This window comes from Mycobacterium sp. MYCO198283 (genome assembly GCF_021213805.1).
In the GTDB taxonomy this organism is placed as follows: domain Bacteria; phylum Actinomycetota; class Actinomycetes; order Mycobacteriales; family Mycobacteriaceae; genus Mycobacterium.
In genome coordinates, this window is record NZ_JAJQJI010000001.1 from 711,601 (window position 1) to 795,270 (window position 83,670).

An 83,670-nucleotide genomic window follows, 5' to 3' on the forward strand; every position below is an offset into this window, starting at 1 on the left:
TCGGCTGGGACAAGGTGGATCCGGACAACCCGGCCTACCGCTTCACCGACGTCTACCGCGTGGTGAGCAACCTCGGCGTGTTCGACTTCGGCGGCCCCGATCGGCAGCTGCGGGCGGTGTCGCTGCACCCGGGCGTCACCGCCGACGACGTGCGCGCCGCTACGTCGTTCGAGGTACACGGGTTGGCCGACGCCACCGAGACCCGGGCGCCCACCGACGACGAACTGCGGCTCATCCGCGAGGTGATCGATCCCAAGTCGCTGCGCGACAAGGAAGTCCGCGCACGCGAGGAGCGAAAGGGCAGCCGCGCACGCGAGGAGCGAAGAGGCAGCAGCGCACGCGAGGAGCGGAAAGGCAGCAGCGCACGCGAGGAGCGGAAAGGCAGCAGCGCATGACAGCGCGGCTGCGCACCCCGCTCACCGACCTCGTCGGCATCGAGCACCCGGTGGTGCAGACCGGCATGGGCTGGGTGGCCGGTGCGCGGCTGGTGTCGGCCACCGCGAACGCCGGCGGGCTCGGTATCCTCGCGTCGGCAACCATGACGCTCGACGAGCTCGCGACCGCGGTCGCCAAGGTGAAGGGCGCCACCGACAAGCCGTTCGGCATCAACATCCGCGCCGACGCCGCCGATGCCGGTGAGCGCATCGACCTGCTGATCCGCGAAGGCGTCAAGGTCGCGTCCTTCGCCCTGGCGCCGAAGGCCGATCTGATCGCCCGGCTCAAAGACGCCGGCGTGGTGGTGATCCCGTCGGTGGGTGCCGCCAAGCACGCCCGCAAGGTGGCGAGCTGGGGCGCCGACGCGGTGATCGTCCAGGGCGGTGAGGGCGGCGGCCACACCGGACCCGTCGCCACCACGCTCCTGCTGCCGTCCGTGCTGGACGCCCTGCGCGACAGCGGCATTCCCGTCGTCGCCGCCGGCGGATTCTTCGACGGCCGTGGGCTGGCGGCCGCGTTGTCCTACGGCGCCGCGGGCGTCGGCATGGGCACCCGCTTCCTGCTGACGTCGGACTCGACGGTGCCCGACGCGGTGAAGCAGCGCTATCTGGCGGCCGACCTCAACGGCACCGTGGTGTCGCGCCGCGTCGACGGCATGCCGCATCGGGTGCTGCGCACCGGGCTGGTGGAGAAGCTCGAAAGCGGTTCGCGGGCGCGCGGTTTCGCCGCCGCGGTGCGCAACGCGCAGAAATTCAAGAAGATGTCCGGGATGTCGTGGAGCGCGATGGTCCGCGACGGGCTCGCGATGCGCCACGGCAAGGAGCTGACCTGGTCCCAGGTCGTCATGGCCGCGAACACGCCCATGCTGCTCAAGGCCGGCCTGGTGGACGGCAACACCGACGCCGGTGTGCTGGCGTCGGGCCAGGTGGCCGGCATCCTCGACGATCTCCCGTCGTGCCAGGAACTGATCAGCACCGTCGTCGCCGATGCGGTGGCACACCTGCGGGCGGCGTCGGCCTCGATCGTGGAGTAGCGCTCAGCCGGTGGTGGCGACGATCGGCTCGTCGACAGGCACCACCAGGCTCAGCTGCCGGCGCCGGTCGCGGCGCTTGCCGTCGCACTCGAAGCTCACCATGGTCACCACCACCGACACCGTCGCCAGCAGCCCCGCGGCCAAGGCCAGCGCGTCCGCGCCGTATCCGGTCGCCACGACGCAGAGCGTGCAGCACAGGAACGACGACAGTGCGGCGATCAGGCCGGTGGCCGCGACGAACCGCGTGCGTGGCCCGTCGGCGCCGTAGCGGGCGTCAACCACTCGGAACTCCTCGGTAAAAACGGATGGTGCCGGCCGAAGACTGCCCGTTGTTTACCGGTGGTAAACAACGGCACACGGCCGCGTCGCGACCAGCCGGCGGCATGGACGTCGAGCATATCCGCCGCTCTTTGCTGAATGCGCAGGCCCGCGTCACCCGTGCCATACTGAACGCACTATGGACGCCCGAAGCCGGTGCTCGCCCATCACCGACGAGTATTTGCCTTCCGGGCTGCGGGCACACGGACCCGGCGCGTGACCGCCGTCGGGAGCAGGCGTCGTCGGATCCGCGTCGCCGCGCTTTTCGCCGCGGTGCTGCTCGCCGGGACGGGGTGCGCGCCGCCCCCGAAGCCGCTCGCCGGGCCGTTCCTGCGGGGCGTCAACAACATGACGTTCCTCTGGTTCGCCGGCTACGACGGCCACGCCGGGAACGAGTCGGCGGCGAGCTATGCCTTTCAGGCCGCGCGCGGCGTCGACGTCGTCCGGCTCCCCATCTCCTGGGAACGCATCCAGCCGCAGCTCGGCGGGCCGCTGTCGACCGACGAGGTGAGCCGGCTGCGCACGGAGATCAACCGCGCGCAGGCCGCCGGCATCCGCGTGGTGGTCGACCTGCACAACGGCTGCCGCTACCGGCTACCCGACGGCAGCGTGGCGGTCTGCTCGCGCGGCATCACCGTCGAGCAGTTCGCCGACGTGTGGACCCGGCTGAGCCGCGCCCTGCGCGGACAACCCGGCATCCAGGCCTACGACCTGATGAACGAGCCCAACGACCTCACCGGTGACGGCACCAACACCCGAGACGATGCGAAGATCTGGGAACGGTTCTCGCAGGCCGCCGTGGACGCCATCCGCGCCGAAGGCGACCGCCGGCGGCTGTTGATCGAGGGAGTCAGCTGGTCCAACGTCGACGCGTTCGACGACCTGCACCCGACCGCATGGATCGACGACCCCGCCGGTGAGCTCGTCTACTCGGCACACCACTACTTCGACCAGTCAGGCCGCTACGCGGTGCCCGGCAGCGCCGTGCCCGAGCTGCGCTACAGCTACTGGGAGAAGCGGCTGACCGACGCCGGCACCACCGGCGACAAGTCCTTCGACGACTGGAACCTCGACCGCCTCGACCAGTTCGTGCGCTGGATCGCGCGCCACCGCGTGCACGGCGACATCGGTGAGGTGGGCTGGCCGTCGGCCGAAGCCATGACGGCGCTCGGGGTGCCCGCCGACGAGGCGCGCGCGGAGGCGCAGCGCTGGAACGACCTCGGCGAACGCTGGTACCGGGCCGCGGACGCCGCCAGCCTGTCGGTGACCTTTTGGGTGGCCGGCGGCGTGCAATTCGCGGACTTCCCCGGCGCGCCGGCCGGATCCCCCGACCCCAACGCGGTGTTCGTCCACGCCGGCGGAAACGGCGAGCTGCGCGACGGCGCCGGCCACCTCGTCGTCAACTCCGCCGGCCGGTACGAACCCCGCGACGTCGACCACGCCAACTCGCAGTACGAGGTGCTGCTCCGTCACCCGTCCAGCGGCCGGTATCCCCCTACAACCGCTCAATGATCGTGACGTTGGCCGTGCCGCCGCCTTCGCACATCGTCTGCAGACCGTAACGCCCACCGATGCGTTCCAGCGTGTTCAGCATGGTGGCGAAGAGCTTGGCCCCGGTGGCGCCGAGCGGATGGCCGAGCGCGATGGCGCCGCCGTTCGGGTTCACCTTGTCGGGGTCGGCCTTGATCTCCTTGAGCCATGACAGCACGACCGGGGCGAAGGCCTCGTTGATCTCGACGGTGTCGATGTCGTCGATCGACAGGCCGGTCTTGTCCAGCGCGTAACGGGTCGCGGGGATGGGGCCGGTGAGCATGAACACCGGATCGGCGCCGCGCGCGCTGATGTGGTGGATGCGGGCGCGGGGGGTCAGGCCGTGATCCTTGACGGCCCGCTCCGACGCCAGCAGCACCGCCGACGCGCCGTCGGAGATCTGGCTGGCGTGCGCCGCCGTCAACCGCCCGCCCTCGACGAGCGGCTTCAGCGACGCCATCTTCTCCAGCGACGTCTCGCGCGGCCCCTCGTCGACCGCGAAGCCGGTCCCATCGACGGAGACGGCGATGATCTCCTTCTCGAAGTCGCCGCCGCGGATGGCCGCGATCGCCCGCTGGTGGCTGGCGAGCGCGAACTCCTCCATCTCCTCGCGCGACAGGTTCCAGTGCTCGGCGATGAGCTCGGCGCCCCGGAACTGCGAGATCTCCTCGTCGCCGTAGCGCTGCTGCCAGTACCTCGACTCGTTGGTGGGCGAGGTGAACCCGAACTGCTCGCCGACGATCATGGCCGACGAGATCGGGATCTGGCTCATGTTCTGCATGCCGCCGGCCACGATCAGGTCGGCGGTGCCGGCCATGATGGCCTGCGCGCCGAACGAGATCGCCTGCTGGCTCGAGCCGCATTGGCGGTCGACGGTGACGCCGGGAACCTCTTCGGGGTAGCCGGCCGCCAGCCACGACAGCCGGCCGATGTTGCCGGCCTGGCCGCCGATCGCGTCGACGCAGCCGGCGATCACGTCGTCGACCGCGCCCGGGTCGACGTCGGTGCGGCCGAGCAGCCCCCGCCACGCCTCGGCGCCGAGGTCCACGGGGTGCAGGCCGGCGAGCGAGCCGTTGCGCTTGCCGACGGCGGTACGCACAGCGTCGATGATGTACGCCTCGGGCATGTCGATTACTCCTTAGCGATCCTGCGCCGCGGCGATCCCGCCGAGGACGATGGACAGGTACTGCGCGCCGACCTGTTCGGCGGTCAGCGGGCCGCCGGGCTGATACCAGCGCACCGACACCCAGGTGGTGTCCCGGATGAAGCGGTAGACGAGGTCGACGTCGATGTCGGGCCGGAAGTACCCCTCGTCGATGCCCTGGCGTAGCACGCCGACCCACATCGTGCGCTGCTCGCGGTTGCGCTGTTCAAGGTAGTCGAAGCGTGGCTGACCGACGAGCCGCTTCGCCTCGTCCTGGTAGATGACGACCTGGGCGTGCCGGTGCTCGATGGCCTCGAACGACGCCATGAACAGGCCCTTGAGCCGCTCCAGCGGGTTCGGCTCGTTGTCGATGATCTGCTGGTAGCGCGCGAAGAGCCAGTCCAGGAAGCCACGCAGCACGTCGTCGACGATCTCTTCCTTCGACGCGAAGTGGTGATAGAGGCTACCGGAGAGGATGCCCGCCGCGTCGGCGATGTCGCGCACGGTGGTGGCGCGCAGGCCGCGGTCCGCCATCATCGTCGCGGCGAGCTCCAACAGCTCGTCGCGACGGCTGGGCGCGACGCGTTCCATTCCGCGAGCATACCAACCAAGCACTTGCTCGGCAGCCTGCGCACCACGCGCCGACGCTACGGATAGTGACGCTGTCCGGCCCGGTTTGCCGCAAGAACGGTGTTCTCGGCGCCTCAGGCCCGCTGGCTGGAGACCGAGATGACCTCTCCGGTGAGATAACTGGCGTAGTCGCTGGCGAGGAACGCGATGGTGGCCGCCACCTCCCACGGTTCGGCGGCCCGGCCGAAGGCCTCCTGCTCGCTGAGCCGGTCGAGCAGCTCGGTCGACGACGTCTTGTCGAGGAACTTGTGCCGCGCGATGCTCGGTGACACCGCGTTGATGCGCACACCGACGTCGACGGCCTCGATCGCCGAACAGCGTGTCAGCGCCATGACGCCCGCCTTGGCGGCCGCGTAGTGGCTCTGCGAGTGCTGCGCCCGCCACCCGAGGACGCTGGCGTTGTTGACGATCGCGCCGCCGTGGCCCGCCTCGCGGAAGTAGCGCAGCGCCGCGCGGGTGCTGCGGAACGTTGACGTCAGCGTGACGTCCAGGACGCGGTCCCACTCCTCGTCGGTCATGTCGACGACGGGCGTCTGGCCGCCGAGGCCGGCATTGTTCACCAGCACGTCGAGCCGGCCGAGCCGGGCGGTGGTGGCGGCGATCAACGCGTCGACCTGCGCGGTCGACGTCACGTCGCACACCACGGCCTCGACGCGGCCGAGGTTCAGGTCGGCCAGCGCGTCGCGGGTCTCGCCCAGCCGCCGCTCGTGGTGGTCGCTGACCACGACGTCGGCGCCTTCGGCGAGCGCGCGGCGGGCGGTCGCCGAGCCGATGCCCGTGCCCGCCGCGGCGGTCACCACGACGACCTTGCCGGTGAGCAGGCCGTGGCCGGGTATCTCTGGCGGTGCTTCCCGCAGGTTCATCGAATGTCCTCTTCCCTCAACGTGTTTCGCGCGGAAGGCCGAGCGCGCGCTCGGCGATGATGTTGCGCTGGATCTCGTTGGAGCCGCCGTAGATGGTGTCCGCGCGCGAGAACAGGTAGAGCCGCTGCCACTCGTCGAACTCGCCGCCCGCCAGCGTCAGGCCCGCAGCACCCTTGACGTCCATCGCGAGCTCGCCGAGGTCGCGGTGCCAGTTCGCCCACAGCAGCTTCGACACCGAGTCCGAGCCGGCGACCGGTTGCGCCCGTCCGTTGATGTCCATGGTCTTGAGCGCGAAGGACCGCATGCGCCGCAGCCCCACCCACGCGCGCGCCAGCCGCCGACGGATCAGCGGATCGTCGGCCGCACCCGTCTCCTTCGCCAGCGCGGCGATGCCGGCGAGCTCGCGCGCGTAACGGATCTGCTGGCCGAGCGTCGAGACGCCGCGCTCGAACTGCAGCGTGCCCATCGCGACGCGCCAGCCGTCACCGGGCTCGCCGACCACCAGGTCGGCCGCGGTGCGGGCGTCGTCGAAGAACACCTCGTTGAACTCGGAGTCGCCGGTGAGCTGGATGATCGGGCGGATCTGCACGCCGGGCTGGTCGAGCGGCACGAGCAGGTAGGAAAGCCCGGCGTGGCGCTTGCTGCCCTTCTCGGTGCGGGCGACCACGAAGCACCACTGCGCCCAGTGCGCCAGCGAGGTCCACACCTTTTGCCCGTTGATGACCCACTCGTCACCGTCGAGGACCGCGGTCGTGGAGACGTTGGCGAGGTCGCTGCCGGCGCCGGGCTCGGAGTAGCCCTGACACCACAGCTCGGTGACGTCGAGGATGCCGGGCAGGAAGCGCCGCTGCTGCTCGGGCGTGCCGTAGGCGATCAGCGTGGGGCCGATGAGCTCCTCGCCGAAGTGGTTCACCTTGTCCGGCGCGTCGGCGAGCGCGTACTCCTCGTAGAAGGCCACCCGGTGCGCCACGGACAGCCCGCGACCGCCGTGCTCGACGGGCCAGCCGAGACAGGTCAGCCCCGCCTTCGCGAGCAGCCGGTTCCACTCGCGCCGTTCCTCGAACGCCTCGTGTTCGCGGCCGGGCCCGCCGAGGCCCTTGAGCTTGGCGAAGTCGCCGACGAGGTGGTCGGCCAGCCAGCCGCGGACCTCCGCCCGGAACTCCTCGACCTCCTGCATGGCTGTAGGCTAACCTACCAAGCACTTGCTTTGTTAGAGGAGCATCGATGACCCGCGGCGCGCTGACCATTCCCGCCGTGCTCGCGTCGACGGCCGCTCGATTCGGCGACCGCGACGCCGTCGTGACCCCCGACCGCCGGCTCAGCTACGCCGCGCTGCGCGACGAGGTGCGTCGAACCGCCGCAGCGATCATCGACGCGGGCGTGGCAGCGGGCGACCGCGTCGCGATCTGGTCGCCCAACACCTGGCACTGGGTGGTCGCCTGCCTGGCGACGCACCACGCCGGCGCCGTGGTGGTGCCGCTGAACACGCGCTACACCGCGGCCGAGGCCACCGACATCCTGGCCCGCACCCGAGCGCCGCTGCTGTTCGCGTCGGGGGTTTTCCTCGGGGCCGACAAGGCGGCGGCGCTCGACCGGGCGGCCCTGCCCGCGTTGCGCGAGATCGTCCGGGTGCCCGTCGACGAGGCCGACGGCACCTGGGACGACTTCGTGGCGCGCGGCACCGAGCTGGCTGCGGTGGACGCGCGTTCGGCCGCCGTCACGCCCGACGACGTCAGCGACATCCTCTTCACGTCCGGCACCACCGGCCGCAGCAAGGGCGTGCTGTGCGCGCACCGGCAGTCGCTGTCGGCGTCGGCGGCCTGGGCGGCCTGCGGGCGGCTCTCCGAGGCCGACCGCTACCTCTGCATCAACCCGTTCTTCCACAACTTCGGCTACAAGGCCGGCATCCTGGCCTGCCTGCAGACCGGGGCCACGCTGATCCCGCAGCTCACGTTCGACCCCGAACAGGCCATGGCCGCCGTCGCCGAGCACCGCATCACCGTGCTGCCCGGGCCGCCGACCATCTACCAGGTGCTGCTCGACCATCCGCGCCGCGGCGACTACGACCTGAGCTCGCTGCGATTCGCGGTGACCGGCGCGGCGACCGTGCCCGTCGTGCTCATCGAGCGCATGCAATCCGAACTCGACATCGACATCGTGCTCACCGCGTACGGGCTCACCGAGGCCAGCGGCTTCGGGACGATGTGCCGCCCGGACGACGACGCGGTGACCGTCGCCACGACGTGCGGGCGGCCGATCGCCGACTTCGAGCTGCGCATCGACGAGCCCAGCGGCGAGGTGCTGCTGCGCGGACCGAACGTGATGCTCGGCTACCTCGACGACCCGGACGCCACCGCCGCAGCCGTCGACGCCGACGGTTGGCTGCACACCGGCGACATCGGCACCGTCGACGACCGCGGCAACCTCACCATCACCGACCGGCTCAAGGACATGTACATCTGCGGCGGGTTCAACGTCTACCCGGCGGAAGTCGAGCAGGTGCTGGCCCGGCTCGACGGCGTCGCGGACGTCGCGGTCATCGGTGTTCCCGACGAGCGGCTCGGCGAGGTGGGCAAGGCGTTCGTCGTCCGCCGCCCCGGCGTTGACCTCGACGCCGGCGCCGTCATCGCGTACGCGCGGGAGCAGCTGGCGAACTTCAAGACGCCGCGGTTCGTGGCGTTCGTCGACGCATTGCCGCGCAATGCCGGCGGCAAGGTGGTCAAACCCCAACTGCGGGAGATGAAGTAGTGGACCTGGCATTCGACGAGGCGACCGAGGACTTCCGCGCCGAGGTGCGCGGATTCCTCACCGCCCACCGCGAACACTTCCCGACCAAGTCCTACGACACCGCGGAGGGCTTCGAGCAGCACCGCGCCTGGGACCGTCGGCTCTACGACGCCGGGCTGTCGGTGATCGCGTGGCCCAAGGAGTACGGCGGCCGCGACGCCACGCTGCTGCAGTGGGTGGTGTTCGAGGAGGAGTACTTCCGCGCCGGGGCACCCGGCCGGGCCAGCGCCAACGGCACCTCGATGCTGGCGCCCACGCTGTTCGCGCATGGGACCAAGGAGCAGCGGGACCGGATCCTGCCGAAGATGGCCAGCGGCGAGGAGATCTGGGCGCAGGCATGGTCGGAGCCGGAGTCGGGCAGTGACCTGGCGTCGCTGCGGTCGACCGCGACACGCACCGACGGCGGCTGGCTGCTCAACGGCCAGAAGATCTGGAGCTCGCGGGCGCCGTTCGGCGAGCGCGCCTTCGGGCTGTTTCGCTCCGACCCCGCCGCCCAGCGCCACCGGGGGCTCACGTATCTGATGTTCGACCTGCACGCCGACGGCGTCACCGTGCGGCCGATCGCGCAGCTCGGCGGCGAGACCGGGTTCGGCGAGATCTTCCTAGACGACGTGTTCGTGCCCGACGAGGACGTGATCGGCGAGCCGAACGACGGCTGGCGCGCGGCCATGAGCACGTCGAGCAACGAGCGCGGTATGTCGCTGCGCAGCCCGGCGCGGTTCCTGGCGCCGGCCGAGCGGCTGGTCGCCTCGTGGGCTGCGCACGGGCGTCCTGCCGCCTACACCGACCGGGTGGCCGACGCCTGGATCAAGGCACAGGCCTACCGGCTGCACACCTTCGGCACCGTCACCCGGCTGGCGAACGGCGGCGAGCTGGGCGCCGAATCATCGATCACCAAGGTGTTCTGGTCCGAGCTCGACGTGGCGCTGCACCAGACCGCGCTGGATCTGCGGGGGGCGGACGGCGAGCTCGTCGACTTTCCCGCACGCGAAGCGGACGACTACCGCTGGACCGAGGGGCTGCTGTTCTCCCTCGGCGGCCCGATCTACGCCGGCACCAACGAGATCCAGCGCAACATCATCGCCGAGCGGTTGCTCGGCCTGCCCCGCGAGAGCAAGGGGACCGACAGGTGAACTTCGAGATCGACGAGGGGCAGCGGGATTTCGCCGCCTCCATCGACGCGGCGTTGCGGGCGGCCGACGTGCCCGCCGCCACCCGCGCCTGGGCGGCCGGCGATCCCGGGCCGGGCCACGCGATCTGGTCGACGCTCGCCGAGCTCGGCGTGCCCGCGCTCGCGGTGGCCGAGGAGTTCGACGGCATCGGCGCCGAGACCGTCGACCTGGTGGTCGCGCTCGAACGGCTCGGCTACGCCGGCGTGCCCGGGCCGGTCGTCGAGTCTCTCGCGGTGGCGCCGACGCTGCTCGCGTCCGACGAGCGCAGCGCCGGGCTGGCCGCCGGTGAGTTGACCGCCACCGTGGCGCTGCCGCCGCACGCACCGCGGGCCGTCGACGCCGACACCGCCGGGCTGGTGCTGCTCGCCGAGGACGGCGCGGTGCGTGACGCCACGGCCGGTGCGCAGCACGCCTCCGTCGACCCGGCCCGCCGGCTGTTCGACGTGACCGGCAGCGGCGACGCCCAGCCGGCGGACGTGGCACGCGCTTTCGAGCTCGGAGCGCTGGCCACCGCAGCGGTGTTGGTCGGCGCCGGGCAGGCGATCCTCGACGGCTCGGTGGAGTACGCCAAGCAGCGACACCAGTTCGGCCGGGCGATCGGCAGCTATCAGGCCATCAAGCACGCGCTGGCCGACGTGTACATCGCCGTCGAGCTGGCTCGCCCGCTGGTGTACGGCGCCGCGGTGTCGTTGCAGGAGCACTCCCCGACCGCGGGTCGGGACGTGAGCGCCGCGAAGGCCGCCGCCTCGGATGCGGCGCTGCGTGCCGCCCGGACCGGGCTGCAGACCCACGGCGCCATCGGCTACACCCAGGAGCACGACCTGTCGCTGCTACTGCTGCGGGTGCAGGCGCTGCGCTCGGCGTGGGGCGACCCGGTGTGGCATCGGCGGCGGGTGCTGGAGGCGTTGAGCGCATGAGCGACGAACGGGAGTTGTTGCGGCAGACCGTCGCCGCGCTGGTGGAGAAGCACGCCGACCCGGAGGCGGTGCGGCGGGCGTTCGAGTCGCCGCGCGGCTACGACGAGCAGCTGTGGACGCTGCTCTGCGAACAGGTCGGCGCGGCCGCGCTCGTCGTGCCGGAGCAGCTGGGCGGCGCCGGCGGTGAGCTCGCCGATGCGGCCGTCGTGCTGGCCGAACTGGCCCGCAACCTGGTGCCGACGCCGCTGCTGGGCACCACGCTCGCCGAGCTGGCGCTGCTGGCCGCCGACGAAGCAGACACCGACGCGCTGGAGGCGTTGGCGGCCGGCGAGTCGATCGGGGCGGTCGTCTTCGACCCCGGGTTCGTCGTCAACGGCGACGTCGCGGATGTGGTCGTCGGGACCGCGGACGGAACGCTGTCGCGCTGGACGTCGTTCGACGCCGAACCACTGGTGTCGATGGACCCGACCCGCCGGCTCGCTCGGCTCACCCCGGGCGAGACGGCACCGCTGGGCGCCGACCCCGGTCTGGCCGACACCGCCGCGCTGCTCTTGGCGGTCGAGCAGGTCGCGGCCGCCGCGCGCTGCCTGGACCTGACCGTCGCCTACGCCAAGGAGCGGGTGCAGTTCGGCCGGCCGATCGGCAGCTTTCAGGCACTCAAGCACCGGATGGCCGACCTGTACGTCGAGGTGCAGTCCGCGACGGCCGTCGTCGACGAGGCGCTCACCGAACCGACCGCCGCGAACGTCGCGCTGGCCCGGGTGCTGGCGAGCGAGGCGTTCAGCGCGGTGGCGGCCGACGGGATCCAGATCCACGGCGGCATCGCGATCACGTGGGAGCACGACATGCACCTGTACTTCAAACGCGCGCACGGCAGTTCGCAGCTGTTGGCGCCGCCGGCGGAGTACCTGCGCCGCCTCGAAGCCGAAGTGCGCTAGCGGGCGCTCCAGCCGCCGTCCATGGTGTAGGACGCGCCGGTGACCATCGCCGCGGCGGGTGAAGCGAGCCACGCGACGAGCGACGCGACCTCGTCGGGCTCGACGAGCCGCTTGATCGCGCTCTCGGCGAGCATGATCTTCTCGACGACCTCGTCCTCACCGATGCCGTGCGTGCGGGCCTGGTCGCCGATCTGCTTCTCCACCAAGGGTGTTCGCACGTAGCCCGGGTTGACGCAGTTGCTGGTGACGCCGTGCGGGCCGCCCTCCAGCGCGGTCACCTTGCTGAGCCCTTCGAGGCCGTGCTTGGCGGTGACGTAGCCGGACTTGTACTCCGAGGCCCGCAGGCCGTGCACCGACGAGATGTTGATGATGCGGCCGAAGCGGCCCGCGTACATGTGCGGCAGCGCGGCGCGGATGAGCAGGAACGGCGCCTCGAGCATGAGGGTGAGAATCGTGCGGAACTTCGCGGGCGGGAAGTCGGCGATCGGCGAGACGTGTTGGATGCCGGCGTTGTTCACCAGGATGTCGGTCTGCAGCCGCAGCTCCTCGAGCGCCCCGGTGTCGAGCAGGTCGAGCTGCCACGCCCGCCCGCCGATCTCGTCGGCCACCCGGGTCGCGGCCTCGCCGTCGACGTCCACCACCGTGACCGTCGCACCACGGCGCGCCAGCGCGGCGCAACAGGCGGCGCCGATGCCGCTCGCGCCGCCGGTGACCAGCGCGGCGCGGCCCGCCAGTTCGGTCACAGCACACCGCTTTTCGCGAGGTCTTCGCGGTCGGCCTCGTCGACGGCCTCCAATTCGACGCCCTTGGTCTCGCGCATGAACAGGGCGGCGAGGAGGGTGACGCCGCACGCGACGGCGAGGTAGATCGCGATCGGCACCCACGTGCCGTAGCTGTCGAGCAGCTTGACCGCGATCACCGGCGCCAGCGAGCCCGCGACGATCGAGGTCACCTGGTAGCCGATCGACACCCCGGAGTAGCGCATGCGCGTCGGGAACATCTCGGCCATGATCGCCGGCTGCGACGCGTACATCAGCGCGTGGATGACCAGGCCCACGGTGATCGCCAGGATGATGAAGAGGTAGTTCGCGGTGTTCATCAACGGAAACCCGAAGAAGCCCCACGCGGCGCCGCCCACCGCGCCGACGATGTATACCGGGCGGCGGCCGAAGCGGTCGGACAGCCGGCCCACCTGCGGGATCACCAAGAAGTGCACCAGATGAGCGATGAGCAGCCACAACAGGATGTCACCGGTGTCTGCGCCCACCTCCGCCTTCAGATAGGTGATCGAGACGATGACCAGCAGGTAATACAGGATGTTCTCGCCGAAACGCAGCCCCATGGCGACGAGCACCCCGCGCGGATACCGACGCAGCACCTCCACCAGGCCGTATGACACGGCCTTGACGCGCTCCACCTCCTGCTGGGCCTCGAGGAAGATCGGCGCGTCGGACACCTTGGTGCGGATGTAGTAGCCGATCAGCACGACCACCGCCGACAGCCAGAACGCGACGCGCCAGCCCCACGACAAGAAGGCGGCGTCCGAGAGCGTCCACGTCAGCACCAGCAGCACAACGGTGGCCAGCATGTTGCCCACGGGAACCGCCGCCTGCGGCCAGCTCGACCAGAAAGCGCGGGAGCGGTTCGGGCTGTGCTCGGCGACCAGTAGCACCGCGCCGCCCCACTCGCCGCCGACGGCGAAGCCCTGCAGGAACCGCAGGATGACCAGCAGTGTCGGCGCCCAATAGCCGACCTGGCCGAAGGTGGGCAGACAACCCATGAGGAACGTCGCGGCGCCGACCAACAGCAGGCTGAACTGCAACAACTTCTTGCGGCCGTACTTGTCGCCGAAGTGCCCGAACACGATGCCGCCCAGCGGGCGAGCGACGAATCCGACTGCGTAGGTGAGAAATGCGGCGATGATGCCGTCGAGCTCGCTGCCGGTGTCGGCGAAGAACACCTTGTTGAACACGAGCGTGGCGGCCGTGCCGTAGAGGAAGAACTCGTACCACTCGACGACGGTGCCGGCCATCGATGCGGCGACGACCCGTCGCAGACCTGTCGGTACCGGTGCGCTCATCGACCACTCTCCTGTGACGGCGGACACATGCGGTTGAGTATGGCAGTCCGCCCGCGGAGGAGCGCGGGCTGTCAGGGTCCGCCGCGCCAGTGGTCGATGCGGCGGTGGTCGGGTGTGAAGCCGTGCGCCACGCCCCACAGCACGGCCTGCGTGCGGCTGCCCACCCCGATCTTGCGGTAGATCGTGCGGATGTAGGACTTCACGGTGTTGGGACTCAGATAGGTGAGCGCCGCGACCTCGGCGTTACTCTTGCCCTGGGTGATCAGCGCCAGGATCTCCGACTCCCGATCGCTGAGCCCCTCGCCGCGACCGGGCCAGTCCAGGCCGGCGACACTGCGCGCCCGCGGCGGCGGATCGCTGACCACCTTCTCCCCGGCGTGGACGGCCTCGAGCGCCGCCACGAGCTCGCGGGCGGGCAGCGTCTTCGACAGATATCCGTCGGCACCCTGTTGCTGCGCGCTGCGGATCAGATCGGGGTGGAAGTTCCAGGTGTAGACGACCACCCGGGACGCCCGGGGATTGGCGACCAGCTCGGCGATCTCCCGGTGGTCGGACTCCGGTTGCGCGAAGGAGTCGTACATGGCGATGTCCACGGTGTCGTGCAGCGACATGTTCGTATCCAGTTCGGCCACCACCACCCGGTCGCGGTAGCGGTCGAACATGTTCGCCACCCCGGCGACCACGACGTCGTAGTCGTCGATCAAGGCGACGGTGATCGGACGATCCGGCGTCGCTGTCATCAGAGCGAAGTTACCTACCCAAGGGTGTGGTGCCACCACCCTTAAGGGGGTTGGCTAGAGCCAGCGCCGGGCACCCGTCCGGCGGGAGCAGCCACGACAGGCGCTCCAGGACACGACACGAAAGAGACAACGACCATGATCGGACTCATCGTCAGCCTCCTCGTCATCGGGCTGCTCGCCGGCGCGCTCGCCCGGCTGCTCGTCCCTGGCAAGCAGCACATGTCGATCCCGGCGACCATCCTGCTCGGGATCGTCGGCTCGTTCATCGGTGGCTTCCTGGGCTACCTGTTGTTCGGCAAGGACGCGTCGAGCGGTTTCCTGCAGCCCGCCGGCATCATCGGCTCGGTGATCGGCGCCGTCATCGCGCTGCTCATCTGGACCCGCGTGGGCGCGCGGCGCGGCACGCGCATCTGACACCGACCGTAACGCCAGGGCGGCGGATCCACTCGATCTCCGCCCTGGCGTTACCGTCGGCGGCCGGTTCGGGGAGCCCGAGCCGCTACAGCCAGGTGTCGGCGGTGGTGGCGGTGAGGAACGCCTCGAGGTCGTCGCGCCAGTGCGCGGGCGAATTCTTGTCCGGCTGGATGCCGGTGTATTGGCCGCGGTAGAACAGCAGCGGTCGGGGCGCCGTCTTGGGCACGTCGGACAGCGAATGCACCGCGCCGAAGACCACGAAGTGATCCCCGCCGTCGTGCACCGACGCCACGGTGCAGTCGATGTGCGCCAGCGAGCCGCTGATGATCGGTGAGCCCAGCGGCGAGAGCTTCCAGTCGATTCCGGCGAACTTGTCGGGCTCGCGGGAGCCGAAGCGGGCCGAGACCGGCTTCTGGTCCTCGCCCAGCACGTTGACGCAGAACCGGCCGCTGGCCTCGATGGCCTGCCAGGATCGCGACGCCTTGGTGGGGCAGAACAGCACCAGCGGCGGCTCGAGCGACAGCGCCGCAAAGGACTGGCAGGCGAATCCGACCGGTACGGCGCCCGTGGCGCCTTCAGACATCGCCGTGATGACCGTGATGCCGGTGCAGAACTGTCCCAGCACGCTGCGGAACGTGCGGGGGTCGATGGCTGCGGGCACGGTCACTGCGGCTGGAAACCCACGCTGAAGTCGTGACCCCACAGGCTGACGGCCGTCGACTCGCGCGCCACCCAGTTGTCGTCGGTGACTTCCAGCCCCTCACAACCGAATTCGACGTCGAAGCCGCCCGGTGTCTTCATGTAGAACGACAGCATCTTGTCGTTGACGTGCCGGCCGAGCGTGGCCGACATCGGGACCTTGCGGCGCAGCGCCCGGTCGAGGCACAGCCCGACGTCGTCGGCGTTCTCGACCTCGATCATCAGATGCACGATGCCGCTGGGGGTTTCGCCGGGCATGAACGCCAGGCTGTGGTGGCGCGGGTTGACGCCGAGGAAGCGCAGCCACGCGGGCGCGCCGTCGGCGGGCCGGCCGACGAGCTGCGGTGGCAGCCGCATCGAGTCGCGCAGCTTGAACCCGAGCACGTCGCGGTAGAAGTGCAGCGTCTCCATGTCGTCGCGGGTGGTGAGCACCACGTGCCCGAGCCCCTGCTCCTCGGTGACGAACTTGTGCCCGTACGGGCTGACGACACGGCGGTGCTCGAGCGCGACGCCGTGGAACACCTCCAGGCAGTTGCCCGACGGATCCTGGAAGCGGATCATCTCGTCGACCCGCCGGTCGGCCAGTTCGGCCGCGGTGGCCTCCTTGTACGGCACGCCCTCGACGTCGAGCGCGTTGCGGATCTCCTGCAGCCCGGCGGCATTGGCCGTCTCCCAGCCGGAGTCCAGCAGCCGGTCGCGCTCGCCGGGCACGATGACCAGGCGGGCCGGGAACTCGTCCATGCGCAGGTACAGGGCCTCGGGGTTGGCGCCCTTGCCCTCGACCATGCCGAGCACCTTGAGCCCGTAGTCGCGCCACGCGAACATGTCGGTGGCCTCGATGCGCAGATACCCCAGCGACCGGATGCTCATCTGGCTACTCCCCCAAGAAGTTGATGGTGAGCTGGTTGAACTCGTCGAACTTTTCCAGCTGCGCCCAGTGGCCGCACTGCCCGAACACGTGCAGCTGCACCCGCGGGATCTGCTTGAGCGCCACCAGCGCACCGTCGAGCGGGTTCACCCGGTCCTCGCGGCCCCAGATGAGCAGCACGCGTTGCCGCAGCTGATAGGCCTCGCGCCACATCATGCCGAGCTCGAAGTCGCTACCCGCGAACGACTTTCCCATCGCGCGGGTGGCGGCGAGCGATTCGGGCGTGCTCGCGATGGCGAACCGCTCCTCGACGAGCTCCGCAGTGACGAGGCGCTGGTCGAAGACCATGATCCGCAGGAACGCCTCGAGGTTCTCCCGCGTCGGCTCCGTGTTGAACTTGGCCAGCAGCTTGACGCCCTCGGTCGGGTCGGGTGCGAACAGGTTGACGCTCAACCCGCCGGGGCCCATCAGCACCAGCCGGCCGGCGCGCTTCGGGTGGTCGAGGGCGAACCGCACCGCGGTGCCGCCGCCGAGCGAGTTGCCGACGAGGTCGGCGCGCTCGATGCCGAGGTGGTCGAACAGCCCGAGCAGCGCGCTCGCGCTGTAGCGGTTGTACTGCTCGTGCTCGGTGAGCTTGTCGGAGTGCCCGTAGCCGGGCTGGTCGACGGCAAGCACGTGATAGTGCTGCGCGAGCACCTCGATGTTGCGGCCGAAATTCGACCAGCTCGACGCGCCGGGGCCGCCGCCGTGCAGCAGCACCACCGTCTTGTCGTGGCTGACGCCGGCCTCGTGGTAGTGCAGCCGCAGCGTGCGATCGCCATCCCCCGCCGCCCGGGCCTGCACCTCGGCGTAGCGCGACGTCCCCTCGAAGGTGACGTCGACCTGCGTCTCGACCTGCTTGATGTAGGAGGTCATCAGACCATCGTGTCCTGCGGGGGCAGCCCGAACTCGTGGTTGCCGAAGATCAGGTAGGCCCGCTCGGGCTCGTTGGCGGCGTGCACCCGGCCGGCATGGGCGTCGCGCCAGAACCGCTGCACCGGCTTGTCGAGCTCGAGCGCCGTGGCACCCGACGCCTCGAAGAGCATGTCGATGGACGCGATGGCGCGGGCGGTGGCGCGCACCTGGTCGCGACGGGCCTTGGCGCGCAGCTCGAACGGGATCTCCCGCCCCGAGGTCAGCAGCGCGTACTCGTCGCCGACGTTGCCGATCAGCTGACGCCAGCCCGCGTCGATATCGCTCGCGGCCTCGGCGATGCGGATCTTCGCGAACGGATCGTCCTTCGACTTCTCGCCGGCGAACGCCGCCCGGACGCGCTTGCCCTGGTGCTCCACGTGTGCGGCGTAGGCGCCGTAGGCCATTCCCATGATCGGTGCGGTGATGGTGGTGGGATGCATGGTGCCCCAGGGCATCCGGTAGACGGGGGCGGTGTTGGTCTGGTAGCCGCCGGCGGTGCCGTCGTTCATCGCCTTATAGGACAGGAACCGGTGCCGCGGCACGAACACGTCCTGCACGACGACGGTGTTGCTGCCGGTTCCCTTCAGCCCCACCACGTTCCACACATCGTCGATGCGGTAGTCGGCACGCGGGATGAGGAAGCTGCCGAAGTCGACGGGCCGGCCGTCCTTGATGACGGGGCCGCCGAGGAACGCCCAGGTCGCGTGGTCGCAGCCCGACGACCACTGCCAGGCGCCGCTCACCAGATAGCCGCCGTCGACGACGGTGCCGGCCCCCATCGGGGCGTAGGACGACGACACGCGGACGGTGGCGTCGTCTCCCCACACCTCCTCCTGCGCACGCTGATCGAACAGCGCCAAGTGCCAGTTGTGCACGCCGATGATCGACGACACCCACCCGGTGGAACCGCACGCGCTGGCGAGCCGGCGCACCGCTTCGTAGAACAGCGTCGGATCGCACTGCAGGCCGCCCCATTGCTCGGGCTGCAGCAGCTTGAAGAAACCGACCTCGTCCAGCTCGGCCACCGTCGCGTCGGGCAGGCGACGCCGTTCCTCGGCTTCCGTGGCGCGCGCGGCGATGGTCGGCAGCAGGTCGTCGATGCCGGCGAGCACCGACTGCGCGTCGCGCTGTTGAATGGACGTCACGGCAACCTCCCGGGCTGGACTCACTATCCGAAGATTAGAACACGTTACGATTCGTGTCGAGCGGCGTGAGCCTGCGGCTCCTGGACCTGCGGCGCCCAATTTCTGTAACTTGTTCTAGTTATGGGCGAGAGGAGTGAGCGGTGACGGCACGCGCACCGGACGAACCGCTGGGGACCCACGTCCTGGAGCTGACCGTCGCCGACGTCATCGAGGAGACCTCCGACGCCAAGTCGATCGTCTTCGCCGTCCCCGACGGTGCGACGATCGCCCCCGAGAAGCTGCGGTACCGGCCCGGCCAATTCCTGACCTTGCGCATCCCCAGCGACCGCACCGGTTCGGTGGCGCGCTGCTACTCGCTGTCGAGTTCACCGCACACCGACGACGCGATGACGGTGACCGTGAAGCGGACCGTCGACGGCTACGGCTCCAACTGGCTGTGCGACCACGCCCGCCCGGGCATGTCGCTGCACGTGCTGGCGCCGTCGGGCACCTTCGTGCCGGCCGACCTGGACACCGACTTACTGCTGGTCGCCGGTGGCAGCGGCATCACCCCGCTGATGGCCATCTGCAAGTCGGCGCTCGCGACGGGCAGCGGCCGGGTGGTGCTGCTGTATGCCAACCGCGACGAGCAGTCGGTGATCTTCGCGGCGACGTTGCGCGAGCTGGCGGCCACCTACCCCGACCGGTTGACCGTCGTGCACTGGCTGGAGAGCGTGCAGGGCGTGCCGAACACCACCGCCTGGGCCCGGCTCGCCGCGCCCTATGCCGACCACGAGGCGTTCATCTGCGGACCGGGTCCGTTCATGGAGTGCACCCGCTCGGCGCTCACCGACATCGGGGTGCCCGCCGAGCGGCTGCACATCGAGGTGTTCCGCTCGCTGGAGGGCGACCCGTTCGCCGCGGTGACGGTGGAGGCCGATCCCGACGACGAGCGCGTCCCGGCGTCGGCGGTGGTCGAGCTCGACGGCGAGACGCACACCGTCGACTGGCCGCGCAACGCCAAGCTGCTCGACGTGCTGCTGGCGAAGGGGCTCGACGCGCCGTTCTCCTGCCGCGAAGGGCACTGCGGGGCGTGCGCGGTGCTCAAGCGCCGCGGCGAGGTCGAGCTGGCGATCAACGACGTCCTGGAGCAATCCGATCTCGACGAGGGGCTGATCCTGGCCTGCCAGGCGCTGCCGGTGTCCGATTCGGTCGAAGTGACCTACGACGAGTGACCGCCAGCTACCATTCGGCGATCCGGAGGGAGGGAAGCGTGAAGGTGCTGGCGAGGCTGTGCGCAGCGGCTGCGGTCACGGCGGCCGGACTGTTCGGCGCCCCGTCGGCCTCGGCGGCCGTGGACACCGCCGACTCGACGTTCCCCATCGACCCGGTGACGCAGCTGGAAGTGCACACCCGGGCCGACTGCCGGCTGGCCGAGAAGCGGTGCTTCTGGCAGGCGGCGGCGAACCTGCGCACCCCCGACGGCCCCACCGGCTTCCCGCCGGACCTGTGGGCGCGGCAGACCACCACGCTGCGCTCGAACGACCGCACGATCTTCCTGGAAACGGACTTCAACGCACCGAACACCCGGCTGTTCAAATCGCTCAGCCAGATCGAGTTGACGACGATCTACTTCGGCGACGGGCCGGTCGAGAAGTACCAGCTCAACGGCGACACCATCCCGACGTCCTGGTACAACGGCCAGCCCGTGACCGACAAGGACTTCATCGTCTGCGCGGAGATCCAGGTGGTGTACACCGGCGTCAACATCACCTCGCCGAGCACCTGCGCACAGGCGCGGTTCAGCTAGCGCGGCAACCCCAGCAGCCGCTCGGCGGCGAGGGTGAGCAGGATCTGCTCGGTGCCGCCGGCGATCGACAGGCAGCGGGTGTTGAGGAAGTAGCTCGTCGCCTCGTTGAAGACGACGCCGCCGTCCTGGCTGAAGTCCATCGTCGCCTCGGCGAGCGCCTGGCGGAACCGCACACCGAGCAGCTTGCGCACGCTCGACTGCGGGCCCGGGTCGTGGCCCCCCACCGCGAGCTCGGCGATCGCCCGGTCGAGCAGGCTGCCGGACTGCCCGGAGATGACGAGCGCGCCGAGCCGGTCGATCTGCAGCGGGTCGAGCTCCGTGTCCCCGAGCTGACTCAACAGGTCCTCGAGGCCTTGGTCGAGCGCGCCGCCGGTCGCCATCGCGACGCGCTCGTTGGCCAGTGTGGTGCGGGCGAGCTTCCAGCCGTCGCCCGGGGAGCCGACCACCAGCTCGTCGGGCACGAACACGTCGTCGAGGAACACCTCGTTGAACAGCGCCTCGCCGGTGATGTCGCGCAGCGGCCGGATGTCGATGCCCGGTGACGCCATGTCGACCAGGAAGTAGGTGATGCCCTTGTGTTTTGGAGCGCTCTGGTCCGATCTCGCCAGGCAGATACCCCAGTTCGCCTTCGTCGCCGAGGAGGTCCACACCTTCTGGCCGTTGAGCACCCAGCCCGGTCTGCCATTGCTCCTCGGGTGCGCACCGTCGGTCTTCGTGGCCTTCGTGCGCAGCGCCGCCAGGTCGGAGCCGGCGCCGGGCTCGCTGAACAGCTGGCACCAGTACACGTCACCGGTCAGGGTGGCCGGGATGAAGCGGTCGATCTGCTCGCGCGTGCCGTTGTCGAGGATCGTCGGCGCCGCCCACCAGCCGATCGAGATGTCGGGACGACGCACGCCGGCCTTCGCCAACTCGGCGTCGATCACCAGCTGCTCGGCGGGCGAGGCGTCGCGGCCGTAGGGCTTCGGCCAGTGCGGCGCCAGCAGGCCCGTCTCGGCGAGCGCCCGCTGACGCTCGGCGTCGGGCAGGGCGGCGATGCCGGCGACGTCTCGGGCCACGCCCGCCCGGAACGCGTCGAGGTCGCCGGCGTCGCCGAGGTCGACGGCCAGCACGCGGCGCGCGCCGCCGCGGGTGAGGTCCACCGCCCGGCGCCGCCACCGCGCGGTGTCGCCGAACGCCTTCTTGTTGGCGTACGCCCGGCGCAGGTACAGGTGCGCGTCGTGCTCCCAGGTGAAGCCGATGCCGCCGAGCACCTGGATGGCGTCCTTGGCGTTGGCGATCGCCGCGTCCAGGCAGGTGCCGCCGGCCACCGTCGCCGCGACGGCGAGCTGCTCGGGGGATGCCGTCGCGGCCCGGGCGGCGTCGGCGGCGGCGGCCTCGGCCTCCTCCGTGCGGCACAGCATGTTGGCGCAGAGATGCTTGATCGCCTGGAAGCTGCCGATCGGCTTGCCGAACTGCTCGCGCACCTTAGCGTAGTCGACCGCGGTGTGCAGCGCCCAGCGGGCGATGCCGGCGGACTCCGCCGCCGCGAGCGCGAGCCACAGGTCGGTTGCCCGCTGCGCGTCGACGTCGAGCAGCGTGGCCGGCGCGCCGTCGAACCGGACCCGGGAGAGCGGACGCGAGAAGTCGGTGGGGTCGAGCGCGGTGACCTCGGCGGTGTCGGTGTCGGTGTCGATGAGCAGCCAGCCCTGCGGCGCGGGCGCCAACAGCAGCTCGCCGGCGCGCAGACCCGGCGCGAGCGCGACGGCGCCCGACACGGTGCCACCGGCGAACGCCAGCTCCGCCGCGGTCGCGATGCCCGCGGAGCGCTGCCCCTCGACCAGCGCCGCCAGGGCGTCGTCGCCGCCGTGTCCGAGCAGCAGCGCCGCCAGCGCGGTGCTGACCACCGGCCCGGGGACCAGCGCCCGGCCGGCCTCCTCGATCATCGCCGACAGGTCCGCGACGGTGCCGCCCGCGCCGCCGCGCTCGTCGGGCACCGCCACGCCGAACAGGCCGAGCTCGGCGGCGGCCCGGAACGGCTTGAGCCACGCGTCGGGATCCCCCTGCTCGACCGCGCGGACGGCCTCGATCGAACCCGAGGTGGGGGCCCAGGACCGCACCAGATCGCGGACGGCTGCCTGATGGTCGGTCGTGCTCGCTGACGCCATGGGGATCTCCTCGCGCGGTCCGGCTCGACGGTGCGGACGCACCTGCAGCGTACTAGAACGTGTTCTAATAGACGCCGCCGCGGCGGGTTCGTCCGGGGCCATCGCAGCAGCACATCTGCTGTTGCCGTCGTCACCTCGCCGAGAAATGTCCGCCCGGCTTGCGTATCGTTTCGCGCAGAGGTCGTCACGAAGGAGCCAGGGACACACCATGTCGACACCAGCGCAGGCCAAGCCGGGCCCGTCACCCGAGCCGCGTCAGCGCCGCGTGCTGACGGTGCCCGCCCTGGCCGAATCGGAGCTCGGCTCGGAAGCGCAGCGCGAGCGGCGCAAGCGCATCCTCGACGCCACGCTCGCCATCGCGTCGAAGGGCGGCTACGAAGCGGTGCAGATGCGCGCCGTCGCCGAACGCGCCGACGTCGCCGTCGGCACCCTGTACCGCTACTTCCCGTCGAAGGTGCACCTGCTGGTGTCGGCGCTCGGCCGGGAGTTCGAGCGGATCGAGGCCAAGACCGACAGGAACGCGCTGGGCGGGACGCCCTATGAGCGGCTGCACCAGATGATCAGCCGGCTGAACCGCTCGATGCAGCGCAACCCGCTGCTCACCGAGGCCATGACCCGGGCGTTCGTGTTCGCCGACGCGTCCGCGGCCGGCGAGGTCGACCACGTCGGCAAGCTGATGGACACCATGTTCGCCCGCGCGATGAGCGACGGCGAGCCCACCGAGGACCAATTCCACATCGCCCGCGTCATCTCCGACGTGTGGCTGTCGAACCTGCTGGCGTGGCTCACCCGCCGCGCGTCGGCGACCGACGTCGGCAAGCGGCTCGACCTGGCCGTCCGGCTGCTCATCGGCGACGAGGACCATCCGAAGATCTAGGGTTGTGCGGCTGTGACCGAATCCCTGCCCGCCGACCTGCGGGATGCGCTCCGTTCGCTGGCCGGGGTGCCGCGGCTGCTGGTGGCAAGCGACTACGACGGCACGTTGGCGCCCATCGTCGACCGGCCGGGCGACGCCGTGCCGCTGCCCGAAGCGGCCGACGCGCTGGCGGCGGTCGCCGAACTGCCCGACACCACCGCGGCGCTGATCTCCGGCCGGGCGCTGCGCGACCTGCAGGCGCTGTCCCGGGCGCCCGACGCGGTAGTGCTCGTCGGGAGCCACGGCTCCGAATTCGACACCGGCTTCGTGCACCAGGTGGACGACGCCGCCGAGGCGCTGCTGGAGCGGATCGTCGACTCGCTCACCCGGATCGCCGAGCACTACCCCGGCGTCACGGTCGAGCAGAAACCCGTCAGCGCCGCGCTGCACGTCCGCAACGCCTCCGCCGAGGACGGCCGAAAAGCGTTGCGAGACGCCGAGACCGCGGCGCAGGAGTGGGACGCGCAGATCACCACCGGCAAGGCGGTCATCGAGTTCGCGGTCATCCACACCGACAAGGGGCAGGCGTTCGACATCCTGCGCGAGCAGCACGGCGCCTGCGGCGCGGTCTTCTTCGGCGACGACGTGACCGACGAGAAGGTGTTCCGCCGGCTGCGCCCGCCCGACGTCGGCGTCAAGGTCGGCGACGGTGACACCGCGGCCCGCTACCGCGTCGAGACCCCCGCCGGCGTGGCGGCGGCGCTGCGGTTCCTGGCCGACGAGCGGCGGACGCTGCGCCGCTAGTGGCCGATCAGACCGGAAGCGTGGTGCCGGTCTCCCGTTCGGCGAACTCCCACAACCGCTTCGCGGCCGCGTAGTCGGACGCCATCGCGGACCGGCCGCTGAGCGTCGGGCCGCCCTTGAGCCCGAGCCGGCTGTCGATGCCGACGTAGCTGCCGGGCGGGATCGGCTCGGACAGGCAGTACAGCGTGGGTGCCGCGCCGGCGTCGATGTCGTTGGCGAGCAGACCCGCGACCACCGTGGCCGCCTTGTGGAACGCCGCGAACACCGGGGTGTCGGCGACATTGGTGAGGTTCGACGCGACCCACCCCGGATGGGTCAAGTACGCCGACACCGGCACATGCGCCTCCCGCAGCCGGCGGTCGAGCTCGAGGCCCCACAGCATCGTCGCGAGCTTCGAGCGGGCGTAGGCCGGAAACGCCGACCACCGGCTGCTGCGCAGGTGCGGGTCGTCGAACGAGAACACCGCGCCGAGCTTGTGGGCGTCGGAGCCGACGATGACGATCTTCGACCGCACCCGCTCGAACAGCAGATTCGTGAGCGCGAACGGGCCGAGGAAGTTCGTGCCCAGCGTCAGCTCGAAGCCGTCCACGGTCTCCGTGCGCTGCTGCGCGACGACGCCGGCGTTGTTCACCAGGACGTCGACGTCCCCGTCGAGGAGGTCGGGGAAGGCCTGCACCGAAGACAGGTCGGCGAGGTCCAGCTCGACGACCGACGTGTCGCCGCCGATCTCCGCCGCGCGCTGCTCGCCCAACCCGGTGTTGCGGACCGCCAGCACGACGTGCGCGCCGGCCTTGGCCAGTGCCCGCGCGGTCGCGAAGCCGATCCCGTTGGTGGCGCCGGTGACGACGATGCGGGTGCCGGTCAGATCGCCGAGCCGCGTCGGCGCCCACTGAGATGTCACGGTCTGTGACAGTAGCGAAGGGCCCCGGGCGTGCCGAAGGTGCGCGGAATGTCAGCCCGCACGGCGTGTCGGCGAACCGACACGCACGCTCGCGGTGACCGACCAGACCGCCAGCCACAGCAGGCACGGGATGGTGACGATGACGAAGCTCGGCGGCAGGTTGAAGACCGCCGACACCACGATGCCGGTCCACACCGATGTCAAGCCGATGACAGTCGAGAGCAGGATGGCGCGGCCGGGCGCGGCGGTCAACATGATGGCCGTGGCGGCCGGGGTGACGACGAGCGCGAACAACAGCAGCGCACCGACGGCCTGCACCGCCATCGTCACGGTGAGGCCGAGCAGCGCCATGAAGATCACCGACAGCAGCCGAACCGGCACGCCCTTGGCCTCGGCGACCTGGGCGTCCACCGACGCGAACAGCAGCGGCCGGCAGATCGCCGCCATCGCGACCGCGAGCACCACCAACAGCGCCGCGAACCCGACGAGCTGTTGCGGCGTGATCGCCAGCAAGTTGCCGAACAGCACGTTGGTGAGCGTCGACGAGTTGCGGGTGGCCAGCGAGCTGAAGAACAGCCCGAAACCGGTGGCCAGCGCCAACACCGTGCCCGTCGCGACCTCGCGTTCGCCGGCCCGCTTGCCCAGCGCCCCGATCACCAGCCCGCCGCCGATGCAGAACACCGCGAGCCCCACGACGACGGGCGCCCCCACCAGCACCGCCCCGGTGGCACCCGGCAAGCCGATGTGCGCCAGCGCGTGCGCGGCGAACGCGGTCTGGCGCACGACGACGAAATAGCCGATGAGTCCGGCGGCGAGCGCCACGACGGTGCCGCCGAGCAGCGCATGTCGCATGAAGTCGGAGGTCAGGATGCGCCACCAGTTCTGCTGGTAGCCGATCACCGCGAGCGCGGTCACGGCGTCGTCCGCTTGTACAGCTGGCCCTGCAGCGTGTGCGCCACGTCGACGTCGCTGCCGTACAGGTGGGTGAGCAGGTCGGCGTCGACGACCGTGCCGATCGGCGCGTGGTGCGCGTGCCCGTCGAGCAGGTAGATCGCGCTGGTGAGCACCCCGAGCAGCGGGGCCAGATCATGGGCGACCACCAGGATCGTCATACCCAGCTCGCCGTTGAGCCGGGCGAGCAGCGCGACCAACTCGTGCTGGCTGCGCAGGTCGAGCGACGCCAGCGGCTCGTCGAGGATCAGCATGCGCGGCCGGGCCACCAGCGCGTGAGCGATCGCGATGCGCTGCCGCTGGCCGCCGGAGAGCTGCGAGAGCCGGGCGTCGGCGAAGTCGGTGGCGTTGACGGCGGCGAGCGCCTCGTCGACCCGCCGGCGGTCCTCCGCGCTGGTGCGGGCGAGCCCCCAGCGGCGGCCGGTGATACCGAGCGTCACCGCGTCGCGGGCGCGGATGGCGTCACCCGCACCGGCGACATAGTTCTGCGGCACGTATCCGATCGCGTCGTTGGCCGCTCCCGGCGGCGCACCGAACACCCGGACCCGGCCCGACGCCGGCGGCACGAGCCCCAGCACCACCTGCAGCAGCGTCGTCTTGCCCGAACCGTTCGAGCCGATGACCGCCACGATGCCGCCGGCCGGCACCTCGAAGGTGCCCTCCGACCACACCAGCCGGCCGCCGCGCACCGCGCTGACGCCGTCGAACTGCAGGGCCGCGGCCTCAGGGGGCGGCACCGAGCACCTTCGCCAGGGCGGTGAGCTGCTCGACCTGCCAGGCCGGGAACGACGCGGCGTCGGCGGGCATGGTCTCGGTGACCTCCACGACCGGCACCTGGGCCTGCTGCGCGGCGGCCCGCAGCTGGTCCTGCCCGGCACCTCGCGTCTGGGTGTTGACGATCAGCACGTCGACGCCGCGGTTGCGCAGAAGCGTCAGGAACGCATCGACGTCGGCGGGCGAGGGTTCGGATTCGTTGGACACCGCGGCCGCATACCCCGGCGGCGTCCGATTCGTCAGGCCGACCTCGGCTGCCATGTCGTCGAAGACGTTTTCGGTCGCGGCGTACCCCCTGCCCGGCGCCACGGCGCGGATGGCGTCGATCCGGGCGAAATACGGCTGCAGGGACTCACCGAAGGCGGCGCGACGCTGCTCGACGTAACCGGCGGCGTCGGGGGCCAGCGCGCCGAGTCGGGCGGTCAGCGCATCGGCGACGGCCACCACGGTGGCGGGCCGGTACCACACGTGGGGGTTCTCACCGCCGCCACCGACCTCGACGGCGTCGACGACCGGGGCGTCGGGCGCCGAGCTCTGCGCGAGCTTGGTTGCCCACTCGTCGTAGTGACCGCCGTTGACCACGACGAGCCGGGCGCCGGTGAAGGCGGCGGCGTCAGCGGGCGCCGGCTCGAAGTCGTGTGGGTCGCCGGCGGATCCGGCGAGGACCGTCGTCACCTCGACGCACCGGCCCCCGATCGCGGTCACGACGTCGCTCCACTGATTGACGCTCACCACCACGTTCACCGGGTCCGTCGGGCACTTCTCACCGGACGCGGCGGACGGCTCGGCGCCGTCGGGTGCGCAGCCGGCCCCGGCGGCGATCGCCACGACCGCGAGCATCGTCTGCAGGGGAGAACGCATGCCTTAACGATAACGGTTGTCATTTACAGGTGCGCTGCCGGCCTGGTGGATAAGGTTGGGAGCGTGGTGCGTGTGGACCTCAACGCCGACCTCGGCGAGGGCTTCGGGGTCTGGCAGCTCGGGGACGACGAAGCCATGCTCGACATCGTCACCAGCGCGAACGTCGCATGCGGCTTCCACGCGGGTGATCCGACCCGGCTGCTCGCGGTGTGCCGCGCCGCGGCGGCGAACGGCGTCACCATCGGGGCGCAGGTCAGCTATCGAGATCTCGCGGGCTTCGGGCGACGCTTCATCGACGTCGCGCCGGCCGACCTGACCGCCGACGTCATCTACCAGCTCGGTGCGCTGCAGGGGCTCGCCCGCGCCGCAGGCACCGCCGTGCGCTACGTCAAACCCCATGGCGCGCTGTACAACGCCATCGTGCGCCACGACGAGCAGGCCCGCGCCGTTGCCGCGGCGGTGGCGGCCGTCGATCCGACGCTTCCGGTGCTCGGGCTGGCCGGTTCGGCCTTCTTCGACGCCGCCGCGCGGGCGGGTCTGCACACCGTGAACGAGGCGTTCGCCGACCGCGCCTACCGTTCCGACGGCTCGCTGGTGCCGCGCTCGCAGCCGGGTGCGGTGCTGCACGACGCGGCCGAGATCGCCGATCGCGTCGCCGCGATGGTCCGCGACCGCCAAGTGGTGGCGATCGACGGTTCGACGGTGGCCGTCGACGTCGAGTCGGTGTGCGTTCACGGCGACTCGCCGGGCGCCGTGGACATCGCCCGCGCGGTCCGAAGCCGGCTCACCGCAGCGGGAATCGACGTCGCGTCCTTCTGCTGAGGCGCGTGCTCTGCATCCACTGACCACAACCGGATCACCCGGCCACCGGGCTGAGGCGCCGGACGACTTCCGCCTTCACCTTTGCCAAATCTGCATACGTGCGCATATTCCGCGCGGGCGGCGTGCCCGCAGCTGCCCCTGCCTAGCGCCGTCTGCGCTGATCAGCGCCCGTTCCCGCCGGAAACCGACGCTGATCCTGCGGGATTCCGCCGTGACGTTGCTGTGATTACGGCGCCGTGTGGTATAACTTCGCGGGAGCAAACTAGCCAACCGGCAACGGCGGCGGCGATGGCGGCGCGGCCTACCACTTGCACGAAAGGGCGTGACTGCATGCCGATGTCCCGACGTTGGACCACCGCGTCCACCTCCCACGCCCCTGCAGGGGTCCGCGGATGAAACGCACCAGCTTCGCCGCCAGGCTCAACCGGTTGTTCGACACCGTGTATCCGCCGGGGCGCGGACCGCACACCTCGGCCGAAGTCATCGCGGCGCTGCGGTCCGAGGGCGTCAACATGTCGGCGCCGTACCTGTCGCAGCTGCGGTCGGGCAACCGGACCAACCCGTCACCGGCCACCATGGCGGCGCTCGCCGCGTTCTTCCGGATCAAGCCGGCGTACTTCACCGACGACGACTACTACGCCCGGCTCGACGAGGAGCTCACCGCGCTGGCGGGCATGCGGGAAGAGGGGGTGCGTCGCATCGCCGCCCGCGTCGTCGGACTGTCCTCGCGGTCCCAGGAGGAACTCGTGCGGTTCGCCGAGGAACTGCGCCACCGCGACGACGTGGAGAAGTCGCCCGCGGTCTGACCGGGCTGGTAGACACGGCGGGGATGCCCAGCCTCACCGCGGTCAGCCGTGCCGTCGGCGCGCTGCTCGTCACGGCCGCCGTCACCCGGTGCGCATCGTCGCCGGCACCGCCCGCGCCGACGCCTGACCGGCCGGCTGCGCTCCCGAGCGCGCCGGCACCCGAACCGGCGCCGCCGCCCGTGCGCACCGTCGACGCGACCCGGCTGGGCGCGTCGTGGCGACCCGGCTGCCCCACACCGCCCGACGAGCTGCGGCTGGTCACCGTGCCGTATCTCGACGACGACGGCGTCGCCCGCCGCGGCGAACTGGTCGTCCACGCCGACCTCGTCGCCGACACCACGGCGATCTTCGACGAGCTGTTCGCGCTGCGCTATCCGATCCACCGGATGCAGACCGTCGACGCCTATCCCGGCGCCGAAGACGAGCTGTCGATGAGAGACAACAACACCTCGGCGTTCAACTGTCGGCCGTTACCCAGCGGCCGCTGGTCGCTGCACGCCACCGGCCGCGCAATCGACGTCAACCCGCTCGTCAACCCCTATCTCGACGGCGCCGGGGACCTGCAGCCCGCCACCGCCGGCCGCTACCTCGACCGCAGCCGCGACGCACCGGGCCTGCTGCGCGACGGCGACCCCGCGGTGCGGGCCTTCACCGGCCGCGGCTGGACCTGGGGCGGCACCTGGCGGGATCCGGTCGATTACCAGCACTTCGAGCGGCCGTAACACGCCGCCGCCGTACGCTGTCGCCATGCGCCTCAAGCTCGGCCGGCCGGACATCGAGCGGTACGCCGACCGCTTCGACGTGCCCGCCGCGGGCTCCGACGCGCCGGTCACCGTCACCTGGCTCGGGGTCTCGACGCTGCTGATCGACGACGGGGAGGCGGCGCTCCTCACCGACGGATTCTTCTCCCGGCCCAACCTGGCGGCCGTCGGGTTGCGCGCGCTGCGCCCCTCCGTCGACCGCATCGGCCGGGCGCTGGACCGCGCGGGCATCACCGACCTGCAAGCCGTCATCTGCGTGCACACCCACTTCGACCACGCGATGGACGCGGCCGTCGTCGCCGAACGCACCGGCGCCGTGCTCGTCGGCGGAGAGTCCGCCGCCAACGTGGGCCGCGGCCACGGCATGACCGAGGACCGGCTGGTGGTTCCGGTGCCCGGCGAGCCGGTGAGCTTCGGACCCTACGACGTCACGCTCGTCGCGTCCGAGCACTGCCCGCCGGACCGGTTCCCCGGCGCGATCACCGAGCCGGTGGTGCCGCCCGTCAAGGCCGCCGCTTACAAGTGCGGCGACACCTGGTCGGTGCTCGTCGCCCACCGGCCCACCGGCCTGCGCCTCCTCGTCCAGGGCAGCGCGGGCTTTCTGCCCGGCGCGCTGGCCGGGCAGCGCGCCGACGCGGTCTACCTGGGCGTCGGACAGCTCGGGCTGCAACCGGAGTCCTACCTCGTCGACTACTGGAACGAGACCGTGCGCGCCGTCGGCGCGCGCCGCGCGGTGCTCATCCACTGGGACGACTTCTTCCGCTCCCTCGACGAACCGCTGCGCGCACTGCCCTACGCCGGCGACGACCTCGACGTCACCATGTCGGTGCTCGCGGCGCTCGCCGAACGCGACGGGGTGACGCTGCACCTGCCCTCGCTGTGGCAGCTCGAGAACCCCTGGGCCTGAACGGCATTGCTGCTGCTGTCGGTGGCGGTGCTGGCCGCCGTGCTGATGTTCGCGGTGATCCGCCCGCGCGGGCTACCCGAAGCCGTGGTGGCGGTGCCCGGTGCGCTGCTCCTCGTCGCCGTCGGCGCCACCGACAGCCACGCCGCCACCGCCGAAATCGTCCGGCTGGCCCCCGTCGTCGGGTTCCTGGCCGCCATCCTGGTGCTGGCCGCCGTCTGCGACGACGAAGGGCTGTTCCGCGCGGCGGGTGCCGCCATGGCACGCGCCGGGCGCGGCCGGCCGGCCGTGCTGCTGCGCCAGGTCTTCCTGTTCGCCGCCGGCACCACCGCGATCCTAAGCCTCGACGCCACGGTGGTGCTCCTGACACCGGTGATCCTCGCGACGGCCCGCGCGCTCGGCACCCGCCCCCGACCCCACGTCTACGCCGGCGCCCACCTCGCCAACACCGCGTCGCTGCTGCTGCCGGTGTCCAATCTGACGAACCTGCTGGCATTTTCGGCCACCGGCCTGTCCTTCAGCCGGTTCGCGCTGCTCATGGGGCTGCCGTGGCTCGCCGCCATCGCCGTCGAATACCTGGTGCTGCGACGGACGTTCGCTACCGAACTGGACGCCGCGCCGGCCGCCGCCGCCGTGCCGCCACCCCCGCGCATACCCGTCTTCGTCGTCGTCGTGCTGGCGCTGACGCTGGCGGCGTTCGCGGTGACGTCGCTGTTCGGCTACGAGCCGGTGTGGGCGGCGTTCGCGGGCGCGCTGCTGCTCGCCGCACACGGGTTGGCGCGGCGGCGCAGCACCGTCAGCGGCCTGGCCGCCGCGCTGCACGTGCCGTTCTTGGCGTTCGTGGTGGGGCTCGGCGTGGTGGTGGACGCCACCATGCGGCTCGGGCTGTCCGACCTGCTCCGCGAAGCGCTCCCGGCAGGCCAGGGCCTGGCGACCCTGCTGGCGCTGGCCGGGATCGGCGCCGTGCTCGCCAACGTCGTCAACAACCTGCCCGCCGTGCTGGTGCTCGCGCCGCTCGTGGCGCCCGCCGGACCCGCCGCCGTGCTCGCGGTGCTGATCGGCGTCAACGTCGGATCGAACCTCAGCTATGCCGGATCGTTGGCCAACCTGCTGTGGCGGCGAGTGCTGCGCCGCGACGGCATCGAAGCCTCCGGCGGCGAGTTCACCGGCATCGGGCTGCGGACCGTGCCGGCCACGGTGGCCGCCGCCGTCATCGCGCTGTGGCTCGGTGTGCGGGCGTTCGGGACCTAGCAGCGACAGCCGGGCGATGCGCCACAGCCGGCTACTGCCGCCGCTGCCGGGCGATCTCGGCGAGCACCACACCCGCCGCCACCGACGCGTTCAGTGAATCGACCGTGCGGGCGATCGGGATGGACACCACGGCGTCGCAGTGCTCCCGCACCAGCCGCGAAAGCCCCTTGCCCTCCGACCCGACGACCACCACCAGCGGCTCGGTGCCGTCGAGATCGTCGAGCGCGGTGTCGCCGTCCGCGTCCAGTCCCACCACCCGCAGCCCCGCATCGGCGTAGTCGGCGAGCGTGCGGTTCAGGTTGGTGGCGCGCGCTACCGGCAACCGCGCTGCCGCACCGGCGCTGGTCCGCCAGGCGACCGCGGTCACCGACGCCGACCGGCGCTGCGGGATGAGCACGCCGTGCCCACCGAACGCCGCCGTCGACCGCACGATCGCCCCCAGGTTGCGGGGATCCGAGATGTTGTCCAACGCCACCACGAGCGCCGGTTCGCCCTGCCCGCGGGCCACGGCGAGCAGGTCATCGGGGTGGGCGTAGTCGTAGGGCGGCACCTGCAGCGCAATCCCCTGGTGCAGACCGTTGCTGCTCAACCTGTCGAGATCGCTGCGCGGCACCTCCAAGATGCTGATACCGGTGTCGGCCGCCAACTGAACCGACTCGGTGAGCCGCTCGTCGGCGTCGGCGCCCAACGCCACGTACAGCGCGGTCGCCGGCACGCCGGCCCGCAGGCACTCCACCACCGGGTTGCGGCCCAGCACGATCTCCGTCTCGTCGGTCTTGCGGCCCTGGCGGCGCTGCTGCGCGGTCTTGGCCGCCTTGGCCGCCCGCCTGGCCGCCGGATGGTTCGGACGCAGATGCGCCGGCGGCGTGGCGCCGCGGCCCTCCAGCCCGCGCCGCCGCACACCGCCGGACCCGACCGTCGGGCCCTTCTTGGTACCGGCCTTGCGGATCGCCCCACGCCGCCTCGAGTTGCCGGCCACTAGACGTCCCGTCGCTTCGCTCGCCCCGCTACAAATCCCCGTCGCTTCGCTCGCCCCGCTACAACACCCCGTCGCTTCGCTCGCCCTGGACTCACTTCGCGTCCCCGCTCAGCAACGACCACTGCGGCCCGTCGGCGGTGTCGGTGACGTCGATGCCCGCCCGCTTCAGCCGGTCACGGATCTCGTCGGCTTGCGCCCAATCGCGCCGCTGCCGAGCCTGCTCCCGGTGAGCCAAAGCCCACTGCACCAGCTCGTCGACCGCGGCCAGCGCAGCAGACGTCTCGTCGCGCGCGATCCAGCGGTCATCGAGCGGATCGCAGCCCAGGATGCCCATCATCGCCCGGATCGAACTCGCCTGCCGCAGCGCGGCGTCGTGGTCGCCGGCATCGAGCGCCCGGTTGCCCTCGGCGCGGGCGGCGTGCACCTCGGCGAGCGCGATCGGCACCGCGAGATCGTCGTCGAGGGCGGCCGCGAACCTCGGCGTCCACTGGCCCGGCACCACCGTGCCCACCCGGATACGCACCCGGTGCAGAAAATCCTCGACACCGGCGTAGGCCTTCGCCGCGTCGGCCAGCGCGGTTTCGGAGAACTCGAGCATCGACCGGTAGTGCGCGCTTCCCAGGTAGTAACGCAGCTCGGCGGCCCGGACCCGTTGCAGTACAGCGGGAATCGCGAGCACATTGCCCAGCGACTTGCTCATCTTCTCGCCGCCCATGGTGACCCAGCCGTTGTGCAGCCAGAAGCGCGCGAAGGCGTCGCCGGCGGCCTCGGCCTGGGCGATCTCGTTCTCGTGGTGCGGGAACACCAGATCCATACCGCCGGCGTGGATGTCGAACTCGGCGCCCAGATAGGTCTCGCACATGGCGACGCACTCGGTGTGCCAGCCGGGCCTGCCGCGGCCCCACGGCGTCGGCCAGGACGGTTCGCCGGGCTTGGCGGCCTTCCAGAGCGTGAAGTCGCGCTGGTCGCGCTTGCCCTGGGTGACGCCCTCCCCCTGGTGCACGTCGTCGATGCGGTGACCCGACAGCTTGCCGTAGTCGGGGAGGCTCAACACGTCGAAGTAGACGTCACCGTCCCCGGCGGCGTCGGCGCGATAGGCGTGGCCGCGCTCGAGCAGCCGCTCGATCAGCTCGACCATCTGGGTGATGTGCCCGGTGGCACGCGGTTCGGCGGACGGCGGCAGCACACCGAGCGCGTCGTAGGCGGCCGAGAACGCCCGCTCGAACGTGGCCGCCCACTCCCACCAGGGCCGACCGGCGTCGGCGGCCTTGTTCAGGATCTTGTCGTCGATGTCGGTGACGTTGCGGATGAACGCGACGTCGTAGCCCTTGGCCGTCAGCCAGCGGCGCAGCACGTCGAACGCCACGCCGCTGCGGACGTGACCGATGTGCGGCAGCCCCTGCACCGTGGCACCGCAGAGATAGATGGACGCGTGGCCGGCGCGCAGCGGCACGAACGGCCGCACGGCACCGGTCATGGTGTCGTGCAGCCGCAGCTCACTCGCTTGAATCACGGAGCCCGGACCATTCGCTCCGCTCACGGGAGGCCAGTTTACCGGCCTAATCGGCCTCCACCACCAGCGCGGTGGCGATCGCCGCCAGGCCCTCCCCGCGGCCCGTCAGGCCCAGCCCGTCGGTGGTGGTCGCCGACACCGACACCGGCGCCCCGAGCAGACCGGACAGCAATTGCTGCGCCTCCTCGCGCCGGGGCCCGACCTTGGGCCGATTGCCGATCACCTGCACCGCGGCGTTGCCGATGCGGAACCCGGCGCCGGCCACCAGCTCACGGACGTGAATCAGCATGTCGGCGCCCGTCACCCCGGCCCAGCGCGGCTCGCCCACGCCGAAGACCAGGCCGATGTCGCCGAGCCCGGCGGCGGACAGCAACGCGTCGCACAGCGCATGGGCCGCGACGTCACCGTCGCTGTGGCCCGCGCAGCCGTCGGCGTCGTCGAAGTGCAGCCCCAGCAGCCGGCACGGCCGCCCCGGCTCCACCGGATGCACGTCGGTCGCCAGCCCGACGCGCGGCAGTGCCGTCATCCGGCCGCCGCCAGCAGCGTCTGCGCGAGCTGCAGGTCCAGGGGGGTGGTGATCTTGAAGGCCAGCGGATCGCCCTGCACCACCTGTACCGGCACGCCGAGCGCCTCCACCGCGGCGGCGTCATCGGTGAACGTGGCGTCGCCGGCGCGCTCGTAGGCGCGGCGCAATACGTCGGCGGCAAACCCCTGCGGCGTCTGCACGGCGCGCAACCCGTCGCGCTCGGGCGTGCCGAGGACGATGCCGTTGCCGTCGACGGCCTTGACGGTGTCCGCGAGCGGCAGCGCCGGGATGACCGCCGGTTGGCCGCGGTGCAGCAGTTCGACGACGCGGGTGATGAGGGCGGGCGGCGTCAACGCCCGCGCCGCGTCGTGCACCAGCACGTAATCGGCGTCGGCCGCGGCGGCCAGGCCGGCCCGCACCGATGCGGTGCGATCGGAGCCGCCCGCCACCACGGTGGCGTGGCCGCCGAGGATCAGCTTCGCTTCGTCGGTGCGGTCGGCCGGCACCACGACCACGACGTCGTCCACGACGCCGGTGTCACGAAGCCCTGCGATGGCCCGTTCGACGAGCAATCTCCCCGCGAGCATGACGAATGCCTTCGGGCGACCGGCCCGCAGCCGGACCCCCGATCCGGCGGCGGGCACGATCGCAACCGTGCGCATGGCCGTCAGGACGCGGCGGCCAGCGCCTCGTCGAGAATGATGGCGGCCTTCGCGTCGTCGGTGTTCTCGGCGAGCGCCAGTTCGCCGACCAGGATCTGCCGGGCCTTCGCGAGCATGCGCTTCTCACCGGCGGACAGGCCGCGCTCCTGATCGCGACGCCACAGGTCGCGCACCACCTCGGCCACCTTGTTCACGTCGCCCGAGGCGAGCTTCTCCAGGTTGGCCTTGTAACGGCGGGACCAGTTGGTGGGCTCCTCGGTGTGCGGCGCCCGCAGCACCTGGAACACCTTGTCGAGACCTTCCTGGCCGACGACGTCCCGGACACCCACATACTCGGCGTTGTCGGCGGGCACCCGGACCGTCAGATCGCCTTGGGCAACCTTCAGGACGAGGTATTCCCGCGGCTCGCCCTTGATGGTTCGGGTTTCAATCGCTTCGATCAACGCAGCACCGTGATGTGGATATACAACGGTGTCTCCGACCTTGAAAATCATCAGATTCGGACCCCTTTCGCCAATCCATACTAACACGGGGCCACCGACAGGGCGGTTCAACGTTGCAGGTCAGGGGCGTGACGGGTGCTAACTGGGGGTTGACAGCCCGTCGAGAACGTGCTTACCCATCATCATTCGCGACGGCCTCCGACCGCTTCGCCCGGCGGGCCCGGGCGGCCCTGGAGTGCCGCCCGCACAGCCGACCTACTACTGTGCATAGTCGAGTCATGGCGGCCCTGGCGTCCCGCCGATCGCGCCCGTGAAGCAGGAGTAACTCCGTGAACCGCTTGCAGACCCGAGCCCCGAGATCCCGCACCGTCGCCGGCGGGCTGGCTACCGTGCTGACGGCCGCGTTGCTCGCGGGTTGCGGCGCCGGCCAGATCTCGCAGAGCGCCGATCAGAAGCCGGCCGTCAACGGCACCGGCGCGAGCGTCGGCGAGCTGCGGCTGCGTGACGTCTATCTGCAAGGCCAGCAGCGCGGCGACGCGCTACGGCCGCCGCAGCGCGTCGACCTGCGCTTCGCGGTGATCAACGACTCCGGCGTACGGGCCGACGAACTGCTCAGCGTCACCTCGGAGTACGGCGACGTGACGCTCACCGGTGAGCGCGACATCCCGGCCAACGGGCTGCTCGTGGTCGGCGCGCCCGAGCAGCTGGCGGTGCCGAAGAACGAGGGGGCCGGCTTCCGGCGCGCGGGCGACGCGACGGTGACGCTCAAGCGCGAGGTGAGCAACGGCCTGCTGTACCCGTTCACGTTCACCTTCCGGGAGGCCGGCCCGGTCGAGGTCGAGGTCCCGGTCTCGGCCGGTTACGAGGCGGAGCGGCAGGGCCCGGACTCCGACGACGGCCACACCGTCGAAGGCGCGCACTGACCCTGGCGCGGCGCCGCTAGCGGCCCTGCTCGGTAGCGGGTGTCGGACCCGCCGGTTACCGTTCCGGCGTGGCCAAGACACGCACGCAGTACCGGTGTTCGGAGTGCAGCCACGTCATGGCCAAATGGGTGGGTCGCTGTCCGGACTGCGGCACCTGGGGCACGGTCGACGAGGTTCCCGTGCTCGCCGCGCTGGGCGGTAGCGCGCAGCGGACCGTGGTGCCACGCTCGGCGGCCGTGCCCATCAGCTCCATCGATCCGGGCGAGACCAGCCACTTCCCCACCGGCGTCAGCGAACTCGACCGGGTGCTCGGCGGCGGCGTCGTGCCCGGATCGGTGACCCTGCTCGCCGGCGACCCGGGCGTCGGCAAGTCGACGCTGCTGCTCGAGGTCGCGCACCGGTGGGCGCTGGCCGGCAAGCGCGTGCTGTACCTCTCCGGCGAGGAATCGGCCGGCCAGATCCGGCTGCGGGCGGCGCGCACCGGGTGCAGCCACGACGAGGTGTACCTGGCCGCCGAATCCGATCTGCACACCGCGCTCGCGCACATCGAGGCCGTCAAGCCCACGCTGGTGATCGTCGACTCCGTGCAGACCATGTCCACCACCGACGTCGACGGCGTCACCGGCGGCGTCACCCAGGTCCGCGCGGTCACCACCGCGCTGACGTCCTTCGCGAAAACCGCCGGCGTGGCGGTGGTGCTCGTCGGCCACGTCACCAAGGACGGCGCGGTCGCCGGCCCCCGCTCGCTGGAGCATCTGGTCGACGTGGTGCTGCACTTCGAGGGCGACCGCCAGTCGGCGCTGCGCATGGTCCGCGGGCTGAAGAACCGGTTCGGGGCCGCCGACGAGGTGGGCTGCTTCCTGCTGCACGAGCAGGGCATCGAGTGCGTGGCCGACCCGAGCGGGCTGTTCCTCGACCAGCGCCCCGAGCCCGTCGCCGGCACCGCCGTCACGGTCGCGCTCGACGGCAAGCGGCCGCTCATCGGCGAGGTGCAGGCGTTGCTGCTGCGCAGCGAGCACGGCACGCCGCGCCGGGCGGTCAGCGGCATCGACCACTCCCGCGCCGCGATGATCAGCGCGGTGCTCGCCAAACGGGCCGGCATGGGATCGCTGACGTCGTGTGACATCTACCTGTCCACGGTGGGCGGCATGCGGCTCACCGACTCCTCGTCGGACCTCGCCGTGGCGATCGCGATGGCCTCGGCCTACCAGGACCGTCCGCTGCTCTCCACGACCGTGGTGATCGGCGAGGTCGGCTTGGCGGGTGATCTGCGGCGGGTGAGCGGCATGGAGCGGCGGCTGGCGGAAGCGGCCCGGTTGGGTTTCACCACCGCGCTGATCCCGCACGGTGTGAAATCGGTGCCGGACGGCATGAGTGTCATGCCGTCGAAGACGCTGAACGGCGCGCTGGCCCTGCTGCAGGAGCTCACGGCCCGGCCGTTCGCGGTGAAGGAGGGACCATGACATCCCCCGATCGCGACAGCGCACCGCGCGTGCACCCCGCGCTGCGGGACACGCTCCTGCGGCTGGCGCCGGGGACCGCGCTGCGCGACGGCCTCGAACGCATCCTGCGCGGCCGCACCGGCGCGCTGATCGTCCTGGGCTACGACGAGCGCGTCGAGGCCATCTGCGACGGCGGCTTCTCGCTCGACGTGCGGTTCGCGCCCACCCGGCTGCGGGAGCTGGCGAAGATGGACGGCGCGCTGGTGCTGTCCACCGACGGCTCGCGGATCGTGCGGGCCAACGTGCAGCTGGTGCCCGACCCGTCGATCCCCACCGACGAATCCGGCACCCGGCACCGCTCGGCGGAACGCACCGCCATCCAGACGGGCTATCCGGTGGTGTCGGTGAGCCACTCGATGAGCATCGTGACCGTCTACGTCGCCGGGGAGCGCCACGTCGTCGCGGACTCGGCGACCATCCTGAGCCGCGCCAACCAGGCGGTCGCCACGCTGGAACGGTACAAGAGCCGGCTCGACGAGGTCAGCCGCCAGCTGTCGGCGGCCGAGATCGAGGACTTCGTGACGCTGCGCGACGTCATGACGGTGGTGCAGCGGCTGGAGATGGTGCACCGCATCAGCCTGGAGATCGAGGAGCACGTCGTCGAGCTCGGCACCGACGGCCGCCAGCTGCGGCTGCAGCTCGAGGAGCTGGTGACGGGCAACGACACCGCCCGCGAGCTGATCGTCCGCGACTACCACGCCCATCCCGACGCCCCGGACTCCGAGCTCGTCGCCAGCACGCTCGAACAGCTCGACCAGCTCTCGGACACCGACCTGCTGGACCTCACCACGCTGTCGCGGGTCTTCGGCTATCCGTCGACCGCCGAGGCGCAGGACTCCGCCGTCAGCTCCCGCGGCTACCGCGCGATGGCCGGTATCCCGCGCCTGCAGTTCGCCCACGTCGACCTGCTGGTGAAATCGTTCGGGTCGCTGCAGGGACTGCTCGCGGCCAGCGCCGCCGACCTGCAGTCGGTGGACGGCATCGGCGCGATGTGGGCCCGCCACATCCGGGAGGGCCTGTCGCAGCTCGCCGAGTCGACCATCGCCGACCGGATCCGCTGACCGCCGCTAGTTGCCCTGCGCGGGTGCCGGCTCGGCGGGCGGGCCGGCCTGGGCCGGGGCGGGCTGTTCGGCGGCCGGCGCCGGGTCGGCCATGACGAACGGCACCGCCGACGAGCGCAGGTTGCCCAGCTGCACCACCAGGTTGTAGGTGCCGGCGCCGATCGGCTGCCGCGGCAGCGGGCACTCGGGCGCCGAACCCATGCCGGTCCAGGTGACCTCGGTGGTCACCTGCTCGCCCGGGTTGAAGGTGCGGACCAGCGTCTCGTTGGACGGCGCACAGTCGAGGTTCGACCACAGCCGCTTGTTGTCCAGCGAGTAGACGTAGGCCGCCAGGACCGCCGCGCCGACATCGCGCTTACAGGCCACCAGCCCGATGTTGGTGACGACCATCGTGAACTTCGGCTGGTCACCGACGGTGTACTGCGGTTTGCTGGTCAGGCCCTTGACGGCCAGCGTCGAGTCGGGGCAGTCATCACCGGGGTTCAGGACCGGCGGTGGCGTCACCGCGGCGGTCGGGGTGGGCGACGGCGGCGGCAGTTCGGCGGGCGGCGGCAGGACCGGCGATTTGACCTCGGCCTGCGGCGGGGGCCCGGAGGACGACGACGGGGTCGCCGTGTCGGCGGTGTTCGTGGTGTCGCCGCCGGAACCGCTGGCCGCGAAACCGATGACGATCACCACGACGGCGATCACCACGACCGCGGCGACGCCGATGGCCAGCGCGCGACGCCGTCGGTAGATTTCCGGCGGCAGCGGGCCTTGCGGTTCCAGATCCAGCACGAATTAAACGGTAAGGCCAGCTCACCGCCGAACGGCCGACCGCGCCCGGCGTGTCGCCTCCGGTCAGGACTCGCCGACGTCGCCGACGACGTCGCGGCGCGTCACCCGGCCGTCGGCCAGGTGGTAGGTCGCCCCGACGATCGCCAGCGTGCCCGCGGCGACCCCGTCGGCGATCGCGGCGGACCGTTCGGCGAGTTGCGCCGCGGTCTCCGAGACGTGCCGTGCCTCGAATTCGTCGACCCGGCTCAGGCCGTCGCGGCGCCCGCCGAGGATCGACGGTGTCACGCGCTCCACCACGTCGCGGACGTAGCCGCCGGGCACGATGCCGTCATCGATCGCCGACAGCGTGGCCTTGACCGCCCCGCAGCTGTCGTGGCCCAGGACGACGATCAGCGGCACGTCGAGGACCGTGACGGCGAACTCGACCGAGCCGAGCACCGCCGAGTCGATGACGTGGCCGGCGGTGCGGACGACGAACATGTCGCCCAGACCCTGGTCGAAGATGATCTCGGCGGCGACCCGGCTGTCGGCGCAGCCGAACACCACCGCGGTGGGGTGCTGACCGGACGCCAGGCTCGCCCGGTGCTCGATGCCCTGGCTGGGATGCTCGGGCTTTCCGGCAACGAAGCGCTCGTTACCCTCCTTGAGTGCCTTCCAAGCTGACGTGGGACTCGTATTGGGCATGGCCGATATTGTGCCCGAGCCGGCGATGACGATCAGCGCGGGTGACCTGATCGGTTGGTTCGACCGCGAGGCGCGCGACCTGCCGTGGCGGCGGCCCGGCGTGACCGCGTGGCAGATCCTGGTCAGCGAGTTCATGCTGCAGCAGACGCCGGTCGCCCGGGTCGCGCCGATCTGGACCGAGTGGGTGGCGCGCTGGCCCACCCCGTCGGCGACCGCCGCCGCCGGCGCCGCCGACGTGCTGCGCGCCTGGGGGCGGCTGGGCTATCCGCGCCGGGCCAAGCGGCTGCACGAGTGCGCCACGGTGATCGCCCGCGAGCACGGCGACGTGGTGCCCACCGACGTCGAGACCCTGCTGACGCTCCCGGGCGTCGGCGCCTACACCGCCCGCGCCGTCGCGTGCTTCGCCTACCGGCAGCCGGTGCCGGTGGTGGACACCAACGTGCGACGGGTGATCGCGCGGGCGGTGCATGGTCGCGCCGACAGTCCGGCGAGCGCGCGCGACCTCGTCGACGCGGCCGCCTTACTACCCGAACCCGATGTCGCGCAACGGTTTTCGGCCGCGCTGATGGAGTTGGGCGCGGTGGTGTGCACCGCGCGGTCGCCGCGCTGCGGCGGGTGCCCGCTGCTGCGCAGCTGCGCCTGGCGTGCCGCCGGCCGTCCCGCCGCCGACACCCCGGCGCGGCGGCCCCAGCGCTATGCGGGCACCGACCGCCAGGTCCGCGGCCGGCTGCTGGAGGTGCTGCGCATCAGCGACGTTCCGGTGCCGCGTGAGCGCCTCGACGTCGTCTGGCTCACCGACCCCGCGCAACGCGACCGCGCGCTCGACTCACTGCTGGTCGACGGGCTCGTCGAGCAGACCCCCGACGGCCGCTTCGCGCTGTGCGGCGAAGGCGAACCTCAGGCCACCGAGCCGCAGGCGAAGCTGCGCCGGTAGTCCGACGGGGTGACGCCGATGATGCGGCGGAAGTGGTGGCGCAGCAGCGTCGCCGAGCCGAAGCCCGACCGCTCGGCGATGCGGTCGATGTCGAGGTCGGTCTCCTCGAGCAGCCGCCGGGCGTAGAGCACCCGCTGGTCGGTCACCCACTGCATGGGGGTGCGGCCGGTCTCCTCGACGAAGCGCCGCGCGAACGTGCGGGCGGACATGTTGGCGCGTTTCGCCAAGGTGGCCACCGTGTGCGGCTTGTCGAGGTTGGCGAGCAGCCAGTCGAGATGCGGCGCAAAGCCCTCCGAACAGCGGACCGGGATCGGCTGGTCGATGTACTGGCGCTGCCCGCCGTCCCGCTGCGGCGGCACGACCATCCGGCGGGCGATCTTGTTGGTGATCGCGCTGCCCAGTTCCCGACGCACCAGGTGCAGGCAGGCGTCGATGCCCGCGGCCGTGCCCGCGCTGGTGATGAGGTTGCCGTCGTCGACGAACAGCACGTCGCGGTCGACCTTGGCCGTCGGATAGCGCGCCGCGAGCTCGTCGGTGTACATCCAGTGCGTCGTACACCGCCGGCCGTCGAGCAGTCCGGCCGCGCCGGCGACGAACGCGCCCGAGCACACGGTGAGGATGATCGACCCCGACGCGGCCGCCTCGCGCAGCGCCGCCAGCGCGGGTTCGGGGAAGTCGCGGCCGCCGATCGCCGGTACCGCGACGAGGTCCGAGCCGGGAAGGTGGCTGACGTCGCATTCCGGGATCAGCTGCGCGCCGACCGAGGTGCGGATGGGTGCTCCGGCTCGCGGCCCGCACACGCTGAAGTCGAAGTTCGGGACGCCGTCGGCGGACCGGTCGATGCCGAACACCTCGCAGATGACCCCGAACTCGAAGACCGCCAGGTTGTCGAGCACCAGCGCGGACACCGTTTTCAGCATGGCAGCATTTTATCGCAGCGGGTCTCTACTGCCACTGTTGGCGCCGATCGGTGCGTCGAAGACTTGCTGCCATGAACACCCTGGTTGCGCTCCTGGTTCTCGTTGCCCCGTTCGGCATCACCTACGCGTTGAGCCGGCTGGCCCGCCGCGACGGTGTGCTGCGCGTGCACCGCGGCCAGTTCACGGTGTCGGCCCCGATGACGGGCCGGCTGTTCGACGACCCGGACAGGCGCCGGCTGGCCCACGAGCTCGACGCCATCCGCACGCGCTTCGAGACCCAGCCCGCCTGGCCGGTGTCAGGGGCGACGGGTGAACGGCGCTAGGAAGTCGGTGACCTCGCGGCGGTAGGCGTCGGGCGCCTCGTCGTGCACCAGATGCCCGGCGTCGATCAGGCGGTAACTGCTGGCAGCGCTGAGCTCGTGCATGCGCCGCAGCTGGCCCGGCGGCGTCACCGACACCTCCGCCTCGATCAGCAACGTCGGCGCCTGCACCCGCGCCCACTGCTCCCAGTAGTCGCGGCGGCCCCACTCGGCGGCGATCTCGACCCAGCGGCTGACGTGGCCGTGCAATCGCCACCCGGTGGGCGTGCGGTCGAAGGCCGCCAGGAAGTACCGGCCGGCGACCGGCCCGAACACGTCGAACACCGCCTGTGCCGTGCGGAACTCCTCCGGCAGCGCTTCGAGCCACGGCTCCCACGGCCCGGTGGTGCGGCCCCGGAAGTCCGGCGCCATGTCCTCCACCACCAGCGCCCGCACCAGTTCCGGCGCCTCGGCGGCCAGGCACCACGCGTGCAGACCGCCCATCGAATGGCCGACCAGCACGGCGGGCTCCCCGACCTCGGCCACCGCGTCGGCGAGGTCGGCGACGAACGACTCGGTGGTCACCGGCCGGTCGTCGGCGACGTCGCGGCCGCGGTGCCACGGCGCGTCGTAGGTGAACACCGCACCCAGCGCCGTCAGCCACGGCAGCTGCCGGGACCAGGTGCTGCCCCGCCCCATCAGTCCGTGCACCAAGACGATCGGCACGCCGGCCCCGCCGCGGGGCGTCAGCAGTGAACCGGCCACGGCAGCCATCTTGCCCTGCGCGCACCCGCAGCCGGGAGGTGTCGGGCCGCCGTCGCGGTAGCCTGAAGGCCATGTCGAGCCCCGTGGTGAAGATCAACGCAATCGAGGTACCGCCCGACGCGGGCCCGGAGCTGGAGAAGCGGTTCGCCCACCGCGCGCACGCCGTGGACAACCAGCCCGGCTTCCTCGGCTTCCAGTTGCTGCGCCCGGTGAAGGGCGAGAACCGCTACTTCGTCGTCACGCAGTGGGAGTCGGAGGAGGCGTTCCAGGCGTGGGCGCAGGGTCCGGCGATCGCCGCGCACGCCGGGGAGCGCGCGAACCCGGTGGCCACCGGTGCGTCGCTGCTGGAGTTCGAGGTCGTACTCGACGTTGCCGGGACCACTTCCGCGTCGTAGGCGGCGACGGCCCCGGCCGGGTGTCGCGGCGCTGCTCGCCGTCGCCGTCGCCCTCACCGGCTGCGAAGCGCCCGCCGCCTCCCTGGCGCCCACCACCAGCGCGCCGATCAGCACCAACACTCCGCAGGGGCTGCGCGCCAAGCAGATCGTCGACATGCTCAACTCCGATTGGCCGATCGGGGAGAACGGGGTCAAGACGCTGGCCGCGCCGGACATGGTCCAGCCGATCAGCAGGTTGATGGACGGCCTGTGGTGGGACCGCCCGTACACCGTCTCCAGCGTCGACGTCGGCGCCGGGACCGCCACGCTGCACCTGCGGACGTCGTTCGGCGGCCACCAGGTCATCACCATCGCACTCGACGGCGACCGCATGGTGCGCCGCTTCCAGCCCACACTCGAGCGCCCGGTCGTGCGGTCGTGGGAGGACGTCGACGCGACGCTGCGCGAGACCGGCGCCCGCTACGCCTACCAGGTGGCCAAGGTCGACGACGGCCGCTGCGAGCGGGTCGCCGGCACCAACACGTCGCTGTCGCTGCCGCTGGCGTCGATCTTCAAGATGTATGTGTTGCTCGCCGTCGCCGACGCCGTCACCCACGGCACGCTGCGGTGGACCGACCAGCTCACGATCACCGCCGAAGCAAAGGCACTCGGCTCGTCGGGCTTCGACAAGCTCGCCCCCGGCACCAAGATCAGCGTCCGTACCGCCGCCGAGAAGATGATCTCGACCAGCGACAACATGGCGACCGACCTGCTGATCGCGCGGCTGGGTCCGGGTGCGGTCGAGCGCGCGCTGGTGGCGGCGGGCCACCACGACCCGGCGAGCATGACGCCGTTCCCGACGATGCACGAGATCTTCTCGGTCGGCTGGGGCACGCCCGACGTGCGGGAGCGGTGGAAGGCCGCCGACCACGCCGGCCGGGTCGCCCTGCTGCGCGAAACCGACTCCCGCCCCTACCGGCCGGACCCGGAGCGCACGACCACCCCGGCGTCCACAATCGGCGCGGAGTGGTACGGCAGCCCCGAGGACATCTGCCGGCTGCACGCCGCGCTGCAGCGCTCGGCGGTGGGCAAGGCGGCGCCGGTGCGCGACATCATGTCCGCGGTCCCGGGCATCGACCTCGACCGCGCGGCCTGGCCCTACATCGGCGCCAAGGCCGGCAACCTGCCCGGGGACCTGACCTTCAGCTGGTACGTCGAGGACCGCACCGGCCAGCCGTACGTCGTGAGCTTCCAGCTGAACTGGCCCCGCTATCACGGGCCGAGCGCCGGTGGGTGGCTGATGTCCATCATCACCCAGGCCTTCGCCCTCATCACCCCGAGATAGCAGGCCGGCGCGGCTCAGCCGGTGAAGCGCAGGGTCCAGCCGCGGGCTCGGCGGTGCAGCAGCGTGCGGGTGGCGGGGGCGACGTCGATGCGCCAGAAGGACGCCGGCGGCGCGTCGAGCGCGACGAGCACGGCCGCGCGGACGACCGCCGGATGCGTCACCGCCACCACCCGCGCCCCTTCGCCGGCGACCGCGTCGAGCCAGCACCGCACCCGCTCGATCACGTCGAGCACCGACTCGCCGCCGTGCGGCGCGCCGCCCGGATCGGTGAGCCACACCGCCAGGTCGCCGGGCGGCACGCGCTCGAGCGCCAGGCCCCGCCACCGCCCGGCGTCGAGATCGGCCAGCCGCGGCTCCACCGCCGGCGACAACCCCAGCACCTGCGCGGTCTGCACCGCCCGCCGCTCCGGCGCCGCGAGCGCCAGCTCGAAGCGCCCGACCTCCAATTCCGCCGCCCGGCGTCGGCCGGCGGCGGTGAGGGGCTCGTCGACGGGGAACCGGCCGGCAGCGGTGGCGTCGGTCATGCCGTGCGACACCAGCGTCAGCCGGGCGACCCCGTCAGGCGTCGACGGTCTGGGCCCGCCGCGAGGCATGCTCGCCGAGGAGCCGGGCCGACAGCGCCGCGAACACCAGGCCGATCGCGGTCCACAGCACGACCTGCGTGCCCAGCGAATACAGTCGGAAATCGTAGAGATCGTCGGCGGGGAAACCGTCGAACACGATGGTTCCGCGCTCGTCGCGCAGCGGTCCGGGCGTCTCGTCGACGGTCGGCAGCACCAGCAGCAGCGCGGCGATCACCGCCGTGTAGGCGCCGAGCCCGGCCAGCGTGGCGTTCCACGCGCCGAGCCGCGGCGCCAGCCGCCGACCGAGCCACAGCGCGCCGACCGCCAGCGCCACCGAGAGCACCGTCAGCAGCACGTAGAGCAGGGTCCGCTGTCGCAGCGTCTCGTCCAGGCTGACCGCCGGCGGGTTCGGCGGATACTTGAGGAACGGCACCAAGTAAACCGAGACGAAGGCGCCCGCGGCGAGCACCACCGACAGACCCCGCGCGCCCAGCCCGCCGAGGCGGCCGTAGAGCACCGCGAACGCCACGGCGAACAGTGCACCCATCGCGAGGCTGAACAGCAGCAGGCCGAAACCGAGCCCCACGGTGGACTGCACGCCGCGGGTGAACAACTCGACACCGTGCTCGTGGCCGCCGTGCTCGGCCTCGTGGGCCGCGGTGACGCCGTCCTCGTAGGCGATGGCACGCTCGATCACGGGCTCGACGAAGATGCGGGCGAAGCAAAAGGCGAGCACCCCGGCGACCGCGCCGGCGACGAGGCCGCGCGCGATGATCCGCTTTTCCATGATCGGCCGACCCGCCTAGTGGCAGGGGAAGCCGAGCAGGTGCCGCGCGTCATGGACGAACTCGTGGATGTAGGTGTTGCTGCCGAACACCGACGTCGCACCCTGGTCCAGGCCGACGAAGTACAGCGTCAGCAGCGCGAGGAACGCGGTGCCGGCGAGCCACAGCGCCGCGCGCGCCGCAGACAGGTCGAGCGGACGCGCGAGGGCTTGGGTTTCGGCCATGTCTGGTCCTTTCCGGGATGTCGCGTCCCGATGGGTGAGGCGGGACGAGGCCAGGTCTGACTGTGAACAGTGGCGCGACCGTCCTGGATTCTCACCAGGTTCTGGCATCCGTCCTCCGATGACAGGCCGGAGCCTATCACCGGGTCAGCGGCCCCGAACGCGACTCGGGCGGCCACCCGCGAAGGGTGACCGCCCGAGGTCGTCGTGCCGGGACTACTCGGCGGACGTGCCGGCCTGCGCCAGATCCGGCTCGATCGCCGCACGCTTCGGACCACCGGAGAAGGTGAACCGGGCGTCCTCGCCGGCGCCGGTGCCGTCCCAGTTCTCGACGTCGACCGTGACCAGCTGGCCTGGACCGACCTCCTCGAACAGGATCTTCTCGCTCAACGCGTCCTCGATCTCCCGCTGGATGGTGCGGCGCAGCGGCCGCGCACCCAGCACCGGATCGAAGCCGCGCTTGGCCAGCAACGCCTTGGCGTTGTCGGTGAGCTCCAGCTCCATGTCCTTGGTCTTGAGCTGCTTGGCGACCCGGCCGATCATCAGGTCGACCATCTTGATGATCTCGTCCTGCGTCAGCTGGTGGAACACGATGATGTCGTCGATGCGGTTGAGGAACTCCGGGCGGAAGTGCTTCTTCAGCTCGTCGTTCACCTTGAGCTTCATCCGCTCGTAGTTGTTCTCGCCGCCACCCTGGGTGAAGCCCAGCCCGACCGCCTTGGAGATGTCCGACGTGCCGAGGTTCGAGGTGAAGATCAGCACGGTGTTCTTGAAGTCGACCGTGCGGCCCTGGCCGTCGGTGAGGCGGCCGTCCTCGAGCACCTGCAGCAGCGTGTTGTAGATCTCCTGATGCGCCTTCTCGATCTCATCGAACAGCACCACACTGAACGGCTTGCGACGCACCTTTTCGGTGAGCTGACCGCCCTCCTCGTAGCCGACGTAGCCCGGCGGGGCGCCGAACAGCCGCGAGGCGGTGAAGCGGTCGTGGAACTCGCCCATGTCGATCTGGATGAGCGCGTCATCGTCGCCGAACAGGAAGTTCGCCAGCGCCTTGGACAGCTCGGTCTTACCGACGCCGGACGGGCCGGCGAAGATGAACGAGCCCGACGGGCGCTTGGGGTCCTTCAGGCCGGCGCGGGTGCGGCGGATGGCCTTCGAGACCGCCTTGACGGCGTCCTCCTGACCGATGATCCGCTTGTGCAGCTCCTCCTCCATGCGCAGCAGCCGAGTCGTCTCCTCCTCGGTCAGCTTGAACACCGGGATGCCGGTCCAGTTGCCCAGCACCTCGGCGATCTGCTCGTCGTCGACTTCGGCGACCACGTCCAGATCACCGGAGCGCCACTGCTTCTCCCGTTCGGCGCGCTGCGCGACGAGGCTCTTCTCCTGATCGCGTAGCCGCGCGGCCTTCTCGAAGTCCTGCGCGTCGATCGCGGACTCCTTCTCCCGACGCGCCTCGGCGATCTTCTCGTCGAACTCGCGCAGGTCGGGCGGCGCCGTCATCCGGCGGATGCGCATGCGCGCCCCGGCCTCGTCGATCAGGTCGATCGCCTTGTCCGGCAGGAACCGGTCGTTGATGTAGCGGTCGGCCAGCGTCGCGGCGGCCACCATCGCCGAGTCGGTGATGGAGACGCGGTGGTGCGCCTCGTACCGGTCGCGGAGCCCCTTGAGGATCTCGATGGTGTGCTCGACGGTCGGCTCGCCCACCTGGACCGGCTGGAAGCGGCGCTCCAGCGCGGCGTCCTTCTCGATGTACTTGCGGTACTCGTCGAGCGTGGTGGCGCCGATGGTCTGCAGCTCCCCGCGGGCCAGCTTCGGCTTGAGGATGGAAGCGGCGTCGATCGCGCCCTCGGCGGCACCGGCCCCGACCAGCGTGTGCAGCTCGTCGATGAACAGGATGATGTCGCCGCGGGTGTTGATCTCCTTGAGCACCTTCTTCAGGCGCTCCTCGAAGTCGCCGCGGTAGCGGCTGCCGGCGACCAGCGAACCCAGGTCCAGCGTGTAGAGCTGCTTGTCCTTCAGCGTCTCGGGGACCTCGCCGTGCACGATCGCCTGCGCCAAGCCTTCGACGACGGCGGTCTTGCCGACGCCGGGCTCGCCGATCAGCACCGGGTTGTTCTTGGTGCGGCGGGAGAGCACCTGCATGACCCGCTCGATTTCCTTCTCGCGGCCGATGACGGGATCGAGCTTGCCCTCCATGGCTGCCGCGGTCAGGTTGCGGCCGAACTGGTCGAGCACCAGCGACGTCGACGGGTTGCCGGACTCGCCGCCGCGGCCACCGGTGCCGGCCTCCGCGGTCTCCTTGCCCTGATAGCCGGAGAGCAGCTGGATGACCTGCTGGCGCACCCGCGTCAGCTCGGCGCCCAACTTGACCAGCACCTGCGCGGCGACGCCCTCACCCTCGCGGATGAGGCCGAGCAGGATGTGCTCGGTGCCGATGTAGTTGTGGCCGAGCTGCAGCGCCTCGCGCAGGCTGAGCTCCAACACCTTCTTGGCGCGCGGCGTGAAGGGGATGTGACCGGACGGGGCCTGCTGGCCCTGGCCGATGATCTCCTCGACCTGGCTGCGCACGCCCTCCAGGGAGATGCCGAGCGACTCCAGCGACTTGGCGGCTACGCCCTCGCCTTCGTGGATGAGTCCCAGCAGGATGTGCTCGGTCCCGATGTAGTTGTGGTTGAGCATCCTGGCTTCTTCTTGAGCCAGCACGACGACCCGTCGGGCACGGTCGGTAAATCTTTCGAACATCGGTGGTTACCTGCTCTCCCTCACCTGGGCAGCGGCGCCTACCGCTGACCTGCCGTCCACTGTAATGGGCGGCTCTGCTCGCCGTCCTGCGGCAGCGGGGGCGCCACCACATCGGCGCACCGCCCCACGTGCGGCTCGTACTGCACAAACGCCTCGGCACCGGGATTCGTTTCCCGGTGCCGAGGTATTCCCGTTCGCCGCTGGCGAAAACTCGCCACCGGGGGCCGGCGAGGCCGGTGCTGGAACTAGGTCGCCGCGTGGAAGGCGTCGATGACGTCGGCCGGGATGCGGCCGCGGGTCGAGACGTTGTGACCGTTGCGGCGGGCCCACTCGCGGATGGCGGCGCTCTGCTCGCGATCGATGGCGCCGCGCCCGCGACCACTTCCGCTGCCCGACGAGCCGCGGCCCCGGCGCCTGCCGCCGACCCGCCGGCCGTGGTCGACCCATTTCTTCAGGTCGTTGCGGAGCTTGTCGGCATTCTTCGAAGAAAGGTCGATCTCGTAGCTCACGCCGTCGAGGCCGAATTCGACGGTCTCGTCGGCGGGCGCCTCGCCGTCGAAATCGTCCACCAACGTCACGGTTACCTTCTTGGCCACGATTTACTCTCTTTCTTCAAGAACGCGCTGGTGCCGCCCGGGTATTGAGCGATGCTCCCCGACGGCACCAATCTGCCATATCACCCCGAAGCGTTCAACAACGCCCCTGGAAAAGCCAGCTCAGTTGCCGTGTCGCCGAACAATGGGGAACAACTGGGTCTCGCGAATTCCGTGCCCGGTCAATGCCATCAGCAAGCGGTCGATACCCATTCCGGTGCCCGTGCAGGGCGGCATGCCGTACTCCATCGCCGCCAGGAAATCCTCATCGAGCACCATCGCCTCGTCGTCGCCGGCGGCCGCGGCGCGGGCCTGGGCGGCGAAGCGCTCGCGCTGGATCACCGGGTCGACCAGCTCCGAGTAGCCCGTCGCGAGCTCGAACCCGCGAACATACAGGTCCCACTTCTCCGTCACCCCCGGGATGCTGCGGTGCTGCCGGGTCAGCGGGGAGGTCTCGACGGGGAAATCCTTGACGAACGTCGGCGCGTGCAGCTGCCGGCCCACCAGGTGTTCCCAGAGCTCCTCGACCAATTTGCCGTGGCCGTAGCCGCGGTCGGTGGGCACCTCCACACCCAACCGCTCGGCGTGCGCGCGCAGCGACGTCACGTCGGTTTCGGGTGTGATCTGTTCGGAGAGTGCGGCGGAAAGTGACGGGTACATCTCGAGGGTCGCCCAGTCGCCGTCGAGATCATAAATACTGCCATCGGCCAGCGGCACTTTCCGGGTGCCGAACGCGGCGTCCGCGACCTCCTGAATCATTTCGCGGATCATGCGGGCGGAATCGTCGTAGGTGCCGTACGCCTGATATGTCTCGAGCATCGAGAATTCCGGCGAATGCGTCGAATCGGCACCCTCGTTGCGGAACACCCGATTCAGCTCGAAAACCCGCTCCAGACCGCCGACCACGCACCGCTTGAGGAACAGCTCGGGCGCGATCCGCAGGTAGAGATCGGCGTCGAGGGCATTGGAGTGCGTCACGAACGGCCGCGCGGCCGCCCCGCCGGCGAGGGTCTGCAGCATCGGCGTCTCGACCTCGAGGAAGCCGCGCCGCTCGAGGGCATCGCGCAGCGCGCGGACCGTCGCCACCCGCTGCCGCGCCATCGTGCGGGCGGCGGGCCGCACGATCAGGTCGACGTAGCGCTGCCGTACACGGATCTCGTCGCTGAGCTCCTTGTGCGCCACCGGCAGCGGCCGCAGCGACTTCGACGCCAGCTGCCACCCGTCGGCCAGCACCGACAGCTCCCCGCGCCGCGAGCTGATGACCTCGCCGTGCACGTAGACGATGTCGCCGAGGTCGACGTCGGCCTTCCACGCGTCGAGCGCCTCCTGCCCGACGCCGGCGAGGCTGACCATCACCTGCAGCTGCGTGCCGTCGCCCTCCTGCAGCGTCGCAAAGCACAGCTTTCCGGAGTTGCGGGCGAAGATGACGCGGCCCGCGACGCCGACGACCTCACCGGTGGCGGTGTCGGCGGCCAGCTCGGGGTGGGCGGCGCGGACCTGCGCCAGCGTGTGGGTGGGCCGGATGTCGACCGGATAGGGGTCGCGGCCCTCGGCGATGAGCCGCTTGCGCTTGGCCTGCCGGATCCGGAACTGCTCGGGGAGGTCGGCGGCGTCGCTCGCGGGGGTGCTGCTCACGGGCTGCCAGCTTAAATCAATCCGCGGGCGCGCCCGACCACGGCGCACGCCGTCAGCGGGGTTGCCGCAGCCGCCCCCGCTGACTGTCGCGGTTGCGCTCGAACACCATCCGGAGGCCGTCGAGGGTGAGGTGGCGGTCGTGGTGCTGCACCGTCGTCAGGTGCGGTAGCAGCAGCGGGGCGCCGTGCCCGGTGGCGACGACGGCGACGTCGCGCCCGCCGAACCCGTCGACGTCGGCGCGGATACGGCTCACCAGACCGTCGACCAATCCCGCGAACCCGAACACCGCACCGGCCTGCATGCACTCGACGGTGTTCTTGCCGACGACGGACCGCGGGCGCGCCAGCTCGATGCGCCGCAGCGCCGCCGACCGGGCCGCGGCCGCATCGCTGGACACCTGCACGCCGGGCGCGATGGCGCCGCCGAGGAACTCGCCCTTCGCCGACACCACGTCGACGCAGATCGACGAGCCGAAGTCGACGACGATCGCCGCCGACCCGTACTTGTGGTAGGCGGCCAGGCAGTTGACGATCCGGTCGGCGCCGACCTCTTTCGGGTTGTCCACCAGCAGCGGGATGCCGGTCCGGACGCCGGGCTCGATCAGCACGTGCGGCACCGACGGCCAGTACTGCTCCAGCATCACCCGGACCTCGTGCAGCACCGACGGCACCGTCGAGAGCCCGGTCGCGCCGGTGAGCCGCTCGACGTCGTCGCCGATCAGCCCGTCGATGGTGAGCGCGAGCTCGTCGGCGGTGATCTCCGCCTCCGTCCGGATCCGCCACTGCTGCTCCACCGTGGCGTGGTCGCCGGCGCCGGAGATCAGCCCGACGACCGTGTGGGTGTTGCGGACGTCGATCGCGAGCAGCACGCGCGCTACCGCGGCGACACGAGGTCGGACACGCCGGCCGGCACGTACGCCGGGTCGGACCCGAGGTCGACCTGCCGGTTGCGCTCGTCGACGAACACGATCCGCGGGCGGTAGTCGCGGGCCTCCGCGTCGCTCATCGTGGCGTAGGCGATCAGGATCACCAGGTCGCCCGGATGCACCAGATGCGCTGCGGCGCCGTTGATCCCGATGACGCCGCTGCCGCGCTCGCCGGTGATCGCGTAGGTGACGAGCCGGTTGCCGTTGTCGATGTCGACGATGGTCACCTGCTCGCCCTCGAGCAGGTCCGCGGCGTCCATCAGGTCGGCGTCGATGGTCACCGAACCGACGTAGTGCAGATCGGCCTGCGTCACCGTCGCGCGGTGGATCTTCGACTTGAGCATGGTGCGCAGCATCAGTTCCTCCAGGGTTGGTGCGAGTGGCCGTCGGTGCCGACGCCGGGATGTCCTTCGATGGCCGGACCGCCGATGTCGAGCGCGATGTTGTCGAGCAGGCGGGTGGAACCCAGCCGGCCGGCGACGAGCATGCGGGCCGGTCCGTGCGCCGGCGCCGGCTCCAGGCCGGGCCCCCGCACGACCAGGTAGTCGACGGCGAAGGCGGGCACCTCGTCGAGCACCGCCCGTGCCGCGTCCAGCGCGGCTTCGACGCCGCCCTCGGCCTGGTAGGCGCCGGCGAGCAGCGCGGCCGACAGCGCGCCGGCCTGATCGCGCTCCTCGGAGCCCAGGTAGCGGTTGCGCGACGACAGCGCCAGCCCGTCGGCCTCACGCACCGTGGGGATGCCGACGATCTGCACGCCGACGTTGAGGTCGGCGACCATCTGCCGCACCAGCACGAGCTGCTGGTAGTCCTTCTCGCCGAAGTAGGCGCGGTCTGGCCGCACGATCTGCAGCAGCTTGAGCACCACGGTGAGCATGCCCGCGAAGTGGGTGGGCCGGGCGGCGCCCTCCAGCTCGGCGCCGAGCGGCCCGGGATGGACCGACGTGCGGGGGCCGTCGGGATACATGCCCGCCGCCGTCGGGGCGAACACCACCTCGACGCCCTCGGCCCGCAGCAGCTCCAGGTCGGCGTCCAGCGTGCGCGGATAGGCGTCGAGATCCTCGCCGGCGCCGAACTGCAGCGGGTTGACGAAGATCGACACCACGACCACCGCGCCGGGCGTGCGCTTGGCGGCGCGCACCAGCGCCAGGTGGCCGTCGTGCAGCGCGCCCATCGTCGGCACCAGCAGGATCCGCCGGCCGGTGTGCCGCAGCGCGCGCGACACCTCGCCGACCTCGGCCGGCGTGCGGTAGACGTTGAGCTCGCCGGGCGAGAACTTGCGCCTGGGCCGGGTCATTCGATCTCCTCGCCGTCGCCGTGCCGCTGCAGCACCTCGAACACCTCGCGGGGCGCCCGCGCGCGCTGCGCCGTCCGCCACGAGCTCGCCGAATACGCTTGCGCGAGTTCGGTGTCCACATCGGCGAGGGCCCGCAGGTGCCCGGCGACCACGGCGGCGTCACCGCGGGCGACCGGCCCCGTCAGCGCCGCCTGCCCGCGCTGCAGCACGTTCTCCAGCGAGGCGCGGGCCAGCGGGCCGACCACCCGTTCGGCGATGCCGCCCGGCGTGTGCTGCACGAGCTCCTGTCCCAGCAGCTCCTGTCCGCGCAGCGCCTCCCGCAGCGCCTCCAGCGCGTCGGCGACCACGGTCACCAGATGATTGCTCGCGTGGGCCAGCGCGGCGTGGTACAGCGGCCGGCGGTCCTCCGGCACCCGGAACGGCTCGCCGCCGATCTCCAGCACCAGGGCCTGACCGATCGCGTAGCCGACCTCGTCGGCGGCCGTCACGCCGAAGCAGGCGTCGGAGAGCCGCGCGACGTCCTCGTCGGAACCGGTGAACGTCATCGCCGGGTGGATGGCCAGCGGAATGCAGCCCTGCTGGTGCAGCGGTGCGAGGACGGCGACGCCGTTGGCGCCGGAGGTGTGCACGACGATGGTGCCCGGCCGCACCGCCCGGGTGGCCGCGAGGCCCGCGACGAGCGAGCCGAGCTCGGTGTCGGGCACCGCGATGAGCAGCAGCTCGCAGCGGGCGGCGACGTCCTGCACCGGCAGCACCGCCGTGTCCGGCAACCGCCGGCGGGCTCGCCGCTGTGACGCATCAGACACCGCGCTGCAGGCCGACACCACATGGTCGGCGCGCTCCAGCGCCACGCCGAGCGCGGTGCCGACCCGGCCGGCAGACACCACGCCGACCGTCAACCGGGCCGGTCGCAGCCCGTCGAACTGCACCATCGCAGACGACCTCACACGGATTCGCTATACGTTCCAGTCCCGCGTGGCGGGTACCGGACGGTCCGGAGCAGCCTACCTAATCGTCGCGGCGGCGACGACGTCCGCCGCCGCCGGTGGCCGCCCCGAGCCGGGCCAGCAATTCGGCGACGGACTGCCCGCCGGTGTGTTCCCCGGAGTCGGCCTCGTCGTCGGGGTTTCGGTGCCGACGCGGCGGTGGCTGCGGTGGCGATGGAGGTGGCGGCGGTGAATCCGCCGCGGCGTCTTCCGGAGCCGGTGAGTCGGGGGTCCAGTGGCGGCCCCGGCGCGGCCCGGCGGCCGGCGCTTCGGGGGCGGGCTGAGGCTCGGCGGGCGGCCCGGGCTCCTGCGGCGCGAACGGGTCTGCCGACGTCGAGCGCCACGGCGTCGGGCGGTCGTCGCCGTAGTGCCGCTGTCGGCGTTCCGGGGCGGGTGGCGCCGGAGCGGGTGGCGGCGCGGGCGCTTCTTCGGGAGCCGCCACCCAGTTGCTGCCCGGCGTCCCCGGCGGCAGCCACTGCCCTTCGGCCGGTGCCGGCCGCCAGTCGTCGGCGACGGCGGGCCCGGGTTGCGGCGGCGGCGCGGCCGGTCGCTGATACGCGGCGTAGCCCGGTGGCGGCGCGGTGTGCGGCCGCTCCGCATCGCGGCGGTGCGCGCCGCCGCCGGCAGGGTCGGACAGGTCCGGCGGCGGCTCGGGTTCCTCCGGCACGTCGATGATCGGGCTCTCGTCGGTGCCGGCTTCCATGTCGTCGTAGGTGCTCGGCACCCGCGGCGTGACCGTGGTGTCGTCGTCGCGCGCCCAGTCGCTGTAGGCGCGCACCGGCGGCCGCTCGGTCTCGATGGCGGGTCGGCTGACGAGTTCGGTGTCGAAGAGGATCTCGAGGTTGGTGCGCAGCGCGGCCAGCTCGGCCCGCAGCGCCGCGACCTCGTCGGCCGCTTGTGCTTGGGCCTCGGACGCGAGTTCGCGGCGCAGCTGCGCCTCCAGCGTCAGCTCGTACTCGCGGCGGGCGGAGATCTCGCGGTCCAGCTGCAGGTCGTAGACGAGCTTCAGGTCGCGCGCCTTGGCGGCGTCGACGTCGCTCTGGCGGCGGTAGATGACGGACACGAAGGCCGCTGCCACCGCGGCCCAGACCGACAGGATCACGGCGAGCTTGAGGAGCTCGGTCCGGTTCGTGAAGACGAGCGCGGAGCTTGCGCAGATGGCCAGTACCAGCAACACCGTGAGCAGCATCCAACCGGGCCTGCGGCCACCGCGCCTGGTTCGGGCGCCGCGGTACAGATCGGTCATGGGGCGACTGTACCTGCGAGGATCCCCGTGCGCGCCGACCGGCGGCGGCGATTCTCCCGCCGTTGGGGCGAGGTCAATCGGGCTCGGCGGGCGGTTCCCCGGGGGATTCGCAGCAATGCTGCAGCCACAGCGCGGCGACCGTCAGCGCCGCCGCGCAGCACAGCGCGACGACCGCTCCGGGCGTGTCCGCGGCAGCCACTCGCAGCGCGTCGCGTCGCGGGATCAGATAGGCCAGCACGCCGACCCACCAGCCCGTCATGACCGCCCCCGCCCACGCCGAGGCCTTGGCGGCGATCACCGTGCGGGCGACCGCCAGCGGATGCAGGCGCCCACGGCCGGGCCCGATCTCGGCGGCCGCGATCTTCGCGCGCACGAAGCGGCCCCACAGCGCCTCGGCGACCGCCAGCACCAGCAGCGACAGCCCGGTGAACGCGGTGACGGCCGGGAAGGCGTCGTCGTAGACGGCGAGCACCACGAGATAGGACAGCACCGCGACGGCCAGGGCCGCCGCGAGGAGATCGCGTTTGCGGGTCGGCCCCACCTCAGCGCTCCGCGGGGTGGGGGCGCAGTGGCAGGTTCGTCTGCTCGACGCCGCGGCGATCCGCGGGATCGAGCTGCGCCAGGAGCGCCGCGAGCGGAACCTTCGTGTCGCCGACGAGCAGGCGGGCGTCGGGTTCGACGGCCAGCCAGGGCACCAGCACGAAGGCCCGCAGGTGGGCGAACGGGTGCGGCAGGGTGAGCTCCGGATCGCGGACCACCAGCTCGGTGTCGCCGTCGGACACCGTGATCACGTCCACATCGAGCGTGCGCGGCCCCCACCGCTGGTCGCGCACCCGCTCGGCGGCCCGCTCGCAGGCCTGGCCGCGGCGCAGCCAGCCGTACCCGTCGAGCGCCGGGTCCTCGGCGATCAGCACCGCGTTGAGGAACGGCCCCTGCTCGATCCCGCCCCACGGCGGCGTCTCGTACACCGGCGACACCGCCGTCACCGCCGGCCCCAGGTCGTCGACCACCGACTGCAGCCGGGCGAGCCGGTCTCCCAGGTTGGAGCCGATGGACAGCACCGCCCTCACGGTTGGCGGCCCGTCCGGCGCGAGCGGCGTGCCACGACCGCGACGTCGGCGAAGTCCAGCGGGATCGGCGCCTGCGGCTTGTGCAGGACCACTTCGACGGCGTGCGCTCGCTCGTCGGCCATCAGCTCGTCGGCGATCTGCCCGGCGACGGCCTCGATCAGGTTGCGCGGCGGGCCGGCGACGATCTCGGCCGCCCGCTTCGCGATCGCGCCGTAGTCGAGGGTGTCGGCCAGGTCGTCGGTCTGCGCGGCGCGGCGCAGGTCGATCCACACCGTCACGTCGATCACGAAGTCCTGCCCGTCGCGGCGCTCGTGGTCGAAGACGCCGTGGTGGCCGCGCACCGTGAGGCCGCGCAGCTCGATGCGATCCGCCATCAGGCCGTGTTCCCGTCTGCGTCGCCCACGCTCTCCGGCGCGCTCCCGGAAAGCGCGCTGCCCGCGACCCAGGCGGCCGCGACCTTGACCGCGTCGATAGTGCCGCGCACGTCGTGCACCCGCACACCCCACGCGCCGTGCAGCGCGGCGAGCGCCGAGATCACCGCCGTCGCCGTCTCCCGGCCGTCCGGCGGCCGCGGTTCACCGTCGGGCCCGGCGAGCAGCGCGCCGAGGAACCGTTTACGGGAGGCGCCGACCAGCACCGGGAGCCCGGTCGCCACCAGGTCGGGCAGCGCGTGCAGCAGCGCCCAGTTGTGCTCGGCCGTCTTCGCGAACCCCAGGCCCGGGTCGATGATCAGCTGCTCGGCGGCCACACCGGCGGCCGTGGCGCGGTCGGCACCGGCGAGCAGCTCGGCCGTCACCTCGGCGACGACGTCGCGGTAGCCGGGCACCGCGTGCGGCGCGTCGGTGTTCACCGGCCGCCAGTGCATGAGCACCCACGGCACCCCGGCGTCGGCGACCACCCGCGCCATCCGCTCGTCGGCGCGCCCGCCGGACACGTCGTTGACGATGCGCGCGCCGTGCGCGATGGCCGCCTCGGCGACGTCGGCGTGCATCGTGTCGATGCTGACGGTGACCCCGCTCGCGGCGAGCCCGGCGATCACCGGCAGCACCCGCGCCGTCTCCACCTGCGCGTCGATGCGGGTGGCGCCGGGCCGGGTGGATTCGCCGCCGACGTCGATCACCTCGGCGCCGTCGGCGGCCAGGGCGAGCCCGTGGGCCACCGCGCGGTCGGGGTCGAGGTAGCGGCCGCCGTCGGAGAAGGAGTCGTCGGTGACGTTGACGACGCCCATCACCAGGAGCTGTCCCGCGGTCACTTGCGCAGGATCAGATCCAGAGCCTCGGCCCGCGACGCCTTGTCGGTCTTGAACTGGCCCCGCACCGCCGAGGTGGTGGTCACCGCACCCGGCTTCCGCACGCCCCGCATCGCCATGCAGAGGTGCTCGCATTCCACGACGACGATCACGCCGCGCGGCTTGAGCTTGCGCATGATGGCGTCGGCGATCTGGCCGGTGAGACGCTCCTGCACCTGCGGGCGCTTGGCGTACAGGTCGACGACGCGGGCCAGCTTCGACAAGCCGGTGACCCGGCCGTCCTCCCCGGGGATGTAGCCGACGTGGGCGACGCCGTGGAACGACACCAGGTGGTGCTCGCAGGTCGAGTACATCGGGATCTGCTTCACCAGCACCAGCTCGTCGTGCTGCTCGTCGAAGGTGGTCTCCAGCACCGAGTCCGGGTCGGTGTAGAGACCCGCGAACATCTCGTGGTAGGCGCGCGCCACCCGGGCGGGCGTGTCCTGTAGCCCTGGCCGGTCCGGATCCTCACCCACCGCGTACAACAGCTCCCGCACCGCGGCCTCGGCCCGCACCTGATCGAAGACCGGGTAGCGCTTCGTCACGGTCGCAGAGTTGTTGTGGTGGGTCTCGAGCTGCGCCATTGCCACTCTTTCGTTGTCGCGGGTGTCACGCCGGCGGGTGCGGCCGGCCGTTTCCCTCGTTCGCGTCGCCGTGGGCGGGCCGGTCACCGGCCTGCGGAGGACCCTGCTGCGGATACGGCTGCGGCGGGTAGGACCCCGGCTGCTGCTGTCCCGGATGCCACTGCTGCGGCGGGGGCGGATACCAGTAGGGCGGCTGGCTGGGCGGCGGCCAGCCGGGCGCATGCCAGCCGGCGGGTGCGCCGTAATCGGGTTGGGTGGTGCCGGGCGCCGGGTGCTGACCGCCATGGGCGCCGTTGCCGTTGCCGTTGCCGCCGGGCGCGCGCGACCCCTGTGCCTGGGCGGCGTTGGCCGACGCCTGCGCGATGGCCTTCTTGAACGCCGGCTCCGGCACCGGCGGCGGCCACGGCTCGCCGCGCTCCATCGCGAGCTCGCCGGGGGTCTTGATCGGAGGCTTGTCGCTGGGGATCCGGCCGCCGAAGTCGTCGAACACCGTGAGCCGCGGGCGCTTCTTCACCCCGGAGAAGATGGCCTCGAGGTCGGCACGGTGCAGCGTCTCCTTTTCGAGCAGCTCGCCGGCCAGCGTGTCGAGCAGGTCGCGGTACTCGGTGAGGATCTCCCACGCCTCGGTGTGCGCCGCCTCGATGAGCTTGCGGATCTCGTCGTCGATGTCGCGGGCCACTTCGTGGCTGTAGTCCGATTGGGTTCCCATGCTCCGGCCGAGGAACGGGTCGCCGTGCTCGGTGCCGTAGCGCACCGCGCCCAGCTTGCTGCTCATGCCGTACTCGGTGACCATCGCGCGGGCGATCTTGGTCGCCTGCTCGATGTCGGATACCGCGCCCGTCGTCGGCTCGCGGAACACCAGCTCCTCGGCGGCGCGCCCACCCATCGCGAACACCAGCCGGGCGATCATCTCCGACCGCGTCATCAGGCCTTTGTCGTCCTCGGGCACGGCGACCGCGTGCCCGCCGGTGCGGCCGCGCGCCAGGATGGTGACCTTGTAGATCGGCTCGATGTCGGGCATCGCCCAGGCCGCGAGCGTGTGGCCGCCCTCGTGGTAGGCGGTGATCTTTTTCTCCTGCTCGCTGATGATGCGGCTCTTGCGCCGCGGCCCGCCGATCACCCGGTCGACGGCCTCTTCGAGCGCCGGGCCGGTGATGACGGTGCCGTTCTCGCGGGCGGTCAGCAGCGCGGCCTCGTTGATGACGTTCGCCAGGTCGGCGCCGGACATGCCGACGGTGCGCTTCGCCAGGCCGTCGAGGTCGGCGTCGGGGGCCAGCGGCTTGCCCTGCGAGTGCACCCGCAGCACCGCCCGGCGGCCCGCGAGGTCGGGGTTGGACACCGGGATCTGGCGGTCGAAGCGGCCGGGCCGCAGCAGCGCCGGGTCGAGGATGTCCGGCCGGTTCGTGGCCGCGATCAGGATGACGCCCTGGCGGTCGCCGAAGCCGTCCATCTCGACGAGCAGCTGGTTGAGCGTCTGCTCGCGCTCGTCGTGCCCGCCACCGAGGCCGGCGCCGCGCTGCCGGCCGACGGCGTCGATCTCGTCGACGAAGATGATGCAGGGGCTGTTCTGCTTGGCCTGCTCGAACAGGTCGCGCACCCGGGAGGCGCCGACGCCGACGAACATCTCGACGAAGTCGGAGCCGGAGATCGTGAAGAACGGCACACCCGCCTCGCCCGCGACCGCGCGGGCCAGCAGCGTCTTGCCGGTGCCGGGCGGGCCGTAGAGCAGCACGCCCTTCGGGATCTTGGCGCCCAACGCCTGGTAGCGGCTCGGGTTCTGCAGGAAGTCCTTGATCTCGTAGAGCTCTTCGACGGCCTCGTCGACGCCGGCGACGTCGGCGAATGTGGTCTTCGGCATGTCCTTGGACAGCTGTTTGGCGCGCGACTTGCCGAAGCCGAAGCCCATCCGCCCGCCGGTCTGCATGCGCGAGAACATCACGAACAGGCCGACGAGCAGCAGCAGCGGCAGCATGTAGATGAGCAGCGTGCCGAAGATGCTGCCCTGGTTGACGACGGTGTTGGTCTTGACGCCCTTGGCGCTCAGCGCGTCGAACAGCGGGACGGCGTAACCGGTCGGGTACTTGGCGATGACCTTGTCGGAGTCGGCGGTGTCGCCGTTGCCGTTCTTCAGGTCCAGCCGCAGCTGCTGTTCACGGTCGTCGATCTGCGCGTTCTCGACGTTGCCGCCGGTGATCTGCGCCATGGCGACCGACGTGTCGACGGGCTTGTACCCGCGGGTGTCGTCGCTGAAGTAGAAGAACGACCAGCCGAGCAGCAGCACGACCGCGACGACCATCAGCGTGCGGATAAGTGTTTTGCGGTTCATCAAGCATCGGCCCTCGTAAGGCCAGGTCCTTCCAGATACGCAGCGGGTACTTCAGGCTACCGCTAGACCAACGTCCCGTAGTTCCCGACGGGTTTCCGGTGACCGCCCGCGGTCGGCCGTTCAGTCACCCTTCCTCGGGCCCTTGCCGTTGCCCTCGTTGCCCTTGCCCTTGCCCTTTCCGCTGCCCGGCGCGGCGGGCACGGGCTGTTCGACGACCGGGGCGACGGTCGGCGCCTGCGAGGTCGGCGTCGGCGGCGTCGGGGTCGGCGTCGGGGTTGTCGTCGGCGGGGGCGCCGAGCTGGTGCTGACGGTGTGCGGGGTGGTCGACGGCGCGTCGAGCGCCAGCGCCAGGGCGGAGACGACGAACGCCACGGCCGCCGCGGCGGCGAGCAGCACCTTCGTGCGGGTGCTGCGACGCGGGCGCCGCGGCGGCGCGAGCGGTGCCGGCGGGGGGATCGGGAGCGACGTCATGACCTTCGTCGCGGGCCGCGCGGCCGGGGGCGACACCGGGGCGCCCGCGAACGCGGCCCGCAGCTGCCGGGCGTCGGCGAACCGTTGCCGCGGGTCGGTGGCGAGCGCGCGGTCGACGACCGCGGCGAGCTGCGGGTCGACGTCGCGGCGGCGGCTCGCGAGCGGCGGCGGCGGACCGGCCGTGATCGCCCGGGCCAGCGTGCCGGGATGGTCGAACGGGTAGGCGCGCTCGCCGACCAGCGCCTCGTAGGCGGTGACGCCCACGGCGTAGAGGTCGTCGGCAACCGACGCCGGGGCGCCGTTGAGCCGTTCGGGGCTCAGGTATGCGATGGTCCCGACGAGCTGGCCGGTCGCGGTCAGCGCGGCGCCCGCCGTCTTGGCGATGCCGAAGTCGGCGAGCTTGACGCGGTCACCGTCGCCGGTGAACAGGATGTTGCCCGGCTTGATGTCGCGGTGCAGCACGCCCGCCGCGTGCGCGGCCGCCAGCGCGGCGAGCACGTCGTCGAGCACGCTGCGGACGACCTCGGGCCGCAGCGGACCCGCGGCGATGCGGTCGGCGAGCGATTCGCCCGGCAGCCGCTCCATCACGATGTAGGGCGTGCCGTCGTGCTCGCCGTAGTCGTGGACCGCGACGATGTTCGGGTGGTTGAGGGCGGCCGCCGAGCGTGCCTCGTCGCAGAACCGCCGCCGCGCGTCCTGCTGCGCGGTGAGCGCCGGATGCAGCAGCTTCACCGCCACCGGCCGGTGCAGCCGCCGGTCCCACCCGTCGCAGACCTGCGCCATCCCGCCGCTGCCGAGCGCGCCGCGCAGCTCATAGCGCCCGCCGAGCAGTTGCATGGCCGCCGGGTAGCCGCGCCCGCCGCCCCGGTAAACCACCGCCGCGCTGTGATTGGCTGGCGCCATGCAACAGACCGAACGGCTCGTCGACCTCGGGAACGTCACGCTGCGGGTGGTCGAGGCCGGTGAGCCGGGCGGGCCCGTCGTGGTGCTCGCGCACGGCTTCCCCGAGTTGGCCTATTCGTGGCGGCACCAGATTCCGGCGCTGGCGGCGGCCGGCTATCGCGTGCTCGCCCCGGACCAGCGCGGCTACGGCGGCTCCTCGATCCCGGCGGAGGTCGAGGCCTACGACATCCACGCGCTGACCGGCGACCTCGTCGGACTGCTCGACGACGCGGGCGCCGAGCGGGCGGCATTCGTCGGCCACGACTGGGGCGCCCTGGTGGTGTGGCAGCTGGCGCTGCTGCACCCCGAGCGGGTGGCCGCGGTGGTCGGGATGAGCGTGCCGCCGATCCCCCGGCCGCGTAGCCGGCCCACCGAGGCGTGGCGGGCAAAGCTCGGCGACGACTTCTACATGCTGCGCTTCCAGGAGCGCGGCCCCGCCGACCAGGCCATGGCCGCCGACCCCACCGCGACCATGCACCAGCTGTTCGCCGACCTGTCGGCGGGCATCGGCGGCGCATCCGACCCGGACCGCCTGCCGCCGCTGCCGGACTGGATCACCGCCGACGAGGTCGCCCACTACGGCGAGGTGTTCGCGCGGACGGGCTTCACCGGCGGGCTGAACTGGTACCGCAACTACGACCGCAACTGGGAGACCACCGAACACCTCGCCGACGCCCGCATCGTGGCGCCGGCGATGTTCCTGGGCGGCAGCGCCGACCCGGTGCTGCTGTTCACGCGGCGCGACCGCGCGGCGGAGGTGATCGGCGGGCCGTACCGCGAGGTGCTGCTGGACGGCGCCGGGCACTGGGTGCAGCAGGAGCGGCCGCAGGAGGTCAACGACGCGCTGCTGACGTTCCTCGACGAGACGGTGCGTTCGGGCCGAAACCGGTGATGCGGTGAGGCGCTAGGGTGCCAGCCATGGTCCGTGTGCGCCGCTTCCTCGCCTGTCTCGCCGTCGGGTCGTCGGCCGCCACGCTGGTGGCCTGCGATGCGCCGGGCGGCTCGGGGTCGCTCACCCCGAGCGCGGACAACCGCCAGGTCACCGTGGTCGGCGAGGGCACGGTGTCGGGCACGCCGGACCTGCTGAACGCGTCGGTGGCCGTCGAGATCGCCGCGCCGGACGCCCGCACCGCGATGGACCAGGCCAGCGAGCGTCAGCAGCGGGTCATCACCGCGCTCACCGACGCCGGCGTCGACCGCAAGGACATCAGCACCGCCCAGTTGAGCCTGCAGCCGCAGTACGGCCCGGCCGCCGACGCGACGGGCAGCACCACGCAGAGCACCGGCACCCCGGTGCCGCCCGCGCCCAACGGCCAGACCATCGTCGCCTACCGGGCCGTCAACGGCATCGACGTCACCATCCGCGACATCCGCGACGCCCCGCAGGTCATCGCGATCGTCACCAACACCGGCGGCGACGCCATCCGCATCAACTCGGTCGGCTACACGTTCAGCGACGATTCGCGGCTGGTGCAGGACGCCCGTGCCCGCGCCTTCAACGACGCGAAGGCCCGCGCCGAGCAGTACGCCAAGCTGTCGGGGCTGTCGCTCGGGAGGGTCATCTCGATCTCGGAGTCGGGTGGCCCGCCGCCGGTCGCGACGAAGACGCCGGCGCCCGCGATGAGCGAGGCCGTGCCGCTCGAACCGGGTCAGCAGACCGTGTCGTTCGCCGTCACGGTCATCTGGCAGCTGGACTGATCAGGGCTCGTAGACGCGCGGCTCGAGCGTGCCGATGAACGGCAGGTCCCGGTAGCGCTCGGCGTAGTCGAGGCCGTAGCCGACGACGAACTCGTTGGGGATGTCGAAGCCCACGAACGCGATGTCGACGTCGGCGCGCACGGCGTCGGGTTTGCGCAGCAGCGTGCACACCTGCAGGGAACGCGGCCGCCGCGTCGCGAGGTTGCGCAACAGCCACGACAGGGTGAGCCCGGAGTCCACGATGTCCTCGACGATCAGGACGTCGCGGTCGTGGATGTCGCGGTCGAGGTCCTTGAGGATCCGCACGACGCCCGACGACGACGTGGACGAGCCGTAGGAGCTGACGGCCATGAACTCCAGCTGCACCGGCAACGGGATGGACCGGGCGAGGTCGGTGACGAACATGACCGCGCCCTTGAGCACCGTGACGAGCAGCAGGTCCTGTCCGCCGCTGGTGGCGCGGTAGTGGTCGGCGATCGCGGCCGCCAGTTCGGCGGTCCTGGTGTCGATCTGTTCTTTGCTGAGCAGTACCGACTTGATGTCATCGGGATAGAGCTCCGCCGATTGCTCCTGCACGCCCTCAGCGTGCCATGCGCGCGCGGGGCGCGGCGAGTCAGACTCCTTCGACGACCAGCGTCAGCGCGCCGTCGCGGCGGCGGGCGACGAGCCGCTGCCGGCGCCGCGGGGAGCCGACGGCCACGCCGCCCTGTCCGCGCCAGGCGGTGACCAGTTCCTCGACACCCCGCAGCTGCACGTCTTTGAGGTCGACGGCGCCGCGGGCCAGGAGCCAGCCGCGGATGATTCGCCGCCGGACCGCGGCGGGCTGGTCGATCAGCTCCGCGACCGCCAGCTCGTCGCCGGTGTGGCCGGCCGCCAGCGCGTCGAGTGCGTCGCCGTCCTCCTGCAGCGCCGTCGCGGTGCGGGCGAGCGCTTCGGCCACCCCGCCGCCCAGCACGTCCTCCAGCAGCGGCAGCACCTCGGATCGCAGCCGGACCCGCCGGTACCGCGGGTCGTCGTTGTGCGGGTCCTGCCACGGCGTCACGCCCAGCTCGGCGCAGGCGGCCGCGGTCACCGTGCGCCGCACCCCCAGCAGCGGGCGGCCCCACGGCGGCCGGTACGGCCGCATCCCGGCCAGCGACCGCGGGCCGGCGCCTCGGCCCAGGCCCAGCAGCACGGTCTCGGCCTGGTCGTCGAGGGTGTGGCCCAGCAGCACCGGCGCGCCGTCGCGGGCGGCGTCGAGCGCGTCGTAGCGCGCGGCGCGGGCTGCCGCCTCCGGCCCGCCCGGGCCGCCGACCGTCACCGTCAGCAGCTGTGCGGCAACGCATCCCAGCTGGGACGCTTGTTCGCGCGCCCGGGCGGCGACCGCCGCCGAGCCGGCCTGCAGCCCGTGGTCGACGATCAGCGCCACCGTGGGCCGGACGGCGGCGGCCGCGGCGGTGAGCGCGAGCGAGTCCGCGCCACCGGACAGGGCCACGCACCAGCTCCCCTCCGGGATGCCGGGGCGCGCGGCGAACTCCGTCACCGCGCGCCGCAGCTGCGCTAGAGCACCCGGTCGATCCACCGGCGCGGCTCGTCGATCTCGTCGGGCAGCGGCAACGTGTCGGGGTTGGTCCACACGGTGTTGAAGCGCTCCATGCCGACGTCTGCGACGACGGCGTCCACGAACGCCTTGCCGCGGGTGTACTGGCTCATCTTGGCGTCGATGCCCAACAGCGCCCGCAGCAGCCGCTGCAGCGGTGACTGGTGGCGGCGCCGACGTTCCTCGAAGCGGTGCCGGATGGTCGCCACCGACGGCACGACGGCCGGCCCGACGGCGTCCATGACGTGGTCGGCGTGGCCTTCGAGCAGCGTGCCCAGCACCAGCATCCGGTCGAGCGCCTCGCGCTGCGGTTCGGCCTGCACGGCGCGCAGCAGCCCGATGATGCCGTCGGAGCCGTTGTCGCGCTTGCCGTTTCGCCGGTCGCGCAGGAAGTCGCCGAGCCGGCCGACCATGGCGCCCATGTCGTCGGCGGCATCCTCGGTGAGCACCCGCAGCGTCGACGACATATAGCCGGCCAGCCAGGGGTTGGCGGCGAACTGCACGCGGTGCGTCACCTCGTGCAGGCAGACCCACATCCGGAAATCGGTGGGGCGCACCCGCAGCTGGCGCTCGACGGCGATGACGTTCGGGTACACCAGCAGCAGCACACCGCCGCCGTCCGGCCCGCCGGAGCCGAACGGGTCGTATTGCCCGAGGATGCCCGACGACACGAACGCGAGCACCGCGCCGGTCTGGGCGCCGGTGAGGCGGCCGCGCAGCAGTCCCGGCGAGTCGTCCGCGGAGCCGCCGGTCATGGTCCGCATCGAGTGTGCGGCGGCCCGGACCCACTGCGGCCGGTCGACGATCCGGGCGGCGGGCGCGTCGCCGGGCACGGCGAGCCGGGTGACGTCGCGCACCGGCTGCTCGGCGCGCCGCGAGGCCTCGGCGAGCTCGGCGATCGACTGCTCGCGGGTGTAGTCGGTGGTGGGCGGTGCCGGCCGGGCCAGCCGGGCGCCGGTGGCGGCGGCGAAGTCCCAGTCGACGACGGCGCCGACGGACAGCGACCCGCCGCTGCGCGGGCTCACTGGCCGCACCCGCAGGTGCGCAGGGTGGCGGCGAGGGTGTCGAGCGCGGTGCGGCCGGTGGGTCCGGCGTCGTTGGAGATGATCGCGAACGTCAGCACCCGGCCGCTGCGGTCGGTGACGACGCCCGCGAGCGCGTTGACGGCGCTCAGCGATCCGGTCTTGGCGCGCAGCCAGCCGGCGGCGTCGCGGCCGAGATCGGTGTCGTGATAGCGGTTGGACAGCGTTCCGCTCCCGCCGGCGATCGGCAGCGCGTCGAGCAACAGCCGCAGTCGCGGTTGCCCGGGCCCAGCGGCCGCACCGACCACCTCGTCGAGCGTCCGGGCGGCCAGCCGGTCGTTCCAGGACAGCCCGCTGGAGTCGACGAGCACCGCCCCGGTCAGGTCGACGCCTGCCTGGCGCAGGTGTTCGCCGACGGCGGCCGTCGCGCCCGCGAAGCTCACCGGCTTGCCGGACGCCGCCGCCACCTCGCGACCGATGCTCTCGGCCATCACGTTGTCGGACTGGTTCATCATGTCTCTCAACCGGTCTACCAGTGGCGGCGACTGAACGGCCGCCAACCGGCGGGCGTCGGGCGGCGCGGCGCCCAGCCGCACGGTGGCCGGGTCGGCGCCCAGCGCGACGGCCAGCGCCCGCCCGGCGTCCAGCGCCGGCGTGGTGGACCGCGCCGAGTCGACGCTGACGGGCTGGGTGCGCCCGCCGTCGAGCATGACCGCTTCCATCGGGGCGATGTCGCCGCCCTCGATGTCGGCCGGGTCCCAGCCGGGCGCCATGGTCGGCCCGGTGTAGGCGCCGGTGTCGACGACGACGTCCCTCGCCGGCACGCCGGTGGCCTTGACCTGCGCCGCGAGGTCGGAGATCCGGGCGGCGTCGCGATACCAGGTGTCGTCGTCGCCGGGCGCCGCCGACAGGGTCGGGTCGCCGCCGCCGACCAGCACCACGACGCCCGGCCGGTCGCCGCTGGTGACGGTGGTGGTGAACCGGGCGTCGGTCGGCAGGGTCAGCAGCGCCGCCGCGGCGGTCAGCACCTTGTTCGTCGACGCGGGGAGCAGCGGCTCGCCGGCGTTGCGGTCGAGCAGCTCGTCGCCGGTGAGGGCGTCGGCGACGCGGACGCCGAAGCGCCCGAGGTCGGGATTGTCGAGCGCCGCGAGCAGCGCCGCGGCGAGGCCCTGGCGGGTCGGTTCGGGCGCGGTGTCGGCGACCGGCACCACCGCCGGATCGGCCCGCACCGGCGCCGGCGCGGCGGGCACGGCCGGGGCGTTGCCGCGCGACGGGCTGCCGCCGGCGATGAACGCGGCCACGCCGATCAGCACTGCGGTGAGCACCAGCACGGCGGCGGCGAGCACCACGTGGGTGACGCGGCGGCGTCCGCGGATCCGACGCATGGGTCCCCTGTCCTCATCCGCGCGGCCGAGCGGCCACGGCGCGCTCACCAGCAGGGTAACGGCTCCACTATGGTTGACCCCCGGACGCCGCCGGACGCAAAGGAGCCCTGTTCGTGGAATTCGACGTGACCATCGAGATCCCCAAGGGTCAGCGCAACAAGTACGAGGTGGATCACGAGACCGGCCGGGTGCGGCTCGACCGCTATCTCTACACCTCGATGGCCTACCCGACCGACTACGGGTTCATCGAGCACACCCTGGGCGAGGACGGCGATCCACTCGATGCGCTGGTGCTGTTGCCGCAGTCGGTGTTTCCCGGCGTGATCGTCGAGGCGCGTCCGGTGGCGATGTTCAAGATGGTCGACGAGGCGGGCGGCGACGACAAGGTGTTGTGCGTGCCTGCGGGCGACAAGCGTTGGGACCACATCCAGGACGTGGGCGACGTGCCCGCCGAGGAGCTCGAGGTCATCAAGCACTTCTTCGTCCACTACAAGGACCTCGAGCCCAACAAGTACGTCAAGGCGGCCGACTGGGTCGGTCGCGAGGAGGCCGAGGCCGAGGTCACGCGCTCGCAGGAGCGGTACGCGCCGCAGCACTGAGCGGGTGTGCTACGGGCGCGTTACGCGTCGTTAAGCGCGCGTCAATTTCGGCTCGGGGGGATGGCGTGCCGACTGTGCAGAACTGATCATGAAGTGCACAGGAGGTATCCCATGCTGCTGCACCAGGGTCTGGGTCTGGAGACCTTCAACGCCATGCCCTTCCAGAAGGCCGTGCACGCGCTGTACGAGTGCTGCAACTGCGTGACGCTGGCCGGCGACCTCGCCCGGGGCCGGCCCTACGCCGACCGCGAGGCGCTCTACCGCCGGGCCGACGACCTGTTGTTCGCGCTGCCCGAGGAGACGGTCGACACGATCCTCGAAGCGTATCCGGACATCGGGCGGCGGCCGGGCAGCGTCCGCTCGCGCCACGAGCCGTGCGCGGTGCGCGACGACCGGTCGGAGACCATGGCCGAGCTGCACGACACCGCCCGGCGCTACCGCGAGCGCTTCGGGTCGCCGTTCGTGATGTACGTCGACGGGGCCGACGCCGACGCCGTGCTGGCGACGGTCGCCGGCCGGCTGCACAACGACTACGAGACCGAGCGCAAGGTCATCCGCAACGAGCTGGCGAAGATCAACCGCACCCGGCTGGAGCGGATGCTCGGGCCCGACGGCGGCTACGACAACTGGGGCGGCTGACGCCTTGACCCTCTGACGCCTTGACCCTCTGACGCCTTGACCCTCTGACGCGCGAAACCCCCGGGCGTAACCCGGGGGTTTCGTCGTTGCGGCAGAAATCAGCTGTTCTCGGCCCGCCGCTTGTCCTTCTCGGCGTCGGCGAGCTCCTCGACCCGGTTGGCCTCGGCCCGCTTCTGCGTCGCGGCGACCCGCTTGTCGCGGGCGTCGTCGAGCTTCTTGTCGGCGGCCTCGGCGGCCCGCTCCTCGATCTTCTCGGCGCGCGCCTGCTCCTGACGCTTGTTCTTCTCGGCGGCCTTCACCCGCTGCTCGGCGAGCTCGTCGGCCTGCTGCTTGGCCGCGGCGGCACGCTTCTGCGCGTTCGCCTCGGCGGCCTTCTTGCGGTCCTGCGCGTCGCTGTAGGCCTCCTTGACCTCGCGCTGCGCCTCCTCGCGGGCCTGCTTCTGCTCCTCGACGACCTCCTCGCGGGTGGCCTTGAGCGATTGGTCGGCCTGGTTGCGCTTCCGCTTGGCGTCGGCCTCCAGCTGCGCGGCGCGGCTCAGGGCGTCACTGCGCTCGAGCAGCGCGGCACCGCGCTGGGCCAGCTCGTCGTCCTTCAGCGCGCCGCCGACGGTGGCGTCGAGCATGCCCAGCGACCGCTCGTAGAACAGCCGGGCCGGCGTCTCCTCGTTCAACCGCGAGAACACCCGGGTCTCGATGAGTTCCAGCGGGTAGCGGGCCAGCGAATATTGGAAGCGCAGTACCGCGAACGGCACATCGGTGATCTTCATTGATTTCTCCTGTGGGGTGGTAGGTCAGCTGAGCTTCGCGTCGTCCGACAGGCTCTCGGCCTCCCGGCGCAGCCGCTCGGCCTCGGCTTCGGCGTTGTCGGCGGCCTTCACCTGCGCGCGGTGCTCGTCGGCGGCGTCCACCAGTTCTTCGGCGGCGTCGCGGATCTCGGCCCGCTCCTCGGCGGTGACGGCCTGCGCCTTGCGCTGCGCCTCCACCTCGGCCTGCGCCTTCTGCCGGGCGGCGTCCTGCTGGCTGGCCTGCTCGGCCTGGCGCTTGCGGGCCTCGGCGTCGGCCTTGGCTGCGCGCTCGGCCGCCGCGGCGTCGGCGGCGGCCTCGACGCGCTCCTGGGTGGCAACCTTACGGGCCTCGGCGACCTGCTCGCGCGCCTCCTGGCTCTCGGCGTCGGCCAGCGCCGCCTTGGTGTCCGCCTCGCGCCGCTGCTCGGCCTGCGCCTGCTCCAGCTGGCCCTCGGCGGTCAGCGAATCGTTACCCGTGACCGCCCCGGCGACCTCCTTGGCCTTGCCCTTCACGGTGTCGATGAGACCCTTGCGGGCCTGCCCTGCCTGATCGTGCTGTGTCATGCACCCTCCCTGACGTCTGGTTTCGAGCTCTCGCGGCGAGGCTCGTGCACTGGCCCTGAGGTTCCACGCTGCCCGGGCGTGTCAAACCCCGCTGTGACCCGTGCCACGTCCCAGGGAGGCGCCTCAGGCGGCGCGGGCGACCGGTAGCCGGTCGGGAAGTCGGGCGAGCACGGCGGTGGCCCACCCGCGCACGTCGTCGCCGGCGACCAGCGGCAGCAGCGTCACGCCGTCGGCGACCGCGGCCATGAAGATGTCCGCGATCAGCCCGGTGAGCCCGTCGAGGGTGCCGACGTAGCGCAGCCCGTCCGCCGCGCTGTCCGAAAGCCCCAGCGCCCGGCGGCGGGCCGTCGGGTAGTCGTCGGCGATGAGGACGCGCAGGTCCGCGACGGCGTCGCCGGCGATCTCCCTACCGGCGCGTTGCGCCTGCTGCAGGTCGGGGGCGCCGAAGCGGGTGACGGGCGTGCCGCCCGCGGTCAACTCGTCCCAGCCCGCGGCCTCGTCGACGAAGATCCGCAGTGCGCGCGTGCTCATCGCGGCCACGCTAGGCCCGGCCGGAGCAGCGGTCACCGATTGTGCTCATGGCGACCGCAACCCCGGCCCGGGCGCCGCTATTCCGACGAGGTGTCGGCGGCTTGCGCTTCCTCGGCCGCTTTGAGCAGGTTGCGGGTGCGGTAGAGGCTGGCGACGGTGGTGACGATCAGCGTGACGACGATGACGCCCAGGGACAGCAGCGTCGGGATCTCCGGGACGGGCACGTGCTCGCCGCCGTTGATGAACGGCAATTCGTTCTCGTGCAGCGCGTGCAGCACGAGCTTCACGCCGATGAACGCGAGGATGAACGCCAGCCCGTAGGACAGGTAGACCAGCCGCTTGACCAGCCCGCCGAGCAGGAAGTACAGCTGGCGCAGGCCCATCAGCGCGAACACGTTGGCGGTGAAGACCAGGTACGGCTCCTGGGTGAGGCCGTAGATCGCCGGGATCGAGTCGAGCGCGAAGATCAGGTCGGTGGTGCCCAGCGCGACGATCACCAGGAACATCGGCGTCATCAGGCGCTTGCCGTCCTCCTTGACCCACAGCTTCAGGCCGTCCCAGCGGTCGGTGAGCGTCAGGTGGTTGCGGGCGAACGTGACGACGCGGTTGTCGCCGTCGTCGTCGTGGTCGGTGTCGCGGGCCAGGTTGATCGCGGTGTACACCAGGAACGCGCCGAAGATGTAGAACACCCACGAGAAGTTGTTGATGGCGACCGCGCCGAGCGCGATGAAGATGCCGCGGAAGATCAGCGCCAGGATGATGCCGACCATCAGCGCCTCCTGCTGATACTTCCTGGGCACGTTGAAGCTCGCCACGATGATCAGGAAGATGAACAGGTTGTCCACGGACAGGCTGTATTCGGTGAGCCAGCCGGCGAAGAATTCGATGCCGTAGTTGCCGCCGTGGAAGAACCACACCCACACGCCGAAGATCACCGCGAGTCCGACGTATACGGACAGCGCGATGGCGCATTCCTTCATCGACGGTTCGTGGGGGCGGCGGGCGATGGCCACCACGTCGAACAGCAGGACCGCAATGGTCACGCCGATCGTGACGGCCCACTCGAGGTTGGAAACGTTCAACGGGTACCTCCGGTCGTCGACAGCACGCCGAAGGTCTCTTCCACCGCCGCTGGCGGCCCGCGCGCCGGTCGGCCTCCGATGGCCGACGTGATGACGACGTCGCGGCGAAGGAATACTCCCCTCCCCCTACAGTGTGGCAGGCACCGCGGCGCGGTGCGGCACCGGGCGTTGCCGCTCGATGACGATCGGGTCAAGCCGCTGTGGCGCTGCCGGGACCGCGAGCGGCGGCATGAGTAGGTTCTCTCCTCGTGGCGATGAGCGAGATACCGGCGCAGTACCTGCGGTCGCGGTCCGCGCCGACGCCCCGGACCCTCGTCGACATCCTGTACGACACCGCCGCGCGCCACCCCTCGGCGCCCGCCATCGACGACGGCTCGGTCCAGCTCACCTACGCCGAGCTGATCACCGACATCGAGGAGAGCGTGCGCTGGCTCGCGGCGCGCGGCATCGGGCGCGGCGACCGCATCGGCATCCGCATGCCCTCGGGCAGCTATGCGCTCTACGTCGCCATCCTCGCGGTCCTGGCGACCGGCGCCGCCTATGTCCCGGTGGACGCCGACGATCCGCCCGAGCGCGCCGAGCTGGTGTTCGGCGAGGCACAGGTGGTCGCGGTGATCACCGAGCAGGGCCTGGTGCGACGCCCGGGCGCGTCGCGGGGCTGGCGAGCGTCGCCGCCGCTGTCCCGCGACGACGCCTGGATCATCTTCACCTCGGGCTCCACGGGCACGCCGAAGGGCGTCGCGGTGACGCACCGCAGCGCGGCGGCCTTCGTCGACGCCGAGGCGACACTGTTCTGCCAGGCGGATCCGCTCGGACCCGGCGACCGCGTGCTGGCGGGGCTGTCGGTGGCGTTCGACGCGTCCTGCGAGGAGATGTGGCTGGCGTGGCGGCACGGCGCCTGCCTGGTGCCCGCACCCCGCTCGCTGGTGCGCAGCGGCATGGACCTCGGACCGTGGCTGGTGGCGCGGGAGGTGACGGTGGTGTCGACGGTGCCGACGCTGGCGTCGCTGTGGCCCGCCGAGGCGCTCGAATCGGTGCGGCTGCTGATCCTGGGCGGCGAGGCGTGCCCGCCGGAGCTGGCCGAACGCCTCGCGGTCGGTGACGCCGGCCGCGAGGTGTGGAACACCTACGGCCCCACCGAGGCGACGGTGGTGGCGAGCGCGGCCCGGCTCGACGGCCGCGCGCCGGTGAGCATCGGGCTGCCGCTGCCCGGCTGGGATCTCGCGGTCGTCGACCGCAACGGCGAGCCGGTGGCCGACGGCGAGGTGGGCGAGCTGGTGATCGGCGGGGTCGGCCTGGCGCGGTACCTCGATCCGGCCAAGGATGCCGAGGCCTTCGCGCCGATGGAGTCGCTGGGCTGGAGCCGCGCCTACCGCAGCGGCGACCTGGTGCGGCTGCAGCCCGACGGGCTGGTGTTCGTCGGCCGCGCCGACGACCAGGTGAAGGTCGGCGGCCGGCGCATCGAGCTCGGCGAGGTCGACGCCGCCCTGCTGCGCCTGCCCGGTGTGACCGGCGGCGCCGCGGCCGTGCGCACGACGGCGAGCGGGACGCCGCTGCTGGTCGGCTACGTGGTGTCGACCGATCCGCATTTCGACCTCGCGGCGGCCCGCGACGCTCTCACCGCCTCGCTGCCCGCCGCGCTGGTGCCGCGGCTGGTGCGCGTCGATGAGCTGCCGACCCGCACGTCCGGCAAGGTCGACCGCGACGCGCTGCCGTGGCCGCCGCCCGGCGCGGACGCCGCCGACGACGCCGTGCCGGACCTCGGCGGCACGCAGGGCTGGCTGGCGACGCTGTGGCGCGACGTGCTGGCCACCCCGGTCGACGGTCCGCAGGCCGACTTCTTCGCGTCCGGCGGCGGTTCGCTGTCGGCCGCGCAACTCGTGGCGCGGCTGCGGGAGCGCTTCCCGCAGGTGACGGTCGCCGACCTCTACGACCACCCGCGGTTGGGTTCGCTCGCCGAATACCTCGACACGCTCGCCCCTCCCCCGCCCGTCGAAGCGCGCGTGGTGCGCCCGACGCCCCGCCTGATGCAGGCCGCGCAGCTGCTGGCGGCCGTGCCGCTGGCCACGCTGACCGCGCTGCAGTGGCTGACCTGGCTCGCCGTCGCCAACAACGTCGCGGACGCGCTGCGGGTGGTGCCGTGGACGGTCACCGTCGACTGGCGGCTCGTGCTGATCGCGTTCCTGCTCGTCGTCACGCCGCCGGGCCGCATGGCGATCGCGGTGTTCTTCGCCCGCATCTTGGTCGGCGCGCTGGAACCGGGCAGCTATCCCCGGGGCGGGAGCGTGCACCTGCGGGTGTGGCTGGCCGAACGGCTCGCCGCGGCCAGCGGCGCGGAGAACCAGGCCGGCGCCCCGTGGCTGGTCTACTACGCCCGCGCGCTCGGCAACACCATCGGCAAGGGCGTCGACCTGCATTCGGCGCCGCCGGTCACCGGGCTGCTGACGCTGGGCCATCGCTGCTCCGTCGAACCCGAGGTCGACCTGTCGGGCCATTGGGTCGACGGCGACCGCTTCCACGTCGGGCGCATCACGATCGGCAACGACGCCACGATCGGGGCGCGCAGCACGCTGTTCCCCGGGGCGGTGATCGGTAAGGACGCCGACGTCGCCGCCGGATCGGGTGTGGTGGGCAAGGTGAAGAGCGGTCAGCACTGGCGCGGCTCGCCGGCCGTGAAATCGGGCAAGGTGCGCCATCCCTGGCCGCAGCGGCGGCCGCCGCGGGCACCGGCCTGGGCGGTGGCCTACGGCGTGACGTCGCTGCTGCTCGGCGGGCTGCCGCTGGTGGCGCTGGCGGCCGGCCTGGCGGTGGTCGGCTGGGCGGTCCGCGACACCGATCGGCTGGCCGACGCCGTCGTTCCGGCGCTGGCGTGGTCGCCGGTCGCGACGCTGGTGGCGCTGGCCACCTACGCCGTGCTGACCGTCGTCGGCGTGCGGCTGCTGGCCGTGGGCCTGCGCGAGGGCTACCACCCGGTGCGCAGCCGCGTGGGCTGGCAGTTGTGGGCCACCGAGCGGCTGCTCGACGCCGCCCGCGACTATCTGTTCCCGCTGTACGCCAGCCTGCTGACGCCGGGGTGGCTGCGGCTGCTCGGCGCGAGGGTCGGCCGCGGCACCGAGATCTCGACCGTGCTGCTGACCCCGAAGTTCACCGTGATCGAGGACGGCGCCTTCCTCGCCGACGACACGATGGTCGCCTCCTACGAGCTCGGCGGCGGCTGGATCCACGCCGCGACGGCCACCGTCGGCACCCGGGCGTTCCTCGGCAACTCCGGCATCACCCAGCCGGGCCGCCGCGTGCCGGATTACGGCCTCGTCGCGGTGCTGTCGGCGACGCCCGCCAAGGCCAAGACCGGTTCGTCGTGGCTGGGGAGCCCGCCGATCCGGTTGCGCCGCAAGGTGACTCAGACCGACGACAGCCGCACGTTCCACCCGTCGGTGGCGCTGCGGGTGCGCCGCGGCGCCGTCGAGACGTGCCGGCTGATCCCGGTGGTCGTCAGCTTCGCCATCGGGCTCGCGGTGCTGGGCGCGTTGCAGGCGATCGCGGGCGCGGCCGGCTACGGCTGGGCGGCCGCCGCGGGCGGGCTCGTGCTGCTGGCGGCGGGCGCGGTCGCCGGCGCGGCGGCGGTGATCGCGAAGTGGCTGCTGGTGGGCCGCATTCGGCCGACCGATCACCCGCTGTGGTCGTCGTTCGTGTGGCGCAACGAGGTGTCGGACACCTTTGTCGAGACGGTGGCGGCGCCGTGGTTCGCGCGCGCCGCGGCGGGCACACCGGTGATGAACCTGTGGCTGCGGGCGCTGGGCGCCACGGTGGGCCGCGGCGTGTGGTGTGAGACGTACTGGCTGCCCGAAGCCGACCTGGTGACGCTGAGCCGGGCGGCCACCGTCAACCGGGGTTGCGTCGTGCAGACCCACCTGTTCCACGACCGCGTGATGCGGCTCGACACGGTCGTGCTGGAGCCGGGCGCCACGCTGGGGCCGCACTGTGTGGCGCTGCCCGCCGCCCGCGTCGGGATGGGCGCCACCGTCGGCCCGGCGTCGCTGGTGATGCGCGGCGACGTCGTGCCGGATTCCACACGCTGGCAGGGCAATCCGATCGCGCCGTGGAACGAGCGCGGCAAGCGGGCACGGTCGGCGCCGAGGGCCGCCGCGGCGGGCGCCGCCGCGTGAAGAAGCACGCCGACGGCATCGATCCGTACGTGCCCGGCAGCGGCAACGCCGGGTACCGGGTGACGCACTACGACCTCGACCTGGACTACAAGGTGCCGGCGAACCGGCTCACCGGCACCGCGACGATCTCCGCCGTGGCCGACAGCGAGCTGAGCGGCTTCACCCTCGATCTGGCCGACTCGCTCTCGGTGTCCAAGGTGTCGGTGAACGGTTCTCGGCCGCAACGGTTCTCGGTGTCCGGCGGCAAGCTGCGGGTGGCGCTGAAACACCCGGTGCCGGCCGACGAGGAGCTGCGCGTCGCCGTCCGCTACGGCGGCAGCCCACGGCCCATCCGATCACCGTGGGGCGACGTCGGTTTCGAGGAGCTGACCGACGGGGCGCTGGTGGCCGGCCAACCCAACGGCGCGCCGTCGTGGTTTCCCTGCGACGACCATCCGAGCTCCAAGGCCGGCTACCGCATCCGGGTCACCGCCGACTCGCCCTACCGCGTCGTCGCCAACGGCGAGCTGGTGTCGAAGCGGGTGCGGGCAGGGCACACCACCTGGACCTATGAGCTCTCCGAACCGACGTCGACCTACCTGGTGACGCTGCAGATCGGGCGCTACGAGCAGCACCGGCTCGCGTCGTCGCCGGTGGCGATGTCGGCCGCCGTCCCGAAGCGGCTGCACCGCGACTTCAGCCACGCCTTTGCGCGTCAGCCGCAGATGATGGAGGTGTTCGTCGAGGCGTTCGGGCCGTATCCGCTGGGGAGCGGCTACACCGTGGTGGTCACCGACGACGACCTCGAGATCCCGCTCGAAGCCCAGGGCTTGTCGATCTTCGGCGCGAACCACTGCGGCGACGACCGGGCGTCGGAGCGGCTGATCGCCCACGAGCTCGCGCACCAGTGGTTCGGCAACGCGGTGACCGTGCGCCGGTGGCGCGACATCTGGCTGCACGAGGGCTTCGCCTGCTACGCCGAGTGGCTGTGGTCCGAGGCGTCCGGCGGCCCGGGCGCCGACGAGCTCGCGAAGCGGTATCACCGGCGGCTGCGCGACTCCCCGCAGGACTTGGTGCTCGCCGACCCCGGTCCCGCCGACATGTTCGACGACCGCGTCTACAAGCGCGGCGCGCTGACCCTGCACGCGCTGCGCGCCCGGCTCGGTGACGACGACTTCTTCGCGCTGCTGCGGCAGTGGGTGTCGCGACACCGCCACGGGACCGTCGTCACCGACGACTTCACCCTCCTGGCCGCCGAGTACAGCAGCGAGTCGCTCGACGCGCTGTGGGACGCCTGGCTGTACGCGACGCCGGTGCCCGACCTGCCGGAGCGGCGGTGACCGACGCCGGCGCGACGCCCGGCCCGGTCACCCGCTCCAGCGTCGCGCGCGTCGGGGTGGCCACCGTGCTGCAGGCGCTGTGCGGCTATGCGGTGCTCTACCTGGCGGCGCGGGACCTGGAGCCCGCCGGGTTCTCGGTGTTCGGCGTGTTCTGGGGTGCGTTCGGACTGGTCGCGGGCGCCGCGAACGGACTGCTGCAGGAGACCACCCGCGAGATCCGGCTCACCGGGCCCGACGTTCCGCCCGGCCCGCAGGTCCGTCCGCTGCGGGTCGCGGCGGGCGTCGGCGTGGCCGCAGCGGTGGCGATCGCCGGCACCGCGGTGCTGTGGGCGAAGCCGGTGTTCGTCGAGGAGCCGCGGCTGAGCGTGGCGCTGCTGGCGGTCGGGCTCGCCGGGTTCTGCATCCACGCCACGCTGCTCGGGGCGCTGGCCGGCGTCGGCCGCTGGAGCGAGTACGGCGCGCTCATCGTCACCGACGCGGCGCTGCGGGTCACCGTGGCGGCGGCGACCTTCTTGCTCGGCTGGGGGCTCGCCGGCTTTCTGTGGGCGACGGTGGCCGGGGCGGTGGCGTGGCTCGTCCTGCTGCTGGTGTCGCCCGCGGCGCGGGCCGCGGGCCGGCGGTCAGCGGCGGGCACCACGTGGAGCTTCCTGCGCGGCACCGGCCACGCGATCGCCGCCGCGGGAGCCAGCGCCGTGCTGGTCATGGGGTTCCCGGTGCTGCTGAAGGTGACGTCGGGGCGCGCGGACCTCGGGGCCACCGGCGGCGTGGTGATCCTCGCGGTGACGTTGACGCGCGCACCGCTGATGGTTCCGCTCACCGCCATGCAGGGCAATCTCATCGCGCACTTCGTCGACCGGCGCGCCGACCGGCTGCGAGCGCTGGTCGCGCCCGCGGCGGTGGTGACCGCGCTGGGCGTGGTGGCGGTGGCGGCTGCCGGGTCGATCGGCCCGTGGCTGGTGCACGTCGCGTTCGGCGCCGACTACGACGCCAGCGGGCCGCTCTTGGCGTGGCTGACCGCCGCGGGCCTGGCGACCGCGCTGCTGACGCTGACCGGCGCGGCGACCGTGGCGGCGGCCATGCACCGCGCCTACTCGGCGGGCTGGCTGGTGGCGACCGCGGTGTCGACGGGGCTGCTGCTGCTGCCGACCGAGCTGGAGACACGCACCATCGTGGCGATGTGCGCGGGCCCGCTCGCCGGGATCGCGGTGCACTCGGTGGCGTTGTGGCGGTCGCCGCCCGCCGCGCTGCCGGCCGATGCCCGTGTACCTTGATCGGCATCGACAGCCGCTATGACGATGTGTGGATCGTCGTTCCCGCGTTCAACGAGGGGAGCGTCGTCGGAGACGTCGTTTCCGAGCTGCGGACGGTGTTTCGCAACGTGGTCTGCGTCGACGACGGCAGCCGCGACGACACCGGCCCGGCCGCACTGGCCGCCGGTGCGCACGTGGTCCGTCATCCCGTCAACCTCGGGCAGGGCGCCGCCATCCAGACCGGCGTCGACTACGCCCGCAGCCGCCCCGGCGCGGCCGTCTTCGTGACGTTCGACGCCGACGGCCAGCACCAGGTGAAGGACGTCGTGCGGATGATCGACCGGCTCGGCGCCGGGGACGTCGACATCGTGATCGGCAGCCGGTTCTCCCAGCAGCACGCGGCTACGCACACCCCGCTGCTCAAGCGGCTGGTGCTGCGCACCGCGGCGCGGGTGTCGCCGGACAGCCGCCGCCTCGGGCTCACCGACGCACACAACGGGCTGCGGGTGTTCAACCGCACCGTCGCCGACGGCCTGAACATCACCATGAACGGCATGAGCCACGCCGGCGAGATCATCGCCACCATCGTCGAGAATGGCTGGCGCGTCGCCGAGGAGCCCGTCGAGATCCTCTACACCGAGTATTCGATGTCCAAGGGCCAGTCGCTGATCAACGGGATCAACATCGTGTTCGACGGGCTGCTGCGCGGCGGGAGGATGTCCCGGTGAACTGGATTCAGGCGCTGCTGATCGTGTCGATCCTGGCGCTGCTGGTCTATCTGCTGAAGTCGCGGGCGAGCGCCCGGTCGCGGGCGTGGGTCAAGGTCGGTTTCCTGCTGTTCGTCGCCGCCGCCATCTATGCGATCCTGCGGCCCGACGACACGACCGTCGTCGCCAACTGGCTGGGCGTCGACCGCGGAACCGACCTGCTCGAATACGCGTTGATCATCGCGTTCGCCTTCACCACGCTCAGCACCTACCTGCGCTTCAAGGATCTGGAGCTGCGGTACGCGCAGCTGGCCCGCGCGGTCGCGCTGCAGAGCGCTCAGCAGCCCGAAGAGCGCTAGGCGTTGGTGCGGAAGTAGTCGACCGTGCGGGCGACGCCCTCGTCGATGTCGACCTGCGGCCGCCAACCCAGCACCTCAGCGGCGCGCGAGATGTCCAGGCACGAGCGGCGCAGGTCGCCGAGCCGCGGCGGGTGCAGTTCCGGTTCGTCGGGCGCGCCGGCCGCCTTGGCGATGGCGGTATGCAGTTGTCGCACCGACGTCTCGGTTCCGGTGCCGATGTTGAAGCGCTGGCCGTTGCCCGCGGGGCCCGAGGCCTTCACGAAAGCGTCCACGACGTCGTCGACGAACACGTAGTCGCGGGTGTCGGTGCCGTCGCCGAAGATCTTCGTCGGCTGCCCGGCCAGGAGCGCCTTGGAGAAGATGGCGACGACGCCGGCCTCGCCGTGCGGGTCCTGCCGGGGGCCGTAGACGTTGCCAGGCGCGATGAACGAGCACTCCAGGTCGTACAGGTGGCGGAAGGTGTTGAGGTAGATCTCGCCGGCGACCTTGCTCGCGGCATAGGGCGACGCCGGGTCGACGGGCGTGTTCTCGTCGGTCGGGTAGTGCGGCGGGGTGCCGTAGATCGACCCGCCGCTGGAGGTGTGGATCACCTTGCGGACGCCCTGGCGACGGGCGGCTTCCGCCAGCCGGATGGTGCCGACGACGTTCACGGATGCATCGAATTGCGGGTCGGTCACCGAGTGGCGTACCGAAATCTGTGCCGCCAGATGGAAAATGACCTCCGGCCGGTGCCGTTCGATGATCGCGTCGAGATCAGCGGTGACGATGTCGGCTTCCTCGAACGTGAAGTCGTCGGACGTCCGGGCGCCCTCGAGGTTGACGCTTCGCCCTGAGCTCAGATCGTCGATACCGGCGACGACATGTCCGTCGGCAAGCAGGCGATCCACCAATGTCGAGCCGATGAAACCGGCCGCCCCCGTAACCAGTGTGCGCATCGGCATAACCCTAGTGGCGGCCGTTTCGAATAGTTAGCCGGAGTCAGACCGAGACGGCGTCCGGGCCGTCATTTCCTTGCGGGTTCACATAGTCGCCGCGGGCGCCGTAGCCGCCGGCTCCCGCTTCACCCGCCCCCACCTCCGCGGCGAGGCGATTGAGTGCGGCGGCGTTCTGCCGTTCGGTTTCCTCGAGCATCTGCAGCGCCTTCTCCGACTTGACGAGATCGTCCGTGGCGCGCTCCTGCAGCTTCTCGGCCCACATCTTGGCTTGCGCGGCCTGCGTCCGGGCCACCTTCGCCAAGGCGAGGTCGATCGGCGAGGTTCCGGTGGCGGTCGGCACCGGGCCTTCCACCGCGACCGACCGGACCGCTTCGGCGATCTTCGCGATCTCGCTGCGGGTGAGTTCCGGATCGACCTTTATGTGGCCGCTGTCTGCCATAGCTCCTCCTCTTTCTGCACCTGGCGGGCCGCGTAGACGACGTCGGCGAACGCGGGGCTGTCGCCCCGCCACAGCGACAGCGCCTCCATCGCGCGATCGATGTTGTGGTGGGCGCGGTAGAGCGCGGTCGCCGACGGATCGGTGGACGGTTCGACGTCGATGAATCCGGGCCGCAGATAGAGCGACTTGCCGTTGTACAGCGCGTTGTTCAGCGCTTCCCATCGTTCGTCGGCGATCGCGGTGTGCTTCGCGAGCGCGTCGGCGATCTCGCGGACGACAGCCGGGACCTCGGCGTGCAGCCGCTCCGCCCGGGTCAGCGCTGTGGCCACCGCGTGGGTGGTCGCCTGCCACGCCTGTGCGGGCAACTGCGGGTCGGCCTGCTGCGTGCGGGCGTACTCCGTCGGATCGATGACCGCCAGGCGGTGAGCTCGGGTGTCGTCGAGCTCCGGCGTCGGGTCCGTCGGCCCGAAGGGCGACTGCGTGGAGTCGCAGTCCTGGTAGTGCGGCACCTGTGCGCGGCGGGCCGGCAGCACCGACGAGCCGCCCGGGTCCGTCGTAGCCGCGACCGCGAACAATTCGACGTTGGGGTCCAGCACCGCCCGGTCGGCGGCGTAGGCCACCATGGTCGCCGCGGGGTTCACCCAGCCGAACCACGTCCGTTGGAAGGACGCGTCGAGCAGTGGATCGGCGAACAGCACCCGCGCCGACCGCGGCACGAACACGTTCGGCGGGATGTAGCCCGCGCCGTCGTTGGTCGTGATGACCGTTTCGAACCCGGTGGCCGTGCGGAACACACCGACACACCAGTGCAGGCCCGGGTACATCCGCGATTGATGCAGCAGCTCGTAGGCCAAGGCGACCGCCTCGTCGAGCCGCTGATGCGTCGTCTCCGAGCTCACCAGCGCCGCTCCGGTGCCCGTCGCGCTCAGCCCGGCCGCCGCC

85 protein-coding genes and 3 pseudogenes (1 of these 88 only partly in view) are annotated in these 83,670 nt (G+C 71.7%); 33 read left to right on the forward strand and 55 right to left on the reverse strand.

Annotated features, from left to right (window positions below):
* Nucleotides 1-284, forward strand: a pseudogene (gene ipdB, locus LV457_RS03700) (cholesterol ring-cleaving hydrolase subunit IpdB) (its annotated part extends 463 nt beyond the left edge of the window); the annotation flags it as partial.
* A gap of 107 nt (nt 285-391) precedes the next feature.
* The gene (gene ipdC, locus LV457_RS03705; RefSeq protein ID WP_232169060.1) at nt 392-1,468 is read left to right on the forward strand and encodes a (3aS,4S,5R,7aS)-5-hydroxy-7a-methyl-1-oxo-octahydro-1H-indene-4-carboxyl-CoA dehydrogenase; all 1,077 of its coding nucleotides are present in this window, start codon (nt 392-394) and stop codon (nt 1,466-1,468) included.
* 3 nt (nt 1,469-1,471) lie between these two features.
* Here ipdC and LV457_RS03710 read toward each other — a convergent pair whose 3' ends face one another.
* Nucleotides 1,472-1,750 carry a hypothetical protein gene (locus LV457_RS03710; RefSeq protein WP_232169061.1) on the reverse strand — a complete coding sequence of 93 codons (279 nt, stop codon included), beginning with the start codon at nt 1,748-1,750 and terminating at the stop codon, nt 1,472-1,474.
* A gap of 252 nt (nt 1,751-2,002) precedes the next feature.
* Between LV457_RS03710 and LV457_RS03715 the strand changes: the two genes are divergently transcribed.
* The gene (locus tag LV457_RS03715; protein WP_232169062.1) at nt 2,003-3,298 is read left to right on the forward strand and encodes a glycoside hydrolase family 5 protein; all 1,296 of its coding nucleotides are present in this window, start codon (nt 2,003-2,005) and stop codon (nt 3,296-3,298) included.
* On the opposite strand, the gene fadA6 is transcribed toward LV457_RS03715, so the two are convergent.
* The 4 genes from fadA6 to ipdE1 all read right to left on the reverse strand — a co-directional run bounded on the left by fadA6 (nt 3,282) and on the right by ipdE1 (nt 7,130).
* Nucleotides 3,282-4,442 (reverse strand): steroid 3-ketoacyl-CoA thiolase FadA6, encoded by a 1,161-nt coding sequence (gene fadA6, locus LV457_RS03720; protein ID WP_232169063.1) that lies wholly within the window; start codon nt 4,440-4,442, stop codon nt 3,282-3,284. The genes LV457_RS03715 and fadA6 overlap by 17 nt on opposite strands.
* A gap of 12 nt (nt 4,443-4,454) precedes the next feature.
* Nucleotides 4,455-5,051 (reverse strand): TetR family transcriptional regulator KstR2, encoded by a 597-nt coding sequence (gene kstR2 / locus LV457_RS03725; RefSeq protein WP_232169064.1) that lies wholly within the window; start codon nt 5,049-5,051, stop codon nt 4,455-4,457.
* Between the two features lie 113 nt (nt 5,052-5,164).
* Nucleotides 5,165-5,953 carry a (5R,7aS)-5-hydroxy-7a-methyl-1-oxo-2,3,5,6,7,7a-hexahydro-1H-indene-carboxyl-CoA reductase gene (ipdF, locus tag LV457_RS03730; protein ID WP_232169065.1) on the reverse strand — a complete coding sequence of 263 codons (789 nt, stop codon included), beginning with the start codon at nt 5,951-5,953 and terminating at the stop codon, nt 5,165-5,167.
* Nucleotides 5,954-5,969: 16 nt separating this feature from the next.
* Entirely contained in the window at nt 5,970-7,130 is a 1,161-nt protein-coding gene (gene ipdE1 / locus LV457_RS03735) for an acyl-CoA dehydrogenase IpdE1 (RefSeq protein WP_232169067.1), read from the reverse strand.
* 47 nt (nt 7,131-7,177) lie between these two features.
* On the opposite strand from ipdE1, the gene fadD3 reads away from it, so the two are divergent.
* The 4 genes from fadD3 to LV457_RS03755 are packed head-to-tail and all read left to right on the forward strand — an operon-like array spanning nt 7,178 to nt 11,767.
* Complete coding sequence (fadD3, locus tag LV457_RS03740; RefSeq protein WP_232169068.1) at nt 7,178-8,701, forward strand: 3-((3aS,4S,7aS)-7a-methyl-1,5-dioxo-octahydro-1H-inden-4-yl)propanoate--CoA ligase FadD3; 1,524 nt, start codon at nt 7,178-7,180, stop codon at nt 8,699-8,701.
* Complete coding sequence (locus LV457_RS03745; protein ID WP_232169069.1) at nt 8,701-9,873, forward strand: acyl-CoA dehydrogenase family protein; 1,173 nt, start codon at nt 8,701-8,703, stop codon at nt 9,871-9,873. The genes fadD3 and LV457_RS03745 overlap by 1 nt, the downstream gene beginning before the upstream one ends.
* Nucleotides 9,870-10,829, forward strand: coding sequence for an acyl-CoA dehydrogenase family protein (locus LV457_RS03750; protein WP_232169070.1), 960 nt, complete (start codon nt 9,870-9,872; stop codon nt 10,827-10,829). Before LV457_RS03745 ends, LV457_RS03750 begins: the two co-directional genes overlap by 4 nt.
* Nucleotides 10,826-11,767, forward strand: coding sequence for an acyl-CoA dehydrogenase family protein (locus LV457_RS03755; RefSeq protein ID WP_232169072.1), 942 nt, complete (start codon nt 10,826-10,828; stop codon nt 11,765-11,767). The genes LV457_RS03750 and LV457_RS03755 overlap by 4 nt, the downstream gene beginning before the upstream one ends.
* On the opposite strand, the gene LV457_RS03760 is transcribed toward LV457_RS03755, so the two are convergent.
* The 3 genes from LV457_RS03760 to LV457_RS03770 all read right to left on the reverse strand — a co-directional run bounded on the left by LV457_RS03760 (nt 11,764) and on the right by LV457_RS03770 (nt 14,587).
* On the reverse strand, nt 11,764-12,510 hold the full coding sequence (locus LV457_RS03760; RefSeq protein WP_232169074.1) for a 3-hydroxybutyrate dehydrogenase: 747 nt from the start codon (nt 12,508-12,510) through the stop codon (nt 11,764-11,766). The genes LV457_RS03755 and LV457_RS03760 overlap by 4 nt on opposite strands.
* Nucleotides 12,507-13,847, reverse strand: coding sequence for an MFS transporter (locus LV457_RS03765; protein ID WP_232169077.1), 1,341 nt, complete (start codon nt 13,845-13,847; stop codon nt 12,507-12,509). Before LV457_RS03765 ends, LV457_RS03760 begins: the two co-directional genes overlap by 4 nt.
* Nucleotides 13,848-13,918: 71 nt before the next feature.
* Nucleotides 13,919-14,587, reverse strand: a complete 669-nt coding sequence (locus LV457_RS03770; protein WP_232169079.1) for a response regulator transcription factor — start codon at nt 14,585-14,587, stop codon at nt 13,919-13,921.
* 135 nt (nt 14,588-14,722) lie between these two features.
* On the opposite strand from LV457_RS03770, the gene LV457_RS03775 reads away from it, so the two are divergent.
* On the forward strand, nt 14,723-15,001 hold the full coding sequence (locus tag LV457_RS03775; RefSeq protein ID WP_232169081.1) for a GlsB/YeaQ/YmgE family stress response membrane protein: 279 nt from the start codon (nt 14,723-14,725) through the stop codon (nt 14,999-15,001).
* A gap of 85 nt (nt 15,002-15,086) precedes the next feature.
* Here LV457_RS03775 and hsaB read toward each other — a convergent pair whose 3' ends face one another.
* Genes hsaB through hsaA form a run of 4 tightly spaced genes read right to left on the reverse strand, consistent with a single transcriptional unit; the run spans nt 15,087 to nt 18,667 of the window.
* Nucleotides 15,087-15,662 carry a 3-hydroxy-9,10-secoandrosta-1,3,5(10)-triene-9,17-dione monooxygenase reductase subunit gene (gene hsaB, locus LV457_RS03780; protein WP_232169082.1) on the reverse strand — a complete coding sequence of 192 codons (576 nt, stop codon included), beginning with the start codon at nt 15,660-15,662 and terminating at the stop codon, nt 15,087-15,089.
* 2 nt (nt 15,663-15,664) lie between these two features.
* The gene (gene hsaC, locus LV457_RS03785) at nt 15,665-16,570 is read right to left on the reverse strand and encodes an iron-dependent extradiol dioxygenase HsaC (RefSeq protein WP_232169083.1); all 906 of its coding nucleotides are present in this window, start codon (nt 16,568-16,570) and stop codon (nt 15,665-15,667) included.
* A gap of 4 nt (nt 16,571-16,574) precedes the next feature.
* The gene (gene hsaD, locus LV457_RS03790) at nt 16,575-17,483 is read right to left on the reverse strand and encodes a 4,5:9,10-diseco-3-hydroxy-5,9,17-trioxoandrosta-1(10),2-diene-4-oate hydrolase (protein ID WP_232169084.1); all 909 of its coding nucleotides are present in this window, start codon (nt 17,481-17,483) and stop codon (nt 16,575-16,577) included.
* Entirely contained in the window at nt 17,483-18,667 is a 1,185-nt protein-coding gene (gene hsaA, locus LV457_RS03795; protein WP_232169085.1) for a 3-hydroxy-9,10-secoandrosta-1,3,5(10)-triene-9,17-dione monooxygenase oxygenase subunit, read from the reverse strand. Before hsaA ends, hsaD begins: the two co-directional genes overlap by 1 nt.
* Before the next feature lie 140 nt (nt 18,668-18,807).
* On the opposite strand from hsaA, the gene LV457_RS03800 reads away from it, so the two are divergent.
* Nucleotides 18,808-19,881 (forward strand): ferredoxin--NADP reductase, encoded by a 1,074-nt coding sequence (locus LV457_RS03800; protein ID WP_232169086.1) that lies wholly within the window; start codon nt 18,808-18,810, stop codon nt 19,879-19,881.
* 38 nt (nt 19,882-19,919) lie between these two features.
* Nucleotides 19,920-20,456 (forward strand): hypothetical protein, encoded by a 537-nt coding sequence (locus LV457_RS03805; RefSeq protein WP_232169088.1) that lies wholly within the window; start codon nt 19,920-19,922, stop codon nt 20,454-20,456.
* Here LV457_RS03805 and LV457_RS03810 read toward each other — a convergent pair.
* Nucleotides 20,453-22,600, reverse strand: coding sequence for an acyl-CoA dehydrogenase (locus LV457_RS03810; RefSeq protein ID WP_232169091.1), 2,148 nt, complete (start codon nt 22,598-22,600; stop codon nt 20,453-20,455). The genes LV457_RS03805 and LV457_RS03810 overlap by 4 nt on opposite strands.
* 274 nt (nt 22,601-22,874) lie before the next feature.
* Here LV457_RS03810 and kstR point away from each other — a divergent pair, with 274 nt between their 5' ends.
* Nucleotides 22,875-23,477, forward strand: coding sequence for a cholesterol catabolism transcriptional regulator KstR (gene kstR, locus LV457_RS03815; protein WP_232169235.1), 603 nt, complete (start codon nt 22,875-22,877; stop codon nt 23,475-23,477).
* Between the two features lie 12 nt (nt 23,478-23,489).
* Nucleotides 23,490-24,248 (forward strand): annotated as a pseudogene (otsB, locus tag LV457_RS03820) (trehalose-phosphatase); the annotation flags it as partial.
* A gap of 19 nt (nt 24,249-24,267) precedes the next feature.
* Here the strand turns inward: otsB and LV457_RS03825 are convergent.
* From LV457_RS03825 to LV457_RS03840, 4 genes are read right to left on the reverse strand one after another with little or no spacing between them, the layout of a single operon-like run.
* Nucleotides 24,268-25,161: an SDR family NAD(P)-dependent oxidoreductase gene (locus tag LV457_RS03825; protein ID WP_232169093.1), complete on the reverse strand. Its 894-nt coding sequence runs from the start codon at nt 25,159-25,161 to the stop codon at nt 24,268-24,270.
* A 51-nt stretch (nt 25,162-25,212) separates the two neighbouring features.
* A complete protein-coding gene (locus tag LV457_RS03830) occupies nt 25,213-26,013 on the reverse strand; it encodes a metal ABC transporter permease (protein ID WP_232169236.1) in 801 nt (266 codons plus the stop codon).
* 59 nt (nt 26,014-26,072) lie between these two features.
* The gene (locus LV457_RS03835; RefSeq protein ID WP_232169094.1) at nt 26,073-26,849 is read right to left on the reverse strand and encodes a metal ABC transporter ATP-binding protein; all 777 of its coding nucleotides are present in this window, start codon (nt 26,847-26,849) and stop codon (nt 26,073-26,075) included.
* On the reverse strand, nt 26,836-27,747 hold the full coding sequence (locus tag LV457_RS03840; RefSeq protein ID WP_232169095.1) for a metal ABC transporter solute-binding protein, Zn/Mn family: 912 nt from the start codon (nt 27,745-27,747) through the stop codon (nt 26,836-26,838). The genes LV457_RS03835 and LV457_RS03840 overlap by 14 nt, the downstream gene beginning before the upstream one ends.
* Nucleotides 27,748-27,810: 63 nt before the next feature.
* Between LV457_RS03840 and LV457_RS03845 the strand changes: the two genes are divergently transcribed.
* The 5 genes from LV457_RS03845 to LV457_RS03865 all read left to right on the forward strand — a co-directional run bounded on the left by LV457_RS03845 (nt 27,811) and on the right by LV457_RS03865 (nt 32,291).
* Nucleotides 27,811-28,569, forward strand: a complete 759-nt coding sequence (locus LV457_RS03845; protein ID WP_232169096.1) for a LamB/YcsF family protein — start codon at nt 27,811-27,813, stop codon at nt 28,567-28,569.
* 392 nt (nt 28,570-28,961) lie between these two features.
* Complete coding sequence (locus LV457_RS03850; protein WP_232169097.1) at nt 28,962-29,375, forward strand: helix-turn-helix domain-containing protein; 414 nt, start codon at nt 28,962-28,964, stop codon at nt 29,373-29,375.
* Nucleotides 29,376-29,398: 23 nt separating this feature from the next.
* The gene (locus LV457_RS03855; protein WP_232169099.1) at nt 29,399-30,097 is read left to right on the forward strand and encodes a M15 family metallopeptidase; all 699 of its coding nucleotides are present in this window, start codon (nt 29,399-29,401) and stop codon (nt 30,095-30,097) included.
* 25 nt (nt 30,098-30,122) lie between these two features.
* Entirely contained in the window at nt 30,123-31,043 is a 921-nt protein-coding gene (locus tag LV457_RS03860) for an MBL fold metallo-hydrolase (protein WP_232169101.1), read from the forward strand.
* A gap of 45 nt (nt 31,044-31,088) precedes the next feature.
* The gene (locus tag LV457_RS03865) at nt 31,089-32,291 is read left to right on the forward strand and encodes an SLC13 family permease (protein ID WP_374198723.1); all 1,203 of its coding nucleotides are present in this window, start codon (nt 31,089-31,091) and stop codon (nt 32,289-32,291) included.
* 31 nt (nt 32,292-32,322) lie between these two features.
* Here LV457_RS03865 and rlmB read toward each other — a convergent pair whose 3' ends face one another.
* From rlmB to carD, 5 genes are all read right to left on the reverse strand, one after another.
* Nucleotides 32,323-33,270 (reverse strand): 23S rRNA (guanosine(2251)-2'-O)-methyltransferase RlmB, encoded by a 948-nt coding sequence (gene rlmB, locus LV457_RS03870; protein WP_232169103.1) that lies wholly within the window; start codon nt 33,268-33,270, stop codon nt 32,323-32,325.
* Nucleotides 33,271-33,361: 91 nt separating this feature from the next.
* Nucleotides 33,362-34,783 (reverse strand): cysteine--tRNA ligase, encoded by a 1,422-nt coding sequence (gene cysS / locus LV457_RS03875; RefSeq protein ID WP_232169105.1) that lies wholly within the window; start codon nt 34,781-34,783, stop codon nt 33,362-33,364.
* 46 nt (nt 34,784-34,829) lie between these two features.
* Nucleotides 34,830-35,309 (reverse strand): 2-C-methyl-D-erythritol 2,4-cyclodiphosphate synthase, encoded by a 480-nt coding sequence (gene ispF / locus LV457_RS03880; protein ID WP_232169106.1) that lies wholly within the window; start codon nt 35,307-35,309, stop codon nt 34,830-34,832.
* Nucleotides 35,306-35,971 (reverse strand): 2-C-methyl-D-erythritol 4-phosphate cytidylyltransferase, encoded by a 666-nt coding sequence (gene ispD, locus LV457_RS03885; protein WP_232169107.1) that lies wholly within the window; start codon nt 35,969-35,971, stop codon nt 35,306-35,308. The genes ispF and ispD overlap by 4 nt, the downstream gene beginning before the upstream one ends.
* A 5-nt stretch (nt 35,972-35,976) precedes the next feature.
* The gene (carD, locus tag LV457_RS03890) at nt 35,977-36,465 is read right to left on the reverse strand and encodes a CarD family transcriptional regulator (RefSeq protein ID WP_232169108.1); all 489 of its coding nucleotides are present in this window, start codon (nt 36,463-36,465) and stop codon (nt 35,977-35,979) included.
* A gap of 278 nt (nt 36,466-36,743) precedes the next feature.
* On the opposite strand from carD, the gene LV457_RS03895 reads away from it, so the two are divergent.
* The 3 genes from LV457_RS03895 to disA all read left to right on the forward strand — a co-directional run bounded on the left by LV457_RS03895 (nt 36,744) and on the right by disA (nt 39,900).
* Nucleotides 36,744-37,337, forward strand: coding sequence for a hypothetical protein (locus LV457_RS03895; RefSeq protein WP_232169109.1), 594 nt, complete (start codon nt 36,744-36,746; stop codon nt 37,335-37,337).
* A 68-nt stretch (nt 37,338-37,405) separates the two neighbouring features.
* A complete protein-coding gene (gene radA / locus LV457_RS03900) occupies nt 37,406-38,800 on the forward strand; it encodes a DNA repair protein RadA (protein ID WP_232169110.1) in 1,395 nt (464 codons plus the stop codon).
* Nucleotides 38,797-39,900: a DNA integrity scanning diadenylate cyclase DisA gene (gene disA / locus LV457_RS03905; protein WP_232169112.1), complete on the forward strand. Its 1,104-nt coding sequence runs from the start codon at nt 38,797-38,799 to the stop codon at nt 39,898-39,900. Before radA ends, disA begins: the two co-directional genes overlap by 4 nt.
* Nucleotides 39,901-39,906: 6 nt before the next feature.
* Here disA and LV457_RS03910 read toward each other — a convergent pair whose 3' ends face one another.
* Nucleotides 39,907-40,677, reverse strand: coding sequence for a hypothetical protein (locus tag LV457_RS03910; RefSeq protein WP_232169113.1), 771 nt, complete (start codon nt 40,675-40,677; stop codon nt 39,907-39,909).
* 63 nt (nt 40,678-40,740) lie between these two features.
* Entirely contained in the window at nt 40,741-41,361 is a 621-nt protein-coding gene (locus LV457_RS03915; RefSeq protein WP_232169115.1) for a carbonic anhydrase, read from the reverse strand.
* Here LV457_RS03915 and LV457_RS03920 point away from each other — a divergent pair.
* Nucleotides 41,360-42,295: an A/G-specific adenine glycosylase gene (locus LV457_RS03920; protein ID WP_374198709.1), complete on the forward strand. Its 936-nt coding sequence runs from the start codon at nt 41,360-41,362 to the stop codon at nt 42,293-42,295. The two genes, LV457_RS03915 and LV457_RS03920, sit on opposite strands and share 2 nt — an antisense overlap.
* Here LV457_RS03920 and LV457_RS03925 read toward each other — a convergent pair.
* Nucleotides 42,259-43,215: a helix-turn-helix domain-containing protein gene (locus LV457_RS03925; protein WP_232169117.1), complete on the reverse strand. Its 957-nt coding sequence runs from the start codon at nt 43,213-43,215 to the stop codon at nt 42,259-42,261. The two genes, LV457_RS03920 and LV457_RS03925, sit on opposite strands and share 37 nt — an antisense overlap.
* 71 nt (nt 43,216-43,286) lie before the next feature.
* Here LV457_RS03925 and LV457_RS03930 point away from each other — a divergent pair, with 71 nt between their 5' ends.
* Complete coding sequence (locus LV457_RS03930; protein ID WP_232169118.1) at nt 43,287-43,538, forward strand: hypothetical protein; 252 nt, start codon at nt 43,287-43,289, stop codon at nt 43,536-43,538.
* On the opposite strand, the gene LV457_RS03935 is transcribed toward LV457_RS03930, so the two are convergent.
* Nucleotides 43,512-44,288, reverse strand: coding sequence for an alpha/beta fold hydrolase (locus tag LV457_RS03935; protein ID WP_374198710.1), 777 nt, complete (start codon nt 44,286-44,288; stop codon nt 43,512-43,514). The two genes, LV457_RS03930 and LV457_RS03935, sit on opposite strands and share 27 nt — an antisense overlap.
* Before the next feature lie 62 nt (nt 44,289-44,350).
* Between LV457_RS03935 and mhuD the strand changes: the two genes are divergently transcribed.
* Both mhuD and LV457_RS03945 read left to right on the forward strand, forming a co-directional pair.
* Nucleotides 44,351-44,674 carry a mycobilin-forming heme oxygenase MhuD gene (gene mhuD, locus LV457_RS03940; protein WP_232169120.1) on the forward strand — a complete coding sequence of 108 codons (324 nt, stop codon included), beginning with the start codon at nt 44,351-44,353 and terminating at the stop codon, nt 44,672-44,674.
* Complete coding sequence (locus LV457_RS03945; protein ID WP_232169121.1) at nt 44,649-45,998, forward strand: serine hydrolase; 1,350 nt, start codon at nt 44,649-44,651, stop codon at nt 45,996-45,998. The genes mhuD and LV457_RS03945 overlap by 26 nt, the downstream gene beginning before the upstream one ends.
* Nucleotides 45,999-46,012: 14 nt before the next feature.
* Here the strand turns inward: LV457_RS03945 and LV457_RS03950 are convergent, their stop codons facing one another.
* The 18 genes from LV457_RS03950 to LV457_RS04035 all read right to left on the reverse strand — a co-directional run bounded on the left by LV457_RS03950 (nt 46,013) and on the right by LV457_RS04035 (nt 63,564).
* Complete coding sequence (locus LV457_RS03950; protein WP_255701591.1) at nt 46,013-46,591, reverse strand: histidine phosphatase family protein; 579 nt, start codon at nt 46,589-46,591, stop codon at nt 46,013-46,015.
* The gene (locus LV457_RS03955; RefSeq protein ID WP_232169123.1) at nt 46,557-47,348 is read right to left on the reverse strand and encodes a CbtA family protein; all 792 of its coding nucleotides are present in this window, start codon (nt 47,346-47,348) and stop codon (nt 46,557-46,559) included. The genes LV457_RS03950 and LV457_RS03955 overlap by 35 nt, the downstream gene beginning before the upstream one ends.
* Nucleotides 47,349-47,363: 15 nt before the next feature.
* Complete coding sequence (locus LV457_RS03960; RefSeq protein ID WP_232169124.1) at nt 47,364-47,570, reverse strand: CbtB-domain containing protein; 207 nt, start codon at nt 47,568-47,570, stop codon at nt 47,364-47,366.
* 213 nt (nt 47,571-47,783) lie between these two features.
* The gene (gene clpC1 / locus LV457_RS03965; RefSeq protein ID WP_232169125.1) at nt 47,784-50,309 is read right to left on the reverse strand and encodes an ATP-dependent protease ATP-binding subunit ClpC; all 2,526 of its coding nucleotides are present in this window, start codon (nt 50,307-50,309) and stop codon (nt 47,784-47,786) included.
* 245 nt (nt 50,310-50,554) lie between these two features.
* Nucleotides 50,555-50,905, reverse strand: a complete 351-nt coding sequence (gene lsr2 / locus LV457_RS03970) for a histone-like nucleoid-structuring protein Lsr2 (protein WP_232169127.1) — start codon at nt 50,903-50,905, stop codon at nt 50,555-50,557.
* 120 nt (nt 50,906-51,025) lie between these two features.
* On the reverse strand, nt 51,026-52,537 hold the full coding sequence (gene lysS / locus LV457_RS03975) for a lysine--tRNA ligase (protein ID WP_232169129.1): 1,512 nt from the start codon (nt 52,535-52,537) through the stop codon (nt 51,026-51,028).
* 52 nt (nt 52,538-52,589) lie between these two features.
* Nucleotides 52,590-53,405 (reverse strand): type III pantothenate kinase, encoded by an 816-nt coding sequence (locus LV457_RS03980; RefSeq protein WP_232169131.1) that lies wholly within the window; start codon nt 53,403-53,405, stop codon nt 52,590-52,592.
* A gap of 5 nt (nt 53,406-53,410) precedes the next feature.
* Entirely contained in the window at nt 53,411-53,818 is a 408-nt protein-coding gene (gene panD, locus LV457_RS03985) for an aspartate 1-decarboxylase (RefSeq protein WP_232169132.1), read from the reverse strand.
* Nucleotides 53,818-54,756 (reverse strand): pantoate--beta-alanine ligase, encoded by a 939-nt coding sequence (gene panC / locus LV457_RS03990; protein ID WP_232169134.1) that lies wholly within the window; start codon nt 54,754-54,756, stop codon nt 53,818-53,820. Before panC ends, panD begins: the two co-directional genes overlap by 1 nt.
* Nucleotides 54,753-55,688, reverse strand: coding sequence for a Rossmann-like and DUF2520 domain-containing protein (locus LV457_RS03995; protein ID WP_232169135.1), 936 nt, complete (start codon nt 55,686-55,688; stop codon nt 54,753-54,755). Before LV457_RS03995 ends, panC begins: the two co-directional genes overlap by 4 nt.
* Before the next feature lie 76 nt (nt 55,689-55,764).
* Nucleotides 55,765-56,988, reverse strand: coding sequence for a DUF6779 domain-containing protein (locus tag LV457_RS04000; RefSeq protein ID WP_232169136.1), 1,224 nt, complete (start codon nt 56,986-56,988; stop codon nt 55,765-55,767).
* Nucleotides 56,989-57,061: 73 nt separating this feature from the next.
* Nucleotides 57,062-57,529, reverse strand: a complete 468-nt coding sequence (locus LV457_RS04005; protein ID WP_232169137.1) for a DUF3180 domain-containing protein — start codon at nt 57,527-57,529, stop codon at nt 57,062-57,064.
* A gap of 1 nt (nt 57,530) precedes the next feature.
* Complete coding sequence (gene folK / locus LV457_RS04010) at nt 57,531-58,058, reverse strand: 2-amino-4-hydroxy-6-hydroxymethyldihydropteridine diphosphokinase (protein WP_232169138.1); 528 nt, start codon at nt 58,056-58,058, stop codon at nt 57,531-57,533.
* Nucleotides 58,055-58,432 carry a dihydroneopterin aldolase gene (gene folB / locus LV457_RS04015; RefSeq protein WP_232169139.1) on the reverse strand — a complete coding sequence of 126 codons (378 nt, stop codon included), beginning with the start codon at nt 58,430-58,432 and terminating at the stop codon, nt 58,055-58,057. Before folB ends, folK begins: the two co-directional genes overlap by 4 nt.
* Complete coding sequence (gene folP / locus LV457_RS04020) at nt 58,432-59,286, reverse strand: dihydropteroate synthase (protein ID WP_232169241.1); 855 nt, start codon at nt 59,284-59,286, stop codon at nt 58,432-58,434. The genes folB and folP overlap by 1 nt, the downstream gene beginning before the upstream one ends.
* Nucleotides 59,287-59,306: 20 nt before the next feature.
* A complete protein-coding gene (gene folE / locus LV457_RS04025; RefSeq protein WP_232169140.1) occupies nt 59,307-59,930 on the reverse strand; it encodes a GTP cyclohydrolase I FolE in 624 nt (207 codons plus the stop codon).
* 25 nt (nt 59,931-59,955) lie between these two features.
* Nucleotides 59,956-62,256, reverse strand: coding sequence for an ATP-dependent zinc metalloprotease FtsH (gene ftsH, locus LV457_RS04030; protein WP_232169141.1), 2,301 nt, complete (start codon nt 62,254-62,256; stop codon nt 59,956-59,958).
* Nucleotides 62,257-62,376: 120 nt separating this feature from the next.
* Nucleotides 62,377-63,564 carry a serine/threonine-protein kinase gene (locus tag LV457_RS04035; protein ID WP_232169243.1) on the reverse strand — a complete coding sequence of 396 codons (1,188 nt, stop codon included), beginning with the start codon at nt 63,562-63,564 and terminating at the stop codon, nt 62,377-62,379.
* Nucleotides 63,565-63,628: 64 nt separating this feature from the next.
* Between LV457_RS04035 and LV457_RS04040 the strand changes: the two genes are divergently transcribed.
* On the forward strand, nt 63,629-64,561 hold the full coding sequence (locus LV457_RS04040) for an alpha/beta fold hydrolase (protein ID WP_232169142.1): 933 nt from the start codon (nt 63,629-63,631) through the stop codon (nt 64,559-64,561).
* Nucleotides 64,562-64,587: 26 nt separating this feature from the next.
* Nucleotides 64,588-65,367 (forward strand): SIMPL domain-containing protein, encoded by a 780-nt coding sequence (locus tag LV457_RS04045; RefSeq protein WP_232169143.1) that lies wholly within the window; start codon nt 64,588-64,590, stop codon nt 65,365-65,367.
* Here LV457_RS04045 and hpt read toward each other — a convergent pair whose 3' ends face one another.
* Genes hpt through dacB form a run of 4 tightly spaced genes read right to left on the reverse strand, consistent with a single transcriptional unit; the run spans nt 65,368 to nt 69,353 of the window.
* Nucleotides 65,368-65,943, reverse strand: a complete 576-nt coding sequence (gene hpt, locus LV457_RS04050) for a hypoxanthine phosphoribosyltransferase (RefSeq protein WP_232169144.1) — start codon at nt 65,941-65,943, stop codon at nt 65,368-65,370. It lies immediately after the preceding gene.
* Nucleotides 65,944-65,980: 37 nt separating this feature from the next.
* A complete protein-coding gene (gene tilS, locus LV457_RS04055; RefSeq protein WP_232169145.1) occupies nt 65,981-66,928 on the reverse strand; it encodes a tRNA lysidine(34) synthetase TilS in 948 nt (315 codons plus the stop codon).
* The gene (locus LV457_RS04060) at nt 66,907-67,971 is read right to left on the reverse strand and encodes a zinc-dependent metalloprotease (RefSeq protein WP_232169146.1); all 1,065 of its coding nucleotides are present in this window, start codon (nt 67,969-67,971) and stop codon (nt 66,907-66,909) included. The genes tilS and LV457_RS04060 overlap by 22 nt, the downstream gene beginning before the upstream one ends.
* Nucleotides 67,968-69,353, reverse strand: a complete 1,386-nt coding sequence (gene dacB / locus LV457_RS04065) for a D-alanyl-D-alanine carboxypeptidase/D-alanyl-D-alanine-endopeptidase (protein ID WP_232169147.1) — start codon at nt 69,351-69,353, stop codon at nt 67,968-67,970. Before dacB ends, LV457_RS04060 begins: the two co-directional genes overlap by 4 nt.
* Nucleotides 69,354-69,466: 113 nt before the next feature.
* On the opposite strand from dacB, the gene LV457_RS04070 reads away from it, so the two are divergent.
* Both LV457_RS04070 and LV457_RS04075 read left to right on the forward strand, forming a co-directional pair.
* The gene (locus LV457_RS04070; RefSeq protein WP_232169148.1) at nt 69,467-69,952 is read left to right on the forward strand and encodes an inorganic diphosphatase; all 486 of its coding nucleotides are present in this window, start codon (nt 69,467-69,469) and stop codon (nt 69,950-69,952) included.
* Nucleotides 69,953-70,063: 111 nt separating this feature from the next.
* Nucleotides 70,064-70,591, forward strand: a complete 528-nt coding sequence (locus LV457_RS04075; protein WP_232169149.1) for a 2-oxo-4-hydroxy-4-carboxy-5-ureidoimidazoline decarboxylase — start codon at nt 70,064-70,066, stop codon at nt 70,589-70,591.
* A 98-nt stretch (nt 70,592-70,689) separates the two neighbouring features.
* Here LV457_RS04075 and LV457_RS04080 read toward each other — a convergent pair whose 3' ends face one another.
* The 4 genes from LV457_RS04080 to LV457_RS04095 form a co-directional block, all read right to left on the reverse strand.
* Nucleotides 70,690-71,358, reverse strand: a complete 669-nt coding sequence (locus LV457_RS04080) for an IF2 family translation initiation factor (protein ID WP_232169151.1) — start codon at nt 71,356-71,358, stop codon at nt 70,690-70,692.
* Nucleotides 71,359-71,382: 24 nt separating this feature from the next.
* Complete coding sequence (locus tag LV457_RS04085) at nt 71,383-71,940, reverse strand: CsbD family protein (RefSeq protein WP_232169153.1); 558 nt, start codon at nt 71,938-71,940, stop codon at nt 71,383-71,385.
* 123 nt (nt 71,941-72,063) lie between these two features.
* Nucleotides 72,064-72,471, reverse strand: a complete 408-nt coding sequence (locus LV457_RS04090; RefSeq protein ID WP_232169154.1) for a hypothetical protein — start codon at nt 72,469-72,471, stop codon at nt 72,064-72,066.
* A gap of 77 nt (nt 72,472-72,548) precedes the next feature.
* A complete protein-coding gene (locus LV457_RS04095) occupies nt 72,549-73,553 on the reverse strand; it encodes a TerC family protein (RefSeq protein ID WP_232169155.1) in 1,005 nt (334 codons plus the stop codon).
* 254 nt (nt 73,554-73,807) lie between these two features.
* On the opposite strand from LV457_RS04095, the gene LV457_RS04100 reads away from it, so the two are divergent.
* From LV457_RS04100 to LV457_RS04120, 5 genes are read left to right on the forward strand one after another with little or no spacing between them, the layout of a single operon-like run.
* Nucleotides 73,808-77,719, forward strand: coding sequence for a Pls/PosA family non-ribosomal peptide synthetase (locus tag LV457_RS04100; RefSeq protein ID WP_232169156.1), 3,912 nt, complete (start codon nt 73,808-73,810; stop codon nt 77,717-77,719).
* Complete coding sequence (locus LV457_RS04105) at nt 77,716-79,038, forward strand: M1 family metallopeptidase (protein ID WP_232169245.1); 1,323 nt, start codon at nt 77,716-77,718, stop codon at nt 79,036-79,038. The genes LV457_RS04100 and LV457_RS04105 overlap by 4 nt, the downstream gene beginning before the upstream one ends.
* Complete coding sequence (locus tag LV457_RS04110; protein WP_232169157.1) at nt 79,035-80,309, forward strand: hypothetical protein; 1,275 nt, start codon at nt 79,035-79,037, stop codon at nt 80,307-80,309. The genes LV457_RS04105 and LV457_RS04110 overlap by 4 nt, the downstream gene beginning before the upstream one ends.
* Entirely contained in the window at nt 80,309-81,016 is a 708-nt protein-coding gene (locus LV457_RS04115) for a glycosyltransferase family 2 protein (protein WP_232169247.1), read from the forward strand. Before LV457_RS04110 ends, LV457_RS04115 begins: the two co-directional genes overlap by 1 nt.
* Nucleotides 81,013-81,354: a DUF2304 domain-containing protein gene (locus tag LV457_RS04120; protein WP_232169158.1), complete on the forward strand. Its 342-nt coding sequence runs from the start codon at nt 81,013-81,015 to the stop codon at nt 81,352-81,354. Before LV457_RS04115 ends, LV457_RS04120 begins: the two co-directional genes overlap by 4 nt.
* Here LV457_RS04120 and LV457_RS04125 read toward each other — a convergent pair.
* The 3 genes and pseudogenes from LV457_RS04125 to LV457_RS04135 all read right to left on the reverse strand — a co-directional run.
* The gene (locus LV457_RS04125; RefSeq protein ID WP_232169159.1) at nt 81,351-82,289 is read right to left on the reverse strand and encodes an NAD-dependent epimerase/dehydratase family protein; all 939 of its coding nucleotides are present in this window, start codon (nt 82,287-82,289) and stop codon (nt 81,351-81,353) included. The genes LV457_RS04120 and LV457_RS04125 overlap by 4 nt on opposite strands.
* 43 nt (nt 82,290-82,332) lie before the next feature.
* The gene (locus tag LV457_RS04130) at nt 82,333-82,728 is read right to left on the reverse strand and encodes a hypothetical protein (RefSeq protein WP_232169160.1); all 396 of its coding nucleotides are present in this window, start codon (nt 82,726-82,728) and stop codon (nt 82,333-82,335) included.
* Nucleotides 82,707-83,670: pseudogene (locus tag LV457_RS04135) on the reverse strand (chemotaxis protein); the annotation flags it as partial. The pseudogene LV457_RS04135 and the gene LV457_RS04130, both read right to left, overlap by 22 nt.

Excerpts from the sequence above, each read along its gene's own strand:
- ipdC (WP_232169060.1), top strand. The coding sequence starts at position 392 with ATGACAGCGCGGCTGCGCACCCCGCTCACCGACCTCGTCGGCATCGAG.
- fadA6 (WP_232169063.1), bottom strand. The coding sequence starts at position 4,442 with ATGCCCGAGGCGTACATCATCGACGCTGTGCGTACCGCCGTCGGCAAG.
- kstR2 (WP_232169064.1), bottom strand. The coding sequence starts at position 5,051 with ATGGAACGCGTCGCGCCCAGCCGTCGCGACGAGCTGTTGGAGCTCGCC.
- ipdF (WP_232169065.1), bottom strand. The coding sequence starts at position 5,953 with ATGAACCTGCGGGAAGCACCGCCAGAGATACCCGGCCACGGCCTGCTC.
- ipdE1 (WP_232169067.1), bottom strand. The coding sequence starts at position 7,130 with ATGCAGGAGGTCGAGGAGTTCCGGGCGGAGGTCCGCGGCTGGCTGGCC.
- fadD3 (WP_232169068.1), top strand. The coding sequence starts at position 7,178 with ATGACCCGCGGCGCGCTGACCATTCCCGCCGTGCTCGCGTCGACGGCC.
- LV457_RS03755 (WP_232169072.1), top strand. The coding sequence starts at position 10,826 with ATGAGCGACGAACGGGAGTTGTTGCGGCAGACCGTCGCCGCGCTGGTG.
- LV457_RS03765 (WP_232169077.1), bottom strand. The coding sequence starts at position 13,847 with ATGAGCGCACCGGTACCGACAGGTCTGCGACGGGTCGTCGCCGCATCG.
- LV457_RS03770 (WP_232169079.1), bottom strand. The coding sequence starts at position 14,587 with ATGACAGCGACGCCGGATCGTCCGATCACCGTCGCCTTGATCGACGAC.
- LV457_RS03775 (WP_232169081.1), top strand. The coding sequence starts at position 14,723 with ATGATCGGACTCATCGTCAGCCTCCTCGTCATCGGGCTGCTCGCCGGC.
- hsaC (WP_232169083.1), bottom strand. The coding sequence starts at position 16,570 with ATGAGCATCCGGTCGCTGGGGTATCTGCGCATCGAGGCCACCGACATG.
- hsaD (WP_232169084.1), bottom strand. The coding sequence starts at position 17,483 with ATGACCTCCTACATCAAGCAGGTCGAGACGCAGGTCGACGTCACCTTC.
- LV457_RS03810 (WP_232169091.1), bottom strand. The coding sequence starts at position 22,600 with ATGGCGTCAGCGAGCACGACCGACCATCAGGCAGCCGTCCGCGATCTG.
- LV457_RS03830 (WP_232169236.1), bottom strand. The coding sequence starts at position 26,013 with ATGCGACATGCGCTGCTCGGCGGCACCGTCGTGGCGCTCGCCGCCGGA.
- LV457_RS03840 (WP_232169095.1), bottom strand. The coding sequence starts at position 27,747 with ATGCGTTCTCCCCTGCAGACGATGCTCGCGGTCGTGGCGATCGCCGCC.
- LV457_RS03850 (WP_232169097.1), top strand. The coding sequence starts at position 28,962 with ATGAAACGCACCAGCTTCGCCGCCAGGCTCAACCGGTTGTTCGACACC.
- LV457_RS03855 (WP_232169099.1), top strand. The coding sequence starts at position 29,399 with ATGCCCAGCCTCACCGCGGTCAGCCGTGCCGTCGGCGCGCTGCTCGTC.
- LV457_RS03860 (WP_232169101.1), top strand. The coding sequence starts at position 30,123 with ATGCGCCTCAAGCTCGGCCGGCCGGACATCGAGCGGTACGCCGACCGC.
- LV457_RS03865 (WP_374198723.1), top strand. The coding sequence starts at position 31,089 with ATGTTCGCGGTGATCCGCCCGCGCGGGCTACCCGAAGCCGTGGTGGCG.
- ispF (WP_232169106.1), bottom strand. The coding sequence starts at position 35,309 with ATGACGGCACTGCCGCGCGTCGGGCTGGCGACCGACGTGCATCCGGTG.
- ispD (WP_232169107.1), bottom strand. The coding sequence starts at position 35,971 with ATGCGCACGGTTGCGATCGTGCCCGCCGCCGGATCGGGGGTCCGGCTG.
- carD (WP_232169108.1), bottom strand. The coding sequence starts at position 36,465 with ATGATTTTCAAGGTCGGAGACACCGTTGTATATCCACATCACGGTGCT.
- disA (WP_232169112.1), top strand. The coding sequence starts at position 38,797 with ATGACATCCCCCGATCGCGACAGCGCACCGCGCGTGCACCCCGCGCTG.
- LV457_RS03920 (WP_374198709.1), top strand. The coding sequence starts at position 41,360 with ATGGCCGATATTGTGCCCGAGCCGGCGATGACGATCAGCGCGGGTGAC.
- LV457_RS03915 (WP_232169115.1), bottom strand. The coding sequence starts at position 41,361 with ATGCCCAATACGAGTCCCACGTCAGCTTGGAAGGCACTCAAGGAGGGT.
- LV457_RS03925 (WP_232169117.1), bottom strand. The coding sequence starts at position 43,215 with ATGCTGAAAACGGTGTCCGCGCTGGTGCTCGACAACCTGGCGGTCTTC.
- LV457_RS03930 (WP_232169118.1), top strand. The coding sequence starts at position 43,287 with ATGAACACCCTGGTTGCGCTCCTGGTTCTCGTTGCCCCGTTCGGCATC.
- LV457_RS03935 (WP_374198710.1), bottom strand. The coding sequence starts at position 44,288 with ATGGCTGCCGTGGCCGGTTCACTGCTGACGCCCCGCGGCGGGGCCGGC.
- mhuD (WP_232169120.1), top strand. The coding sequence starts at position 44,351 with ATGTCGAGCCCCGTGGTGAAGATCAACGCAATCGAGGTACCGCCCGAC.
- LV457_RS03950 (WP_255701591.1), bottom strand. The coding sequence starts at position 46,591 with ATGCCTCGCGGCGGGCCCAGACCGTCGACGCCTGACGGGGTCGCCCGG.
- LV457_RS03955 (WP_232169123.1), bottom strand. The coding sequence starts at position 47,348 with ATGGAAAAGCGGATCATCGCGCGCGGCCTCGTCGCCGGCGCGGTCGCC.
- LV457_RS03960 (WP_232169124.1), bottom strand. The coding sequence starts at position 47,570 with ATGGCCGAAACCCAAGCCCTCGCGCGTCCGCTCGACCTGTCTGCGGCG.
- clpC1 (WP_232169125.1), bottom strand. The coding sequence starts at position 50,309 with ATGTTCGAAAGATTTACCGACCGTGCCCGACGGGTCGTCGTGCTGGCT.
- panD (WP_232169132.1), bottom strand. The coding sequence starts at position 53,818 with ATGCTGCGCACCATGCTCAAGTCGAAGATCCACCGCGCGACGGTGACG.
- panC (WP_232169134.1), bottom strand. The coding sequence starts at position 54,756 with ATGACCCGGCCCAGGCGCAAGTTCTCGCCCGGCGAGCTCAACGTCTAC.
- LV457_RS03995 (WP_232169135.1), bottom strand. The coding sequence starts at position 55,688 with ATGGTGCAGTTCGACGGGCTGCGACCGGCCCGGTTGACGGTCGGCGTG.
- LV457_RS04000 (WP_232169136.1), bottom strand. The coding sequence starts at position 56,988 with ATGACCGATCTGTACCGCGGCGCCCGAACCAGGCGCGGTGGCCGCAGG.
- folB (WP_232169139.1), bottom strand. The coding sequence starts at position 58,432 with ATGGCGGATCGCATCGAGCTGCGCGGCCTCACGGTGCGCGGCCACCAC.
- folP (WP_232169241.1), bottom strand. The coding sequence starts at position 59,286 with ATGGGCGTCGTCAACGTCACCGACGACTCCTTCTCCGACGGCGGCCGC.
- folE (WP_232169140.1), bottom strand. The coding sequence starts at position 59,930 with ATGGCGCAGCTCGAGACCCACCACAACAACTCTGCGACCGTGACGAAG.
- ftsH (WP_232169141.1), bottom strand. The coding sequence starts at position 62,256 with ATGAACCGCAAAACACTTATCCGCACGCTGATGGTCGTCGCGGTCGTG.
- LV457_RS04035 (WP_232169243.1), bottom strand. The coding sequence starts at position 63,564 with ATGCAACTGCTCGGCGGGCGCTATGAGCTGCGCGGCGCGCTCGGCAGC.
- LV457_RS04040 (WP_232169142.1), top strand. The coding sequence starts at position 63,629 with ATGCAACAGACCGAACGGCTCGTCGACCTCGGGAACGTCACGCTGCGG.
- LV457_RS04045 (WP_232169143.1), top strand. The coding sequence starts at position 64,588 with ATGGTCCGTGTGCGCCGCTTCCTCGCCTGTCTCGCCGTCGGGTCGTCG.
- dacB (WP_232169147.1), bottom strand. The coding sequence starts at position 69,353 with ATGCGTCGGATCCGCGGACGCCGCCGCGTCACCCACGTGGTGCTCGCC.
- LV457_RS04075 (WP_232169149.1), top strand. The coding sequence starts at position 70,064 with ATGCTGCTGCACCAGGGTCTGGGTCTGGAGACCTTCAACGCCATGCCC.
- LV457_RS04080 (WP_232169151.1), bottom strand. The coding sequence starts at position 71,358 with ATGAAGATCACCGATGTGCCGTTCGCGGTACTGCGCTTCCAATATTCG.
- LV457_RS04085 (WP_232169153.1), bottom strand. The coding sequence starts at position 71,940 with ATGACACAGCACGATCAGGCAGGGCAGGCCCGCAAGGGTCTCATCGAC.
- LV457_RS04090 (WP_232169154.1), bottom strand. The coding sequence starts at position 72,471 with ATGAGCACGCGCGCACTGCGGATCTTCGTCGACGAGGCCGCGGGCTGG.
- LV457_RS04100 (WP_232169156.1), top strand. The coding sequence starts at position 73,808 with ATGAGCGAGATACCGGCGCAGTACCTGCGGTCGCGGTCCGCGCCGACG.
- LV457_RS04125 (WP_232169159.1), bottom strand. The coding sequence starts at position 82,289 with ATGCGCACACTGGTTACGGGGGCGGCCGGTTTCATCGGCTCGACATTG.
- LV457_RS04130 (WP_232169160.1), bottom strand. The coding sequence starts at position 82,728 with ATGGCAGACAGCGGCCACATAAAGGTCGATCCGGAACTCACCCGCAGC.